At 60.3% G+C, this 113,325-nt stretch carries 111 protein-coding genes and 2 pseudogenes (1 of these 113 only partly in view); 87 read left to right on the forward strand and 26 right to left on the reverse strand.

Going from position 1 to position 113,325, the window contains the following annotated elements; translation table 11 throughout:
* Positions 1-526 carry the 5' portion of an HD domain-containing protein gene (locus ACIQV9_RS06165; RefSeq protein ID WP_403099302.1) on the reverse strand. Its footprint begins 65 nt before the window's first position, so the window shows 526 of its 591 coding nt (coding positions 1-526); the start codon lies at positions 524-526; the stop codon falls past the left edge of the window.
* Positions 527-625: 99 nt separating this feature from the next.
* Positions 626-937, reverse strand: coding sequence for an Mpo1-like protein (locus tag ACIQV9_RS06170; protein WP_403099305.1), 312 nt, complete (start codon positions 935-937; stop codon positions 626-628).
* A gap of 163 nt (positions 938-1,100) precedes the next feature.
* Here ACIQV9_RS06170 and ACIQV9_RS06175 point away from each other — a divergent pair, with 163 nt between their 5' ends.
* Complete coding sequence (locus tag ACIQV9_RS06175) at positions 1,101-2,162, forward strand: AraC family transcriptional regulator (RefSeq protein ID WP_403099308.1); 1,062 nt, start codon at positions 1,101-1,103, stop codon at positions 2,160-2,162.
* Here the strand turns inward: ACIQV9_RS06175 and ACIQV9_RS06180 are convergent.
* Positions 2,119-3,573, reverse strand: coding sequence for a TrkH family potassium uptake protein (locus tag ACIQV9_RS06180; protein ID WP_403099311.1), 1,455 nt, complete (start codon positions 3,571-3,573; stop codon positions 2,119-2,121). The two genes, ACIQV9_RS06175 and ACIQV9_RS06180, sit on opposite strands and share 44 nt — an antisense overlap.
* A gap of 122 nt (positions 3,574-3,695) precedes the next feature.
* Between ACIQV9_RS06180 and ACIQV9_RS06185 the strand changes: the two genes are divergently transcribed.
* A complete protein-coding gene (locus tag ACIQV9_RS06185) occupies positions 3,696-4,259 on the forward strand; it encodes an NAD(P)H nitroreductase (RefSeq protein ID WP_403099313.1) in 564 nt (187 codons plus the stop codon).
* A 129-nt stretch (positions 4,260-4,388) separates the two neighbouring features.
* On the opposite strand, the gene ACIQV9_RS06190 is transcribed toward ACIQV9_RS06185, so the two are convergent.
* The 6 genes from ACIQV9_RS06190 to ACIQV9_RS06215 form a co-directional block, all read right to left on the reverse strand.
* A complete protein-coding gene (locus tag ACIQV9_RS06190; protein ID WP_403099315.1) occupies positions 4,389-5,729 on the reverse strand; it encodes a sensor histidine kinase in 1,341 nt (446 codons plus the stop codon).
* Positions 5,730-5,929: 200 nt separating this feature from the next.
* Positions 5,930-6,367, reverse strand: a complete 438-nt coding sequence (locus ACIQV9_RS06195) for a Spy/CpxP family protein refolding chaperone (RefSeq protein WP_403099317.1) — start codon at positions 6,365-6,367, stop codon at positions 5,930-5,932.
* 174 nt (positions 6,368-6,541) lie between these two features.
* Positions 6,542-7,219: a response regulator transcription factor gene (locus ACIQV9_RS06200; protein WP_010461945.1), complete on the reverse strand. Its 678-nt coding sequence runs from the start codon at positions 7,217-7,219 to the stop codon at positions 6,542-6,544.
* A gap of 7 nt (positions 7,220-7,226) precedes the next feature.
* The gene (locus ACIQV9_RS06205; RefSeq protein WP_403099321.1) at positions 7,227-7,640 is read right to left on the reverse strand and encodes a translation initiation factor 2; all 414 of its coding nucleotides are present in this window, start codon (positions 7,638-7,640) and stop codon (positions 7,227-7,229) included.
* A gap of 119 nt (positions 7,641-7,759) precedes the next feature.
* The gene (locus ACIQV9_RS06210; protein ID WP_403099324.1) at positions 7,760-8,059 is read right to left on the reverse strand and encodes a YciI family protein; all 300 of its coding nucleotides are present in this window, start codon (positions 8,057-8,059) and stop codon (positions 7,760-7,762) included.
* Between the two features lies 1 nt (position 8,060).
* Positions 8,061-8,657 carry a septation protein A gene (locus ACIQV9_RS06215; RefSeq protein ID WP_403099327.1) on the reverse strand — a complete coding sequence of 199 codons (597 nt, stop codon included), beginning with the start codon at positions 8,655-8,657 and terminating at the stop codon, positions 8,061-8,063.
* A gap of 87 nt (positions 8,658-8,744) precedes the next feature.
* Between ACIQV9_RS06215 and ACIQV9_RS06220 the strand changes: the two genes are divergently transcribed.
* From ACIQV9_RS06220 to rluB, 6 genes are all read left to right on the forward strand, one after another.
* The gene (locus ACIQV9_RS06220) at positions 8,745-9,608 is read left to right on the forward strand and encodes a PHP domain-containing protein (RefSeq protein WP_403099329.1); all 864 of its coding nucleotides are present in this window, start codon (positions 8,745-8,747) and stop codon (positions 9,606-9,608) included.
* Between the two features lie 13 nt (positions 9,609-9,621).
* Entirely contained in the window at positions 9,622-10,251 is a 630-nt protein-coding gene (locus ACIQV9_RS06225; protein ID WP_403099332.1) for an L-threonylcarbamoyladenylate synthase, read from the forward strand.
* Entirely contained in the window at positions 10,252-11,073 is an 822-nt protein-coding gene (locus ACIQV9_RS06230) for a segregation and condensation protein A (RefSeq protein WP_403099335.1), read from the forward strand. It begins immediately after the preceding gene.
* An 11-nt stretch (positions 11,074-11,084) separates the two neighbouring features.
* Positions 11,085-12,071: an SMC-Scp complex subunit ScpB gene (gene scpB, locus ACIQV9_RS06235; RefSeq protein ID WP_403099338.1), complete on the forward strand. Its 987-nt coding sequence runs from the start codon at positions 11,085-11,087 to the stop codon at positions 12,069-12,071.
* A 145-nt stretch (positions 12,072-12,216) separates the two neighbouring features.
* The gene (locus ACIQV9_RS06240; RefSeq protein WP_403099341.1) at positions 12,217-12,408 is read left to right on the forward strand and encodes a DUF1289 domain-containing protein; all 192 of its coding nucleotides are present in this window, start codon (positions 12,217-12,219) and stop codon (positions 12,406-12,408) included.
* Positions 12,409-12,551: 143 nt separating this feature from the next.
* Entirely contained in the window at positions 12,552-13,823 is a 1,272-nt protein-coding gene (rluB, locus tag ACIQV9_RS06245) for a 23S rRNA pseudouridine(2605) synthase RluB (protein WP_403099344.1), read from the forward strand.
* A 166-nt stretch (positions 13,824-13,989) separates the two neighbouring features.
* On the opposite strand, the gene ACIQV9_RS06250 is transcribed toward rluB, so the two are convergent.
* Positions 13,990-14,955, reverse strand: a complete 966-nt coding sequence (locus ACIQV9_RS06250) for a leucyl aminopeptidase (RefSeq protein ID WP_403099347.1) — start codon at positions 14,953-14,955, stop codon at positions 13,990-13,992.
* 69 nt (positions 14,956-15,024) lie between these two features.
* Positions 15,025-15,162, reverse strand: a complete 138-nt coding sequence (locus tag ACIQV9_RS06255) for a hypothetical protein (RefSeq protein WP_010461921.1) — start codon at positions 15,160-15,162, stop codon at positions 15,025-15,027.
* A 930-nt stretch (positions 15,163-16,092) separates the two neighbouring features.
* Here ACIQV9_RS06255 and ACIQV9_RS06260 point away from each other — a divergent pair.
* Both ACIQV9_RS06260 and arfB read left to right on the forward strand, forming a co-directional pair.
* Positions 16,093-17,508, forward strand: coding sequence for an amino acid permease (locus ACIQV9_RS06260; RefSeq protein WP_403099350.1), 1,416 nt, complete (start codon positions 16,093-16,095; stop codon positions 17,506-17,508).
* 223 nt (positions 17,509-17,731) lie between these two features.
* Positions 17,732-18,145 carry an alternative ribosome rescue aminoacyl-tRNA hydrolase ArfB gene (arfB, locus tag ACIQV9_RS06265; RefSeq protein ID WP_401062846.1) on the forward strand — a complete coding sequence of 138 codons (414 nt, stop codon included), beginning with the start codon at positions 17,732-17,734 and terminating at the stop codon, positions 18,143-18,145.
* On the opposite strand, the gene ACIQV9_RS06270 is transcribed toward arfB, so the two are convergent.
* From ACIQV9_RS06270 to phhA, 6 genes are all read right to left on the reverse strand, one after another.
* Positions 18,142-19,341, reverse strand: coding sequence for an MFS transporter (locus ACIQV9_RS06270; protein WP_403099355.1), 1,200 nt, complete (start codon positions 19,339-19,341; stop codon positions 18,142-18,144). The genes arfB and ACIQV9_RS06270 overlap by 4 nt on opposite strands.
* A 100-nt stretch (positions 19,342-19,441) precedes the next feature.
* A complete protein-coding gene (locus ACIQV9_RS06275; protein WP_403099572.1) occupies positions 19,442-19,627 on the reverse strand; it encodes a hypothetical protein in 186 nt (61 codons plus the stop codon).
* A gap of 76 nt (positions 19,628-19,703) precedes the next feature.
* A complete protein-coding gene (locus tag ACIQV9_RS06280; protein WP_010461912.1) occupies positions 19,704-19,835 on the reverse strand; it encodes a hypothetical protein in 132 nt (43 codons plus the stop codon).
* 279 nt (positions 19,836-20,114) lie between these two features.
* The gene (locus tag ACIQV9_RS06285) at positions 20,115-21,308 is read right to left on the reverse strand and encodes an amino acid aminotransferase (RefSeq protein WP_403099358.1); all 1,194 of its coding nucleotides are present in this window, start codon (positions 21,306-21,308) and stop codon (positions 20,115-20,117) included.
* On the reverse strand, positions 21,308-21,664 hold the full coding sequence (locus tag ACIQV9_RS06290; RefSeq protein WP_008030478.1) for a 4a-hydroxytetrahydrobiopterin dehydratase: 357 nt from the start codon (positions 21,662-21,664) through the stop codon (positions 21,308-21,310). The genes ACIQV9_RS06285 and ACIQV9_RS06290 overlap by 1 nt, the downstream gene beginning before the upstream one ends.
* A gap of 104 nt (positions 21,665-21,768) precedes the next feature.
* The gene (phhA, locus tag ACIQV9_RS06295) at positions 21,769-22,557 is read right to left on the reverse strand and encodes a phenylalanine 4-monooxygenase (RefSeq protein ID WP_010457022.1); all 789 of its coding nucleotides are present in this window, start codon (positions 22,555-22,557) and stop codon (positions 21,769-21,771) included.
* Positions 22,558-22,837: 280 nt separating this feature from the next.
* On the opposite strand from phhA, the gene ACIQV9_RS06300 reads away from it, so the two are divergent.
* The 65 genes and pseudogenes from ACIQV9_RS06300 (at position 22,838) to ACIQV9_RS06620 (ending at position 94,295) form a co-directional block, all read left to right on the forward strand.
* Positions 22,838-24,400, forward strand: coding sequence for a sigma-54-dependent transcriptional regulator (locus tag ACIQV9_RS06300; protein WP_109628548.1), 1,563 nt, complete (start codon positions 22,838-22,840; stop codon positions 24,398-24,400).
* A 314-nt stretch (positions 24,401-24,714) separates the two neighbouring features.
* Positions 24,715-25,446: pseudogene (locus ACIQV9_RS06305) on the forward strand (flagellar basal body rod protein FlgF); the annotation flags it as partial.
* Between the two features lie 54 nt (positions 25,447-25,500).
* Entirely contained in the window at positions 25,501-26,286 is a 786-nt protein-coding gene (gene flgG / locus ACIQV9_RS06310) for a flagellar basal-body rod protein FlgG (protein WP_219097700.1), read from the forward strand.
* Between the two features lie 51 nt (positions 26,287-26,337).
* The gene (flgH, locus tag ACIQV9_RS06315; RefSeq protein WP_403099363.1) at positions 26,338-27,033 is read left to right on the forward strand and encodes a flagellar basal body L-ring protein FlgH; all 696 of its coding nucleotides are present in this window, start codon (positions 26,338-26,340) and stop codon (positions 27,031-27,033) included.
* A gap of 27 nt (positions 27,034-27,060) precedes the next feature.
* Entirely contained in the window at positions 27,061-28,149 is a 1,089-nt protein-coding gene (locus ACIQV9_RS06320; RefSeq protein ID WP_403099574.1) for a flagellar basal body P-ring protein FlgI, read from the forward strand.
* Between the two features lie 11 nt (positions 28,150-28,160).
* Complete coding sequence (flgJ, locus tag ACIQV9_RS06325; protein ID WP_403099366.1) at positions 28,161-29,456, forward strand: flagellar assembly peptidoglycan hydrolase FlgJ; 1,296 nt, start codon at positions 28,161-28,163, stop codon at positions 29,454-29,456.
* A gap of 23 nt (positions 29,457-29,479) precedes the next feature.
* Positions 29,480-31,546 carry a flagellar hook-associated protein FlgK gene (flgK, locus tag ACIQV9_RS06330; protein WP_403099369.1) on the forward strand — a complete coding sequence of 689 codons (2,067 nt, stop codon included), beginning with the start codon at positions 29,480-29,482 and terminating at the stop codon, positions 31,544-31,546.
* A 13-nt stretch (positions 31,547-31,559) separates the two neighbouring features.
* On the forward strand, positions 31,560-33,125 hold the full coding sequence (locus ACIQV9_RS06335; RefSeq protein WP_403099372.1) for a flagellar hook-associated protein 3: 1,566 nt from the start codon (positions 31,560-31,562) through the stop codon (positions 33,123-33,125).
* Between the two features lie 93 nt (positions 33,126-33,218).
* The gene (locus ACIQV9_RS06340) at positions 33,219-36,791 is read left to right on the forward strand and encodes a glycosyltransferase (RefSeq protein ID WP_403099375.1); all 3,573 of its coding nucleotides are present in this window, start codon (positions 33,219-33,221) and stop codon (positions 36,789-36,791) included.
* Positions 36,792-38,073: 1,282 nt separating this feature from the next.
* On the forward strand, positions 38,074-38,847 hold the full coding sequence (gene rfbF / locus ACIQV9_RS06345) for a glucose-1-phosphate cytidylyltransferase (RefSeq protein WP_403099378.1): 774 nt from the start codon (positions 38,074-38,076) through the stop codon (positions 38,845-38,847).
* A complete protein-coding gene (gene rfbG / locus ACIQV9_RS06350) occupies positions 38,829-39,911 on the forward strand; it encodes a CDP-glucose 4,6-dehydratase (RefSeq protein ID WP_403099381.1) in 1,083 nt (360 codons plus the stop codon). The genes rfbF and rfbG overlap by 19 nt, the downstream gene beginning before the upstream one ends.
* Positions 39,908-40,468 (forward strand): dTDP-4-dehydrorhamnose 3,5-epimerase family protein, encoded by a 561-nt coding sequence (locus ACIQV9_RS06355; RefSeq protein ID WP_403099384.1) that lies wholly within the window; start codon positions 39,908-39,910, stop codon positions 40,466-40,468. The genes rfbG and ACIQV9_RS06355 overlap by 4 nt, the downstream gene beginning before the upstream one ends.
* Positions 40,465-41,691 (forward strand): methyltransferase domain-containing protein, encoded by a 1,227-nt coding sequence (locus ACIQV9_RS06360; protein ID WP_403099387.1) that lies wholly within the window; start codon positions 40,465-40,467, stop codon positions 41,689-41,691. Before ACIQV9_RS06355 ends, ACIQV9_RS06360 begins: the two co-directional genes overlap by 4 nt.
* Positions 41,688-42,545: an NAD-dependent epimerase/dehydratase family protein gene (locus tag ACIQV9_RS06365; protein ID WP_403099389.1), complete on the forward strand. Its 858-nt coding sequence runs from the start codon at positions 41,688-41,690 to the stop codon at positions 42,543-42,545. Before ACIQV9_RS06360 ends, ACIQV9_RS06365 begins: the two co-directional genes overlap by 4 nt.
* The gene (locus ACIQV9_RS06370; protein WP_403099391.1) at positions 42,535-43,605 is read left to right on the forward strand and encodes a class I SAM-dependent methyltransferase; all 1,071 of its coding nucleotides are present in this window, start codon (positions 42,535-42,537) and stop codon (positions 43,603-43,605) included. The genes ACIQV9_RS06365 and ACIQV9_RS06370 overlap by 11 nt, the downstream gene beginning before the upstream one ends.
* A gap of 17 nt (positions 43,606-43,622) precedes the next feature.
* Positions 43,623-44,360: a cephalosporin hydroxylase family protein gene (locus ACIQV9_RS06375; protein WP_094471212.1), complete on the forward strand. Its 738-nt coding sequence runs from the start codon at positions 43,623-43,625 to the stop codon at positions 44,358-44,360.
* Between the two features lie 51 nt (positions 44,361-44,411).
* Entirely contained in the window at positions 44,412-47,345 is a 2,934-nt protein-coding gene (locus ACIQV9_RS06380) for a TIGR00180 family glycosyltransferase (RefSeq protein WP_403099394.1), read from the forward strand.
* Between the two features lie 28 nt (positions 47,346-47,373).
* On the forward strand, positions 47,374-48,375 hold the full coding sequence (gene pseB / locus ACIQV9_RS06385) for a UDP-N-acetylglucosamine 4,6-dehydratase (inverting) (protein WP_403099396.1): 1,002 nt from the start codon (positions 47,374-47,376) through the stop codon (positions 48,373-48,375).
* Entirely contained in the window at positions 48,372-49,535 is a 1,164-nt protein-coding gene (pseC, locus tag ACIQV9_RS06390) for a UDP-4-amino-4,6-dideoxy-N-acetyl-beta-L-altrosamine transaminase (RefSeq protein ID WP_403099399.1), read from the forward strand. Before pseB ends, pseC begins: the two co-directional genes overlap by 4 nt.
* 21 nt (positions 49,536-49,556) lie before the next feature.
* On the forward strand, positions 49,557-50,252 hold the full coding sequence (pseF, locus tag ACIQV9_RS06395) for a pseudaminic acid cytidylyltransferase (protein WP_403099402.1): 696 nt from the start codon (positions 49,557-49,559) through the stop codon (positions 50,250-50,252).
* The gene (gene pseG / locus ACIQV9_RS06400) at positions 50,249-51,754 is read left to right on the forward strand and encodes a UDP-2,4-diacetamido-2,4,6-trideoxy-beta-L-altropyranose hydrolase (RefSeq protein ID WP_403099405.1); all 1,506 of its coding nucleotides are present in this window, start codon (positions 50,249-50,251) and stop codon (positions 51,752-51,754) included. The genes pseF and pseG overlap by 4 nt, the downstream gene beginning before the upstream one ends.
* On the forward strand, positions 51,747-52,799 hold the full coding sequence (pseI, locus tag ACIQV9_RS06405; RefSeq protein ID WP_403099408.1) for a pseudaminic acid synthase: 1,053 nt from the start codon (positions 51,747-51,749) through the stop codon (positions 52,797-52,799). The genes pseG and pseI overlap by 8 nt, the downstream gene beginning before the upstream one ends.
* 228 nt (positions 52,800-53,027) lie before the next feature.
* Positions 53,028-53,954 carry a ketoacyl-ACP synthase III gene (locus ACIQV9_RS06410; protein ID WP_403099411.1) on the forward strand — a complete coding sequence of 309 codons (927 nt, stop codon included), beginning with the start codon at positions 53,028-53,030 and terminating at the stop codon, positions 53,952-53,954.
* Positions 53,955-54,050: 96 nt separating this feature from the next.
* Positions 54,051-55,343, forward strand: coding sequence for a motility associated factor glycosyltransferase family protein (locus tag ACIQV9_RS06415; RefSeq protein ID WP_403099414.1), 1,293 nt, complete (start codon positions 54,051-54,053; stop codon positions 55,341-55,343).
* A complete protein-coding gene (locus tag ACIQV9_RS06420) occupies positions 55,340-55,609 on the forward strand; it encodes a hypothetical protein (RefSeq protein WP_403099416.1) in 270 nt (89 codons plus the stop codon). Before ACIQV9_RS06415 ends, ACIQV9_RS06420 begins: the two co-directional genes overlap by 4 nt.
* Before the next feature lie 252 nt (positions 55,610-55,861).
* Positions 55,862-56,713, forward strand: a complete 852-nt coding sequence (locus tag ACIQV9_RS06425; protein ID WP_403099419.1) for a flagellin domain-containing protein — start codon at positions 55,862-55,864, stop codon at positions 56,711-56,713.
* A gap of 74 nt (positions 56,714-56,787) precedes the next feature.
* A complete protein-coding gene (locus tag ACIQV9_RS06430; RefSeq protein ID WP_403099577.1) occupies positions 56,788-57,153 on the forward strand; it encodes a flagellar protein FlaG in 366 nt (121 codons plus the stop codon).
* 82 nt (positions 57,154-57,235) lie between these two features.
* The gene (fliD, locus tag ACIQV9_RS06435) at positions 57,236-58,642 is read left to right on the forward strand and encodes a flagellar filament capping protein FliD (protein ID WP_403099422.1); all 1,407 of its coding nucleotides are present in this window, start codon (positions 57,236-57,238) and stop codon (positions 58,640-58,642) included.
* Positions 58,643-58,770: 128 nt separating this feature from the next.
* A complete protein-coding gene (fliS, locus tag ACIQV9_RS06440) occupies positions 58,771-59,166 on the forward strand; it encodes a flagellar export chaperone FliS (RefSeq protein WP_403099425.1) in 396 nt (131 codons plus the stop codon).
* A gap of 10 nt (positions 59,167-59,176) precedes the next feature.
* Positions 59,177-59,473 (forward strand): flagellar protein FliT, encoded by a 297-nt coding sequence (locus ACIQV9_RS06445; protein ID WP_403099428.1) that lies wholly within the window; start codon positions 59,177-59,179, stop codon positions 59,471-59,473.
* A gap of 173 nt (positions 59,474-59,646) precedes the next feature.
* Entirely contained in the window at positions 59,647-61,122 is a 1,476-nt protein-coding gene (locus ACIQV9_RS06450; RefSeq protein WP_403099431.1) for a sigma-54 dependent transcriptional regulator, read from the forward strand.
* A gap of 128 nt (positions 61,123-61,250) precedes the next feature.
* Positions 61,251-62,456 (forward strand): sensor histidine kinase, encoded by a 1,206-nt coding sequence (locus ACIQV9_RS06455; protein WP_403099579.1) that lies wholly within the window; start codon positions 61,251-61,253, stop codon positions 62,454-62,456.
* Between the two features lie 5 nt (positions 62,457-62,461).
* A complete protein-coding gene (locus tag ACIQV9_RS06460) occupies positions 62,462-63,841 on the forward strand; it encodes a sigma-54-dependent transcriptional regulator (protein WP_403099434.1) in 1,380 nt (459 codons plus the stop codon).
* 290 nt (positions 63,842-64,131) lie between these two features.
* Positions 64,132-64,461 (forward strand): flagellar hook-basal body complex protein FliE, encoded by a 330-nt coding sequence (gene fliE, locus ACIQV9_RS06465; RefSeq protein ID WP_010456962.1) that lies wholly within the window; start codon positions 64,132-64,134, stop codon positions 64,459-64,461.
* Positions 64,462-64,475: 14 nt separating this feature from the next.
* The gene (fliF, locus tag ACIQV9_RS06470; protein ID WP_403099437.1) at positions 64,476-66,263 is read left to right on the forward strand and encodes a flagellar basal-body MS-ring/collar protein FliF; all 1,788 of its coding nucleotides are present in this window, start codon (positions 64,476-64,478) and stop codon (positions 66,261-66,263) included.
* Positions 66,256-67,275: a flagellar motor switch protein FliG gene (gene fliG, locus ACIQV9_RS06475; protein ID WP_007894195.1), complete on the forward strand. Its 1,020-nt coding sequence runs from the start codon at positions 66,256-66,258 to the stop codon at positions 67,273-67,275. Before fliF ends, fliG begins: the two co-directional genes overlap by 8 nt.
* Before the next feature lie 7 nt (positions 67,276-67,282).
* Complete coding sequence (gene fliH, locus ACIQV9_RS06480) at positions 67,283-68,083, forward strand: flagellar assembly protein FliH (RefSeq protein WP_403099440.1); 801 nt, start codon at positions 67,283-67,285, stop codon at positions 68,081-68,083.
* Positions 68,073-69,431, forward strand: coding sequence for a flagellar protein export ATPase FliI (gene fliI / locus ACIQV9_RS06485; protein WP_403099445.1), 1,359 nt, complete (start codon positions 68,073-68,075; stop codon positions 69,429-69,431). The genes fliH and fliI overlap by 11 nt, the downstream gene beginning before the upstream one ends.
* Before the next feature lie 6 nt (positions 69,432-69,437).
* The gene (gene fliJ, locus ACIQV9_RS06490; RefSeq protein WP_403099448.1) at positions 69,438-69,887 is read left to right on the forward strand and encodes a flagellar export protein FliJ; all 450 of its coding nucleotides are present in this window, start codon (positions 69,438-69,440) and stop codon (positions 69,885-69,887) included.
* Positions 69,888-70,101: 214 nt separating this feature from the next.
* A complete protein-coding gene (locus ACIQV9_RS06495; protein WP_403099450.1) occupies positions 70,102-70,407 on the forward strand; it encodes an STAS domain-containing protein in 306 nt (101 codons plus the stop codon).
* A gap of 5 nt (positions 70,408-70,412) precedes the next feature.
* Complete coding sequence (locus ACIQV9_RS06500; RefSeq protein ID WP_403099582.1) at positions 70,413-72,116, forward strand: SpoIIE family protein phosphatase; 1,704 nt, start codon at positions 70,413-70,415, stop codon at positions 72,114-72,116.
* Between the two features lie 30 nt (positions 72,117-72,146).
* On the forward strand, positions 72,147-72,494 hold the full coding sequence (locus tag ACIQV9_RS06505; protein WP_403099452.1) for an Hpt domain-containing protein: 348 nt from the start codon (positions 72,147-72,149) through the stop codon (positions 72,492-72,494).
* A 105-nt stretch (positions 72,495-72,599) separates the two neighbouring features.
* Positions 72,600-73,976: a flagellar hook-length control protein FliK gene (locus ACIQV9_RS06510; protein WP_403099456.1), complete on the forward strand. Its 1,377-nt coding sequence runs from the start codon at positions 72,600-72,602 to the stop codon at positions 73,974-73,976.
* Positions 73,977-74,186: 210 nt separating this feature from the next.
* Positions 74,187-74,684 carry a flagellar basal body-associated protein FliL gene (fliL, locus tag ACIQV9_RS06515; protein WP_403099460.1) on the forward strand — a complete coding sequence of 166 codons (498 nt, stop codon included), beginning with the start codon at positions 74,187-74,189 and terminating at the stop codon, positions 74,682-74,684.
* A gap of 9 nt (positions 74,685-74,693) precedes the next feature.
* The gene (gene fliM / locus ACIQV9_RS06520) at positions 74,694-75,662 is read left to right on the forward strand and encodes a flagellar motor switch protein FliM (protein WP_010456950.1); all 969 of its coding nucleotides are present in this window, start codon (positions 74,694-74,696) and stop codon (positions 75,660-75,662) included.
* 66 nt (positions 75,663-75,728) lie between these two features.
* Positions 75,729-76,187: a flagellar motor switch protein FliN gene (fliN, locus tag ACIQV9_RS06525; protein ID WP_403099462.1), complete on the forward strand. Its 459-nt coding sequence runs from the start codon at positions 75,729-75,731 to the stop codon at positions 76,185-76,187.
* Positions 76,188-76,631, forward strand: coding sequence for a flagellar biosynthetic protein FliO (gene fliO / locus ACIQV9_RS06530; protein WP_403099464.1), 444 nt, complete (start codon positions 76,188-76,190; stop codon positions 76,629-76,631).
* Positions 76,631-77,389, forward strand: a complete 759-nt coding sequence (gene fliP / locus ACIQV9_RS06535) for a flagellar type III secretion system pore protein FliP (RefSeq protein WP_010456947.1) — start codon at positions 76,631-76,633, stop codon at positions 77,387-77,389. The genes fliO and fliP overlap by 1 nt, the downstream gene beginning before the upstream one ends.
* A complete protein-coding gene (fliQ, locus tag ACIQV9_RS06540; protein ID WP_219095676.1) occupies positions 77,386-77,655 on the forward strand; it encodes a flagellar biosynthesis protein FliQ in 270 nt (89 codons plus the stop codon). The genes fliP and fliQ overlap by 4 nt, the downstream gene beginning before the upstream one ends.
* A 3-nt stretch (positions 77,656-77,658) precedes the next feature.
* Positions 77,659-78,441, forward strand: a complete 783-nt coding sequence (fliR, locus tag ACIQV9_RS06545; protein ID WP_403099467.1) for a flagellar biosynthetic protein FliR — start codon at positions 77,659-77,661, stop codon at positions 78,439-78,441.
* 3 nt (positions 78,442-78,444) lie between these two features.
* The gene (flhB, locus tag ACIQV9_RS06550; protein WP_403099469.1) at positions 78,445-79,584 is read left to right on the forward strand and encodes a flagellar biosynthesis protein FlhB; all 1,140 of its coding nucleotides are present in this window, start codon (positions 78,445-78,447) and stop codon (positions 79,582-79,584) included.
* Between the two features lie 254 nt (positions 79,585-79,838).
* The gene (gene flhA / locus ACIQV9_RS06555; RefSeq protein ID WP_083375990.1) at positions 79,839-81,968 is read left to right on the forward strand and encodes a flagellar biosynthesis protein FlhA; all 2,130 of its coding nucleotides are present in this window, start codon (positions 79,839-79,841) and stop codon (positions 81,966-81,968) included.
* Between the two features lie 11 nt (positions 81,969-81,979).
* Entirely contained in the window at positions 81,980-83,314 is a 1,335-nt protein-coding gene (gene flhF / locus ACIQV9_RS06560) for a flagellar biosynthesis protein FlhF (RefSeq protein ID WP_010456940.1), read from the forward strand.
* A gap of 116 nt (positions 83,315-83,430) precedes the next feature.
* Positions 83,431-84,261, forward strand: coding sequence for a flagellar synthesis regulator FleN (gene fleN, locus ACIQV9_RS06565; RefSeq protein ID WP_003222917.1), 831 nt, complete (start codon positions 83,431-83,433; stop codon positions 84,259-84,261).
* On the forward strand, positions 84,258-84,998 hold the full coding sequence (gene fliA, locus ACIQV9_RS06570) for an RNA polymerase sigma factor FliA (RefSeq protein ID WP_007894214.1): 741 nt from the start codon (positions 84,258-84,260) through the stop codon (positions 84,996-84,998). Before fleN ends, fliA begins: the two co-directional genes overlap by 4 nt.
* A gap of 167 nt (positions 84,999-85,165) precedes the next feature.
* On the forward strand, positions 85,166-85,537 hold the full coding sequence (locus ACIQV9_RS06575; protein ID WP_003183998.1) for a chemotaxis response regulator CheY: 372 nt from the start codon (positions 85,166-85,168) through the stop codon (positions 85,535-85,537).
* Between the two features lie 22 nt (positions 85,538-85,559).
* Complete coding sequence (locus ACIQV9_RS06580) at positions 85,560-86,348, forward strand: protein phosphatase CheZ (protein ID WP_403099478.1); 789 nt, start codon at positions 85,560-85,562, stop codon at positions 86,346-86,348.
* 53 nt (positions 86,349-86,401) lie between these two features.
* Complete coding sequence (locus tag ACIQV9_RS06585) at positions 86,402-88,630, forward strand: chemotaxis protein CheA (RefSeq protein WP_403099481.1); 2,229 nt, start codon at positions 86,402-86,404, stop codon at positions 88,628-88,630.
* A gap of 50 nt (positions 88,631-88,680) precedes the next feature.
* Positions 88,681-89,832, forward strand: a complete 1,152-nt coding sequence (locus tag ACIQV9_RS06590) for a chemotaxis response regulator protein-glutamate methylesterase (RefSeq protein ID WP_403099484.1) — start codon at positions 88,681-88,683, stop codon at positions 89,830-89,832.
* On the forward strand, positions 89,832-90,572 hold the full coding sequence (locus tag ACIQV9_RS06595; RefSeq protein ID WP_403099487.1) for a flagellar motor protein: 741 nt from the start codon (positions 89,832-89,834) through the stop codon (positions 90,570-90,572). Before ACIQV9_RS06590 ends, ACIQV9_RS06595 begins: the two co-directional genes overlap by 1 nt.
* A gap of 15 nt (positions 90,573-90,587) precedes the next feature.
* Entirely contained in the window at positions 90,588-91,478 is an 891-nt protein-coding gene (gene motD, locus ACIQV9_RS06600; protein WP_403099489.1) for a flagellar motor protein MotD, read from the forward strand.
* A gap of 43 nt (positions 91,479-91,521) precedes the next feature.
* Positions 91,522-92,310 (forward strand): ParA family protein, encoded by a 789-nt coding sequence (locus tag ACIQV9_RS06605; RefSeq protein ID WP_109628602.1) that lies wholly within the window; start codon positions 91,522-91,524, stop codon positions 92,308-92,310.
* Positions 92,311-92,430: 120 nt separating this feature from the next.
* A complete protein-coding gene (locus ACIQV9_RS06610; RefSeq protein WP_403099491.1) occupies positions 92,431-93,327 on the forward strand; it encodes a CheW domain-containing protein in 897 nt (298 codons plus the stop codon).
* 89 nt (positions 93,328-93,416) lie between these two features.
* The gene (locus ACIQV9_RS06615; protein WP_010456928.1) at positions 93,417-93,902 is read left to right on the forward strand and encodes a chemotaxis protein CheW; all 486 of its coding nucleotides are present in this window, start codon (positions 93,417-93,419) and stop codon (positions 93,900-93,902) included.
* Positions 93,903-94,295 (forward strand): DUF2802 domain-containing protein, encoded by a 393-nt coding sequence (locus tag ACIQV9_RS06620; RefSeq protein WP_403099495.1) that lies wholly within the window; start codon positions 93,903-93,905, stop codon positions 94,293-94,295. It begins immediately after the preceding gene.
* A gap of 134 nt (positions 94,296-94,429) precedes the next feature.
* Here the strand turns inward: ACIQV9_RS06620 and ACIQV9_RS06625 are convergent, their stop codons facing one another.
* Together ACIQV9_RS06625 and ACIQV9_RS06630 are read right to left on the reverse strand one after the other, a co-directional pair.
* Positions 94,430-94,759 carry an EscU/YscU/HrcU family type III secretion system export apparatus switch protein gene (locus tag ACIQV9_RS06625; protein WP_403099497.1) on the reverse strand — a complete coding sequence of 110 codons (330 nt, stop codon included), beginning with the start codon at positions 94,757-94,759 and terminating at the stop codon, positions 94,430-94,432.
* Complete coding sequence (locus tag ACIQV9_RS06630; RefSeq protein WP_403099500.1) at positions 94,756-96,330, reverse strand: flagellar hook-length control protein FliK; 1,575 nt, start codon at positions 96,328-96,330, stop codon at positions 94,756-94,758. Before ACIQV9_RS06630 ends, ACIQV9_RS06625 begins: the two co-directional genes overlap by 4 nt.
* A 197-nt stretch (positions 96,331-96,527) precedes the next feature.
* Between ACIQV9_RS06630 and ccmA the strand changes: the two genes are divergently transcribed.
* The 10 genes from ccmA to ACIQV9_RS06680 all read left to right on the forward strand — a co-directional run bounded on the left by ccmA (position 96,528) and on the right by ACIQV9_RS06680 (position 103,896).
* Entirely contained in the window at positions 96,528-97,163 is a 636-nt protein-coding gene (ccmA, locus tag ACIQV9_RS06635; RefSeq protein WP_403099502.1) for a cytochrome c biogenesis heme-transporting ATPase CcmA, read from the forward strand.
* Entirely contained in the window at positions 97,160-97,828 is a 669-nt protein-coding gene (ccmB, locus tag ACIQV9_RS06640) for a heme exporter protein CcmB (RefSeq protein ID WP_090188533.1), read from the forward strand. The genes ccmA and ccmB overlap by 4 nt, the downstream gene beginning before the upstream one ends.
* Positions 97,829-97,903: 75 nt before the next feature.
* Complete coding sequence (locus tag ACIQV9_RS06645) at positions 97,904-98,659, forward strand: heme ABC transporter permease (RefSeq protein ID WP_109628608.1); 756 nt, start codon at positions 97,904-97,906, stop codon at positions 98,657-98,659.
* Complete coding sequence (ccmD, locus tag ACIQV9_RS06650; protein WP_008145547.1) at positions 98,656-98,832, forward strand: heme exporter protein CcmD; 177 nt, start codon at positions 98,656-98,658, stop codon at positions 98,830-98,832. The genes ACIQV9_RS06645 and ccmD overlap by 4 nt, the downstream gene beginning before the upstream one ends.
* Positions 98,829-99,284: a cytochrome c maturation protein CcmE gene (ccmE, locus tag ACIQV9_RS06655; protein ID WP_095127755.1), complete on the forward strand. Its 456-nt coding sequence runs from the start codon at positions 98,829-98,831 to the stop codon at positions 99,282-99,284. Before ccmD ends, ccmE begins: the two co-directional genes overlap by 4 nt.
* Before the next feature lie 3 nt (positions 99,285-99,287).
* Positions 99,288-101,276: a heme lyase CcmF/NrfE family subunit gene (locus ACIQV9_RS06660; protein ID WP_403099506.1), complete on the forward strand. Its 1,989-nt coding sequence runs from the start codon at positions 99,288-99,290 to the stop codon at positions 101,274-101,276.
* Positions 101,273-101,809: a DsbE family thiol:disulfide interchange protein gene (locus ACIQV9_RS06665; protein WP_403099509.1), complete on the forward strand. Its 537-nt coding sequence runs from the start codon at positions 101,273-101,275 to the stop codon at positions 101,807-101,809. The genes ACIQV9_RS06660 and ACIQV9_RS06665 overlap by 4 nt, the downstream gene beginning before the upstream one ends.
* On the forward strand, positions 101,806-102,279 hold the full coding sequence (locus ACIQV9_RS06670) for a cytochrome c-type biogenesis protein (protein WP_403099511.1): 474 nt from the start codon (positions 101,806-101,808) through the stop codon (positions 102,277-102,279). Before ACIQV9_RS06665 ends, ACIQV9_RS06670 begins: the two co-directional genes overlap by 4 nt.
* Positions 102,272-103,474 carry a c-type cytochrome biogenesis protein CcmI gene (ccmI, locus tag ACIQV9_RS06675; protein WP_403099513.1) on the forward strand — a complete coding sequence of 401 codons (1,203 nt, stop codon included), beginning with the start codon at positions 102,272-102,274 and terminating at the stop codon, positions 103,472-103,474. Before ACIQV9_RS06670 ends, ccmI begins: the two co-directional genes overlap by 8 nt.
* 14 nt (positions 103,475-103,488) lie before the next feature.
* Positions 103,489-103,896, forward strand: a complete 408-nt coding sequence (locus ACIQV9_RS06680; protein ID WP_109628612.1) for a hypothetical protein — start codon at positions 103,489-103,491, stop codon at positions 103,894-103,896.
* A 173-nt stretch (positions 103,897-104,069) separates the two neighbouring features.
* Here ACIQV9_RS06680 and ACIQV9_RS06685 read toward each other — a convergent pair whose 3' ends face one another.
* Entirely contained in the window at positions 104,070-104,789 is a 720-nt protein-coding gene (locus ACIQV9_RS06685; RefSeq protein ID WP_403099516.1) for an SDR family oxidoreductase, read from the reverse strand.
* Positions 104,790-105,089: 300 nt separating this feature from the next.
* Between ACIQV9_RS06685 and ACIQV9_RS06690 the strand changes: the two are divergent.
* A pseudogene (locus ACIQV9_RS06690) lies at positions 105,090-105,338 on the forward strand (type II toxin-antitoxin system HicB family antitoxin); the annotation flags it as partial.
* A gap of 86 nt (positions 105,339-105,424) precedes the next feature.
* On the opposite strand, the gene ACIQV9_RS06695 reads toward ACIQV9_RS06690, so the two are convergent.
* A complete protein-coding gene (locus ACIQV9_RS06695) occupies positions 105,425-106,630 on the reverse strand; it encodes an MFS transporter (RefSeq protein WP_403099519.1) in 1,206 nt (401 codons plus the stop codon).
* 233 nt (positions 106,631-106,863) lie between these two features.
* Here ACIQV9_RS06695 and ACIQV9_RS06700 point away from each other — a divergent pair, with 233 nt between their 5' ends.
* Positions 106,864-107,493: a hypothetical protein gene (locus ACIQV9_RS06700; protein WP_403099521.1), complete on the forward strand. Its 630-nt coding sequence runs from the start codon at positions 106,864-106,866 to the stop codon at positions 107,491-107,493.
* 123 nt (positions 107,494-107,616) lie between these two features.
* Here ACIQV9_RS06700 and ACIQV9_RS06705 read toward each other — a convergent pair whose 3' ends face one another.
* From ACIQV9_RS06705 to ACIQV9_RS06725, 5 genes are all read right to left on the reverse strand, one after another.
* Complete coding sequence (locus ACIQV9_RS06705; protein ID WP_403099523.1) at positions 107,617-108,615, reverse strand: sulfate ABC transporter substrate-binding protein; 999 nt, start codon at positions 108,613-108,615, stop codon at positions 107,617-107,619.
* 115 nt (positions 108,616-108,730) lie between these two features.
* Entirely contained in the window at positions 108,731-109,555 is an 825-nt protein-coding gene (locus ACIQV9_RS06710) for an ion transporter (RefSeq protein WP_403099525.1), read from the reverse strand.
* Positions 109,556-109,576: 21 nt separating this feature from the next.
* The gene (locus tag ACIQV9_RS06715) at positions 109,577-110,491 is read right to left on the reverse strand and encodes an urea transporter (protein WP_403099585.1); all 915 of its coding nucleotides are present in this window, start codon (positions 110,489-110,491) and stop codon (positions 109,577-109,579) included.
* 137 nt (positions 110,492-110,628) lie between these two features.
* Positions 110,629-112,044, reverse strand: coding sequence for a pyruvate kinase (pyk, locus tag ACIQV9_RS06720; RefSeq protein ID WP_403099526.1), 1,416 nt, complete (start codon positions 112,042-112,044; stop codon positions 110,629-110,631).
* Positions 112,034-113,314, reverse strand: coding sequence for a glycerate kinase (locus ACIQV9_RS06725; RefSeq protein ID WP_403099528.1), 1,281 nt, complete (start codon positions 113,312-113,314; stop codon positions 112,034-112,036). Before ACIQV9_RS06725 ends, pyk begins: the two co-directional genes overlap by 11 nt.
* Positions 113,315-113,325: the final 11 nt, after the last annotated feature.

Genomic DNA, 113,325 nt, shown 5'->3' on the forward strand with positions numbered 1-113,325 from the left:
GCTCCATCATCGGCTCAAAGAAGCTCAGCGGTAACGTCTCGTAAGCCGGATCAAACGCCGCCGCATCGTACTTGGCGCAAAACTCGATGGTCGCCTGATACTGCGGATGGCCACTGAATTGTTCGCGCAGATGCCGATCCATCCCCAGGTGATGGAAGAAGTAATACCCCTGGAATATCCCGTGCTTCTCCACCATCCACAGATTCTCGACACTGACGAACGGCTTGAGGATCGCCGCGGCGATGTCCGGATGGTTGTAGGAACCGAGCGTGTCGCCGATGTCGTGAAGCAGCGCGCAGACCACATATTCTTCATCCCGGCCATCGCGCCAGGCACGGCTGGCGGTCTGCAAGGAATGGGTCAGCCGATCCACCGGGAAGCCGCCAAAATCACCCTCCAGCAATTTCAGGTGCGCCACAATCCGTGACGGCAACTGCCTGGCGTAGGCGCTGAAGTCGGCGGCGATGATCGCCCAGTCTTCCTGAGTGCCATCCTGCATGTGAGTGAATCGTGCATTGGCGTTCATCAGCTATCCTCTTGTTCTAATCGAAAGGGATGTCTTGAGTGTAAGACTTGGATCCAATATCGCACTGGCTGCTCAGGACGCTTTGATGGCCAGTGGAGCCTAGAACGGCACGCGACCCAGAATCATGTCGCGGTACATGACAAAGTCGCCGAGCAGGCTATAAAGAGGATGCTGAAACGTGGCAGGACGGTTCTTCTCGAAGAAGAAATGCCCGACCCAGGCGAAACTGTAACCCGCCAGCGGCAAGGCGAGCAGCATCAACCAGGCGCCTTTGCCGACGGTCAGCGCCAGAATGAAAATGACCAGGCTGGTGCCGACAAAATGCAATCGTCGACAGGTGCTGTTGCTGTGTTCACTGAGGTAGTACGGGTAAAACTCAGCGAAGCTGTTGAAACGTTTGACGTTTTCCACGACTGCGATCTCTGTGGTTGTTGTTCTGATTGCAAGTTGTTCTGCGGGTAGCCTATTTGAGTCTAGAGTGATCATTGGCGTCAGCCAGTGACAATGGGCGCCACTTTAGTATCCTTCGAAAACTTGCCGCGGTAGACGGCTCACTAATCAGTAAGAAAACGCCATGAGCGAACGAACGACTTCTGCAAGCTGGGCGATGGGGATTGTCAAAGCTCTGGAGATGGACGGCCTGGATTGCCGGGTTCTGTTCAAGCAATTGGGGCTCGACTACGCGGCACTGGATGATCCGGATGCGCGCTTCCCGCAAGATTCCATGACACGGCTGTGGCAACGCGCGGTCGAGCTGTCCGGCAACCCGGCGATCGGCCTGAACATGGGCAAGGTGGTGCGACCGGCGTCCTTCCATGTCGCCGGCTACGCGCTGATGTCGAGCCAGACCCTGGCCGAAGGCTTTCAGCGGCTGGTGCGTTATCAGCGGATCATTGCCGAAAGTGCCGACCTGAGTTTCCGGTTGCTGGATGAAGGCTATGCGCTGATTCTGACGGTACATGGCGATCATTTGCCGCCGACCCGGCAGAGTGCCGAAGCATCGCTGGCCTGTGCGCTGGCGCTGTGCGGCTGGTTGACCGGGCGCACGCTACAACCGCGCAAGGTGCTGATCCAGGGCGATCAACCTGTCGATCTCGAACCCTATAAACAAGCCTTTCATGCGCCTTTGGTGTTCAACGCATCTTATGACGCCTTGATTTTTGAGCGCGCTGACATGGAAGCGCCGCTGCCAACGGCCAACGAGGCGATGGCGCTGTTGCACGACCGGTTTGCCGGCGAGTATCTGGCGCGGTTTTCCGAGAGTCGCGTGACCCACAAGGCACGGCAGGTGCTGTGCCGTTTGCTGCCCCAGGGCGAACCCAAACGCGATACGGTGGCGCAGACGCTGCACTTGTCGCAACGCACCTTGCAGCGCCGCTTGCAGGAGGAAGGCACGAGTTTTCAAACCTTGCTCGACGACACGCGGCGCGAACTGGCCGAGCAGTATCTGGCGCAACCCAACATGACCCTGCTGGAAATTGCCTACCTGTTGGGGTTTGCCGATCCAAGCAACTTCTTCCGCGCCTTCAGGCGCTGGTTCGACGCGACGCCCGGCGAGTACCGGGCGCGGCTGATGGAAACGCCGGCGGTTGTCAGTGCCGCCAGAACGCAGGAATACACAGAACAAACACCGTAATGATCTCCAGTCGGCCCAGCAGCATGCCGAACGACAGAATCCATTTGGCGGCGTCCGGCAGGGTGGCGAAGTTGCCCGCCGGACCGATGGTCTCGCCCAAGCCCGGGCCGACACCGGACACGGTGCTGGCGGCACCGGTCAGGGCGGTCATCCATTCCACGCCGAGCAGCGACAGCAGCAGGGCGATCACGCAAATAGTGATGGCGAAGAAGAAGGAAAAAGTAAGGATCGAACGCACGATCTCTTCGTCGAGGCGGTGACCGTTGTACGTCTGTTTGATCACCGCCCGCGGGTGAATCAATTGGTTAAGGTTGGCCTTGAGCAGGATGTAGGCGACCTGGAAACGGAAAATCTTGATCCCGCCGGCAGTCGAACCCGAGCAACCACCGACAAAACCCAGATAGAAGAACAGCATCAGCGAGAAATTTCCCCACAAGCTGTAGTCCCCCAGCGCAAAACCGGTGGTCGTCACCACCGAGGTCACGTTCAGCGCCACATGCCGCAGCGCCTCTAGCCAATGCAGCTGGGTGGTCCACCAATACCAGGTGCCGAGCACTAGCCAAGTCACCAGCAACATGCCGAGCAAGCCTTGCACCTGCTGATCCTTGATCAGTGCTTTGCGGTTACCGCGCAAGGTCGCTACATACAGGGTGAACGGCAGGGCACCAAGAATCATGATGACGATCGCGACCCAATGCACTGCAGGCTCAGGCCACTTGGCCAAAGACTGGTCCGAGGTGGAGAACCCTCCCGTGGAGATCGCCGACATCGCGTGGTTGATCGCATCGAACGGGCTCATCCCGGCCCACCAGAACGCCAGGCTGCCGAGAATGGTGATGCCCACATAAGCGGCAACGATCAAACGCGCCACCATGTGCGAACGCGGCATGACCTTTTCGGAGCGATCCGACGACTCGGTCTGGAACAGCCGCATGCCGCCGATGCGCAGCAACGGCAGAATTGCCACCGCCATGCCGATAAAGCCGATGCCGCCGATCCAGTGCAGCAACGAGCGCCACATCAGGATGCCGGGGGACATGCTGTCCAGGCCCGTGAGCACCGTGGCCCCGGTGGCGGTAATGCCGGACATGCTTTCGAAGAACGAGTCGGTGTAGCTGATGCGCTGGGTCAGCAGAAACGGCAGCGCAGCGAAGATGCACACCACCACCCAGCTGCTGACGGTCAGCAAATACATGTCTCGCGGGCGCAGATGTATGTGTTCGGGACGACCGGGGATGACCATTGCCAAACCCGCGACGAAGGTAATCATGCTCGCCCAGAGGAACGATGGCAGGTCGCTCGTGCGCTCGAAAATCACCAGGGTGGCCATGGGCACGACCATGGCGATGGCCAGCGTGATCAGGAAGATGCCGATGATGAAACCAATAATCCGTAAGGTCGGCAACGCCATGAAGTCCGCTCGTGCTGAAGAAGGGAAGGCCGCCATTCTACCTGCGGGGCCGGGCATGTAAACCGGCATCCCTGCGCCAGATACCGCTAGAATAGCCGCACATATTTTTCAGGAGGTGGCCGATGCAGGCTCTCGACGCTTTGCTCAACCGTGTTTCCGTTCCACGACTGCTCGAACCGGCACCTACCGCAGCGCAGCGCGAAGTGCTGTTTTCTGCCGCGATGCGTGCGCCGGACCACGGACACTTGCAGCCTTGGCGCTTCCTGACAGTCGAAGGTGCGGCGCGCGAGCAGATGGGCGAGTTGCTGGCCGAAGCGGCGAAGCTGCAAGACAGTGAGGTGTCCGAGGCGGCGCTGGATAAGGCGCGTAATGGTCCTTTGCGCGCGCCGCTGGTGGTTGTGGTGGTCGCGCGGTTGCAGGATCACGTCAAATACCCGAAATCCGAACAATTGCTGGCTGCAGGGTGTGCGGCTCACGGGATTCTGCTGGCCGCTTACGCGCAAGGCATTGGTGCTGTATGGCGTACCGGTGAGCTGGCGTACTCGGCGCATGTGGCCAAGGGGCTGGGGTTGGTAGAAGGGGAAGAGGTGATTGCGTTTCTTTATCTTGGGACGCCGCAGAAAGAGCCGCGCGTGGCAGAGAAAGTTGACCTCACCGAGTTCGTCAGCGCCTGGCCCGGTCAGTAAGGATCGTTCCCGCGCTCTGCGTGGGAATGCAGCCCGGGACGCTCTGCGTCCCATTGGAACGCGGAGCGTCCCTTGAGGCATTCCCACGCGGAGCGTGGGAACGATCAAGGTCTGTCGCTCCCACGGGGATTACGGTTGGACGATGATTCCTGGTACTAACGGTAATTCCAGGCTGGCGATGAACCCGCCTTGCGGATGATTGGCCAGCACCAGGCTCCCGCCATGCCGCTCTGCCGCGCGTCGGGCAATCGCCAACCCCAAGCCATGCCCGGCTGCTGTCTGTCCCGGCGCCCGATAGAACGGCTCACCCAGCAGATTCAAATGCTCGGCATCGACACCGGGTCCATGGTCCCTGACGCTGACCACAATCCGCTCACCCTGACGCACCGCCTGCATTTCAATTGACTGCCCCTGCGGGTTGAAGCGCTGAGCGTTGCGAAGCAGGTTGTCGACGGCGCGCTCGATCATCGTCGGCCAGCCTTTGAGGTTCAGCTGCGGTTCGGCGTCTAGGCGAACGGTCTGCTCCGGCGAACTCAATTGCGCATCCTTTTGCAGCGTATTAAGCAGCGCATTCAGATTCACGTCTTCAGCGCTGGCATTGTCGGCATCGACCCTCGCCAATACCAGGATCTCGCTGATCAAGGCTTCCAGTCGATCGCATTCACGGGTCAGGCGTGGCGCGAGTTTTTCCCGTTCTTCGGGAGTGGCACGTTCGGCCAGGGCCAGGGCAATGCGCAGTCGCGCCAGCGGTGAACGCAGTTCATGGGACACGTCGCGCAGCAATTGTCGCTGGCTGCCGATCAGGCTTTGCAGGCGCGCACCCATGCGGTTGAAGTCGTTGGCCAACACACCAAATTCGTCGCGTCGGTTGGCCAGTTTCACCAGGCTGTTCTGCTGATAGGTGGTTTGCCCTAGGTCATGCACCGCGCCGCGCAAGCGGTTCAGCGGTCGGGTGATGGACAAGGTCACGAACAGGCTGAAGAGGGTCAGCACCACCAGCGCAATGCCCAGCGCGCTCAACGGCCAGAGCAGGCTTTCGCGGTGCCATGAGTCCAGTTCCGGGTGTGGAATGCGGTAGATCAGCAGGTAGGTGTCGCCGGTTTTTGCGCTGGTGTATTCATCGGTCAGACGTCGCCACGGCAGGCGGCGATCATCGTTGTTCTGCCGTGCTTCGAAAGCCGCTGCACGCCGGGGGAAGGTGCCGCGCACCACCGGGTCGCCGCTCTCGTTGAGCACCTGAACGTCGATGTGATACTGGCGCTTGCGCTGTTCCAGAATGTCCTGGGCCGCTTCCTCACCCTGGGCTTCGTAGGTTTGCGTCCACTGTTCGGCCAGGGTGTTGAGGCCCGGATGGCGACTGAGAATCCACGCGTCCTGGTTGAGCATGTGCCCCAGCAGAATGGACAGCCCTGCAACCAGAGCGATGGCCAGCCAGAAGCTGGCCAGGATACGCCAGAACAATGAGCGCACAGAAATTCCTCAAACAGACACAAACCAATGTGGGAGCAGGCCGACCTGTAGGAGCGAGGCTTGCCCGCGAAAGCGATTTCATGATCAACAGAGGTGTTGACTGTTAAATCGCTTTCGCGGGCAAGTCGGATCGCCGCACCGCTCGCTCCTACAATGGCAAAAAACCCGACGGGGTAAGCCGTCGGGTCCGGGTTAACGCATTATTGCGCTTTTTGCGGTTGTTGCGCTTTCCAAGCCTTGAACTCTGCCCATTCGGCGCGGCGCTCAGCCTTCTTCTTCTGGATCTCGTCGAATTTCTTCTGTTGATCCGGTTTCAGCAGGCCACGGACATCGGCTTCGGCTTTTTTGTGGTTGGCGGCCATTTCATCTTTCATGGCTTTCTGGTCGGCCGGCGAGAGTTTCTCCAGGTACTTCTCGACCACTTGCTTACGCTCGTGCATCTGTTCGCCCATGATTTTGCGGATCTGCTCACGCTGTTCGCGGCTCAGGTCCAGCTGGCTGTACGGGCCTTTACCGTGCATGCCGTGCATCTGACCGCCGTGGCGCGGGCCGTCCATCGGGCCGGCACCTTCAGGCATGGCCATGGCAACGGTCGGCAGCGCGGCGGCGAACATCAGAGCGATAAGAGTCTTGCGCATGGTGAATCTCCTTGTCTCGTTCCCGGTACGTTCCGGATGAGTTCAGATTACGGAGATCAAGGTCAGCGGCGGTCAGCGAAGCGTAAAGCTTGGGTAAAGACGATTTCTCACCGACCTGACAAATCCCTATCCCTGACGAAACACGACAGCTGCTACGACGGACCGTATTCGGGATCAGAGGCTGTAGTAGTAACCGCGGCTACGCAGGGCAACGATGCGCGGGCGGCCGTCGGGGTGCGGGCCGATCTTTTTGCGCAGGTTGCTGACGTGCATGTCCAGGCTGCGGTCGTACAGGGTCAGCTTGCGGCCGAGGGCGATCTGCGCCAGGTCCTGTTTGTCCAGGGGCTCGCCGGGTTGCTTGAGCAGCGCTTCGAGCAGACGGCTTTCGGAGACGGTGAGAGTGAATTCCTGTTCGTCGATGCTGACCACGCCACGCACCGGGCTGAAGCACAGGTCGCCCAGTTCGAGCTGGCTGGACACCGCCGTCGGATGACTGCGGCGCAACACCGCGCGCAGGCGGGCTGTCAGTTCCCGTGGGTCGCACGGCTTGGCCAGGTAATCGTCGGCGCCAAGTTCCAGACCGAGGATTCGATCCAGGGGCTCGCCACGCGCAGACAGCATCAGCACCGGCAGGTCCGGATGGTCGCTGCGCAATTGCTTGAGCAGTTCCAGACCGCTGCCGTCTGGCAGCATCACGTCCAGCACCACGGCGGCAGGGGAGGTTTCGGCCAGCGCACGGCGGGCACTCTGGCCGTCGTGACAGGCACGGACCTGAAAGCCTTCCTGGCTCAGCCAACTGCTCAGGAGCTCGCACAGCTCCTGGTCATCATCAATTAATAACAGCTCGCTCATCACTCACTCAATTTAGCCATTGCCGACGTTTTCTGGTGGCACCGCTGGCGAAGATACCGCAGAGCAGGGCCAATAGCGCAACCCCGCCACCGATTACGAACCATTGCTGCTGATCAGTCAGCAGACGTGGCAACGGGTTGCTGGCCTGGGCTTCCTTGAGTTGCAGCTTGAGGCGCTGGTTCTCTTGGCGCAACCGGCCCAGCTGAGCGCTTTCGCGTTCACTGTCAGTATTTTGCAGTTGTTTGCTCAGTTCTTCCCGTTGCTGCTCACTTACCTTCAAGCGCTGCTGCAACTCACTGATCTGGCTGCCGGCGCTCAGCGACAACGGCGTCGAACTGCCGCCCTCGGCGGTTTCTTCACCGTGAGCAGGGGCCACCATCGACAACGTCACCAACATCAGACACAACGGACCTTTGCGCATCGCCACTCCTGATTCCAATACAAGTATTGGGCAGGTTGTCGGCCGGCAAACGAGAATAATGAGCGTTGAGCGCGATGAACCGGCAAGGTTCACCGCGCGGGCGCATTTGTAGGGGTAAGTTACGGCAGGACTTGCTTGAACGGCTTGACCGAAACGTTGGTGTAGACGCCGGCGGCGATGTACGGATCCGCATCGGCCCAAGCCTGGGCGGCGCCCAGGGAATCGAACTCGGCGACGATCAGGCTGCCGGTGAAACCCGCCGCGCCCGGATCATTGCTGTCGACCGCCGGGTGCGGGCCGGCCAATACGATACGACCTTCGCCCTTGAGCACTTGCAGGCGCTCAAGGTGGGCAGGCCGTGCGGCCAGGCGGGCTTCCAGGGAGTTGGCGACGTCTGTGGCAATGATTGCGTAAAGCATGTCAGTCCTCGGTTTTTGGCGTGGTGGTATCGGCGTCGTGCAGGTGGCGGGACAGGTAAATGCCCTGGGCGACCAGGAACAGCAACGTCATGCCCAGGCTGCCGAAGACTTTGAAGTCGACCCAGTAGCTCTGGAACGTGAACGCAACGAACAGGTTGGCGGCGCCGCAAAACAGGAAAAAGCCGATCCAGGCGATGTTCAGGCGTGTCCAGACCAGGTCCGGCAAGGTCAGTGCGTGGCCCATGATGCGCTTGATCAGCAGTTGGTCACCGATGAAGTGGCTGCCAATGAACGCCAGGGCGAACAGCCAGTTGACCACCGGCGCTTTCCACTTCAGGAAGGTTTCGCTGTGGAACGCCAGGGTCAGGCTACCGAAGACCAGGCAGGCGATGAGGGTCAGCCACTGGCTCTTCTCCAGCTTGCGCTGCTTGATGAACAGCGCGCCGTAAACCACCAGGGAGCTGACGATCAGCATCGCGGTGGCGCTGTAAATACCGCCTACAGTCAGTTGATGACCGCCAATGTCGACGACCCGTGGATCAATTTTGAAAACGATGAAAAACAGCAGGAGCGGGATGAAATCGATGAATTGTTTCACAGTGGCAGCCAGAAGCAGGATGTGGCGGCATAATAACAAACATATGGGCGCGCGATAGCGCCAGCTGATTTGAGGTAACACATCCCCGTGAATGTCGACTTGCACTGCCATAGCACCGCCTCCGATGGCGCTCTCGCGCCTGCTGTCCTGGTGGCGCGTGCGTTCGAGAAAGGCGTGCGAGTCCTGGCCTTGACCGATCACGACACCCTCGAGGGGCTCGACGAGGCCCGCCGTGCGGCCACGGCGCTGGGGATGCAACTGGTCAATGGCGTCGAATTGTCATGTACCTGGGGCGGCGCGACCATTCATGTGCTCGGCTACGGATTTGATGTCAATGCCGTACCGTTGGTCGAGGCGATCGCCAAATTGCACGATGGCCGCTGGCTACGGTCCGAAGAAATAAGCCGCAAGCTGGCGTTGAAAGGCATGCCCGGCGCGCTGGAAGGGGCCCGGGCGATCCAGCAGGAACTGGGCGACAGCGGCAATGCGCCGGCCCGTCCGCACTTCGCCGACTGGATGGTCCGTGAAGGTTTCGTCAAGGATCGCGCCGAAGCGTTCCGTAAATGGCTGGGCGCCGGCAAGCTGGGCGACGTCAAGCAGCACTGGCCGACCCTGGAAGACACGGTCGAAACCCTGCGCGCCGCGAAAGCCTGGGTCAGCCTGGCGCATCCGTGGCACTACGATTTCACTCGCAGCAAGCGTCGCCGCCTGATTTCTGACTATATTCAAGCCGGGGGCCACGCCATTGAAGTGGTCAATGGCCATCAGCCCGCCGAACAAGTGGGCAGCCTGGCGATTCTTGCTCGTGAGTTCGGTCTGCTGGTCAGCGCCGGCAGTGATTTTCATGGCCCTGGAGGCTGGTCCGAGATCGGCGAATACCGCCCGCTCCCGGAGGATCTGCCACCACTGTGGTGTCGATTCAAACATGACCCAATTATTGCCGCCGTCTGAACAGGTAGAGAATGTGAGTCAATTTTTCCAGATTCATCCGGAAAACCCGCAAGCGCGCCTGATCAAACAGGCTGTCGAGATCATCCGCAACGGCGGGGTGGTGATTTATCCCACAGACTCGTCCTACGCCATTGGTTGCCAGATCGGCGACAAGAATGCCGTGGATCGCGTGCGCCGTTTGCGCGGGCTGGACGACAAGCACAACTTCGCGCTGATTTGCAGCGACCTGTCGCAATTGGGGGTGTTCGCCAAAATCGACACCGGCACCTTCCGCTTGCTCAAGGCGCACCTGCCGGGGCCTTACACCTTCATCCTCAACGCCACCCGCGAAGTCCCGCGGCTGTTGTTGCACCCGAAAAAACGCACCATCGGCCTGCGGGTGCCGAGCCATCCGATTGCCCTGGCGCTGCTGGAAGAACTCGGCGAGCCCTTGATGAGCGTGACCCTGATCATGCCCGGCGACACCGACCCGATGAGCGATCCTTACGAAATGCGCCAATTGCTTGAGCATCAGGTCGACCTGATCATCGACGGCGGTTTCGGCGGGATCAAGGCGTCCACCGTGATCAACCTCGCCGACGGCGAACCGGAAGTGATCCGCGTCGGTTGCGGCGACCCTGCGCCGTTCATGGCCGAGGCGTAGATGTCTGCAGTAGAACCCGTTGTCGACAGTCAGGCCGGCGCCCAGCAAGAGCTGCCCTTCGCCATGGTCTATGGCCAGGCGGTCATGGAAATGCCGCTGGACCTGTACATCCCGCCGGATGCGCTCGAGGTGTTTCTCGAAGCCTTCGAAGGCCCCCTCGACCTGCTGCTGTACCTGATCCGCAAACAGAACATCAACATCCTCGACATCCCGGTGGCGGAAATCACTCGCCAGTACATGGGTTATGTCGAACTGATGCAGTCGGTGCGCCTGGAACTGGCCGCCGAGTACCTGGTGATGGCCGCGATGCTGGCCGAGATCAAGTCGCGGATGCTGTTGCCGCGCGCCGAAACCATCGAAGACGAAGAAGACGACCCACGCGCTGAACTGATCCGCCGCTTGCAAGAGTACGAACGCTTCAAGGCCGCAGCCGAAGGCATCGATGGCCTGAGCCGTGTGGGTCGTGATGTTGTGGTGCCCAAGCTGGATGCCCCGGAGGCCCGGGCGCGCAAGTTGTTGCCGGACGTGCGTTTGTCTGAGTTGCTGTTGTCTATGGCCGAGGTCCTGCGCCGGGGCGACATGTTCGAAAGCCACCAGGTCAGCCGCGAGGCGCTGTCCACCCGCGAACGCATGAGCGATGTGCTGGAGCGGCTCAAGGGCGGCGGTTTCGTGCCCTTTGTCGAGCTGTTTACCGCTGAAGAAGGACGCTTGGGGGTGGTAGTGACCTTTATGGCGATCCTCGAACTGGTCAAGGAATCTTTGGTCGAGCTGGTGCAGAATGAGCCGTTCGCGGCGATCCACGTGCGAGCCCGAGCCGAATAACGAGTTGAATCATGAACCTGACTGAACCCCGCGAGCTGGCGCCATTGCTTGAAGCCTTTCTGTTGGCCTCGGGAAAACCGCAATCGCTTGAACGCCTGTTCGAACTCTTCGAAGAAGGTGAGCGACCAGAGCCGCCGGTCTTCAAGAAAGCCCTGACGATTCTGGCCAAGTCCTGCGACGGTCGCGCCTTCGAGCTGAAGGAAGTGGCCTCCGGGTATCGCCTGCAGATCCGCGAAAAATTCTCGCCGTGGGTAGGCCGCTTGTGGGAAGAGCGCCCGCAGCGTTATTCCCGCGCCATGCTAGAAACCATCGCCCTGATCGCTTATCGCCAGCCGATCACCCGGGGCGAGATCGAGGACGTGCGGGGCGTGGCGGTCAACAGTCACATCGTCAAGACCCTGCTGGAGCGCGAGTGGATCCGCATCGTCGGTTATCGCGACGTGCCCGGCAAACCGGCGATGTTCGCCACCACCAAGGCGTTTCTAGATCACTTCAACCTGAAGAACCTCGACGATTTGCCTCCGCTGGCTGAGTTGCGAGAGCTGGAGCCTGATCCGGTGCTCGACTTCGATGACGCGCCGGTGCCGGCAGGCTTGCAGGAACTGGCCGATGCCAGCGCCGAACCGGAAGAGCCCAAGGAGGAGACCAGTTTCCATACGCTGTTGCTGGAGCTGGACAACATGGAGGAAGGGATCAAGACCGACTTTGATGACATCTTGCGCGATAGCGCGGTGACGGAATCCGAAGAGGTGCTGGAGCTGTCGGAGACGGAAATCGAAGTTGAACTTCACGTTGAGCCAGAAGCCACAGTCGAAGAAGAACCGGAAGAAGAGCTAGAGGATGACGTGCTTGGCGTCGCCGAAGCCCGCGAGAAACTCTTGGCCGCTGTCGCCGCTCTCGAGCAGCCAAAACCCGAGCCCGAATTGAGCGACGAAGAAGCCGAAGCCCGCGCCCTGGCCGAAGCAATCGAAGCCGAACGCCGCGAATTCGACGACTGAGCCGGATCTTGTGGACGCCGAATCCCCCTGTGGGAGTGAGCCTGCTCGCGATAGCGGTGGGTCAGGCAACAATGATGTCGACTGACACTCCCTCTTCGCGAGCAGGCTCGCTCCTACAGGGGGTTTGTGTGGCCTGGAGTATTTGATGAGTTCTACCAAAGACCCCTGCATCAGCGTCTGCAAATTCACCGACGGCATCTGCCTCGGCTGCGGTCGCAGCAAGCGTGAGATCAAGGTCTGGAAGAAACTCGACAAGGCTGACAAGCGCACGGTGCTCGCGGAGTCGGCGCTCAGGTTGATCAAACTCGGCGGCGCCGTTCGGCGTAAAAGCAAATAAGCAGGCAATCATCAGCTAGTCTCTGATGCGCGAACGCTCCCATGAGCGTATGATTCGCGACCCTTCGGCGATCCCTACGCCAAGTGACTAGATTTACATCGCTTCAGGCAAAGCCTGAACAGACCACACCGGGAGGTGCCCAGATGAGTATCAACGACCAGAAAGACGACCAGGAAATCGGCCCAGCAGGCGAAAAACTGCAGAAAGTCCTCGCCCGTATCGGCGTCGGCTCGCGCCGTGACGTAGAAGCCTGGATCAGCCACGGCCGCATCAAGGTCAATGGCAAAGACGCCACCCTTGGGCAGCGTGTCGACATGCACGACGCCATCACCATTGATGGCAAGGTGATCAAGCGCGAAGAGGCCGCCGAGTCGGTCCGCCGCGTGATCATGTACAACAAGCCCGACGGTGAAATCTGCACCCGCCTTGATCCGGAAGGCCGTCCGACCGTTTTCGACAAGATGCCGCGCCCGAAAGAAGGTCGCTGGATCAACATCGGTCGTCTGGACATCAACACCACCGGCCTGCTGATGTTCACCACCGACGGTGAGTTGGCCAACCGCCTGATGCACCCGTCCTACGAAATGGACCGTGAATACGCGGTACGTGTGCGTGGCGAAGTCGATGACGAGATGATCGAGCGCCTGAAAGCAGGCGTCGTCCTCGAAGACGGCCCGGCCAAGTTCACCGACATCAAGCAAGCGCCAGGTGGCGAAGGTTTCAACCACTGGTACCACTGCGTGGTGATGGAAGGTCGCAACCGCGAAGTTCGTCGTCTGTGGGAATCCCAGGGCCTGGTGGTCAGCCGACTGAAGCGCGTGCGTTTCGGTCCGGTGTTCCTCAACTCCGACCTGCCGATGGGCCGCTGGCGCGAAATGAGCCAGTACGAAGTCGACATTCTGAGTGCTGAAGTCGGCCTGACGCCTGTGGCCATGCCGCAGATGAACGCCAAGAGCAAAGACAAGCTCGACCGCATGCAGCGTAAATCGTCGCGTCCAATGGGCAAGACCGAGCGCGTGCGTTCGTTGCGTCCAGCCATCGGTAACCAGACCGCTGCTACGCCGCGTGATACCCGCGAACCGCATATTGAAGGCGAGCGTCCAGCCCGCAAGCCAGCAGCACCTCGTGCTGATGGCGAGCGTGGTCCACGCACGCCGCGTCCGGCCAACGGTCGCACCGAGCGCGGCGAAGGCCGTGGTGCGCCAAGCGGTGGTCGTAGCGATCGCGGTGCCCCTGCTGGTCGCGGTACGCCAGTGGCAGACCGTCCGGCCGACACCAAGCGTCCGGCGAAGGCACCGGCGAAGAAGCGCCCAGGCATCGTTCTGGTCGACAAGGATGCGCCATCGGGCAAACGCCGTGGTGCGCCAGCGGGTTCGGGCCAGCGTCCGGGCTTTGGTCGTCGCAAGCCTGAGTAATCGGTAAGCGCCGCATAAAAAACGCCAACCCTCGGGTTGGCGTTTTTTTTGGTCTGGCTGATCGTTCCCACGCTCCGCGTGGGAATGCCTCAAGGGACGCTCCGCGTTCCAATGGGACGCAGAGCGTCCCGGGCTGCATTCCCACGCGGAGCGTGGGAACGATCAGCTAAAACACAAACCGCCCATCAAACACCGGCTCATCATCCAGCGCCAACACCCCGCTGGAGAAGATCAGGTCCAGATGATGGCTGCCCTTGGCCCCACCACCCAACCCCAGGTGCAGCCCGCAATGGCGCTCCTCGAACCCGGCATTGCGCGCATACAGCGCCTTCACGCCTTCGTTGGTGCCAATCCCCAATTCCTCAATGCGCCGGTTCGACGGATTGGCCTCCAGGTACTTGTTGAAATCATGTTCCAGCCCCGGCACATCCGTGGCGATCTTGCGGATGGTCGAGTTCTCGATCCACAACTCCAGCGGCGAATCCAGCACCCCGTACTTGCGGGCAAACGGAATCGTGCTGAGGAACGTCCCCATGAACTTCACCTGGCCGTTAATCGCTTCGCTGTGCGTCGCGATTTCACCGGGCGCCAAGTCAAAGTTGCCGACTCCGTTGATATCGGTCCACTTCTTGATGCTATGCATCGGCGTTTCGAACCATGAGCCGTGATCATCTTTGAAACTTAACGTTTTCGCGTGAGACATGCGCTGGATCAAGTGGCTGTTTAACCCGGCAATCCGCTGCGGGGTGACACTGAAGGTGTCGTAGAAGTAATCGCCGTAATCCTTGAACAGCAGCGACTTTCTCCAGTTCTCGGCCATCACGCCTTGCAGCGCGCGGACAAACTCCGGGCCGTCGGGGCGAGGGTTGGGCAGAGTGGAAGAGTCGTAGAAGAAAATGTACAGATCGCTGTCGGCAATCGCCTGGGCCAGCTTTTCGGTCGGTTCAAGATCCAGACGCATGGCGCTGAAACGGAAGGGCTGACTGTCACCGGCCTGTTCGGCGATGGCGCCGGTCAGTGCCTCGTAATCAGCGGTGTGGCCGAGCAAGACCTTCGCCGGATTGATGCCGGCAACGGCAGGGTGGTGTTCGAGGTAGTAAAGGAAATGCGAAATGGCACGTTGCTTATCCATGTAGTCCTCCCTGACAAACCGAGAAAAAGTGGCAGGCACAACCGGCCGGATCGTGCCTGCCGGGATGTCTTACAGAGGCCACATCGCCGTGCCGAACGGAACGACCGCATCGGCTTGCATCATTTCAACGGCGGCTTCATGGGTCGGTGCTTCAAACCAATCGTCCAGTTGCAGTTCAGTTTCCAAGTCTTTTTCAAGTGCTTGCATTGTGAATCTCCTAGATGACTTTTTCGGTAAGTGCAGCGGCGCGTTTTTCAGTCATTGAATAACCCGCCAACTTGTCGGTCGATGCGTCGCGGCAAGTCGCTGAGAAACTAGTCCAGAGGTTTTTAAATTGCAAAAAAATAATCAAAAAGTTTTATTTGAACTTTTTATTCTGTTTTTTGACGGGGCTTTTATCGATAAAAAACAAAAAACTAACTCGGCCTTTTCCTTAGGAAGCTTCCTACCGTCAATTTGCAGTCGTCTTACGGATTGATCTGATTTGGAAAATATGCGTTACAGCTTGTAAAGAAAAGCTGACGGAGTTGAGCCTAAAAGCCCTTGGATTGACGCTTGCGGAAGGGGTGTAAGGAAAACCTTCCGTAAACGAATCGGTCGCTGATCCTGCAAGGCTCTGGTCCGCTTGTTTCAGCGGCGCAGGAAGGGTGAGATGCGCTCCATGCCTGTCGTGCAGGTGCATAACAAGAAGGAGGCGCAATGTACGCCGTGACTCATCTCCACTTCTCCCCGGAGGGCGATTTTCCCGTCGCCCTTATCGAAGACCCGCAAAGGTCTGACCCAGTTTTTGCAGCCGCCCGAGACCCTCGGGGCGGACACAGGCAATCCCGGCAAACGACACGCTGATCCAGCGGTGTCTGGCAGCAGGGGGTTACAGGTGTACAATGCGCCGCGTTTTAACTGTGACCTCCTGCGCATCTGCGCAAACCTCAAGGCTATCCGTCTTGTTCACTCCGCCGCGCCACAAGCGTGTCGGGTTCGATTTCGTCACAGATAAAAACAAACAGGTGACGCATGACCGTTGTAAAAACGCTGAACTCCTTTTGCCTTCGCTGGGGTTTGATCGGCGCTGCTTGAAATCGCACCCGAGCAGCAACGTCTAACGAACATCATCAAACCTTGCGTGAGACCCTTTTCATGAGTGGACAAAACTCGCATTCAGGCGAGCTGAAACGCGGCCTGAAAAATCGCCATATCCAACTGATCGCCCTCGGTGGCGCGATCGGTACCGGGCTGTTCCTGGGCTCGGCCGGCGTACTGAAATCTGCCGGCCCGTCGATGATCCTCGGCTACGCCATCTGCGGCTTCATTGCGTTCATGATCATGCGCCAGCTCGGCGAAATGATTGTCGAAGAGCCGGTGGCCGGTTCCTTCAGCCACTTCGCCCACAAATACTGGGGCGGGTTCGCCGGCTTCCTGTCAGGCTGGAACTGCTGGATCCTATACATTCTGGTGGGCATGTCGGAGCTGACCGCGGTCGGCAAATACATCCACTACTGGGCGCCAGACATTCCGACCTGGGTCTCGGCCGCCGGCTTCTTTGTCCTGATCAACCTGATTAACCTGGCCAACGTCAAAGTCTTTGGCGAGGCCGAGTTCTGGTTCGCGATCATCAAGGTCGTGGCAATCGTCGGCATGATCGCGCTCGGCAGCTACCTGCTGGTCAGCGGCCATGGCGGCCCGCAAGCTTCGGTAACCAACCTGTGGGCCCACGGCGGCTTCTTCCCGAACGGGGTTAGCGGCCTGGTGATGGCCATGGCGATCATCATGTTCTCCTTTGGCGGCCTGGAAATGCTCGGTTTCACCGCAGCAGAAGCCGACAAGCCGAAAACCGTGATCCCGAAAGCCATCAACCAAGTGATCTACCGGATCCTGATTTTCTACATCGGTGCGTTGGTTATCCTGCTTTCGCTGACGCCATGGGACAGCCTGTTGGCGACCCTGAACGCGTCGGGTGATTCCTACAGCGGCAGCCCGTTCGTTCAAGTGTTCTCGATGCTTGGCAGTGACACCGCTGCGCACATCCTCAACTTCGTGGTCCTGACCGCGGCGCTGTCGGTGTACAACAGCGGCACCTACTGCAACAGCCGCATGCTGCTGGGCATGGCCGAGCAGGGCGATGCGCCGAAAGCCTTGGCGAAGATCGACAAGCGCGGCGTACCGGTGCGCTCGATCCTTGCTTCGGCGGCGGTGACATTGATTGCCGTATTGCTGAACTACCTGATCCCGCAAAACGCGCTGGAACTGTTGATGTCGCTGGTGGTTGCCACCCTGGTGATCAACTGGGCGATGATCAGCTTTTCGCACTTCAAGTTCCGCCAGCACATGAACAAGACCAAGCAGACGCCGCTGTTCAAGGCCTTTTGGTACCCGTACGGGAACTACATCTGCCTGGCGTTCGTGGTGTTCATTCTCGGCGTGATGCTGTTGATCCCTGGCATCCAGATCTCGGTGTATGCGATTCCGGTGTGGGTGGCGTTCATGTGGGTGTGCTACGGCATCAAGAACAAGCGCAGTGCTCAGCATGCATTGCAGGCGGCAAACGCGAAGTAAGCGCAGTATGCAGAAACAACAAGCCCGGCCATGTGCCGGGTTTGTTGTTTTCAGGCCTCACACAACCCCCCTGTAGGAGTGAGCCTGCTCGCGATAGCAGTGTGTCAGTCAACATCTTTGTTGCCTGACACGACCCCATCGCGAGCAGGCTCACTCCTACAGGGAGCGCATTCTTTCAGTTCATTCGCGGTATCCTGCGCGTTCTGAATACGGACGCTTTTCCATGCTGGTGATTTCCAACAATGTGCATCTACCGGATGCCGAGATCGAGTTGACGGCCATTCGCGCGCAAGGCGCCGGTGGGCAGAACGTCAACAAGGTCTCCAGCGCCGTGCACTTGCGCTTCGACATTCCGGCCTCGTCCTTGCCCGAGTTCTACAAGGAGCGGCTGCTGGCGCTGCGTGACAGTCGCATCACCAGCGAAGGGGTGCTGATCATCAAGGCCCAGCAATACCGCACGCAGGAGGCCAATCGCGCCGATGCGCTGGAGCGGTTGGTCGAGTTGATTCTCAGCGCTACCAAAGTCGAGAAGAAGCGCCGCCCGACCAAGCCGACCCTCGGTTCGAAGAAGCGTCGGCTGGAATCGAAGACCAAGCGCGGCAGCATCAAGGCTGGACGCGGCAAGGTCGACTTCTAGCGGGCGTCGCGCTCTTCGCGATACTTAGGCGCTTGTCGGTACAGATAAACGCTAAGCATCAAACCACTGAGCGCAGCGATGGCAGCAAACAGGAAGATCGAGGCAAAGCCAAACCCGGCAGCAATGGCACCGGCCAACGGCCCGGTAATCCCCAGCGACAAATCGATGAACAACGAATAGGCCCCGACCGCCGCGCCACGGCTTGAGGCCGGCACCAGGTTGACCGCTTCCACGCCCAGCGCCGGGAATACCAGCGAGAAGCCGAAACCGCTCAGTGCCGCACCGGCCAGTGCCCAATGAGCATCCGGTGCCAGCCACAGCAGCAACAGCCCCAGGGTTTCCACCGCTAGGCAGGCAATCGCCACGCGAAAGCCGCCGAGGCGGTTGATCAGGTTGCCGAACAGCAGCCGCGCACCGATGAAGCTGGCGCCGAACAAGCTCAGGCACAGCACCGCGTTGTCCCAGTGTTGCGTGGCGTAATACAGGGTGATGAAAGTGGCGATGGTGCCGAATCCGATCGAGCCCAAGGCCAGGCCGCAACCATGGGGCAGCACCCGTCCCAGCACATGCATGAACGGCAGCCGTTCACCGACCACAATCGGCGCGGCGGTTTTCGGCCAGGCCAGCGCCAAGCCAAGGACCGCGAGCAGCACGATGCTCACACCCATGCTCCACAAGCCCAGTTGACTGACCAGCAACACGCCCAACGGCGCGCCGACCGCCAGTGCGCCGTAACTGGCGATGCCGTTCCATGAGATGACTTTGGCGGTGTTCGCAGCACCGACCCGGCCGATGCCCCAGCCAATCGAGCCGGAGCCGACCAGGCTTTCTGCGCTGCCGAGCACCAGACGGCCGATCAACAGGCTGATCAGGCTCAGCATCGGCAGGCTCTGGGTCCAGGCCGAAATCAACATGAACACGCCGCTCAAACCGCAACCGGCGAGACCGTACATCACCGCGAGTTTGCTGCCCTTGTTGTCGATGATTTTCCCGGCATAAGGGCGGCTGAGCAGGGTGGCCAGGTATTGCACGCTGATCACCAGTCCGGCGATCACGGCGCCGAAGCCGAGGTCGCTGTGGACGTAGCCGGGCAATACGGCGAGGGGAATGCCGATGTTCAGGTAGCCGATGAAGGTAAAGAGAACGATGGAAACGACTTGCAGCGTGACCGCCAGGGGGCGCTGGTTATCAGACATGGGTAAAGGTCCACGGGAAAGCAGGATAGATAGGCTGCTTATGATAGCGGCACGAGCGGACGTGGGGCGTGAAAAAGTAAAACTATTTGCCGGGCGGGGGTTATTCAGGGTTCTGCGGGGCGACCAGTTGCGTCGTGACCAGGGCAGCCAGAGCGTTTTCTTCGGTGCCGAAACGGGCGAGTAACGCGGCTTGTTTCTCGGGGGAGAGGCGATTCCAGATCTCGATCATCTTCTCGGCGGTGCCGATCAGGACGCTGGCCTGGGTGTCAGTGAAATCATCGGTCATGGTGCGAGGCTCGGGGTTCAGGCGGTGTGGAAAGCGCATGTTAGCGCTTTCCACACGGTCTGGCATTGCAGGTGTTTCAGTCTTCGCTGTCGGCCTGGCGGCGTTCAGTGGCTTCTTTCGGCTCGGGCTGTTGGGCACCGGCTTGTTGCGTGGTTGTCTGCTCAGTTTCGTGCAGGCTTGGGAAGGGGAGATTAGGGATCTCGTGCATGTTTCGCGCTCCTCGCAAAGTCTGTTGATAGATCTGGTAGATCCGCGCTTTTAAAAAGCTTGGGCAGGATACAGCAGGAGAAATGACAAATAGACTTTTATATCCATTTGTTTCGACGGATGGAGTTGTCTAGACAGGTCAGTAGCAGTGACGGGGATGATCGTTCCCACGCTCTACGTGGGAATGCCTCAATGGACGCTCCGCGTCCGCTTTTGGGGCGCAGAGCGTCCCGGGATGCATTCCCACGCGGAGCGTGGGAACGATCAGTGGAGGGCGGGTTTATTTGCAGACTTCGGCGATGGCCTGGGCCAGCAGATCAAGGCGGGTTGCATCGATCCCGGCCACGTTCGCCCTGCCGGTACCGACCATGTAAACGCTGTGATGATCACGCAGTTGTTTCACTTGCTCCGGCGACAGGCCGGTGTAGGAAAACATCCCGCGTTGCACACCGATATGCGCAAAACGCTCACGCAAACCATGGGGCTCAAGCGCTTCCACCAGACCGCTGCGCAGTTGCGCGATACGCAAACGCATGGCTTCCACTTCGTCGGCCCAGAGGCTTTTCAGCTCGGGATCGCCAAGAATCGTCGCCACCACGGCAGCACCATGATCCGGCGGCGTCGACCACAGGTTACGGGCGATGTTCGCCAGTTGGCTGCGGATATCCACCAGCTTCTCAGCGGTTTTCGCACAGACAATCAACGCACCCGTGCGATCGCGATACAGCCCGAAATTCTTCGAGCAGGAACTGGTGATCAACACTTCCGGCAACTCGGCCGCGAACAGCCGCGTCGACCACGCATCTTGTTCCAGGCCATCGCCGAAGCCTTGGTAGGCAAAGTCAATCAGCGGCACCAGATCGCGGCTGCGCACCACGTCCAGCACTCGGCGCCAGTCGTCATGGGACAGATCGAAGCCGGTCGGGTTGTGGCAGCAGGCGTGCAGCAACACCACATCGCCCTTCGGCGCTTCCTTGAGGACGGCGAGCATGGCTTCGACGTCGAGGCGGTTATCGCTGCCGACGTAGGGGTAATGACTGACCTTGACCCCGGCCGCCGCGAAGATGGTTTCATGAATCGGCCAGGTCGGGTTGCTCAACCACACGCCACGGCCCGGTAGGCACTGGGCGATGAAGTCGGCGCTCAGGCGCAGTGCGCCGGTGCCGCCCGGTGTCTGGGTAGCGCCGGCCCGTTGTTCGGCGATCAGCGGGGAGTCGCCGCCGAGCACCAGCTCATTGATCGCCTTGCCGAACGCCGGTTCGCCGTGGCCACCGATGTAGGTCTTGGTGGTTTGGCGATCCACCAGCCGTTGCTCGGCGAGCTTTACGGACTGGGGAATCGGCGTCAGGCCCTGGGCATCTTTATAGACACCCACGCCAAGGTCGAATTTGCGCGGGTTCGGGTCCTGCGCATAGGCCTCCATCAGGCCGAGAATCGGGTCGCCGGGAACTCGACCTATGGCGTCGAAATGCATTACTTGCGGCCCTCGGCGTCCTTGGCCACTTCGTCAGTGCGGGCGGCCATGATGAAATCGTTGCGGTGCAGACCCTTGATGGAGTGGCTCCACCAGGTCACGGTGACCTTGCCCCACTCGGTCAGCAGGCCTGGGTGGTGACCTTCTGCCTCGGAAATTTCACCGACGGCGTTGGTGAATGCCAGGGCGTGCTTGAAATTCTTGAACAGGAAAACTTTTTCCAGCTGCATCACGCTGTCGCGTACTTCGATGTTCCAGTCCGGGATCTGCTTGATCAGGACCGGCAGTTCTTCGTCGCTGACCTGAGGGGCATCGGCGCGGCAGGCTTCGCAGTGGGCTTGGTTCAATGTGGACATGATGGGTTCCTGAAATCGAATTGTTGGAAATCGGCCGTCAGTCTCACCACGCTAAACCAAAGCGTCGGTTCCTGACAGGCTCACTTGATTCTAAAAGCAGCGGATCACGCGGCTTTTTTGGGCGGAAATTTAGGCGCGTGCAAGCCGAGCTGCATGCCTTGCTTGACCATGGCCATGATGTCTTCATGCGCCACATCAAACAGACGCTTGAGGTTCGGCAGGACAAAGTACAGCGGTTGCAGGATGTCGATGCGATACGGCGTGCGCATGCATTCCAGCGGATCGAAGGCCTGATGTTCAGGTTCGTCCGACAGGCAGTAAACGGTTTCTTTCGGCGAGGAGAGAATGCCGCCGCCGTAAATGCGCAGGCCTTCTGGTGTATCGACCAGGCCGAACTCGATGGTCATCCAGTACAGACGCGCCAGGTACACGCGTTCTTCCTTGGTGGCCTGTAGGCCGAGTTTGCCGTAAGTGTGGGTAAATTCAGCAAACCAGGGGTTGGTCAGCAGCGGACAGTGGCCAAAGATCTCGTGGAAAATGTCCGGCTCTTGCAGGTAATCCAGCTCTTCGCGGGTACGAATAAACGTCGCCACCGGAAACTGTTTATTGGCCAGCAATTCGAAAAAGGTCTGGAAGGGGATCAGCGCCGGGACGCGGGCGACTTGCCAACCGGTGGTTTCACCGAGGACTTTATTGATCTCGCCGAGTTGAGGAATGCGGTCGTGGGGCAGACCGAGTTTTTCGATACCGTCCAGGTATTCCTGGCACGCACGCCCCTCGATCACTTTCAGTTGACGAGTAATCAGCGTGTTCCACACCGCGTGTTCTTCAGCGGGGTAGTCGATAAAACCTTGCGCATCGGGCTCGCGAGCCACGTATTGCGTCTGCTTCATGCTGCTCTCCTGCTAGGGGATTTCGTTCTTGTTATGTGCTGCTATGGACTTAGAAATACTCCAAGGCGTGCGGTGTTGCAGCAGGTGATCGCTGACATGCGTAGGAAAAATCGTCGTTTTTCGTAAAGTATTCGTTACGGTTTGGCGCCTATCACGCAGCTATTGAGATTTGCGGGTTTGAAACGGCGCACAGGTGTCACATAATCTTGACGACTAAGTTTGCGCCTGCGCAGAAAAATCCTCGCTCAGGCCCTCGATCACTCCAGTTTCGGGCCTTTATATGCGTATCAAAGTCCACTGCCAGAACCGCATCGGCATCTTGCGCGACATTCTCAACTTGCTGGTCGAGTACGGGATCAACGTTGCTCGCGGCGAGGTCGGCGGTGAGCATGGCAATGCGATCTACCTGCACTGCCCGAATCTGATCAACATTCAGTTCCAGGCGTTGCGTCCGAAATTCGAGTCGATCGCCGGGGTGTTTGGCGTCAAGCGTGTAGGGCTGATGCCCAGCGAGCGTCGGCACATGGAACTCAATGCCTTGCTCGGCGCATTGGAGTTTCCGGTGCTGTCGATCGACATGGGCGGCTCCATCGTCGCGGCCAACCGTGCGGCGGCGCAGTTGCTGGGAGTGCGGGTCGATGAGGTGCCGGGGATTCCGTTGTCGCGTTACGCCGAGGATTTCGACCTGCCGGAACTGGTGCGCGCCAACAAGTCGCGGATCAACGGCTTGCGGGTCAAGGTCAAGGGTGATGTGTTTCTCGCCGACATCGCGCCGCTGCAATCGGAGCATGACGACAGCGAAGCCATGGCCGGCGCGGTGTTGACGTTGCACCGGGCGGATCGGGTCGGCGAGCGCATCTATAACGTGCGCAAACAGGAGCTGCGCGGGTTCGACAGCATCTTCCAAAGCTCCAAGGTCATGGCGGCGGTGGTGCGCGAGGCCCGACGCATGGCGCCGCTGGATGCGCCGCTATTGATAGAAGGCGAAACCGGCACCGGTAAGGAATTGTTGGCGCGTGCCTGTCACTTGGCGAGCCCTCGCGGCCAGTCACCCTTGATGGCACTCAACTGCGCCGGTCTGCCGGAATCGATGGCCGAGACTGAGTTGTTCGGTTATGGCCCCGGTGCTTTCGAAGGGGCCCGGGCCGAAGGCAAGCTCGGGCTGCTGGAACTGACGGCGGGCGGTACGCTGTTTCTCGATGGCGTCGGGGAAATGAGCCCGCGCTTGCAGGTGAAATTGCTGCGCTTCCTGCAGGACGGATGCTTCCGTCGTGTAGGCAGTGATGAAGAGGTCTATCTGGATGTGCGGGTGATCTGCGCGACGCAGGTGGACTTGTCTGAGTTGTGCGCGCGCGGTGAGTTTCGCCAGGATCTGTATCACCGCTTGAATGTGCTGTCGCTGCACATACCGCCGCTGCGTGAATGCCTCGACGGTTTGACGCCGCTGGTGGAGCACTTCCTCGATCAGGCCAGCCGGCAGATCGGTTGCCCGCTGCCGAAACTGGCGCCGGCGGCGATGGAGCGGCTCAGTCATTACCATTGGCCGGGCAATGTCCGGCAGTTGGAGAACGTGCTGTTCCAAGCGGTTTCCCTGTGCGAGGGCGGGACGGTGAAGGCAGAGCACATTCGCTTGCCGGATTACGGCGTGCGTCAGCCGCTTGGCGATTTCTCCCTCGAGGGTGGGCTGGATGCGATTGTCGGGCGCTTTGAGAAAGCGGTACTGGAGCGGTTGTATTCCGAGCACCCGAGCAGTCGGCAGCTGGGCAAGCGGTTGGGGGTTTCGCATACGACCATTGCCAACAAGTTGCGCGAGTATGAAGTCGGCAAAGAACCCGGCGCATAAGTACATGATCGTTCCCACGCTCCGCGTGGGAATGCATCCCGGGACGCTCCGCGTCCCAAAGCGGACGCAGAGCTTCCATTGAGGCATTCCCACGCAGAGCGTGGGAACGATCAGGGTCAAGGCTGATCCTTGCCACCAAACGGCATAACACCGCCGGTTTTTCGTCTCCGATACATTCCCCCAATCCCCGCAAAACCCCTCAAGTCCTTTGTTTGCCGGGCCTCGCGCCGTCAGAAAAAAGTTGGTCTGTAAATTGCTTATCGCTCAGCAGTACAGCGGTGGGCGGCAAACGTCCGGCATGCAGAGGAAAGAGCGTGGATAAGTACCTTTATGTGGCAATGACCGGCGCCAGCCAGAATGCACTGGCGCAGAAGGCTCATGCCAACAACCTGGCAAACATCTCCACCAATGGTTTTCAGAAGGACCTGGAACAGGCCCGTTCGATGCCGGTGTTTGGTGACAGCTTTCCGGCGCGTGCGTTTGCCATGACCGAGCGTCCGGCCACCGACTTCTCGCCAGGTTCGCTGGTTGAAACCGGTCGCGACCTCGACGTCGCCGTGCAAGGCAATGGCTGGATCGCCGTGCAGACCCCCGATGGCGCTGAAAGCTACGTGCGCACCGGCAGCCTGAACGTGGACGCCCTGGGCGTCCTGCGTGCCGGCAACGGTATGCCGGTGATGGGCAATGGCGGACCGATCGCCGTGCCGCCCGAGCAGCAAATTGAAGTGGGCGAAGACGGCACCATCAGCATTCGCGCCATGGGCGAAGGCCCGCGCGTGATGGCTGAAGTCGACCGCATCAAACTGGTCAACCCTGACCTGAAGAACATGACCAAAGGCCTGGACGGTTCGATCCACACCAAGGACGGCAAGCCGGCGCAAGCCGATGCGGGCGTCAAACTGGTGTCCGGGTTCCTTGAGTCGAGCAACGTCAACGCCGTGGAAGAGATGACCTCGGTGCTGGCTTTGTCGAAGCAGTTCGAGCTGCACATCAAGATGATGAACACCGCCAAAGACGATGACCAGGCCATGGCTCGGGTCTTGCAGCCCCGCTACGACTCACAACGGCGCGCCCTAACACCGGCGCACGAGGAGCCTCGAATGCTTCCGGCTCTATGGGTTGCCAAAACAGGTCTGTCCGCCCAGGACACCAACCTGACGACCATTTCCAACAACCTGGCGAACGTGTCGACCACGGGTTTCAAACGTGACCGCGCCGAGTTCCAGGACTTGCTCTATCAGATCAAACGCCAGCCAGGCGCCCAGTCGACCCAGGACAGCGAACTGCCGTCGGGTCTGCAAGTGGGTACCGGTGTGCGCATCGTCGGCACCCAGAAAAACTTCACCGCCGGCAGCCTGCAAACCACCGAGCAGCCGCTGGACCTGGCCGTCGACGGTCGCGGTTTCTTCCAGATCCTGCAGCCGGACGGCACCACGTCTTACACTCGTGACGGTACGTTCCACCTCGACTCCAATGGCCAGATCGTCAACGCCAGCGGCTTCGCCCTGGAGCCGGCCATCGTCATTCCGAACGACGCGCAGACCTTCACGGTCGGTCGCGACGGCACCGTGTCCATCACCGTTCCGGGTAACCCGGCCAACCAGGTGATCGGCAACCTGCAAACCGCTGACTTCATCAACCCGGCCGGTCTGCAAGCCGTGGGGAACAACCTGTTCCTGGAAACCGCTGCCAGCGGCGCGCCGCAAATCGGCACCCCGGGCCTGAACGGTTTCGGTACCACGCTGCAGAACACCCTGGAAACGTCCAACGTCAGCACCGTTGAAGAGATGGTCAACATGATCACCACTCAGCGCGCTTACGAGATGAACTCCAAGGTGATCTCCACCGCCGACCAGATGCTCTCGTTCGTAACGCAGAATCTGTAATCAGTCTATGAGGCGACCATGAGGTCGCCTGCAACACCGTGAGGTAGGGTCATGAATCGCTTTGTATCTGTTCTGGCACTGAGTGGGGTCGTCGTGCTCGCGGGCTGCGTCGCTCCGCCGCCCAAGCCCAATGACCCTTACTACGCCCCGGTGTTGCCGCGCACGCCGCTGCCGGCTGCCGCCAATAACGGCTCGATCTACCAGGCCGGTTTTGAACAGAACCTGTACAGCGACCGCAAGGCGTTCCGGGTCGGTGACATCATCACCATCACCCTGAACGAACGCACCCAGGCCAGCAAGAACGCCAACTCGCAAATTGACAAGAACAGCAAGACCGACATCGGCCTGAGCTCGTTTTTCGGCGGTGGCCTGAGCACCAGCGATCCAGTGGGCAGCGGTAGTCTGAGCCTGGACGTCGGCTACGAAGGCGACCGCGCAACCAAGGGCGACAGCAAGTCCGGGCAGAGCAACAGCCTGACCGGCTCGATCACCGTGACTGTCGCTGACGTGCTGCCCAACGGCATCATCGCCGTGCGTGGCGAGAAGTGGCTGACGCTCAACACCGGTGATGAGCTGGTGCGGATTGCCGGCATGGTGCGCTCCGATGACATCGCCACTGACAACACCGTGTCGTCGACCCGCGTCGCCGATGCACGCATCACCTACTCGGGCACCGGTGCGTTTGCCGATGCGAGTCAGCCAGGCTGGTTCGACCGTTTCTTCCTCAGCCCGCTGTTCCCTTTCTAGGTGGCTACGTTGAATTTCAAGCATTTGATGGTGGCCGCCCTGATGCTCTCGGCTGCGTTCAACGCGCAAGCCGAGCGGCTGAAGGATATCGCCAGTATTTCCGGCGTTCGTTCCAACCAATTGATCGGTTACGGCCTGGTGGTCGGGCTTAACGGCACCGGCGACCAGACGACGCAAACCCCGTTCACCCTGCAGACCTTCAACAACATGCTCTCGCAGTTCGGCATCAAGGTGCCGCCGGGTTCGGGCAACGTGCAGTTGAAGAACGTCGCCGCCGTGTCGATCAGTGCTGATCTGCCGGCGTTCGCCAAGCCGGGTCAGCAGGTCGACATCACCGTTGCATCTATCGGTAACTCCAAGAGCCTGCGCGGCGGCACCTTGCTGCTGACGCCACTCAAAGGTATCGACGGCAACGTCTATGCGATTGCTCAGGGCAACCTGGTGGTTGGCGGTTTTGATGCTGAAGGTCGCGACGGTTCGAAGATCACCGTCAACGTTCCGTCGGCCGGTCGTATTCCGGGCGGTGCGTCGGTGGAGCGTTCGGTGCCGAGCGGTTTCAACCAGGGCAACAGCCTGACCCTGAACCTCAACCGTTCGGACTTCACCACTGCCAAGCGCATCGTCGACAAGATCAACAACATGCTCGGCCCTGGCGTGGCCCAGGCAATCGACGGCGGTTCGATTCGGGTCAGTGCGCCGCTCGATCCAAGTCAGCGCGTCGACTATCTGTCGATCCTCGAGAACCTCGAAGTCGACCCGGGTCAGGCGGTGGCGAAAGTCATCATCAACTCGCGCACCGGCACCATCGTGATCGGCCAGAACGTCAAGGTATCGCCAGCCGCTGTGACTCACGGCAGCCTGACGGTGACCATCACCGAAGACCCGATCGTCAGCCAGCCCGGCCCTCTGTCCAATGGCCAGACTGCCGTCGTGCCGCGCTCGCGGGTCAACGCCCAGCAAGAAGCCAAGCCAATGTTCAAGTTCGGCCCGGGCACCACCCTCGACGAAATCGTGCGTGCGGTGAACCAGGTCGGCGCGGCACCGGGTGACTTGATGGCGATCCTCGAAGCACTGAAGCAGGCCGGCGCGTTGCAAGCCGACCTGATCGTGATCTGAGGACAGCGACTATGGATATGCGCAAGGGCGGTCTGGGTGTGAGCAGCAACGATTCGGGGTCCTATTCGGACTTGAATCGCTTGAACCAGCTCAAGGTCGGCGACAAGGACAGTGACGCGAACATGCGCAAGGTGGCGCAGGAATTCGAGTCGCTGTTCCTCGGTGAAATGCTCAAGTCCATGCGCTCGGCCACCGAAGCGCTGGGCAAGGACAACCCGCTCAACACTCCGGCGGCAAAGCAATACCAGGAAATGTACGACCAGCAGTTGGCCGTTTCCATGTCCCGCGAAGGCGGCGGTATTGGTCTGGCAGACGTGCTGATGCGGCAAATGTCGAAGAACAAACCGTTGGCCCCGGGGGAGGCTGCGGCCTTGTCCGCCGCCAAGCAGGAGGCGGCGAAAGCGGCCGTGCCAACACCGATTGCTGCGGGCACCGTGGCCACCGATGGTCCGCTGTCGCGGCTCAATGGTCAGCGTCCGTTGTGGGCTTCGCGTTCGGTGAAAGCGCCGACAGGCGAGGGCACGCATCACAATGACATGGAACTGATCAATCAGCGCCGCCTGGCCTTGCCGCCGAAACTGGCCGATCGCTTGCTCGCCGGTCTGGTGCCTTCTGCAACGACCGCCGCTACAACCCCGAACAAAACCTTGCTGCCTGAACGCGCCGCGACTCCGGTTGTGACCGGTGCCGGCCCGCTATTCAATGGCGATTGGCTGGCCTCGCAAACCGAAAACAAATCGAGCGGACGTCTGCAGGTTTACGGTCGCGCGATGGCGCAGATTCCATTGGCGCCGCCGAAGAAAGCCTTCAGCTCCGCCGACGAATTCGTCAACACCATGCTACCGATGGCCAAGGAAGCCGCCGATCGTATCGGCGTCGATCCGCGTTACCTGGTGGCCCAGGCTGCCCTCGAAACCGGTTGGGGCAAATCGGTCATGCGAGCCCAGGATGGCAGCAGCAGTCACAACCTGTTCGGCATCAAGGCCAGCAGCAGTTGGAAGGGTGAATCGGCGCGAGCGATCACCAGCGAATTCAGGAATGGCGAGATGGTCAAGGAGACGGCGGAGTTCCGTTCCTACGACTCGTACAAAGACAGCTTCCATGACCTGGTGACTTTGCTGCAAACCAATAATCGCTATCAAGATGTTCTGAAGTCTGCCGATAACCCAGAACAGTTTGTACGCGAACTGCAGAAAGCCGGGTATGCAACCGACCCGGCCTACGCAAGCAAGATTTCGCAGATAGCCAAGCAGATGACGAGTTACCAAAACTACGCTGCGGCGGGCGCTTCCACTACGCCTCTATAGGCACAAGGCATAAGGTCTGAACCATGAGTTTGCTCAATATCGGGATGTCGGGTCTGGCCGCTGGCCAATCCTCGTTGATGACTACCGGCAATAACATTGCCAACGCCGACACCGCCGGTTACTCACGCCAGCAAACCGTGCAGGGCACCAAAGCCTCGAATCAGTTCGGCAATGTCTACATCGGCACCGGTACGACCCTGGCCGATGTGCGCCGCGTCTACAACAGCTACCTCGATGCGCAATTGCAGACCACCACCTCGCTCAACAGCGATGCGGCCGCCTACGCCGGGCAGGTCAGCCCGCTCGACGCCTTGCTCTCGGACAGCGGCACCGGCCTCAATGGCGCCCTGACCAAGTTCTTCGCCTCGGTGCAGAACGTCAACGCCAAGCCGGGTGACGACGCGTCGCGTCAACTGCTGCTCAGCGATGCCCAGGCCTTGAGCAATCGTTTCAACTCAGTGTCCAGCCAGTTGACCCAGCAAAACGCGAGTATCAACGGCAACCTGACGAACATGGCCGATCAGGTCAACAAACTCGCCGCCACCGTGGCGCAGTTGAACCAGAAAATCTCTGAGGTTTCCAAGGCCGGCGGCATGCCGAACGAGCTGCTCGATGCGCGTAACGAAACCGTGCGTCAGCTCTCCACCTTCACCGGTGCGCAGGTCATCGAGCGTGACGGTAACCTCGACGTCTACCTGGGCAGCGGCCAGCCGCTGGTCATCGGCGGCACCGCCAGCACCCTGTCCGTGGCACCCAGCCTGAACGATCCTTCGCGCTTGGGCATTCAGCTCAATCGCAACGGCACCACCGTCGACATCACCTCGGTGATGACCGGTGGTGAAATGGGCGGCCTGCTGCGTTATCGCAGCACCGTACTGGACCCGGCCATGAACGAACTGGGCCGCGTGGCCCTGGTTGTCGCCGATCAGATGAACAGCCTTCAGGCCCAGGGCATCGACAAGAACGGTGCGTTCGGCTCGAACCTGTTCAACAGCATCAACAGTGCTGCGCAGATGGCCCAGCGCAGCGTTGCTACGGTCGGCAACAGCGCCGGCTCGGGTAACTTCGATGTGAGCATCGAAGACAGCGGCAAGCTGACCATCAACGATTACAAGGTCACCTTCACCAGCGGCACCAACTACACCGTGTCGCGTCTGCCGGATGGCACGTCGATGGGCGCTTTCAGCACCCTGACCACGCCGCCGCCGGTGATTGATGGTTTCGCGCTGACGCTTTCCGGCGGCACCGCCGCGGCGGGCGACACGTTCAAGATCACCCCGACCCGCAACGCGGCGGCGAACATCAAGACCGAGATGACCGACAGCAAGCGTCTGGCCATCGCGGCACCGTTGAGCGCGGCTATTGTGCCGGGCGGCAGCGGCACCTTGACGATTCCGGCCAGCGGTCAACCGACCCTGACCACTAAGTTTGATATTTACGATGCCGCCACCACCACGGCGATCCAGAACGGCATCAAGACTTCGATGCCAGTCAAGGTGGTGTTCGGTGCGACCAGTGCCGGTGGCACCAGCCAGACTTACCAATTGCTGGATGCCAAGGGCGTCATGATCAGCAGTGGCACTATCAAACCAAACCAGAACAACACCTTGAGCCTGAGTGTGCCACTCAATGATGCGTTGGGTGCGCCGATCATGGATCCGGGCCCGCCCGCCGTGCAGCGTACCGCGACCTTCGACATGACCGTGGCCGGTTCGCCAGGTAATGGCAGCGCGATCGACATCAACGTCGCGCAGCCAGGCACCATGGACAACCGCAACGGCACCGCACTGGCCGGTTTGCAAACCAAGCAGGTCGTCGATACCGGGAGCGCCAGCAAAGGCATTTCCCTGACTGACGCCTACGGCAAACTGGTCGAAGGCGTGGGCGCCAAAGCCGCTCAGGGCAAGCTCGACAGTGCCGCAACCGGCGCCATCCTGGCCAACGCCAAAGGTGCTCGCGACTCGTTGTCCGGTGTCGACCTCGATGAGGAAACCGGCAACCTGGTCAAATATCAGCAGTACTACACCGCCTCTTCGCAGATCATCAAGGCTGCGCAGGAAATCTTCAGCACACTGATCAACAGTCTTTAAGGAGTCGTAGCCCATGCGCATTTCTACCGCCCAGTTTTACGAGTCCTCTGCTGCGAACTACCAGAAGAACTTCGCCAACGTGGTCAAAAGCAGCGAAGAGGCCAGCAGCCTGGTTCGCGTCAACACCGCCGCCGATGATCCGGTCGGTGCCTCGCGCCTGCTGCAATTGGGCCAACAGGCTTCGATGCTCGATCAGTACAAGGCCAACACCAACACCCTCAAGGCGACCCTGGGTCAGACCGAAGCGGTGATGACCAGCATCAACAACGTGCTGCAGCGCGCCCAGGAACTGGCCGTGGGTGCCGGCAGCGGCGGCTACACCGACGCCGACCGTCAGGCCAACGCCAAAGAGCTGGGTCAGATCGAAGAGCAGTTGCTGAGCCTGATGAACAGCAAGGACGAGAACGGCAAGTACATCTTCGCCGGTTCCAAGGGCGACACCGCGCCGTTCTCGCGCAACAGCGATGGCACCTACAGCTACAACGGTGACCAGGTGACCCTTGACCTGGCGATCGGCGACACCATGTCGATGGCGACCAACAGCACCGGTTGGGAAGTGTTCCAGCAGGCGATCAACACCAGCCGCAGCCAGGTCACCATGACCGCGCCGGCCGTGGATGACGGTCGCGTGGTCCTGTCCAACGGCCAGGTGTCGTCGAGCGTGACCTACAACAGCAAATTCCGTGCGGGCGAACCCTACACCGTCGACTTTGTCAGTGGTACCCAGTTGAAAATCACCGACTCGGGCGGTAACGACGTGACCGCCGAGGCCAGTCAGGGCGGTGCGTTCGACCCGACTACCAAAGCCGGCCAAGGCGTGTCTTTCCGCGGTGTCGAGCTGACCCTGAACATCAACCTGGCGGCCGGCGATAACGCGGCTACCGTATTGCCGGGCCACAGTTTTACCCTGGCGGCCAAGCCTGACACCTTCACGGCAACCCGCAGCCCGGGCAACCCGTCAGCGACTCAAGTGACCGGCAGCAGCATCACCAACCCGGCGGCTTACCACGCGAGTTTCCCGACCGGCTCGGCGGTGATGAAATTCACCAGCGCCACCGCGTTCGATTTGTACGCGGCACCGCTGACGGCCGATAGCAAGCCGGTATCTTCCGGTACCGTGGTGGCGGGCGTTGCCACTGCCTCGGGCGTGAGCTTCAACCTGGCCGGTGCACCAGCGGCAGGCGATCAGTTCAGCGTGGCCGTCAACACACACGAAACCCAGAACATTCTGGACACCGTGAGCCAGTTGAAGTCTGCGCTGAACACGCCAACCAATGGCGATCCGATCCTGACCCAGAAGCTGCAAGCTTCCCTCGCTTCGGGTATCGGCAACCTGGCGAGCGGCAGCGATCAGTTGTCCAGTGCATTGAGTTCGGTGGGCGGTCGCGGTTCGGCCCTGGATACCCAGAGCGATACCAACCAGAGCCTGGTCCTGGCCAACACCCAGACCCAGTCGGCGATCCGCGATTCCGATCCGGCCGCCGTGATGACTCGCCTGACGTTGCAACAAACCATGTTGCAAGCGTCGCAACTCGCCTTCAGCAAGATTGCTCAACTGGGCTTGTTCAACAAGATCTGAACCTGTGCCTGTCGAGCTGCCAACCGTCTTTTCCTAAGCGGTTACGAAGCCTCTGCCTGAAAGGGCAGGGGCTCGCCGCTCGAGAGTTTCGCCGTGAATCAACACCCTTTAGTCAGTATCGTCATCCCCGCCTACAATCCGCGCTTCTTCAGCCAGGCGCTGGAAAGTTCGCTCGCTCAAACGTATGAGAATGTCGAGATCGTCGTCTGTGACGATTCGTCTTCCGACGAGATTCGCGACATCGTCGAGTCGTTCGCCGACCCTGTGCACACCGTTCGTTACCTGCGTAACCCGATGCGTCTTGGCCTGCAAAAGAACCTGCTGCGCTGCGTCAAGGAAGCTCAAGGCGAGTTCATCAAAGTGTTGTGCGACGACGACCGTCTGTTCACGCCCAGCATCGAGATGCAAGCCCGGGTACTGATCGACCATCCCGACGCCACCCTCGTTTGTGGCTTGCGGATGATGAGCGATGCCAACAATTTCATCTTGCCGCCACGCATCGATAACTGCCGGTTTTCGCCCCTTGATTCGCTGCTCAAAGGCGATGACATGTTGGCGATTTTCGAGAGTACACCGAGAAATTTCATCGGCAACTTCAGCTCGACATTGATGCGTCGTGCCGATGTGCTGGAGCTGTTGCCTGCGTTGATTCAGGAAGGTTCCGGCTTTGTCGCGATGCTCGATTTTGCGTTGTTCGTGTGCCTGTTGCGTCGCGGTAACCTGGCGGCGATAAACACGGTGCTGAGTACTGAGCGTCTGTACCCGGAGCGCCTGAGTAAAACCCTGGAAATGACTCGGGCCGCCGTGCAGGAATGGGAATGGCTGGCGCAAATGCTGACAGCACGCGGTGGCGAGTCGGCACCGGCCTCGGGTTGGGTGCGCAGCGTTGAATTGAGCAAGGCCTCTGAAGAACCGCGCCAGTGGGAAGAGTTGTGTGTGGTGCGCGTGTTGGGCAACCGCAACACCGTGGTCAATGGCCGAGTGGGCGGCAATAGCGACAGCTATGCCGAGTTCTACCGCGAGTGGCTGTCGGTTCGCAAATTCAACCCGGCGGAAGCGCGTCACATGCCGGAACGTATCAGCCGCTGGGCCGTGCGTCCGAACCTGGTGCCGATCATCATCGACACTGAATCCGACAGCGTCGCGCTCAAAGCCACACTCGCCAGCATCGACAGTCAACTGTACGCACCGCAAGCGGTGGTCGTGCTGTCCAACGCTGACTGCGATGCCAACGACAAGGTGCTGCAGCTACCGTTTGAGGACAACTGGTCGCAACAGCTCAATGCCGTGGTGCCGCAACTCGAAGGCGCACATTGGTTTTATCTGCTGCGGGCGGGTGACACGCTACGTGAGTCGGCGCTGCTGGTGCTGGCCGAACGCATCGCGGGTACGCCAGGCATGCTTTGCGCCTACAGCGATGAAGGCGCGCTGGTCGAAGGTGAGTCCATCGAGCCGGTGTTCAAGCCGGGTTTCAATCTCGACCTCATGCGTTCTTATCCTTACATCGGGCGGGCGCTGGCGTTCGAGCGTCAGCGCTTTCTGGCGGTGGGTGGCTTCGATTCGGCTCACGGCGAACTGGCGCCGCATGATCTGCTCTGGCGCCTGGTTGAAGAGGCCGGGTTGCACACCATCGAGCACATTGCCGAGATTCAGGTGGAGTCGACCCTGACCTTTGCCGATTGGCTGTCGTTGCCCGAGGTGATTGAGGGCAGTGAGGCGGTGGTCAGCGCGCACTTGACCCGCATCGGTCTCGAGCACCGGATTCGCAATGAAGAGTTGCCGCTGCTCAAACGCATCGATTACCTGCACGCTCACCGGCCTGTGGTCTCGATCATCATTGCCGCGGGCACCTCGCTGGCGGCGTTGCAGCGTTGCACCGAAAGCCTGATCGAAAAGACCACTTACACCGAATACGAGATCCTGATTGTCGATGAGGGGCGCGGTGATGCGGCGATGGCCGAATGGCTGGGCGCCATGGCTCAGCTGGGCGCGGCCATGCTGCGGGTGCTGCGTTATGACGGGCGTTCCGGAGAGGCCGCCATCGTCAACTTCGCTGCCAGCCAGGCACGTGGCGAGTACCTGCTGACGCTCAGCCCGCGCAGTGTGATTTGTGCGGGCGACTGGCTCGCTGAACTGCTCAATCACGCTCAACGCCCGGAAGTCGGCGTGGTGGGCGCGCGGTTGCTGGGTTCCAACGGTGCGATCGTTTCCGCCGGTCTGATTCTGGGGCTGGCCGGGCCTGCCACTTCGCCGTTTCTCGGCGAGCATGCCAGTGCCCGGGGCTACATGCAGCGTCTGCAGGTGGCGCAGAACTGGAGTGCTGTCAGCAGTGATTGTCTGATGGTGCGCAAAGAGGTGTTCGACAGCCTGGGTCAGCTGGATGAGGCTCAATTCAACCTGGGGCTCGGCGGTGTCGATCTGTGCCTCAAGGCGGATAAAAACGGTTACCTGATCGTCTGGACACCTTTTGCGACTGTGATGATGGGTGAAGAAACTTCGCTCGCAACCTCGCAGGCCGATGTGCAGGCGCAGGTGCTTGAGCACGAAACCTTCTACAAAAAGTGGTTGCCGAAAATCTCCCGTGATCCGGCCTACAACCCGGCGCTGACGCTCGGTGTGGCGAGCTTCAGTCTGGAGCCTTCGCTGCGCAACAACTGGAACCCGTTCTGCCATCGCGACCTGCCGCTGATTCTCGGCTTGCCGGTCAATGAATCAGCGATCGGGCATTACCGTGTGACCGCGCCTCTGGCCGAGCTTGAGGCCGCCGGGCGAGTCATTTCGCGAGTGGCCTACGAGTCGCCGTCGACCGTGGAAATCGAGCGGCTGTCGCCGGACACCATTATCTTGCAGGGGCGCTATAGCGACGGTTCGGCGGCAGACATTCTGCGCATGAAGAAATACTCCGGTGCCCTGCGGATTTTCGAGCTGGACGACTACATTATCAGCACGCCGAAAAAGAACAGCCATGCCCGCAACAAGCCGATCAACACCGAGCAGATGTTGCGTGAGTGCGTTGCTCTGTGCGACCGCGTCGTGGTGACCACGCAGGCGCTGGCCGATTCGTTGTCGAGCATGCACAGCGAGATACGCGTGGTGCCCAACATGCTGCCGCCAGATCCGTGGGCGACGCTGACCAGTCAGCGTCGCACCTCGAAAAAACCACGGGTTGGCTGGGGTGGCGGTACCAGCCATACCGGCGACCTGGAAATCATTGCCGATGTGGTTCGCGAGCTGGCCAATGAGGTGGATTGGGTCTTCTTCGGTATGTGCCCGGACGCCTTGCGCCCGTACGTTTATGAGTTCTATGGCACCATCGATTTGCAGAGTTATCCGTACAAGTTGGCTAGCCTGAACCTTGATTTGGCGTTGGCGCCGCTGGAGTTTCATATCTTCAACGACTGCAAGAGTAATTTGCGGTTGCTGGAATATGGCGCTTGTGGGTATCCGGTGATTTGTACTGATACCCGGGCTTATGACGGGTTCCTGCCGTGTACCAAGGTGTTGAGTAACAGCACTGAGGAGTGGTTGCAGGCGATTCGTATGCATTTGGCTGATCCGGATGCCAGCTATCGGATGGGGGATCAGTTGCGGGAGGCGGTGCATCGGGACTTTATGTTGCGGGGGGATAATTTGCAGCATTGGCTTTGGGGGTGGTTGCCGGACTGATTTTTTGGTCTGTGTACATATCCGTTTCTGCGGTAACGGCGGCTGGCGGTTTCGCCCTTACGGCGAGGCACTTTTTTCAAACGCCAAAAAAGTACCCAAAAAGGCTCGCCCCAAGCGTCCGGCCCCTCGCTAAGGCTCGGCGTACCTTCGCTCCGGCATCCATCCGGGGACACTGCCCTCCGGTCTGCTTCGCGACGACCTACATGCAGCGTGTTCGACTGCGTCGAACGGCGCTACGCGCCACTCCCCGGATGAACACCTCCACTCAGCCTCCCGAAGGGGCGGGTGGATCAAGATCAAAAGCAGGCGAGCTAACGCTCGGCCTGTTGAGTGGTGAGAAGCAAACGGTGTACGCCGATCCGTTTTTGTAGGAGCGAGGCTTGCCCGCGAAGACGGCCTGACAGGCGACCAATTTCTTGCAGGTATACACCGAACCCCTGTGGGATCTGGCTTGCCAGCGATGGCGGCCTGACAGCCGACCAGTCTCTTGATGATGTACACCGAGCCTCTGTGGGAGCTGGCTTGCCAGCGATGGCGGCCTGACAGCCGACCAATTTCTTGCAGATATACACCAACCCCCTGTGGGAGCTGGCCTGCCAGCGATGGCGGCCTGACAGCCGACCAATCTCTTGCAGATATACCCCAAGCCCTTGTGGGAGCAGGCTTGCCAGCGATGGCGGCCTGACAGCCGACCTGTTCTTTCGGATGTACGCAAGCTTCCCAAAGGCTGTGATCCTTTTGGCTTTGGCTTTGGCTTTGGCTTTGGCTTTTGACGTTGATCTTGTTTTTGATCTTGATCTTGATCTTTCGCCCCTTCGGCAGGCCGAGCGTAGGTGTTCATCAGGGGGTAGGCGCGAAGCGCCGTGCGGCGAAGCCGCACACATCGAGAGGAGGTCGTCGCGAAGCAGACCGTAGGCGATGCCCCCTGATGGGCACCGTAGCGAGGGAACGCGGAGCCTCAGCGAGGCGCCGAACGCCGGGGCGAAGCCTTTTGCTTACTTTTCGGCGTCTGGAAAAGTGAGTCGCTGTAAGAGCGAAACCATAAGTAGCCGTTACCGCAGAAACGGATATGTACACAAATCCAAAACCCCAAACCCCAAACCTCACCAGTCGCCAACCCCAGACAATTGGCTCACTTCCTGCAAGTCCCCCACATATCGCCATAAAACCTTCACCCCAAAACGCGTGAAGGCCCCAGTGGCTGCGGGCAAATGATGTGCATCTGACGGTTCGCCAACCCTCGCGGGGGTGGCAGGGCCGCGCGAAGAGCAAGAGGACAGCGATGAAGGCAGTAATTCTGGCAGGTGGTCTCGGTACGCGGATCAGCGAAGAGTCGCACCTCAAGCCCAAGCCAATGATCGAAATCGGCGGCAAGCCAATTCTTTGGCACATTATGAAACAGTACTCCGCCCACGGGATTCATGACTTCGTGATCTGCCTTGGCTACAAGGGCTACGCGATCAAGGATTTCTTCGCCAACTACTTCCTGCACACCTCCGACGTCACCTTCGACATGTGCAACAACCGCATGGACGTCCACCAGAACTACAGCGAACCGTGGCGCGTGACCCTGATCGACACCGGCGAAGACACCATGACCGGTGGCCGCCTGCGTCGCGCTGCCCGTTACCTGGAAGGCGAAAAAGCGTTCTGCTTCACCTACGGCGACGGCGTTTCGGACCTCAACATTGGCGCGTTGGTGGACTTCCACCTGACCCACGGCAAGCTCGCGACCGTGACCGCCGTGCAGCCGCCGGGTCGTTACGGCGCTCTTGAGCGCGACGGCGACAGCGTCAAAGGCTTCATCGAGAAACCACGCGGTGATGGCGGCTGGATCAATGGCGGGTTCTTCGTGCTGTCGCCCAAAGTGCTGCCCTACATCGCCGACGATCAAACATCCTGGGAAGCCGAGCCGCTGGCCGCGTTGGCCAGCGAACAGCAGCTGCAAGCCTTCCAGCACGACGGTTTCTGGCATCCGATGGACACCCTGCGTGACAAAAACCACCTTGAGCAGTTGTGGCTGAGCGGGGAGGCCCCATGGAAACAATGGGACTGAGCCCGGAGTTCTGGCGCGGCAAGCGGGTTCTGCTGACCGGCCACACCGGCTTCAAAGGCAGCTGGTTGACGTTGTGGCTGCAAAGCCTGGGTGCCGAGGTCAGCGGTTTTTCGCTGGACCCGTCGACCGAGCCGAGCCTGTTCGAGCTGGCGCGGGTGCACGAAGGCATTAACGATCAACGCGGCGACCTGCGTGACCTCGGTGCGCTGCTGGAGCTGATCGCCGAGACCCAGCCGGAAATCGTCCTGCATCTGGCGGCCCAGCCGCTGGTGCGCGAAGGTTATCGCGACCCGCTGGGGACTTACTCCAGCAACGTCATGGGCACCCTCAATTTGCTCGAGGCGATCCGCCAGGTCGGCGGCGTGCGTGCCTGCGTGTTGGTGACCACCGACAAGGTCTACGCCAACCAGGAATGGCTGTGGCCGTACCGTGAAAACGAAGCCCTCGGTGGACACGACCCTTACAGCAGCAGCAAAGCCTGCTGCGAGTTGTTGGCGCAGTCTTACGCCGCTTCGTTCTTCGCGGCCGACAAGCATGCCGAGCACGGGCTGGCCCTGGCCACGGCGCGTGCCGGCAACGTCTTGGGCGGCGGTGATTTTGCACCAGAGCGTTTGATTCCCGATGTGCTCAAAGCCTGGTCCGCCGACGAACCCGTGACCCTGCGCTACCCGCAAGCCGTGCGCCCGTGGCAGCACGCGCTGGAGCCCCTGGCCGGTTACCTGCAACTGGCCGCCGGCCTCTATGAAAAAGGTCCGGCATTTGCCGGTGCGTGGAACTTCGGCCCGAGCGAAGCGGACATGTGCAGCGTCGGCGAAGTCGTCGAATTGCTCGCCAGCCGCTGGCCGCAAGCCCGTGGCCTGCGCATCGAGCCGAGTGATTTGCATGAAGCCGGTCTGCTGCGTCTGGACAGCAGCCGCGCCCGTCAATTGTTGGCCTGGCAGCCGCGCTGGTCGTTGCAGCAGTGCCTGACCCACACCCTCGACTGGCACCTGGCGTGGCAAAACGGCGACGACATGCGCGCTATCACCCTGGGCCAGTTGAACCTGTATCGAGGCGCGCTGTGAGTGAGTTTCAGTTGAAACCATTGCCGCTCGCCGGGCTGTTCAGCGTGCAGCACAAACGCTTCGAAGATGATCGCGGGCACTTTGCGCGGCTGTTCTGCGAAGGCAGCCTGAGCGCGTTCGGCGAGCCGTTTCATATTCGCCAGATCAACCATTCCTGCACCCGCGAACGCGGCAGTGTGCGCGGTCTGCATTACCAGAACGCCAGTGCGCCGGAAGCCAAACTGATCACCTGCCTGCGCGGTGAAGTCTGGGACGTGGCGGTGGATCTGCGACCCGACTCCGAGACCTTCCTGCACTGGCACGCCGAACACCTGCGCGCCGGCGACGGTCGCAGTCTGTTGATCCCGGCCGGTTTTGCCCATGGCTTCCAGACCCTGACCGACGACGCCGAATTGCTCTACCTGCACAGCGCGGATTACACGCCGGTGCACGAGGGTGGTTTGAGCGTGAACGATCCACGGCTGGCGATTGCCTGGCCGTTGCCTGTCAATAATCTGTCGGCACGGGATTCCAGCCATCCCTTGCTCGATGAACACTTCGCTGGAGTACGTGTATGAACTGCCGTGGTTGCGGGACTTCTCTGGCCTTGCCGCTGATCGATCTCGGCACCTCGCCGCCGTCCAACGCCTATGTCCGCGCCGATCAGCTGGAACAAGCCGAGCAATGGGTGCCGCTGAAAGTGGCGGTGTGTCAGCAATGCTGGCTGGTGCAAACCGAGGATTACACCAGCGCCGACAGCCTGTTCGATGCCGAGTATGCGTATTTCAGTTCGTTCTCCAGCACCTGGCTGGCCCATGCCGACAAATACGTCGCCGAGATGGTCGAGCGTTTCGGCCTGACCGCCGACAGCCGCGTGGTGGAAATCGCGGCCAACGACGGTTACCTCTTGCAGTACGTGGCCGGGCGCGGCATCCCTTGCCTGGGCGTCGAGCCGACCCGCAGCACCGCACAAGCGGCGCGGGAAAAAGGCCTGGAGATCCGCGAGCTGTTCTTCGGTCGCGACACGGCATCGCAACTGATCGCCGACGGTTGGTCCGCCGACCTGATGGCGGCCAATAACGTGCTGGCCCACGTGCCGGACATCAATGATTTCCTCGGTGGTTTCGCGACGCTGCTCAAGCCGACCGGCGTGGCGACGTTCGAGTTTCCGCAGTTGCTGACCCTGATGGCCGGGCAGCAGTTCGACACGCTGTATCACGAGCACTATTCCTACCTGTCGCTGACTGCGGTGCAAGCGCTGTGCGAGCGCAATGGGCTGGAAGTGTTCGACGTCAGTCAGCTGTTGACCCATGGCGGATCGCTGCGGGTCTTCGTCCAGCGTGCCGACGGTGTGCGTCGCGAAGTGCAGCCAGCCGTTGCCCGGCAGCTGCAAGCCGAACTTGCCGCGGGGGTGAAAACTCCCGAGTACTACGCGACCCTCGCGCCCGCTGCCGAACGCATCAAGCACGAACTGCTGCGTTTCCTGTTGCAGGCGAAGGCTGATGGCAAACGTGTGGTCGGTTACGGCGCGGCGGCCAAGGGCAACACCTTGCTCAACTACGCAGGGGTCAAGCCGGACCTGCTGGCCTGGGTCGCCGACGCCAACCCGCACAAGCAGGGCAAGTACCTGCCGGGCAGTCGCATACCTATTGTTACGCCGGCGCAGATCGATATCGAGAAGCCGGATTACGTGCTGGTGCTGCCGTGGAACCTGCTGCACGAAGTCAGTCAGCAACTGGCGCAGGTGCGTGAGTGGGGCGGCCGCTTTGTCATCGCCGTGCCTGAGTTGACCGTCCTGTGAAGGTCCTGGTCACCGGGGCGACCGGGTTCGTCGGCAGGCATCTGGTCGAGGCCTTGCTCGCCCGTGGCTGCGAAGTTCGCGCCGTAGCGCGCAACGCCGAGACCGCCGCGAACTTGCCGTGGATCAATGCCGTGGAATTCGTTGCGGCGGATATTCACACCGCCGACCTCGATATCGCCGCGCTGACCGATGGCATCGATGCCTTGGCGCACCTGGCCTGGCCAGGGTTACCGAACTATCAGGCGCTGTTTCACTTCGAGCACAACCTGATGGCCGATTACCGGTTCATCAAGAGCGCGGTCGAGGCGGGCGTCTCACAAGTGCTGGTCACCGGCACCTGTTTCGAATACGGCATGCAAAGCGGGCCGCTCAGCGAGCAGACCACGCCGCAGCCGGGCAACCCTTACGGCTTGGCAAAAAATACCCTGCGCCTGTTCCTCGAAAATCTGCAGCGGGTTCAACCGTTCACCCTGCAATGGGCGCGGCTGTTTTACCTGCACGGCGAGGGGCAAAACCCGAACAGTTTGCTGGCGGCGCTGGACCGGGCCATCGATGCCGGTGACGCCAGTTTCAATATGTCGGCCGGCGAACAGTTGCGCGATTACCTGGCCATCGACACGGCCGCCGCTTACCTCGCCGCCATCGTGCAGCAGCGTGAATTCGACGGCGTGATCAATTGTTCCAGTGGCCAACCGGTTTCGGTCCGGGCGCTGGTCGAGCAGCGGTTGCGTGAACGTGGCGCAGCGATCCGGCTGAACCTCGGTCACTACCCATACCCGACCCACGAACCCATGGCGTTCTGGGGCGTGGCGGACCGTTTGCAACAGCTACTGGGAGCAGAGCATGAGGCATGAGTTGTATCGGGTCGCCGACCTGCCGGTGTTGCAGAACCGCACCTTTGCCGACCCCGAGTCGGCACGGGCATCGGCCAGCGCCGACATGCTGTTGGTGCAGGATGAAAAGAGCGGGTTGATCTTCAACCAGGCCTTCGATGCCGACAAGCTCAGCTACGACGCTGACTACCAGAACGAACAGGCGCACTCGGGCCAGTTCCAGAAGCACCTGAGCGATGTCGAAGGCATTATTGCCCGTCACTTCAAGGGTCAGGAACTGATCGAAGTCGGCTGTGGCAAAGGCTATTTCCTCGAACTGCTGAAAAGCCTGGGCTACGCCATCACCGGCATCGACCCGGCCTACGAAGGCAGCAACGCCGATGTGATCAAGGCGCCGTTCACCCGCGGCCTCGGCCTGGCGGCGGACGCCATTGTGCTGCGCCATGTGCTGGAACACATTCAAGACCCGGTAAGTTTCCTCGCCGAGATGGCCGACGCCAATCAGGGCGGCCAGATCTACATCGAAGTGCCGTGCTTCGACTGGATCCTGGAGCACCGTGCCTGGTTCGACCTGTTCTACGAGCACGTCAATTATTTCCGCCTCGATGACCTGCGCCGGATGTTCGGCACGGTGCACGAGGCCGGTCACCTGTTCGGTGGCCAATACCTGTACATCGTGGCGGACCTGGCGACCTTGCGCCTGACCCCGGAACAACCGGTGCCGCGCCTTGAGTTGCCGCAGGGTTTCACCAGCAGCCTCGAGCACGCGGTGCAGATTATTCAAGCCGCCCCCGAGCAGGGTTCGGCGATCTGGGGCGCGTCGTCCAAAGGCGTGATCTATTCGCTGTTCCTGCAACGGGCCGGCGTGGCGGTAGATCGCGTGGTGGATATCAACCCGGCCAAGCAGGGCCGATATCTACCGCTGAGCGGCGTGCGTGTGTCCTCGCCGGAAGAGGTAATGGACACTCTGCCCGAAGGCGCCAACCTGTTTGTGATGAACTCCAACTACCTCGAAGAAATCAAGCGGATGACCGATGGACGCTACGTCTATCACGCCGTCGACAGCGCTTCGTTCCAGTGACTATTGAGATTAGAAAAATGACCGACAACACCATCAATACAGCCTTCGAAGCCGAATGCCAGGCAGAAATCGCCGCCCAGGGCGATGACCAGAAACTCACCGGTCTGGCCCAGGATTTCTTCAACCAGTCGGCGAAGCACAAGTACAGCTACCACTTCTCGTGGATGGGCCGTCCGATCATTCAGTTGCCGCAAGACATGATGGCGATGCAGGAAATCATCTGGCAGGTCAAACCCGACCTGGTGATCGAATGCGGTATCGCCCATGGCGGTTCGATCATCTACTACGCCTCCCTGCTGGAGTTGCAAGGCCACGGTGAAGTGCTGGGCATCGACCTCGACATTCGCCCGCACAACCGCGAAGCCATCGAAAGCCACCCGATGAGCAAGCGCATCAAAATGATCGAAGGTTCGAGCATCGACGCCGCCATCGCCGAGCAAGTGCGCGCGGCGGCCGAAGGCAAGAAAGTCATTCTGGTGCTGGATTCCAACCACACCCACGACCACGTGCTGGAAGAGCTGCGCCTGTACGCACCGCTGGTCTCGGTCGACAGCTACTGCGTGGTGATGGACACCGTGGTTGAAGACATGCCGGCCGACTTCTTCCCGGATCGTCCATGGGGCCCGGGCGACAACCCGAAGACTGCCGTGTGGAAATACCTGGAAGAAAACGCTGACTTCGAAATCGACCGTCAGTTGCAGAACAAACTGCTGATCACCGTGGCGCCGGACGGCTATCTGCGTCGCGTTCGTTAATCATTATTGAATCTGGGTTCTCGGCGCTTGGCCGGTTGTGGGGATAGAGATATGCGCGTTCAAAACACTGCTCGTAACGATGTGGCATCGCTGAAAGAACGGTTGACGGTGGTGGTGATTTCCCACAACCGCAACGCCTACCTGCGGCGTACCTTGCAGTATTACAGCAGCTATCCCTGCACGATTCTGGTTCTGGATTCTTCGCTGAAAAGCGACGACGACATCACCCGCGATTACCCGATGGTCGATTACCGGCACCTCCCGCAGTTCACCTACACCGGGCTGCAGGAAAAACTCGCCTATGGCGTGAATCAGGTGACCACGCCGTACATGGTGCTGGCGGCCGATGACGATTTTCTGCTGCACGATGCGATCACCCAGTCGCTGGAATTCCTCGAAGACAACGCCGACTACGGCATGTGCCACGGCTACGGAATCATGTACCTGGCCCGCGCCACGGAAGTGAATTACTTCCGTCGCGACCGCAAAGGGCCGGAAGATTACTGCTCGGATCAGGCCGAAGATCGCCTGATGCAATTCATGGGGCACTTCTTGCCGCCGTTCTATGCGGTCAGCCGTACCGAGCTGCTGCAAGACTGGCACAACGCGCTGCTGCCGGGCACCAGCTTCGAGTGGCAGGAAATCGGCCATGCCTATTACATGCTCGCACGGGCCAAGGCGCGGATTTTGCCGATCCCGTTCGCCGTGCGGGAAATCCCTTACGGTGCCTCGGAGCACAACACCAACGTCCTGACGGTGTTGACGCTCAAGGACGCCAAAACCGTGGCCGACCGCGAGCACTTTGCCGAGTTTCTGGCCTCGTTGCCCACCGGCATGAGCCACAAGACGCTGGCCGAGGGCAAGCAGGTGGCGCTGGACAGTTTCGCTACCATGGCCGACTGCCTGAACAACATGCGTTCGCTGAAAGGCACGCTGATTTTCACCTCGGCCTGGCTCGAGTCCGGCAAAGAGCCGGTGCGTACATTCAACACCGAGCAGTTTGTCGAAATGCCGTTCTACAACCAGCCGGTGTTCGATCTGCTGACTGAATTCGAATTCCTCCTGCACACCATGCCGGCCGGCAAACTGCAGTTGCAGGAACTGGAAGGCATCTTGCTCAAGCAGCATGAGCTGATGCGCGTTCATCCCAATGACAACGACCGCACTCTGCGTGCCCGTTTGTGGGAAGCGCTGAGCCTCTATGCGTTCAACCGCACCGTGGTTGCGCGTCTGGCCGAGTCGTTGCAGGGCACCGAAGAAGAGGAGGAGGGCGTCAAGCTGCAAGCCTGGGCCAAGCGCCTGACGTCGGTACCGAAACAGGACGAACAGTCGTTGTTCGAGAACATGCCGTCCGGTCGCCTGCTGAACTGGATCGAAGCGCGCAATCCTGACGCAAAGCAACTCAAGTCGATCAGTGCGCACCTGGCCAAACACAATGGCGGTCCGCAATTCGGCATTCTCTTGCTGGACCTTGACGCTGACATGGTCAAGTTGCAGACCACCTTCGACAGCCTGGTCAATGGTCACTGCAAAGCGTTCAAGGTGGTGGTGTTTACCACCGGCGATTTGCCAGCGACCACCACGGCGCGTGACACGGTGCACTTCGTCAAGGTCACCGCCACCAACTATGTCGAACGCATCAACCAGAGTGTGACCCAGTCCACCGCCGACTGGCTGGTGCTGGCCGAGGCCGGTGATCAGTTCACCGCCAGCGGCCTGCTGCGCGCGAGCCTCGAATTGTTGGGTGCCGAAGGCGTGCGCGCCGTGGCCATGGACGAAATCCAGCGTCAGGAAAACGGTTCCCTGAGCGATGTGTTCCGTCCAGGCGTCAACCTCGATCTGCTGCAAACCGTGCCGTCGCTGATGGCCCGTCACTGGTTGATCCAGCGTGATGTCTTGGCCGAGGCGGGTGGTTATTCGACTGAATACGCGTCGGCACTCGAATTCGATCTGGTGTTGCGCCTGATCGAAGACGGCGGCTTGGGTGGCCTGGCACATCTGGCCGAGCCGCTGCTGATCTGCAACGCGCCGTCGACCGAGGAAAACGCCCACGAACGTCAGACCCTGACACGCTCCCTCAAGGAGCGCGGTTATCGCGCTCAGATCAGCTGCGAATTGCCGCACACCTGGCAGATCAACTACCAGCACGCCGAACGGCCGAAGGTCTCGATCATCTTGCACAGCCAGGACAATTTCGAGTCGCTGCAACAAGCCGTGGTCAGCGTACTGCAACGCACCCGTTATCAGCAGCACGAAATTCTGATCGCCGATAACCACAGCCAGTCCGAAGAATTGCTGACCTGGCTGGCCAGCCTGGAAGGTAAGGACGATCGCCTGCGCGTCCTGCGTACCGGCGAGCGTCTGAGCGCCTCGGCGCTGCATAACTTTGCCGTGCGTGAGGCCAAGGGTGCCTACGTGGTGCTGATGTCTGCTGACGCCGTAGTGGTCAACGCCAACTGGCTCGACAGCCTGTTGAACCAGGCCCAGCGTCCGGAAGTCGGGATTGTCGGCGCCAAGCTGATGGATATTCGTGGCGTCACCACGCAAGCCGGCCTGGTGCTGGGCCTCAATGGCGTGCTGGGCTCGGTGTTTATCGATGAGCGCAAAGATGCCAAAGGCTACATGAACGGTCACCAGGTGGAGCAGAACTACTCGGCGGTGTCGGGGGCTTGCATGATGGTGCGCAAGGAGCTTTACGAAGCCGTCGGCGGTCTGGATGAAGAGCATTTCGACGAAGCATTTGCAGACATCGACCTTTGCCTGAAAGCCGCTGACGCCGGGTACCTGATTGTCTGGTGCCCTCAGGCGCAGTTGCTGCACCCGGGCCTGTTGCCTGACGCGCCGCAGACCGCCGCGGCCCTGCAAGACAAGTGGCAAGCGCGTTTTGCCCAAGATTTGGCTTACAACCAGAACCTGGCCTTGACCGGCAAGGGCTTTACCCTCGGCGATGCTTCCAGTGTGAACTGGGCGCAGTTGCTTGCTTAAGCCTGCTACAGGTAAAAGGACTCAAGGCATGTTCAACGGTAAATCGATATTCATCTCCGGTGGCACCGGTTCATTCGGGCGCAATTTCATCCGCCGTCTGCTGGAGCAATACCAGCCTAAACGGGTGGTGGTGTTCTCTCGCGACGAGCTCAAACAGTACGAGATGCAGCAGACGTTCAATGCGCCGTGCATGCGCTACTTCCTCGGCGATGTACGTGATGGCGAGCGCTTGCGTCAGGCCATGCGCGGTATCGATTACGTGGTGCATGCCGCCGCTCTGAAACAAGTCCCGGCGGCGGAGTACAACCCGACTGAATGCATCCGCACCAACGTCAATGGCGCGGAAAATATTATTGCCGCGGCCATCGATAACGGCGTTAAAAAAGTCGTCGCGCTGTCCACCGACAAGGCTGCCAGCCCGATCAATCTGTACGGCGCCACCAAGTTGCTGTCGGACAAACTGTTCGTGGCCGCCAACAACATTGCCGGCGAACAGCAGACGCGGTTTGCCGTGGTCCGCTACGGCAATGTGGCAGGCTCGCGCGGTTCTGTCGTGCCGTTCTTCAGCAAGTTGATCAACGAAGGCGCAACAGAGTTGCCGATCACCGATGAGCGCATGACGCGCTTCTGGATCACCCTCGATCACGGCGTGCAGTTCGTACTTGATAGCTTCGCTCGCATGCACGGCGGCGAAGTGTTTGTGCCGAAGATTCCATCGATCCGCATCGTCGATCTGGCGCTGGGCATGGCGGAACACTTGCCGCACAAGAACGTCGGTATTCGTCCTGGCGAAAAACTCCATGAATTGATGGTGCCGCTGGACGATGCGCGCATGACCCTGGAGTTCGCCGATCACTACACTATTCAGCCGTCGATCCGCTTCACCAGCGTCGACGTGGATTTTGCCGTCGATAACACAGGCGAGCAGGGCCGGCCTGTGAGTGAAGACTTCGAATACCGATCCGACACCAACCCGCACTTCCTGTCGGTGGGCCAGATCGCCGACCTGCACGCCGGGTTGCCGGCATGATTCCTTACGGTCGGCAAAGTCTCGATCAGGCAGACATCGATGCGGTGGTTGCTGTGTTGCAGTCTGACTGGCTGACTCAAGGGCCGACCGTCGAGCGTTTTGAACAGGCCATGGCCGAGCGTTGCCAGGCTGATTTCGCGGTGGCGGTGTGCAACGCCACTGCCGCGCTGCACATTGCTTGTCTGGCGGCGGGACTCGGGCCGGGCGATCGCTTGTGGACCACGCCGAACACCTTTCTGGCTTCTGCCAATTGCGGTCGCTACTGTGGCGCCGAGGTGGATTTTGTCGACATCGATCCGCTGACCTGGAACCTCGACACCTACGCGCTGGAAGCGAAACTGGCAGACGCCGAACGTGACGGGACGCTGCCAAAGGTCGTGGTGGCCGTGGCGTTCTCAGGCCAAAGCTGCGACATGCGCAAGATCGCCGAACTGGCCGAGCGTTATGGCTTCACCGTCATCGAAGACGCCTCCCACGCGGTGGGTGCATCCTATGCCGGGCGTCCTGTGGGGTGCGGCGAATTCGCGGCAATGACGGTATTCAGTTTTCATCCGGTGAAGATCATCACCAGCGCCGAAGGCGGCATGGTCCTGACTAATCGTGCAGACCTGGCCGAGCGCTTGCAGCGCTTGCGCAGCCACGGCATGACCCGCGATCCGCAGCAGATGACAGAGCCGAGCCATGGTCCCTGGTACTACCAGCAAGTGGAGCTGGGTTTCAATTACCGGATAACCGACCTGCAAGCGGCCCTCGGCTTGTCACAACTGAACAAGCTCGACGACTTCATCGAACGCCGTCGCGAACTGGCGGCGCGTTACGACCGATTGTTGGCCTACTTGCCGCTGATGCTGCCCAGTGCGCAGCCCGAGGCCGAGTCGGCGTGGCACCTGTATGTGGTGCGGTTGCAGGTAGAGCGGATCAACCTCAGCCATCGACAAGTGTTTGAAGGCTTGCGAGCGGCGGGTGTCGGTGTGAACCTGCACTATATTCCGGTGCACCTGCAGCCGTACTATCGCGACCTGGGTTTTGCCGAAGGTGACTTCCCGCAAGCCGAGCGTTATTACGCCGAGGCTATCAGCCTGCCGCTGTTTCCCTTGCTGAGCGACGAACAGCAGGACTATGTGATCGAGCAACTGCGGCGACTGATTCTTGAAGAGTAGTGCCTTGAACAGGAGTGAATCTTGAGCTGCGTAGCGATCATTCCCGCCCGGGGCGGCAGCAAGCGTATCCCGCGCAAGAACCTCAAGCCGTTCGACGGCGTGCCGATGATTGTCCGCTCGATCCGTACGGCGCTGGATTCGCAGCTGTTCGATCAGGTGATCGTCAGCACCGACGATGAAGAAATAGCCGAGGTCGCGCGGGCGCACGGTGCTGAGGTGCCGTTCATGCGTCCGGCAACATTGGCCGATGATTTCACGGGCACGGCGGCGGTGATGGTGCATGCCTTGAATGAGCTTCCGGCGTTCGACTATGCCTGTTGCGTCTACGCCACCGCGCCGCTGTTGCAGGCGCGCTATTTGCGTCAGGGGCTTGAATTGCTGGAGCAGCATCCCGATAAATCCTTCGCGTTTTCCGTGGCCGGTTTCGGCTTTCCCGTGCAGCGTGCCTTGACCCTCGACGAGCAGGGCGCACTGATGTCGCTGTACCCGGAATTTCGCAACACCCGCTCGCAGGATCTGGCCGAAGCCTTTCAAGACGCCGGGCAGTTCTACTGGGGGCGCAGCGAGGCCTGGCTGCGCGGCGATGTGTTGTTTTCCCCGGCGAGCCTGCCGGTGATTCTGCCGCGGCATCTGGTGCAGGACATAGACACTCTCGAAGACTGGAAACGCGCTGAATACCTTTACGCCGCGTTGAAGGCTGGAGGCGAACTGCAATGAGGGTGCTGATTCGCTCCGACGCATCGCCGACCATCGGCAGCGGGCATATCGCCCGGCTGTTGCCCCTGGCCAGAACCTTGCGCAAGCAGGGCTCGCACGTTGCCTTTGCGTGTCGTCGACTGACGGGGCATCGTCTGGACGCGCTGGCGGCCGAAGGTTTTGAAACCTTCGCGTTGCCGGAACGTTACCCCGACGAGGACCCGCAGCAAGCCATCGAATCCATGTTGCCGTGGCAGGCGGACATCGACGCGTTGGCGCACGTCTTGGAAAACCATCCGGCGTTCGACTGGATCATCGTCGACCACTATGGCCTCGACCATCACTGGCAGACCGCGGCCCGGCGCTGGGCGCCACGGATCGCCGCAGTGGATGACCTTGCCACTCGCCAGTACGCCGTCGACCTGCTGCTCAACCAGAACCTGTCCGGCACACCAGAGGCTTATGACTCGCTGCTCGCGCCTGGCTGCCATACGTTGTTCGGCCCACGTTTCGCGATGCTGCGCGATGAGTTCTGCTGCCCGGCGATCCCGATCAAGCCGCACGCCCAACGGGTGTTGGTGAATTTCGGCGGCTTTGATGCGGCGATGCAGACTCATCACGCGATGTTGGCGATGGCGGATTTCGCTACGCTGGAAGTCGATTTCGTTGCCGGTGCCGACAACCCGGCCTGGAACACGATGCAGGCCATGGCGGCGGATCGCCCGAACTGGCGCTTGCACAGTTTTGTCAGCGACTTCTACCGGCTGATGACCGAGGCCGACCTGTTTGTCGGCGCCGGTGGCGGCACCAGTTGGGAGCGGGCGGCCATGGGGCTGCCGACAATTTGCATTGCGGTCTCGAACAATCAGCAGGCCAACGGCGAGGTCATGGCGGCTGCGGGCGCTCATGTTTATCTGGGCGCTCGTGAGCAGGTCAGCGTCGAGCAATTGCGTCAGGCGATCAGTTTTGTCGCGGGCAATCAGGGATTACGCCAGAGCCTGGCCGACCGTTCACGGCAATTGGTCGATGGCCGGGGGGCGCAACGGGTGGCGGCCGCCTTGGCCGGTGCGGTGTTGCAGATCCGCCCCGCGACCGCAGACGATTCGCAGCTTCTGTTCGACGGACGCAATGCCGAAGCGGTACGGCGCTGGTCGCTGGAGACCGGGGCGATTGAATGGTCATCGCATCAAAACTGGCTGACCGCCAGTTTGAATAATGCCCAGCGCTTGCTGTTGATCGCCGAAGCCGATGACGGTCCGGTGGGCGTGTTGCGTTATGACTTGCGCGGCTTTACAGCGGAAGTCTCGATTTATCTGTTCGAAAATCGCATGAGCCTGGGCTGGGGCAGGGCGCTGCTGGCCCGCGGCGAGGCGTTCGTGACCGCCCATTGGCCGCAACTGACCGCCATCACCGCACAGGTGTTACCGGCCAACCAGCCGTCGCTGAAGGTATTTCGCGAAGCCGGTTTCACTCAGAGTGCTTGCGCGTTCACGCACGTATTAAAGGATCAACGCAATGACTAGTTTCAAGATCGGCAAACGCTCGATCGGTGCCGATGCGCCGCCCTTCATCATCGCCGAGATGAGTGGCAACCATAACCAGTCGCTGGACATGGCGCTGCAAATCGTCGAAGCCGCGGCCAAGGCCGGCGCGCACGCCTTGAAGCTGCAAACCTACACCGCAGACACCATGACCCTGGACCTGGCCGAAGGTGAGTTCTTCATCAAGGACCCCAACAGTCTGTGGGCCGGATCGTCGTTGTACGCCTTGTACGAGAAAGCGCATACGCCGTGGGAATGGCACGCGCCGATTTTTGCCCGGGCCAAAGAACTGGGCATGCTGGCGTTCTCCACGCCCTTCGATGACAGCGCCGTCGACTTCCTCGAAAGCCTTGATGTGCCGGCCTACAAGATCGCCAGTTTCGAAAACACCGACCTGCCGCTGATTCGCCGGGTCGCGGCCACTGGCAAGCCCTTGATCATCTCCACCGGCATGGCCAGCATCGCCGAACTCGACGAAACCGTGCGCGCGGCCCGTGAGGCGGGGTGCAAGGATCTGGTGCTGCTCAAATGCACGAGCACTTATCCGGCAACACCGGCTAACAGCAACGTGCGCACCATTCCTCATTTGCGTGAATTGTTTGGCTGCGAGGTCGGGCTGTCCGATCACTCCATGGGCGTTGGCGTTTCCGTGGCGGCGGTGGCACTGGGGGCGACGGTGGTGGAGAAGCATTTCACCCTCGACCGCGCGGCCGGTGGTGTGGACGCCAGTTTCTCCCTGGAGCCGGCCGAACTCGAAAGCCTGGTGATCGAAACCGAGCGTGCCTGGCAGGCCATGGGCCAGGTGCATTACGGCGTGACCGAAGCGGAGCGCAAGTCGCTGGTCTATCGGCGTTCCCTCTATGTCACGCAAGACATGGCGGCCGGCGAGCCTTTTACCATCACCAATCTTCGGGCCATCCGTCCTGGCCTGGGGCTGGCCCCAAAACACGCTGAAACCCTTCTGGGCCGCCGCGCCCGCCACGCCATCAAGCGTGGAACCCCGCTGGACTGGTCGTTGGTCGAATAACGCCATATCGGTTTGATTCGGCAAAATCGCGTGACCTGCGAGTCATAACGCGCATCTTCACTGTATTGTATTAATCGGGAAGGTGGCGCCTGGCCTGTTTCTGGCCCAGTGATAGCCTTTTATTCTTCCCGTTGTCGCCTGCTGGGGACGACGTTTTTCTCTGTTTGTCGGCGCCCCTCGAATCATTACGAGCGGTGGTATTGGGCTGTTTATTATTGGGAAGCCGTAATGATTGGCATAAAAAGCATTGCGAGCTACGTTCCTGTAGCCGGCGTGGACAATTACGCACAAGGTGCAAAATTCGAAAAGGATGAAGAATTCATCCTGGGCAAAATCGGTTCGGCCTTCCTGCCGCGCAAAGACGCTGGGCAGGAAACGTCGGACCTGTGTGTCGAAGCAGCGAATGCACTGTTCGCCAACAATCCCGATTTGAAACGCGAAGATGTCGACGTACTGATCGTCGTCACCCAGAACGGCGACGAAGAAGGCCTGCCACACACCGCCGCCATCGTTCAAGACAAACTGGGCCTGCCGACCTCCGTAGCGGCGTTCGATATTTCCCTGGGCTGCTCCGGCTACGTCTATGGCATCTACGCGATCAAGGGCTTCATGGAAGCCGCGGGCCTGAAGAATGGCTTGCTGATCACCGCCGACCCGTACTCGAAAATCGTCGACCCGGAAGACCGCAACACCACCATGCTCTTTGGCGACGCCGCCACTGCAACCTGGATGGGCGAAAACGCGCCGTGGCAGCTCGGTAAAGCCAAGTTCGGCACCGACGGTTCCGGTGCGCCGCACCTGAAAGTCACTGACGGCGTGTTCTACATGAACGGTCGTCAGGTGTTCAACTTTGCGCTGCTCAAAGTCCCGGCGCACTTGCATGAGCTGCTGGCTGACTCGCAACTGACCGCTGATGACATCGACGCCTTCTGCATCCACCAGGGCAGCGCAGCGATTGTCGACGCGGTGGCGCGCCGCTTCGAAGGCGAGCCGGAGAAGTTCATCAAGGACATGGTCGAGACCGGCAACACTGTGTCGTCGAGCATTCCGCTGCTGTTGGAAAAACACGTGCTGGACTCCGACTGGAAGCGCGTTGCGCTGAGCGGTTTCGGCGTTGGGCTGTCCTGGGGCTCGGCGATCCTCTATCGTCCTTGAGCCCGGTGCTTTAAGCACAGAAAGCCAGACACAAAAAAAGCGCTCAAGGTGTAATCTTGAGCGCTATTTTTTTGCCCGAACACAATGCGAGGCGCCATGAGCGAGTTCTTTGAGCACAACGTCGACGTCATCCAGCAACGCTGGCCGGCGTTGGCTGTGCGCTTGCTGGTTGAAGACACGAACCTGCTACAGGCTGATCTGGTGGAAGGCTTGGGCTCGACGTTGAGTATCAACGGCATTCAGCTGACCAGCCGCCATGACCGCAGTCGCGAGGCCGTGCTTCAGGCTGATAGCTTGCCGCTCGACAGTCCGGTGGCGCATGTCTACGGCACCGGGCTCGGCGATCTGCAAATGGAGTTGCTGCAACGTGCCGGTCTTGAGCGGTTGTACGTGCACATCCTCAACGGCGCCGTGTTTGCCTTGGTGCTGCAACTGCTCGATCAACAGCCGTGGCTCAGCGATTCGCGGGTCGAGTTGTTGTATGCCGGTGATCTGGGGGAAATCCAGCTGCCGTTTTTTGCCTTGCCTTCCGAGTTGGTGCTGGCCGACGATTTCAACGCGAAGATCCGTGATCGCCTGATCAGCGAAACCCACTTGACCTTCAATAATCGAGAGTTCGACCCGCAGGCGCCTGAGATTATCGAGCGCTTGCAGGTCAGTCTCAAATGGGTGCAGGCCGATCAGGATGTGGCCGATCTGTTCGGTTCACAGCCGGGGCAGGAGGTGTTTGTCATCGCCACCGGCCCGAGCCTGGAACAGCACTTTGCGACCTTGCGCGCGATTCGCAATGAAGCCGCGCGACCGTTATTCATCTGCGTCGATACGGCCTATCGTCCGTTGCTCAAGCACGGCATTCGTCCCGACATTGTCGTCAGTATCGACCAGCGCATTTCGGACCGGCACCTGCCGCCTGAAGGCACGGCCGACATCACGCTGGTGTACATGCCCATGCTTGATCCGGTGGTGATTGAAGCCTGGCAGGGGCCGCGTTTTGCCGGTTATTCCGCGAGCCCGATCTACCAGCAGTTGCGTCGGCAATTGCCCAGGGGCGAGTTGTATGTCGGTGGCAGCGTGATTCATCCGGCGGCGGACCTGGCGGTGAAGATGGGCGCGACGCAGATCACGCTGTTCGGCGCCGACTTCGCCTTTCCGGGCGACAAGACCCACGCGGGATGGAACGATGGTGACCTGGGGCCGCAACTGGGCGCCGCCAAGCATTGGGTGCTGGATGGTCATGGCCAGCGCATCAAGACTCAGCTCAACTTCCGCAGCTATCTGTGTGAGCTGGAGCGTTTTGTCGCGGGCCATCCCAAGGTGCGCTTCTATAACAGCAGCCGGGCAGGGGCGATGATTGCCGGCACGGTTTTTCATCCGGAGTTTGCATCGTGAGCGTGCTTGAAACCTTCGTTGCCGATGCGCAGCACTGTGCAACCTTGTTTCGCCTGGGGCGTGATGTCGAAGCCGGGCTGGCGATGATCGAGCTGGTCGGTGCGGTCCACCCGGCGTTCGATTCGAAGCCGCAGGAGGCTCAGCAGCAGTGGGCGTTTGTGCTCGGCCAGATGTTCGCGTGTCAGGAAGCGCAGAACTGGCTCGCACTGGCCGATTACCTGGAATATGAACTGGTCCGGTTGCTGAATGACACGCTGTCCGTTTAAGCGATTTATCTTCAGTCGGTGCCGGCGAATCCTCGCCAACCTGTCGCCGACATTTCCCTGACGTCATTTTTTCGCTGTCAAACGTCGCCAACCCCTTGATTTACGGGGGGTGGCAACGTGATGGCAAATATTTTTGAAAATCCCCTAAAGCAAGTTGCGTTGGCGACGATAACTATTACGAAGGTTCTCTAGGCCATACCCGGCGGTTGCCAGGGCCGGAAGCCGCAGTACCCAACCAACGAGGAATTCGTCATGGCTTTAACTGTAAACACCAACACCACGTCGTTGAACGTTCAGAAAAACCTGAACCGTGCTTCCGATGCTCTGTCGACTTCGATGTCTCGTCTGTCTTCCGGCCTGAAAATCAACAGCGCTAAAGATGACGCCGCCGGCCTGCAGATCTCTACCCGTATGACCGCGCAAATCCGTGGCCAGACTATGGCGATCAAAAACGCCAACGACGGTATCTCGATTGCTCAGACCGCTGAAGGCGCGATGCAGGAATCGACCAACATTCTGCAGCGTATGCGTGAACTGGCTGTTCAAGCTCGAAACGACTCGAACGGTACTCAAGACCGTGTCGCTCTGAACAAAGAATTCGCGGCAATGTCGGACGAGCTGACTCGTATCGCTGCTTCGACCAACCTGAACGGCAAAAACCTGCTCGACGGCACCGCTGGTACCATGACCTTCCAGGTCGGTTCCAACACCGGTTCGGCTAACCAGATCACTCTGAGCCTGCCAAGCGGCTTCGGCGCTGCTGCCTTGTCCGTTGACTCGGCTACCACGCAGATCACTGGTAACAACTCGGCTACCGCTCAAGCTTCGTTCTCCGCAGCCCTGACCCGTATCGACGCCGCTCTGCAAACCATCAACTCCGCGCGTGCTGACCTCGGTGCTGCACAAAACCGTCTGACCAGCACCATCTCCAACCTGCAGAACATCAACGAAAACGCTGAAGCTGCTCGTGGTCGCGTACAAGATACCGACTTCGCTGCTGAAACTGCCCAGCTGACCAAGCAACAAACTCTGCAACAAGCTTCCACCGCAGTTCTGGCCCAGGCCAACCAACTGCCATCCGCTGTACTGAAACTGCTTCAGTAATAGCTGATTGAGTTTTGGCGAGGGGTGTGCGCTTGTCGTACCCTCTCGCTTTTTTACTTTTAGAGGTGATGGACATGGATATGAGCGTGAAGCTGAACTTGTCTTATCCGGCGGCCAAGCACGCGACCCCGGTTGCCGACTTGTCTGCGGAAAAGCCTCGAGCGGAGCCCGCGAAAGTGGTCGACGTCAAGGAGGTGCGCAAGAGCGCACAGACTGAGCAGGACAACCTGAAGATGGCCGTCCAGGAAATTGAAAAGTTCGTTCAGTCGGTCAAGCGTAATCTGGAGTTCTCGATTGATGAGCCTTCAGGTCAGGTTGTTGTAAAGGTCATTGCCAGTGAATCCGGTGAGGTGGTCCGTCAGATCCCCAACGAAGAAGTCCTGAAACTGGCCAATAGTTTGAATGATGCAAGCAGCCTGTTGTTCAGCGCTAAAGCCTGACAGTTGGCATGAATTTTGTTGCTATGTTCTTTTGGGCGTTGTAGTGGTCAAAAGGCCGGCGACACACTGAAGGGAGTTCCACATGGCAAGTCCAATTTTACCGGGCACGGGTTTAGGCTCCGGCCTTGATACTGGTGCTATCGTCAAAGCCTTGGTGAACGCTGACAAAGCGGCCAAGCAAGGTCAGATCGACCGTGGGACCACGACCAACACGGCGAGCATCTCCGGGATTGGTACGCTGAAGTCGCTGCTGGCCACGTTCCAGAAAGCACTCACCGATCTGGGCAGCACGACGACCCCTCAGTTCACGGGTTATTCGGCAACGTCCTCCGACCCCAAAGTACTGACATCCACGTCCAGCAACACCGCTGTTGCCGGTAACTACGTGGTCAAAGTCACCAGCCTTGCCACCTCGTCGAAAGTCGCCTCCGCGGCCTTTGCCGGCGGCGCGACCAGTGCGATAACGCCAGGCACGCTGACCATCACCCAGAACGGCACCAGCTACCCGGTTACCGTTGGTGCGGGCGCCACGTTGCAATCGGTACGGGACTCGATCAACAGCCAGTACCAGGCTAGCGGCCTGAGCGCCAACATCGTGACCGACAGCTTCGGTTCGCGTCTGGTGTTGGGTTCGACCGCGACCGGTGCAGGTTCCGATATCTCCGCCACCGGTATCCCCGAGCTGGCCATCGACGGTACGGCCCCAATGGCTGCCGTACCGACCGCAACCTCTTCGGGCGCGATCGGCGGCCTGGCTGCGGATGCGGTGTTCTCGGTCGATGGTCTGGCGATGACCAGCAAGTCCAATACCATCGCCAACACGATCTCCGGTCTGAGTCTGACCCTGACCGGCGCAGGCACATCGACTGTTAACGTCGCGACCAACAAAGATGGCCTGAAGGCATCGATCCAGAAGTTTGTCGACGCCTACAACGCCGTTGCCAACGCGGTGACGTCCTTGACCAAGCCCTCCCTGGACGATGACGGCAAGCCGACCGTCCCGGCTGCGCTCACCGGTGACCCGCTGCCCCGTTCGTTGCTGGCTGCCATTCGTGGGCCGTTGTCCCAGACCGGTGCTGGCGACAAGCTGACCGTGCTCTCGCAGTTGGGGATCACCACGGACCAGAAAACCGGTGCACTGAACTTTGACGGCACCAAGTTCACCGCTGCGATGAACGACAAGAAGCTCGGTGGCGAGGTTCAGACCTTGTTTACCGGTACTAACGGCCTGATCGAGCGCATGAACAATGTGATCAAGCCGTACACCGATACCGGTGGCATTCTCGACACTCGCACCACCAACCTGAATGTGACCAAAACCAGGCTGACGGCTGATCAGGCTGCCTTGGATCGTCGGGTCGAAACACTGACCGCTGTACTGACCAAAAAGTACAACGACATGGACACGCTCGTTGGTAAGTTGAAGGCGACAGCCAGCAACATCACCTCGATGTTTGAGGCGATGACCGCGCAGCAAAAGAACTCGTAACACGCATAACGCCAAAAGCCCGGCAGCGTTTTCAAGCGCTCCGGGCTTTTTGCATTTGAATCTAAAGTTTTTTGACGCGTCGTCGATACACTGGTTATACGAACTACAGCATTTTGATGAGGTACAACATGAATCCGATGTTAGCCCTTCGCCAATACCAGAAGATTGGCGCTCAGGCGCAAACTTCCGAAGCCAGCCCGCATCGTCTTGTGCAGATGCTGATGGAAGGTGGCCTGGATCGTATCGCCCAGGCCAAGGGCGCGATTGAGCGCAAAGACATCCCAAACAAAGGTGTCTTGATCGGCAAGGCCATCGGCATCATTGGTGGTTTGCGTGAAGGCCTGGACCTCGAGAATTCCGTCGAAACGGTTGGTGACCTGGACAATCTGTATGCGTACATGATGAAACGTCTGGCCGAGGCCAACATCAAGACCGATCCGAAGATTCTCGACGAAGTCTCTGATTTGCTTCGAACAGTCAAAGACGGTTGGGATGCTATTGCCGCACCGGGTCCGCAGTTTTAAGGAGATCACCATGAGTCTTGTATTGCAGCGAATCGAGCACACCCGCGAAGCCCTGGTCGGTGCATTGGCCGAGCGAAACTGGGAGGCCATCGGTGAGTTGGACCTGGCGTGTCGTTCCTGTATGGAAGACGTCTTGAGTGAAGCGTCGGTGGACGAAACTGCTCTGCGCGATAACCTTGAGGAGTTGCTGGGGGTGTACAAGCAGCTTCTGGAGGCGGCGACGGGGGAGAGGCAAGCGATAGTCGACGAGATGTCGCAGATCCATCAAGCGCAGAGCGCGGCAAAGGTTTACCATCTGTTTGGTTAATTAATCCTCAGTTAATCCAAACATAGTGCGCCATAAATTTGACTGTGCACGGTTTTTTGACTTAACTAGTGGCTGGTTCCAGATTTCAGGCGTCTACAGGCATAACGTGTCTGCAAGCGTCTAGCTTGCCCCATCATTTTGGGCATTGAGTTGACTAGGGAAGTTGCTATTGCATGTGGCGTGAAACCAAAATTCTGCTGATTGATGACGATAGCGTCCGCCGCCGCGATTTGGCGGTGATTTTAAATTTTCTCGGCGAAGAAAATTTACCCTGTGGTAGCCATGACTGGCAGCAGGCTGTCGGCTCTTTGTCATCAAGTCGTGAAGTGATCTGTGTCCTCATCGGGACGGTCAATGCTCCTGGCGCACTTCTGGGCTTGTTAAAGACACTCGCAACCTGGGATGAGTTCCTTCCGGTTTTGTTAATGGGTGATAATTCTTCCGTTGACTTGCCCGAAGACCAGCGTCGCCGAGTGCTTTCGACCCTGGAAATGCCACCCAGCTACAGCAAATTGCTCGACTCGCTGCACCGTGCCCAGGTCTATCGCGAGATGTATGACCAGGCCCGCGAGCGCGGTCGTCATCGCGAACCCAATCTTTTCCGCAGCCTTGTCGGCACCAGCCGGGCGATTCAGCACGTCCGTCAGATGATGCAGCAAGTGGCCGATACCGACGCCAGTGTGCTGATCCTTGGTGAGTCCGGTACTGGCAAGGAAGTGGTTGCGCGCAACCTGCACTATCACTCCAAGCGTCGTGACGCGCCGTTCGTTCCGGTCAACTGCGGGGCGATCCCGGCCGAGTTGCTTGAAAGCGAATTGTTCGGCCACGAGAAGGGCGCTTTCACCGGCGCCATTACCAGCCGTGCCGGGCGTTTCGAGCTGGCCAACGGCGGCACCCTGTTCCTCGACGAAATCGGCGACATGCCTTTGCCGATGCAGGTCAAGTTGCTGCGCGTCTTGCAGGAGCGCACCTTCGAGCGCGTGGGTAGCAACAAGACCCAAAGCGTCGACGTGCGCATCATTGCGGCGACCCACAAGAATCTCGAAAGCATGATCGAGATCGGTACCTTCCGCGAAGATTTGTACTACCGCCTGAACGTGTTCCCGATCGAAATGGCGCCGCTGCGTGAGCGTGTCGAGGACATCCCGTTGCTGATGAACGAGTTGATCTCGCGCATGGAGCACGAGAAGCGCGGTTCGATCCGCTTCAACTCGGCGGCGATCATGTCGCTGTGCCGTCACGGCTGGCCGGGCAACGTTCGCGAACTCGCCAACCTGGTGGAGCGCATGGCGATCATGCACCCGTACGGGGTGATCGGCGTGGTCGAATTGCCGAAGAAATTCCGCTACGTCGATGATGAAGACGAGCAACTGGTCGACAGCCTGCGCAGCGATCTTGAAGAGCGGGTGGCCATCAACGGCCATACACCGGACTTCACCGCCAACGCCATGCTGCCGCCGGAAGGCCTGGATTTGAAAGACTATCTCGGTGGTCTGGAGCAGGGCCTGATTCAGCAGGCGCTGGATGATGCCAATGGCATCGTGGCGCGTGCCGCAGAACGCCTGCGTATTCGTCGCACCACGCTGGTGGAAAAGATGCGCAAGTACGGCATGAGCCGTCGTGACGGTGATGAACAGGCGGATGATTGACGCCTGTTTTTCAAGTCATTCATTTATAGGCGGTTTTTTTTAGGCACGGGTATTGCTACATCCCTCGCAACGTTCCGTTTAACTGACGGTCAGCCAAGCGAGAGAGCACGATGCCCCAAGCCGCCCAGATGTCTCCTGTCCCTGATGCTTCGGGGCAACCGTCGTCCGTAGAGCAGGCAAGCCGGCTTGGCCTTGAGCAGGCATTCTCGCTGTTCAACCAGATGTCGAGCCAGTTGACTGATTCCTACAGCATGCTTGAAGCCCGGGTCACCGAGCTCAAGGGCGAACTGGCAGTGGTCAGCGCTCAGCGCATGCAAGAGCTGGCGGAAAAGGAGCGCCTGGCCAACCGTTTGCAAAACCTTCTCGATCTGTTGCCTGGCGGCGTCATCGTCATCGATGCCCAGGGCATTGTGCGTGAAGCCAACCCAGCGGCTTGCGAGTTGCTCGGTCTGCCCCTCGAAGGCGAGCTCTGGCGCCATGTCATCGCCCGCTGCTTTGCCCCCCGCGAAGACGACGGTCACGAAATCTCCCTCAAGGACGGTCGGCGTCTGTCGATCGCCACTCGTTCGCTGGATGCCGAGCCTGGGCAGTTGGTATTGCTAAACGACCTGACTGAAACCCGTCATCTGCAAGATCAACTGGCCCGTCACGAGCGCCTGTCGTCCCTCGGGCGAATGGTCGCTTCGTTGGCTCATCAAATTCGAACCCCGTTGTCTGCCGCTTTGCTCTACGCCAGTCATCTGACTGAGCAGGAGTTGCCGGTCGCCACGCAACAACGTTTCGCCGGGCGCCTGAAAGAGCGTTTGCATGAACTGGAGCATCAGGTTCGCGACATGTTGGTGTTCGCTCGCGGCGAGCTGCCGTTGACCAACCGCGTCACGCCGAAGCAACTGATGCAGTCGCTGCAATCGGCGGCGCTGACCCATGTTCAGGACCTGCCGATTCGCTGGCAGTGCGACAGTCACGCCGGTGAGTTGCTGTGCAATCGCGACACCCTGGTCGGCGCGATCCTCAATCTGATCGAGAACGCGATTCAGGCCAGTGCCGGAGCTGTCCGCTTGAAGGTGCATTTCTACACCCGCGAAAACAGCCTGCGCGTGTGCGTCAGTGACAGCGGCAGCGGCATCGATGGCACGGTGCTGGAGCGTCTGGGCGAGCCGTTTTTCACCACTAAAACCACCGGGACCGGCCTGGGCCTGACCGTGGTCAAGGCAGTGGCCCGTGCTCATCAGGGAGAATTGCAGTTGCGCTCGCGGCCGGGTCGCGGCACCTGTGCGCAAGTCATCCTGCCGCTTTTTTCCGGTGAGCAGCCCAACGCTCGGGGAGCGGAGTGAAGGACATGGCAATCAAGGTTCTGCTGGTCGAGGATGATCGCGCGCTACGCGAAGCACTGGCCGATACGCTGCTGCTCGCGGGGCACGATTACACGGCCGTCGGTTCGGCGGAAGAAGCGCTGGCGACGGTCGGCAACGAGGCGTTCAGCCTGGTGATCAGCGACGTCAATATGCCGGGCATGGACGGCCATCAGTTGCTCGGTTTGCTGCGAACGCGCCAGCCGCAGTTGCCGGTGTTGCTGATGACCGCTCACGGCGCTGTCGAGCGGGCCGTCGATGCGATGCGCCAGGGCGCGGCGGATTATCTGGTCAAGCCGTTCGAGCCCAAAGCCTTGCTCGACCTGGTGGCGCGGCACGCATTGGGCGCGCTCGGTGCGACCGAGAGCGAAGGGCCGATCGCCTTCGAGCCGGCCAGCGTGCAATTGCTGGAACTGGCCGCGCGGGTCGCGCGCAGCGATTCGACGGTATTGATCTCCGGCGAGTCCGGGACCGGTAAAGAAGTCCTGGCGCGTTACATCCATCAGCATTCCCATCGCGCCAGTCAGCCTTTCATTGCGATCAACTGCGCGGCGATCCCCGACAACATGCTCGAAGCCACCTTGTTCGGTCACGAAAAAGGTTCCTTTACCGGCGCCATCGCGGCGCAGGCCGGCAAGTTCGAGCAGGCCGATGGCGGCACGATCCTGCTCGACGAGATTTCCGAAATGCCCCTCGGGCTCCAGGCCAAATTGCTGCGGGTGTTGCAGGAGCGCGAAGTCGAACGAGTCGGCGCTCGCAAGCCGATCTCCCTGGACATCCGGGTGGTGGCGACCACTAACCGTGACTTGTCCGGTGAAGTGGCGGCGGGGCGGTTCCGTGAAGACCTCTTTTATCGGTTGTCGGTGTTTCCACTGGCCTGGCGTCCGCTGCGCGAGCGTACCGCCGACATCCTGCCGCTGGCCGAGCGTCTGCTGGCCAAACACGTCAATAAAATGAAGCATGCAGCGGCGAAACTGTCGCCCGAGGCGCAGGCGTGCCTGATCGGTTATCCATGGCCGGGCAACGTACGTGAACTGGACAACGCCATCCAGCGTGCCTTGATTCTGCAGCAGGGTGGCTTGATCCAGCCTCAGGATTTCTGTCTGTCCGGGCCGGTGGCCTGTGCGCCGTTGTCGGCATTGGCGCCGGCGCGGGCGGCGGAGGTCGAGACTGAATCGGCCGGGGCGTTGGGTGATGACCTGCGCCGCCGTGAATTCCAGATGATCATCGACACCTTGCGCTCCGAACGCGGTCGCCGCAAAGAAGCCGCCGAGCGATTGGGTATCAGCCCGCGCACCTTGCGCTACAAGCTGGCGCAGATGCGCGATGCCGGAATGGATGTGGAAGCGTACTTGTTTGCCACCTGACACGGTTTTTGTAGCAGCTGGCGAAGCCTGCGTCCGGCTGCGCAGCAGTCGTAAAGCCTGAACACTCGGTCTTTCTGAAACTCCGCGCTGGCTGATTTCACGACTGCTGCGCAGCCGGACGCAAACTTCGCCAGCTGCTACAGAATTGAGACACGGCTCGAAAGATTGGAATGAGGGCTAAGGAAGGGCTTTTGTTCAATGCAGCCACGGAGCTGGCACCCTTGTTGCTAACACCTCACTACCCGCCGAGTGAGTGTCAAAAAATTGCGGGTCGCCAATGAGAGTAGATCATGAGCCAAGGTATTGAATTTAATCGATTGATGCTGGATATGCGTTCCATGCAAATGGATGCCATGTCTGCGCCTAAATCGACTGCCGCAGTCCCTGAACTGGGTGGCAGCAGCTTTTCCGACATGCTCGGTCAGGCTGTCAATAAAGTGAACGACACCCAGCAAGCGTCCAGTCAGTTGGCCAGTGCCTTCGAAATTGGCAAGAGCGGCGTCGACCTGACGGACGTGATGATTTCCTCGCAGAAGGCCAGCGTGTCTTTTCAGGCGTTGACCCAAGTGCGCAACAAGCTGGTTCAGGCATACCAAGACATCATGCAGATGCCGGTTTAAGGACGAATTGAGTCATGGCAGAAGCAGTCGCCGATAACGTTCCGGCCAAGGCCACTCCGATAGACGGCAAACCGCCGCTGTTCGGGTTGTCTTTCCTGGAAAACCTCTCCGAGATGACCATGTTGCGTCAGGTGGGCCTGTTGGTCGGCCTGGCTGCGAGCGTGGCGATTGGTTTTGCCGTGGTGCTGTGGTCGCAGCAGCCGGACTACCGGCCTCTGTACGGCAGCCTTGCCGGTATGGACGCCAAACAGGTCATGGATACCCTGGCCACCGCCGATATTCCCTACACCGTTGAACCCAACTCCGGTGCCTTGCTGGTCAAGGCCGATGACCTGTCCCGTGCGCGGCTCAAGCTCGCGGGCGCTGGTGTCACTCCCAGCGATGGCAACATCGGTTTTGAAATCCTCGACAAGGACCAGGGCCTGGGGACCAGCCAGTTCATGGAAGCGACCCGTTATCGTCGCGGCCTCGAAGGTGAATTGGCCCGGACCATTTCCAGCCTGAACAACGTCAAGGGTGCCCGCGTGCACCTGGCGATTCCGAAAAGCTCGGTGTTCGTGCGTGACGAACGCAAGCCAAGCGCTTCGGTGCTGGTTGAACTGTATTCCGGTCGCTCGCTGGAGCCGGGTCAGGTGGTGGCGATCATCAATCTGGTCGCGACCAGCGTTCCCGAGCTCAGCAAATCCCAGATCACCGTGGTCGACCAGAAAGGCAACCTGCTGTCGGATCAGGCGGAAAACTCCGAACTGACCATGGCCGGCAAGCAATTCGATTACAGCCGTCGCATGGAAACCATGCTGACCCAGCGCGTGCACAACATCCTGCAACCGGTGCTGGGCAACGACCGCTATAAAGCCGAAGTCTCGGCCGACGTGGACTTCAGTGCCGTCGAGTCGACCTCCGAGCAGTTCAATCCGGATCAACCGGCGTTGCGCAGCGAGCAGTCGGTCAACGAACAACGCACCGCCAGCAATGGCCCGCAAGGTGTGCCGGGTGCCTTGAGCAACCAGCCGCCATCGCCAGCCTCCGCGCCGCAAACCACCGGTGGCAGCACCGCGGCGGCCGGTATGGTTCAGCCAGGCCAGCCGTTGATCGATGCCAACGGTCAGCAAATCATGGACCCGGCCACCGGTCAGCCGATGCTGGCGCCGTACCCGGCGGACAAGCGTCAACAATCCACCAAGAACTTCGAGCTCGACCGTTCGATCAGCCACACCAAGCAACAGCAGGGCCGATTGAATCGCCTGTCGGTGTCGGTCGTCGTGGATGATCAGGTCAAGGTCAACGCCGCCAATGGCGAGACCACTCGTGCGCCGTGGAGCGCCGATGAATTGGCGCGCTTCACTCGCCTGGTGCAGGACGCCGTCGGTTTCGACGCCAGCCGTGGTGACAGCGTCAGTGTGATCAACATGCCGTTCTCCGCCGAGCGCGGTGAAGTGATTGCCGATATTCCGTTCTACTCCCAGCCATGGTTCTGGGACATCGTCAAGCAAGTGCTGGGTGTCTTGTTCATCCTGGTGCTGGTGTTCGGTGTGCTGCGTCCGGTGCTCAACAACATCACCGGTGGCGGAAAAGGCAAGCAGCTGGCCGGCATCGGCAGCGACGTGGAGCTTGGTGGCATGGGCGGCCTGGACGGCGAACTGGCCAACGACCGCGTCAGCCTCGGTGGTCCGCAAAGCATCCTGCTGCCGAGCCCGAGCGAAGGCTATGACGCACAGTTGAATGCAATCAAGAGTCTGGTGGCAGAAGATCCGGGTCGCGTGGCCCAGGTCGTGAAAGAGTGGATTAACGCAGATGAGTGATAACCGAGCCGTTGCCGCCAAACTGACCAAGGTCGACAAAGCCGCGATTCTGCTGCTGTCCCTGGGTTCGACCGATGCTGCCCAAGTGTTGCGCCACATGGGGCCCAAAGAGGTCCAGCGTGTGGGTGTGGCCATGGCGCAGATGGGCAACGTCCATCGCGAGCAGGTCGAGCAGGTCATGAGCGAGTTCGTCGACATCGTCGGCGACCAGACCAGCCTGGGCGTCGGCTCCGACGACTACGTGCGCAAAATGCTCACCCAGGCGCTGGGCGAAGACAAGGCCAATGGCCTGATCGATCGCATCCTGCTGGGCGGCAACACCAGCGGCCTCGACAGCCTGAAGTGGATGGAACCGCGCGCCGTCGCCGACGTGATCCGTTACGAGCACCCGCAGATCCAGGCGATCGTCGTGGCGTATCTCGACCCGGACCAGGCCGGTGAAGTGCTTGGCAACTTCGACCACAAGGTGCGTCTGGACATCATTCTGCGGGTTTCCTCGCTGAACACCGTGCAGCCAGCCGCCCTGAAAGAACTCAACCAGATTCTCGAGAAGCAGTTCTCCGGCAACTCGAATGCCTCGCGTACCACCCTGGGTGGCATCAAGCGTGCGGCCGATATCATGAACTTCCTCGACAGCTCGATCGAAGGTCAGTTGATGGACTCGATTCGCGAAGTCGACGAAGACCTGTCCGGTCAGATCGAAGACCTCATGTTCGTGTTCAACAACCTGTCCGATGTCGACGACCGCGGAATCCAGGCGTTGCTGCGCGAAGTGTCCTCCGACGTGCTGGTACTGGCCCTCAAGGGGTCGGACGAAGGCGTCAAGGAAAAGATCTTCAAGAACATGTCCAAACGAGCGGCCGAACTGTTGCGCGACGACCTCGAGGCCAAAGGCCCGGTGCGCGTCAGCGACGTGGAAACCGCGCAGAAAGAAATCCTCACCATTGCCCGCCGTATGGCCGAAGCCGGAGAAATCGTTCTCGGCGGGAAGGGCGGCGAAGAGATGATCTAAGGTCACTATGTCGTCCAAACATGATGAGTCCCAGACCGACCTGATCCGAGGCAAGGCCGTCGCCGGTTTCGACGTCTGGGCGTTGCCCAGTTTCGATCCTTTTGTGCCGGAGCCCGAGCCGGAACCTGAGCCCGAACCGCCGGAAATGGAAGAAGTGCCGCTGGATGAAGTCCAGCCACTGACCCTCGAAGAACTCGAAAGCATCCGTCAGGAGGCTTACAACGAAGGCTTCGCCATCGGCGAGAAAGAAGGCTTCCACAGCACCACGCTCAAGGTCCGTCAGGAAGCCGAAGCTGTCCTGGCGCCGAAGGTCGCGGGCCTGGAACAGCTGATGGCCAACCTGTTCGAGCCCATCGCCGAGCAGGACACCCAGATCGAAAAGTCCATGGTCGACCTCGTGCAGCACATCACCAAACAGGTGATTCAGCGCGAACTGGCCATCGACTCGACGCAAATCGAACACGTCATGCGCGAAGCTCTCAAGCTCTTGCCGCTGGGCGTGGGTAACGTGCGGCTGTACATCAATCCGCAGGATTTCGAACAGGTCAAAGCCCTGCGCGAGCGCCATGAAGAAACCTGGCGCATCGTCGAAGACGAATCCCTGCTGCCCGGGGGTTGCCGGGTCGAGACCGAACACAGCCGCATCGACGCCACCGTTGAAACCCGCGTTGCCCAAGTCATGGCCAAGCTCTTCGATCAGTTGCACGACCAGGCCTTGCACCCGGCCGCACCGGATCTGAGCCTGGAACTGCCGGTCGACGAAAAGCCTGCGGTCGCTCCGACACTGGACGACCCCGATGCGCCTTGATCGCACCAGCTTCGCCAAGCGCCTGGGCAGTTACGCCGAGGTCACTACGCTGGCGGGGGCGCCGATCCTCGAAGGCCGTCTACTGCGCATGGTCGGCCTGACCCTCGAAGCCGAAGGCTTGCGCGCCGCCATGGGCAGCCGCTGCATGGTCATCAACGACGACAGTTATCACCCGGTGCAGGTCGAAGCCGAAGTCATGGGCTTCTCCGGCAGCAAAGTGTTCCTGATGCCGGTCGGCAGCGTCGCCGGCATTGCGCCCGGTGCCCGAGTGGTTCCTATGGCAGACACTGGCCGCTTGCCGATGGGCATGAGCATGCTCGGGCGGGTGCTGGACGGCGCCGGTCGTGCGCTGGATGGCAAGGGCGGCATGAAGGCTGAAGACTGGGTGCCGATGGACGGCCCGACCATCAACCCGCTCAAGCGCGAACCGATCAGTGAACCGCTGGATGTAGGCATTCGCACCATCAACGGTTTGTTGACGGTCGGTCGCGGTCAGCGTCTCGGTCTGTTCGCCGGTACCGGCGTGGGTAAATCCGTGCTGCTGGGCATGATGACCCGCTTCACTGAGGCCGACATTATCGTGGTCGGGCTGATCGGTGAGCGGGGTCGTGAAGTTAAAGAGTTCATCGAGCACATCCTCGGTGAAGAAGGGCTCAAGCGTTCGGTGGTCGTCGCCTCGCCGGCGGACGATGCGCCGCTGATGCGTCTGCGCGCCGCCATGTACTGCACACGCATCGCCGAATATTTCCGCGACAAGGGCAAGAACGTCTTGTTGCTCATGGATTCGCTGACCCGTTTCGCCCAGGCCCAGCGGGAAATCGCCCTGGCCATTGGCGAACCGCCCGCGACCAAAGGCTATCCGCCGTCGGTGTTCGCCAAGTTGCCTAAACTGGTGGAACGGGCCGGTAACGCCGAGAAGGGCGGTGGTTCGATCACCGCGTTCTACACCGTATTGTCCGAAGGCGATGACCAGCAGGACCCGATTGCCGACTCGGCGCGAGGCGTGCTCGACGGGCACATCGTGCTGTCCCGACGCCTGGCGGAAGAAGGTCATTACCCGGCCATCGATATCGAAGCCTCCATCAGCCGGGTCATGCCGTCGGTGGTCAGCCCCGAGCACATGGCGCGCGCGCAGATGTTCAAGCAGTATTGGTCGCGCTATCAGCAAAGCCGCGACTTGATCAGCGTCGGTGCCTACGTGCCGGGCGGTGATCGAGAAACCGACGTCGCGATTTCCCTGCAGCCAGCCATGACCACTTATCTTCGTCAGGGCTTGAACGACAACATCGGCATGGGCGCCAGCGAAAACCATCTCGCCTCGATCTTCGCCCCGGCAGCGGGCGGCTAACCGGCCATGGCCCTGAGCCGCGCGGCACGCCTGGCACCCGTAGTGGAAATGGCTGAAAAGGCCGAAAAAACCGCGGTTATGCGCCTCGGGCACTTCCAGGGCCAGGTTCGAGTGGCGGAAAGCAAACTCGCCGACCTCGAAAACTTTCGCCTCGAATACCAGGAACAATGGATCGTGCGTGGCAGCACGGGCGTTTCCGGCCAGTGGCTGCTCGGCTATCAGGGCTTTCTTGCACAACTGGGCACCGCCATCGATCAGCAGCGCCAAAGCCTGAACTGGCACCAGAACAACCTGAACAAGGCGCGCGATTCCTGGCAGCAGGCGTTTGCCCGGGTCGAAGGCCTGCGAAAACTTGTACAGCGCTACATGGACGAGGCGCGGAAGCTGGAAGACAAGCGCGAGCAGAAGCTGCTGGACGAGTTGTCCCAGCGTTTGCCGCGGCATGATCCGTATTGAGTCAGTCGGACCGCGTTATCGTTCTTCGCGGGCAAGCCTCGCTCCTACAGGATCCGTGTCGTTCGTAATTGCTGTGTACGACACAAAACCTGTAGGAGCGAGGCTTGCCCGCGAAGGCGGTCTGACAGACGCCACAATTTCCCGCCTTGCTCCCGTCCCCGCCAAGTGCTAAACCTTGTACACGTACGTTTACCCATGACAAGGAAGCCGATAAATGCCAGTCGTTACAAAAGTCTCCCGGGATGGGAAAAAGCTGACGATTTCGGTCGAAGGTCGATTCGATTTCGCCAAGCATCAGGAATTCCGTGAATCCTACGAGAGGCTTGAGCAAAAGCCCGAATCGTTCGAGGTGGATCTTAAAGCAGCCACCTACCTCGACAGTTCCGCGCTCGGCATGCTCTTGCTGTTGCGTGATCACGCCGGCGGCGAGAATGCCGAAATCACGTTGACCAACGCCAACGCCGATGTGCGCAAGATTCTCGCCATCTCCAATTTCGAACTAATCTTCGACGTTGCATGACCGCCATGCAGCCGCTCGAACCGCTGACGATCCTCATCGCCGAAGACAGCGCGGCCGATCGCATGCTGTTGTCGAGCATCGTCCGTCGCCAGGGCCATCAGGTGCTGACGGCCGCCAACGGTGCCGAAGCGGTCGAAGCGTTTCGCGAGCAACGGCCGCACTTGGTGCTGATGGACGCCATGATGCCGGTGATGGACGGTTTCGAAGCGGCTCAGCAGATCAAGGCGCTGGCTGGGGAAACCCTGGTGCCGATCATCTTCCTGACGTCGCTGACCGAAAGCGAGGCCCTGGCCCGCTGTCTGGAGGCGGGTGGTGACGATTTTCTGGCCAAGCCTTACAACCAGGTGATTCTCGCCGCCAAGATCAAGGCCATGGACCGCTTGCGCCGGTTGCAGGCCACGGTGCTGCAGCAGCGTGACCTGATCGCCAGGCATCACGACTACTTGCTCAACGAGCAGCGGGTTGCCAAGGCCGTGTTCGACAAGGTGGCGCATTCGGGCTGCCTGAGTGCGCCGAACATCCGCTACCTGCAATCCCCGTATGCGCTGTTCAACGGCGACCTGCTGCTCGCGGCGTTCACTCCGGCTGGCGACATGCACGTGCTGCTGGGTGATTTCACCGGTCACGGTTTGCCGGCTGCGGTGGGCGCCATGCCGCTGGCTGAAGTCTTCTACGGCATGACCGCCAAGGGCTACGGCCTGGCCGAGACCCTGCGCGAGATGAATGCCAAGCTCAAGCGCATCCTGCCGGTGGACATGTTCTGCTGCGCCACCTTGCTGTGCCTGAGCTTTCAGCGACGCTCGGTGGAAGTCTGGAACGGCGGGATGCCGGACGGGTACTTGCACAGCATCGCCAGCGGTGAGCGCACACCGCTGAAGGCGCGGCACTTGCCACTGGGCGTGCTCAGCCCGCAAACCTTCAATGACCGCACCGAAGTATTCCCGATGGCCGTTGGCGATCGAGTGTTTTTGCTGTCGGACGGGGTCATCGATACCTGCGATGCCAACGAACAGTTGTTTGGTGTGGAGCGGTTGCAGCGGGTGTTTGCGGCCAATCGCCAGCCAGACGCGCTGTTCGAAGAGATAGAGCAAGCGCTGCGGGATTTTCGTGGCGAGGCGCGCGATGACGTGAGCATGGTCGAGGTCAGTCTGCTGGAGGCCGCGCAACTGATCCCGCCGGCGCCGGTGTATTCCGACAGTGGCCAGTCCTGTCCGCTGGACTGGTCGGTGAGTTTCGAATTTCGTGCCGCGACCCTCAAACGTTTCAATCCGCTGCCGTACCTTTTGCAATTGTTGCTTGAGGTCCACGGTCTGCGGGCTCAGAGTGGCGCACTCTACAGCGTGTTGGCAGAGCTTTATTCCAATGCCCTCGAGCACGGCGTGCTGGGTCTGGACTCAAGCCTCAAGCGCGATGCTTCGGGGTTTGCGCGCTATTATCAAACGCGCAATGAACGACTGGAAGCGTTGCAAGACGGCTATGTGCGGGTGCATTTGCAGGTCGAGCCGACGGACAAGGGCGGGAGCCTGATTGTGCGGGTCGAAGACAGTGGCAAAGGCTTTGATGTGGCGCGGGTGATGGAGCGTCCCGTTGAGGGTGGCCGTCTGTCGGGACGCGGCGTCAGTCTGATCCGTCAATTGAGTCGTAGCGCGAGCTGGTCCGACGATGGTCGAAGTGCCCGCGTGGAATTTTTCTGGGAGGCTCTGGCATAATTCACCCATTCTTGATCAAGGAGTGAGCAAGTGGCTGACACACATCTGGACCGCGACGTGCTGAGTGCGTTGCAGGAAGTCATGGAGGATGAGTATCCGACGTTGCTGGATACGTTCATCGCCGACTCCGAAGAGCGCTTGCGCATTTTGCGAAAGGCTGAAGATGCCGCGCAACTCATGAATGCCGCCCATAGTTTCAAGGGCAGCAGCAGCAATATGGGCGCCGTTCGCCTCGCCGAGCTGTGCAATGAGCTTGAGCAGCGCGCCAGGCAAAAAAGCCTTGCGGGTATTGAAGCGCTTGTCGGAGAAATCGACGGCGAATTTGCCATTGTCCGACCGCTTTATGAAGCAGAGCGACAGCGCTCTCTCGCGGACTGACGCGACCGTCCGGCGCTTTTAGCCTCTGTCGAGCCAACCTGGCTCGACCTTTGCATTCATCTCACTCAACTGTACCTACGATCCCAGTGCAGCGGAGACCGTTTTATGCCCGTTACCCCCAATTCGCTTCTGCAGGCCGTCGCGACGGCCAAGACTCAAGTCGCCCCCGCCAATACCCCGGCGCAGGGCTCTGAGCCAGGGGACAAGGCGTCCAGCTTCGCTGATGTTTACGCCGATCAAACCCAGAACAAGCCTTCTGTGGTTGCTGATAAATCGGCTAAACCGGCTACCGAAAATGCCTCGCAAACCCCCGGCAAACCGGATGTCAGCGGCGAGAAACCTGCCGCCCCGGAACCGGCGGTTGCCGATAGCGGCAATTCCTTGCCCGCCGATAAACCGGCGCCGACCGATGACACAGCTGCCAGCGACGACCAGCCCGAGACCGCTGAAACGCCGGTGGCCGATACGGCGCCTGTTGATCCGAGCCTCGACCCGGCCCTGGATCCTGCGTTGATGCAGGCGGTACAGCCGTTGGTAACCGTGCCGGCCGTGCAAACCGCTGCGCCCGTTGTCACGACCGCACAGCCACAGGCTGAAACGCCGGTTGCCGCCGCCGTTGTGGCCGCGTCTGCGCCAGTGGCGACGGCCACCGATAGCGATTTCGATCCCGAAGCTGATCCGCTCGACGCATTGCCCGCCGTGCGCATGGCCATGGAGCAGAGCGGTCACGTATCCGCCAGCAGCCAGGCCCAGCCAAAAGCCAGTTCTGCCCAAGCCCAGGCTGACGGTGAGCTGACGGCGGCGCAGAATTTTGCCGCCGGCATGGCCAGCATGCTCGACGTGCAAGCCGACAAGGACAGCACCAGCCAGGGTGGTGAGAAAGCCTTCAGCGGCCTGATCGATAGCGGCCTCAAGGATCTGACCTCCGCCAGCAGCGATACCCGTGTCGATGACTTCGCCAACCGTCTGGCGGCACTGACCCAGGCGGCCACCCCGAAAACCGCCAATGCCTTGCCGGTGAACCAGCCTATCGCCATGCATCAGAGCGGGTGGACCGAGGAAGTGGTCAACCGCGTCATGTATCTTTCCAGCGCCAACCTCAAGGCGGCTGACATCCAGTTGCAACCGGCTGAACTGGGGCGTCTCGATATCCGGGTGAACATGGTTCCGGACCAGCAGACTCAGGTCACCTTCATGAGCGCCCATCCAAGCGTTCGCGAAGCGCTGGACAGTCAGATGCATCGCCTGCGTGACATGTTCTCGCAGCAGGGCATGGGCCAGGTCGACGTCAATGTGTCCGACCAGTCTCGTGGCTCGCAAGGTCAGGGCCAGGATCAGGCTCAACAGGGGCAGGGCGGTCGGACCAATTCCAATGGAGGTCGTCTTGACGCCATGGATGAAGAGGTCGCGCCAAGCGTCGCCGAAGTGGCGGCAACCACTACCAGCGTGATCGGCTCCAGCGCGGTCGACTACTACGCCTGATCCCACGCGTTCCCTGTAGGAGCGAGGCTTGCCCGCGAAGAACGATAACGCGGTCTGGCTGATACACCGCGGCGCCTGTTTCGCGGGCAAGCCTCGCTCCTACAATTGATCGCCATTCGCTGTCTCCCTACCTCCCGACACTTCTGGCATAACACTTGCTCTTGCCTTGCCGTGCGACTGTGAAAACTAGAATAGTGACGGATTATTGGCATGGCGAAGAGCGACGCAGTAGTAAAAGACCCCGCAACCAAAGGCAAGGTCAAGCTGATCATTGTGATCGTGGTGGCCCTGTTGCTGGCGGTCGGCATGTCCGTGGGGGCGACCTGGTTCTTCATGCACAGTGCCCAGAGCAAGCCTGCCGCCGCTGAAACCGCTGTGGTCGGCAAGCAGCCAGCGATTTTCGAGCCCATGGCCCCGGCCTTCGTGGCCAATTACAACGTGAACGGTCGCCAGCGCTACATGCAGGTGAGCATCACCCTGCAAGGCCGCAATCAGGTTGATCTGGAAGCGCTCAAAGTGCACATGCCGGTGATCCGCAACAACCTGGTCATGCTGTTCTCCGGCCAGGACTTCGCCACACTGGCGACCCCGGTCGGTCAGGAGATGTTGCGTCAGAAGGCCACGGCCAGCGTCCAGGAAGTGGCGCAGAAAGAACTCGGCAAAGTGGTTATCGAACAGCTGCTTTTTACTAATTTCGTACTGCAGTAGGAACACGACATGGCCGTGCAGGACCTGCTGTCCCAGGATGAGATCGATGCGCTGTTGCATGGCGTCGACGATGGTCTGGTACAGACCGATAACGCTGCCGAACCCGGCAGCGTCAAAAGCTACGACCTGACCAGCCAGGATCGCATCGTCCGCGGACGCATGCCGACCCTGGAAATGATCAACGAGCGTTTCGCCCGCTACACCCGCATCAGCATGTTCAACATGCTGCGCCGCTCGGCGGACGTTGCCGTCGGTGGCGTGCAGGTGATGAAGTTCGGCGAATACGTGCACTCGCTGTACGTGCCGACCAGCCTCAACCTGGTCAAGATCAAGCCGTTGCGCGGCACCGCGCTGTTCATCCTCGACGCCAAACTGGTGTTCAAGCTGGTGGACAACTTCTTCGGCGGCGACGGCCGTCACGCCAAGATCGAAGGGCGTGAATTCACCCCCACCGAACTGCGCGTGGTGCGCATGGTGCTGGAGCAGGCCTTCGTCGATCTGAAGGAAGCCTGGCAGGCGATCATGGAAGTGAACTTCGAGTACATCAACTCGGAAGTGAACCCGGCCATGGCCAACATCGTTGGCCCGAGTGAAGCGGTTGTCGTGTCCACCTTCCACATCGAACTCGATGGCGGTGGCGGCGACCTGCACGTGACCATGCCGTACTCGATGATCGAACCGGTGCGCGAAATGCTCGACGCCGGCTTCCAGTCGGATCTGGACGATCAGGACGAGCGCTGGGTCAACGCCCTGCGCCAGGACGTGCTGGACGTAGACGTGCCGATCGGTGCCACGGTTGCCCGCCGCCAGTTGCGCTTGCGCGACATCCTGCACATGCAGCCGGGGGATGTGATCCCGGTCGAGATGCCGGAAGAGATGATCATGCGCGCCAACGGCGTGCCGGCCTTCAAGGTCAAGATGGGCTCGCACAAAGGCAACCTCGCGTTGCAAGTGATCGAGCCGATCGAGCGCCGCTGACCGGCGCTCCAACCCCCCTATTAATTGGCTGCTCTTGATTGAGCAGTTGCCCGCCGAGGACAAATGATGAACGACGATATGAACGCCCAGGACGACCAGGCACTGGCTGATGAATGGGCTGCCGCCCTGGAAGAAACCGGTGATGCCGGCCAGGACGACATCGACGCCTTGCTGGCTGCCGACGCCGCCGGTTCGCCGTCCAATCGTCTGCCGATGGAAGAGTTCGGCAGCGTGCCGAAGAACCACGACCCGGTCACCCTGGACGGTCCGAACCTCGACGTGATCCTCGACATCCCGGTGTCGATTTCCATGGAAGTGGGCAGCACCGACATCAACATCCGCAACCTGCTGCAACTCAACCAGGGTTCGGTGATCGAGTTGGATCGCCTGGCCGGTGAACCGCTGGACGTGCTGGTCAACGGCACCCTGATCGCCCACGGCGAAGTGGTCGTGGTCAACGAGAAGTTCGGCATCCGCCTGACCGACGTGATCAGCCCAAGCGAACGTATCAAGAAGCTGCGCTAAGTGAAAAGGGTTCTGGGGTTTGCATTGGCGTTGCCGTTCAGCGCTCTGGCCGCCGAGCCGGTTGCGACGGCGACAGCCGCCGCGCCGGCAGTCAGTAGCGGTGTGGCCGGGCAATTGACGCAGTTGGTGTTCGGCTTGCTGCTGGTGCTGGGGTTGATCTTTTTCCTCGCCTGGCTGTTGCGCCGGGTCCAGCAGGCCGGGCCGGCCGGCAAGGGGCAGGTGATCGAGATTGTCGGTTCTCGTGCCTTGGGTCCCCGCGACCGTTTGATGCTGGTGCAAGTCGGCAACGAGCAGATTCTGCTTGGCCTGAGCCCCGGCACGATCACTGCACTGCATGTGCTTAAAGAGCCGATTGAAGTGCCGACCACCACCGAGAAAGCGACTCCGGAGTTTGCCCAGCATCTGCTGAAGATACTCGGCAAGGATCAGAAGGATAAGAAGTAATGGGTGCGTTACGCATCGTCTTGACGCTGGCCCTGATGCTGGTCGCGCCGCTGGCGTTCGCCGCCGATCCGTTGTCGATCCCGGCGATCACCCTGGGCACCAACGCCAATGGCGCTCAGGAATACTCGGTCAGCCTGCAAATTTTGCTGATCATGACCGCGCTGAGTTTCATTCCGGCGTTCGTCATGCTGATGACCAGTTTCACCCGGATCATCATTGTGTTCTCGATCCTGCGTCAGGCCCTGGGCCTGCAGCAGACGCCATCGAACCAGATTCTCACGGGCATGGCGCTGTTCCTGACCCTGTTCATCATGGCGCCCGTATTTGACCGGGTGAATCAGGACGCCTTGCAGCCGTATCTGGCGGAAAAACTCACCGCTCAGGATGCCGTGGCCAAGGCCCAGGTGCCGATCAAGGACTTCATGCTGGCGCAGACGCGCAGCAGCGACCTCGAGCTGTTCATGCGCCTGTCCAAGCGCACTGACATCGCGTCGCCGGATCAGGCGCCGCTGACTATTCTGGTGCCAGCCTTCGTCACTTCCGAGCTGAAAACCGCGTTCCAGATCGGCTTCATGATCTTCATTCCGTTCCTGATCATCGACCTGGTCGTGGCCAGTGTGCTGATGGCGATGGGTATGATGATGCTCTCGCCGCTGATCATTTCCCTGCCGTTCAAGATCATGCTGTTCGTGCTGGTGGATGGCTGGGCGTTGATCATCGGCACTTTGGCGAGCAGCTTCGGCGGCGTGTCGCCATGACGCCGGAAGTCGCGGTAGACATCTTTCGCGAAGCGCTGTGGCTGACCACGATGATGGTGGCCGTGCTGGTGATTCCGAGTCTGCTGGTGGGCCTGTTGGTGGCGATGTTCCAGGCCGCCACGCAGATCAACGAACAGACCCTGAGCTTCCTGCCGCGCTTGCTGGTCATGCTGGTGACGCTGATCGTTGCCGGGCCCTGGATGGTGCAGACTTTCATGGAATACATCCTGCAGTTGTACGGCAGTATTCCTCAGGTCATCGGCTAAACCATGTCGCTGCTGCAGCTGACCGATACCCAGATCAGTACCTGGGTGGCGACGTTCATGTTGCCGCTGTTTCGCATCGGTTCGTTGCTGATGGTCATGCCGATTTTCGGCACGACGCTGGTGCCCACGCGCGTTCGTCTTTACTTCGCCTTGGCGATCACCTTCGTGATCGCTCCGGGCTTGCCGCCGATGCCGCCGGTCAACGCACTCGATCTGAGCGCGCTGCTGCTGATCGCCGAACAAATCATCATTGGCGCGGTGTTGGGCTTTTCCTTGCAGCTTTTTTTCCAGGCTTTCGTGGTCGCGGGACAAATTGTCGCGATCCAGATGGGTATGGGCTTCGCCTCGATGATCGACCCTACGAACGGTGTATCGGTGGCGGTGATCGGGCAGTTTTTCACCATGCTGGTGACCCTGCTGTTCCTGTCGATGAACGGCCATCTGGTGGTGTTCGAAGTCCTCACCGAAAGCTTCACCACGCTGCCGGTCGGTGGTGGGTTAATGGTTCATCATTTCTGGGAACTGGCCGGCAAACTCGGCTGGGTACTCGGTGCGGCGTTGTTGCTGGTGTTGCCGGCGATCACGGCGTTGCTGGTGGTCAACATTGCGTTTGGCGTGATGACCCGGGCAGCGCCGCAGTTGAACATCTTCTCGATCGGCTTCCCACTGACCCTGGTGCTCGGACTGTTCATTGTCTGGGTCGGCCTGGCGGACATTCTCAATCAGTATCAACCGCTGGCCTCCGAGGCCTTGCAGTTGTTACGCGAACTGGCACGGGCGCGCTGAGTCATGGCTGAGAGCGAAAGCGGTCAGGACAAAACAGAAGACCCCACGGAGAAACGTAAAAAGGACTCCCGGGACAAGGGCGAGATTGCGCGCTCCAAGGAGCTCAACACCCTGGCGGTCATGCTGGCCGGTGCTGGCGGGCTGCTGATTTTCGGTGGAGCCCTGGCGCAGGACATGATGGAGCTGATGCGGATGAACTTCACGCTGTCGCGGGAAGTGATTCTGGATCAGCGCAACATGGGCACTTTCCTGCTGAACTCGGGGCTGATCGCCCTGCTGTCGATTCAGCCGGTGATGATCACCTTGTTGCTGGCCGCGTTGCTCGGTCCGATTTCCCTCGGTGGCTGGCTGTTCGCGGCGGGCTCCCTGGCGCCGAAATTCAGTCGCATGAACCCCGGTGCGGGGCTCAAGCGAATGTTCTCGGCCAAGGCGCTGGTCGAACTGCTCAAGGCGTTGGCGAAGTTTTTCATCGTGCTGTTCGTGGCGCTGGCGGTGTTGTCTTCCGACATCGACGATTTGATGCGCATTGCCCATGAACCGTTGGACATGGCGATCATTCACAGCCTGCAAGTGGTCGGCTGGAGCACTTTGTGGATGGCTTGCGGGCTGATCATCATCGCCGCCGTCGACGTGCCGGTGCAGCTGTGGGAAAGCCACAAGAAACTGCTGATGACCAAGCAGGAAGTGCGCGACGAACACAAGGATCAGGAAGGGCGGCCGGAGGTCAAACAGCGCATTCGCCAGTTGCAGCGCGAGATGTCCCAACGCCGGATGATGGCGGCCATCCCCGAGGCCGACGTGGTCATTACCAACCCGACGCACTACGCCGTCGCCCTCAAGTACGATCCCGACAAGGGCAGTGCGCCGGTGCTGCTGGCGAAGGGCAGTGACTTCCTCGCCCTGAAGATTCGTGAAATCGCCGTGGCCAATAATGTGCTGTTGCTAGAGTCGCCAGCCCTGGCACGTTCGATTTACTACTCCACCGAGCTGGAGCAGGAAATCCCCGGTGGGTTGTATCTGGCGGTTGCCCAGGTATTGGCCTACGTCTACCAGATCCGCCAGTACCGGGCGGGCAAGGGCAAGCGTCCGGATCCGCTGAAGGATGATTTGCCGATCCCGCCGGATTTGCGGCGTGATTCCTGAGTTTTGTGCGGGTAGTGCCGGCCTCTTCGCGGGGAAGCCTCGCTCCTACCGTTTTTGAGTCGGTCGCGGCATATGTGAACGACACGGGACTGTAGGAGCGAGGCTTGCCCGCGAAGAGGCCGGCACAGACGACGCAAATCCTCAAAACAACCCTCTATGTCCCACCTCTGCAAAAGTTGGAAGGCTTCTTGCAGTAGCCGCCCTGCGCCTCTTTCAGGCGTCAAAAGTTTGCTTTAAAGGAACGGGGAAAACCGGTGGATCGCTCTCAGTTACTCAACACTGCCCGCACAAACGTTGCCGACTTGAGTCGGGGCAACCTGGGTGTGCCGTTGTTGCTGCTGGTCATGCTGGCAATGATGATGTTGCCGATCCCGCCGTTCCTGCTGGACGTGTTTTTCACGTTCAACATCGCGTTGTCGATCGTCGTCTTGCTGGTCTGCGTCTACGCCTTGCGGCCGCTGGATTTTGCGGTGTTCCCGACCATTCTGCTGGTGGCGACGCTGTTGCGACTGGCGCTGAACGTGGCCTCCACCCGGGTGGTGATGCTCCACGGACAGGACGGTCACGCTTCCGCCGGTAAGGTGATCCAGGCCTTCGGCGAGGTGGTGATCGGCGGTAACTACGTGGTTGGTATCGTGGTCTTCGCGATCTTGATGATCATCAACTTCGTCGTGGTAACCAAGGGTGCCGGGCGGATTTCCGAGGTGAGCGCACGTTTCACCCTCGACGCGATGCCCGGCAAACAAATGGCGATTGACGCCGACTTGAACGCCGGCCTGATCGACCAGAACCAGGCCAAACTGCGCCGAATGGAAGTCGCCCAGGAAGCCGAGTTCTACGGTTCCATGGACGGTGCCAGCAAATTCGTGCGCGGTGACGCCATCGCCGGCCTGCTGATTCTGTTCATCAACCTGATTGGCGGCATGGCGGTCGGTATCTTCCAGCACGGTATGACCTTCGGCGATGCCGGCAGGGTTTATGCGCTGTTGACCATCGGTGACGGTTTGGTGGCGCAATTGCCATCACTGCTGTTGTCGACAGCGGCGGCGATCATGGTGACCCGTGCTTCCGGTTCGGAAGACATGGGCAAGCAGATCAATCGCCAGATGTTCGCCTCGCCGAAAGCGTTGGCCGTGGCGGCAGGTTTGATGGCGGTAATGGGCCTGGTGCCCGGCATGCCGCACTTCTCCTTCCTCAGCATGGCGGCCCTGGCTGCTGGCGGCGCGTACCTGTTCTGGAAGAAGCAGAACGTGGTCAAGGTTCAGGCCCTGCAAGAGGTCAAGCGTCAGCAGGAGCTGCTGCCGTCGCCGGCTCGCGCCATGGAAACCAAGGAGCTGGGCTGGGACGACGTGACGCCGATCGACATGATCGGGCTGGAAGTCGGCTATCGCCTGATTCCGCTGGTGGATCGCAACCAGGGCGGTCAGTTGCTGGCGCGGATCAAGGGCGTGCGCAAGAAGCTGTCCCAGGATCTGGGCTTCCTGATGCCGACTGTGCACATTCGTGACAACCTCGACCTGGCGCCGAGTGCTTACCGCCTGACCCTGATGGGTGTGATCCTGGCAGAAGCCGAGATTTACCCGGATCGCGAACTGGCGATCAACCCGGGGCAGGTCTACGGCACGCTGAACGGCATAACCGCCAAAGATCCGGCTTTTGGCCTTGAGGCGGTCTGGATCGAAATCAGCCAGCGTGCCCAGGCGCAATCGCTTGGTTACACCGTGGTCGACGCCAGTACGGTCGTGGCGACGCACTTGAACCAGATTCTGTACAAGCACTCCAGCGAACTGATCGGTCACGAAGAAGTCCAGCAACTCATGCAATTGCTGGCCAAAAGCTCGCCGAAGCTGGCCGAAGAGCTGGTGCCGGGCGTGGTCTCGCTGTCGCAGCTGCTCAAAGTGCTTCAAGCGTTGTTGGCCGAGCAGGTGCCGGTGCGGGACATTCGCAGCATCGCCGAGGCCATCGCCAACAATGCTGCCAAGAGTCAAGATACTGCCGCTTTGGTGGCCGCGGTGCGCGTCGGCGTGTCCCGCGCCATCGTCCAAAGCATTGTAGGGACTGACTCCGAGCTACCAGTTATCACCCTGGAGCCAAGGTTGGAACAGATATTGCTCAATAGTCTTCAGAAGGCAGGACAAGGCTCGGAAGAGGGCGTTCTGCTGGAGCCAAGCATGGCTGAGAAACTGCAACGCTCGTTGATCGATGCGGCGCAGCGTCAGGAAATGCAAGGTCAACCGGTGATTCTGCTGGTAGCCGGTCCGGTTCGCGCGATGCTTTCGCGATTCGGCCGACTGGCAGTCCCGGGTTTGCATGTGTTGGCTTACCAGGAAATTCCTGACAACAAGCAAGTGACCATCGTTGCGACAGTAGGGCCCAACGGCTGAGGTAGTGGTTTATGCAAGTTAAGCGTTTTTTCGCCGCCGATATGCGTCAGGCCATGAAACTGGTTCGTGATGAGCTGGGCGCTGATGCCGCCATTATTGGCAATCGCCGGATCGCCGGTGGTGTCGAGCTGACGGCTGCCCTGGATTACAAATTGTCGGCGCTGGCCCCGCGTGTTCCGAACATGGAACTCGAGGATGAGCTGCGCAAGACTCAGTCGCGGATCGTCACCGCCCAGGCCGAATTGAGCCTGCGTGGCGAAGGCGAAACCGAAGGCGACAAGACCACCAATCGCCAGTTGTTCGCCGGCTTGCCGTTGACCGCCGCCGAGCCGCTGATCGAGCCGACGTATGCCGAACCTCGTCGCTCGGCACCAGCCCCGGCACCTGCCGCTGGCGGTGTTGATCCACGGGCGTTCGATTCGATGCGTTTTGAGCTCAACAGCCTGCGCGAACTGATGGAAGTACAACTCGGTTCCCTGGCCTGGAATCAGCTGCAAGGCAGCCGTCCAGCCCAGGCCAACCTTTGGCGTCGCCTGCAACGCATCGGCCTGTCCGGCCCGTTGTCCCGCGACTTGCTGGCGATGATTACCGACATTGACGAACCCCGTCAGGCCTGGCGCATGTTGCTGGCGCACCTGGCGCGGATGATTGCCACGCCGGAAGTCGAGCCGCTGGAAGAGGGCGGGGTGATTGCCATGGTCGGCCCGGCCGGCATGGGCAAGACCACCACCCTGGCCAAGCTCGCGGCCCGCTATGTGCTTAAATACGGCGCGCAAAACATCGCGCTGGTGAGCATGGACAGCTACCGTATCGGTGCTCAGGAACAATTGAAGACCCTGGGCCGGATCCTCAACGTGTCGGTAACCCACGTCGATCCGGGCCAATCGCTGGTGCAGGCGCTGGATCCCTTGCTGCGCAAACGCGTGGTGCTGATCGATACCGCGGGCCTTCAGGCCAGCGATCCAGCTCTGCGTATGCAGCTCGAAAGCCTGGCCGGTCGTGGCATCAAATCGAAAAATTATCTGGTTTTGGCAACCACCAGCCAGAAACAGGTTCTAACGGCCGCTTATCACAGTTACAAGCGTTGTGGGCTCGCTGGCTGCATCCTGACTAAACTGGATGAAACGGCAAGTCTGGGCGAGGTGTTGAGCCTGGCGATCAGTCATGAATTGCCGGTGGCTTACCTGACCGATGGCCCGCGTATTCCGGATGATTTGCATCTGCCGCGTCGTCATCAGTTGGTCAGTCGCGCCGTAAGCGTGCAAATGCAAGAAGAACCCAGCGAAGAAGCCATGGCTGACATGTTCGCTGATATTTACCACAGCCCGACCAAGCAGGTTGGCTGAGGTACTAATGAACAGTTTTTGTACCTACATCGATGGTCTGCCATGCATTGTTCAGTTATTGAGCGCGCAGCCAGTAATGTGGCCTCCGTCTATGCAAGACAAGGTAAAGAAATAACATGGGCAGCATGCATCCCGTACAGGTGATCGCGGTGACCGGCGGCAAAGGTGGCGTCGGGAAGACTAACGTGTCAGTGAACTTGTCCCTGGCTCTAGCTGAACTCGGCCGGCGCGTCATGCTGCTGGACGCCGATCTGGGGCTGGCGAACGTCGACGTCCTCTTGGGGCTGACACCCAAACGTACCCTGGCCGACGTGATCGAAGGCCGCTGTGAGCTGCGCGACGTTCTGTTGCAGGGCCCCGGCGGTATTCGCATCGTTCCGGCCGCGTCCGGCACACAGAGCATGGTTCATCTGAGCCCGGCCCAGCACGCCGGCCTGATCCAGGCTTTCAGCGATATCGGCGACAACCTCGACGTCTTGGTGATCGACACCGCTGCGGGTATTGGTGACTCGGTAGTCAGTTTCGTTCGCGCAGCGCAAGAAGTCTTGCTGGTGGTGTGCGACGAGCCGACCTCGATTACCGATGCCTACGCGCTGATCAAACTGCTGAACCGCGATTACGGCATGAACCGCTTCCGCGTCCTGGCCAACATGGCCCAGAGCCCGCAGGAAGGTCGCAACCTGTTCGCCAAGTTGACCAAGGTCACGGACCGCTTCCTCGACGTCGCCTTACAATACGTCGGTGCGGTGCCTTACGACGAAAGCGTGCGCAAGGCCGTGCAGAAGCAGCGCGCCGTCTACGAAGCCTTCCCGCGTTCCAAGTGCGCCCTGGCGTTCAAGGCGATCGCGCAGAAGGTCGACACCTGGCCGCTGCCTGCCAACCCGCGTGGGCACCTGGAGTTTTTCGTCGAGCGCCTCGTGCAACAGACCGCAGGACCCGTCCTATGACAGCCAGTGGCTACAACCTCTACAAGAAGTCGGCACGTGACGCGCAGTACGAGCTGATCGAGCGTTACGCGCCACTGGTCAAACGCATTGCTTACCACTTGCTGGCCCGTCTGCCGGCCAGTGTTCAGGTTGAAGACCTGATCCAGGCCGGGATGATCGGCCTGCTTGAAGTATCGACCAAATATGACGCCAGTAAAGGCGCGAGTTTCGAGACGTACGCGGGCATTCGAATCCGCGGCGCGATGCTCGATGAAGTACGCAAGGGGGACTGGGCGCCACGTTCGGTTCACCGCAATACCCGCATGGTCAGCGACGCAATTCGCTCGATTGAAGCTAAAACCGGTCGTGACGCTAAAGATCATGAGGTTGCGGCCGAACTCCAATTGAGTCTCGACGATTATTACGGGATTTTGAACGACACCCTGGGCAGCCGGTTATTCAGTTTCGACGATCTGTTGCAGGACGGCGAACACGAAGGGCTGCACGAGGATGGCGCGAGTGCACATCTGGAGCCGTCACGCGATCTGGAAGATGAACGCTTCCAGGCCGCGCTGGCGGACGCGATTGCCAATTTGCCGGAGCGTGAGCGACTGGTGTTGGCGCTGTACTACGACGAAGAGCTGAACCTCAAGGAAATCGGTGAGGTCCTGGGGGTCAGCGAATCGCGGGTCAGCCAGTTACATAGCCAGTGCGCGGCCCGTTTGCGGGGGCGTTTGGGGGAGTGGCGAGCGCGCTGAAGGCAGTGTGGGGACACTGCGAACGAGGCCGGTGGGGTGTTGAACTGCACCGGTCGCGATCTGTTGTGCTCCAGACAGTCATCGAATGCATTGCCGGATTGATTGAAATGGCGCGTCCAGGTGCTGGGCGCGTTTAAGACTGCTTGGAGGTCGAATTGGACAAGAACATGAAAATCCTCATCGTTGATGACTTCTCAACGATGCGGCGGATCATAAAAAACCTGTTGCGTGACCTTGGGTTCACCAACACGGTCGAGGCTGACGATGGCACTACTGCCATTCCGGTTCTCAACAGCGGGAGCATCGACTTTCTGGTAACGGACTGGAACATGCCTGGCATGACCGGTATCGATCTGCTACGTCACGTGCGCGCCGATGAAAAGCTCAAGCACCTGCCGGTGCTGATGGTGACTGCCGAAGCCAAGCGCGAGCAGATTATCGAAGCGGCCCAGGCCGGTGTTAACGGCTATGTGGTCAAACCCTTCACGGCCCAGGCGTTGAAAGAAAAAATCGAGAAGATTTTCGAACGCATCGGTTGATCCACTGCGCCACGGGGGAGCTATGGAGCATAAAGAATCTTCACTGGGCGATTTTGAATCGACCCTGAAAAAACACGCGGTCGAACTGGTCGAAAGCCTTGAAAAAGGCAGGTTCGGCGACGCTGTGCAACTTATCCATGAGCTCAATCAGACCCGTGACCGCGGCCTGTATCAGGAAGTGGGCAAGCTCACTCGCGAGCTGCATAGCGCGATCGTCAATTTCCAGATTGACCCGAACATGCCGCAAGCCGAGGAAGTGTCGCAGATCACGGACGCCACCGAGCGTCTGGGGTATGTGGTCAAGCTGACCGAGGCCGCCGCCAACCGCACCATGGACCTGGTGGAAAACGCCACGCCGCTGGTCAACAGCCTGAGCGAAGAAGCCCAGGCGTTGAGCACGGATTGGGGGCGGTTCATGCGTCGCGAAGTCGGGGCTGAAGAGTTCCGCGAACTGGCTCGGCGCGTCGACGGTTTCCTGACACGCAGCAGCGAAGACAATCGCACGGTGTCGAGCAACCTCAACGACATTCTGCTGGCCCAGGATTACCAGGACCTCACCGGTCAGGTGATCAAACGCGTGACCCAATTGGTCACCGAAGTTGAAAGCAACCTGCTCAAGCTCGTGCTCATGGCCAGCCAGGTAGACCGCTTTGCGGGTATCGAACATGACCGTGATGCGATGCTCGCTGAAAAAGATCCGCAAAAACATCTCTCTCAGGGTGAAGGTCCGCAGATTCATGCCGATAAAAGAGAAGACGTTGTGTCCGGTCAGGACGATGTGGACGATTTGTTATCCAGCCTAGGATTTTAGAGTTTTAGCATTTTAGGTTTTTTAGGTTTTTAGACCTCAGGAGCACCCCCTTAATGAGCTTCGGCGCCGATGAAGAGATCCTTCAGGATTTCCTGGTTGAGGCCGGCGAGATTCTAGAGCAACTGTCCGAACAGCTGGTCGAGCTGGAAAGCCGACCGGATGATGCGGACTTGCTCAATGCAATTTTTCGCGGTTTTCACACTGTAAAAGGGGGCGCCGGCTTCCTCCAGCTCAACGAGCTGGTGGAGTGCTGTCACATCGCCGAGAACGTGTTCGACATCCTGCGCAAGGGTGAGCGTCGCGTCGACTCGGAACTGATGGACGTGGTTCTCGAAGCGCTGGATGCGGTGAACAGCATGTTCACCGAAGTGCGCGAACGCAGCCCGATTACGGCTGCCACGCCTGAATTGCTCGCGGCATTGGCCCGTCTGGCCGAGCCGCAAACGGCTGATGAAGCCGCACCGGTTGCTGAAGTGGTTGAAGCACCCGCCGCTGAAGAATCGGGTGACATCACCGATAACGAATTCGAACAACTGCTGGATTCGCTGAACGCCGTCAAGGCTCAAGCCGAAGCGCCAGCCGTTGCTCCAGTGGCTGCTGCCGATTCGGCGGCCAGCGACGAAATCACCGATGCCGAGTTCGAGTCGTTGCTCGATCAACTGCACGGCAAAGGCCAGTTCGCTGTCGACGCAGTGGCAGCGCCCGCTGCACCGGCTGCCCCGAAAGCGGCAGGCGACAGCTCCGACATCACCGACGACGAATTCGAAGCATTGCTCGATCAGCTGCACGGCAAAGGCAACTTTGCTGTCGATGCGCTGGAATCGGCCATTGCTGCCGTACCTGCGCCGGCTGCGCCAACCGCTAAAGCGGCCGGCGGTGATCTGATCTCCGATCACGAGTTCGAATCGCTGCTCGACGAATTGCACGGCAAAGGCAAGTTCACCGAGGTTGGCACTGGCGCAGTGGTTTCTGCTCCTGTCGCCAAGGCGCCAGCACCGGCTGCGAAACCTGCGGCCAAAGCACCCGAGCCAAAAGCCGAAGCACCGAAACCGGCCGCTGCTGCCCCGGCCCGTGCCCCGTCTGCGCCGCCACCAGAAAAACCGGCCAGTGAAGCCGAGACCACCGTGCGGGTCGATACCGCGCGTCTCGACGAAATCATGAACATGGTCGGCGAACTGGTACTGGTGCGTAACCGCTTGGTCCGTCTGGGCCTCAATAGCGGTGACGAAGCCATGTCCAAAGCCGTGTCGAACCTCGACGTGGTCACGGCCGACCTGCAAACCGCGGTCATGAAGACCCGGATGCAACCGATCAAGAAAGTTTTCGGGCGCTTCCCGCGTCTGGTTCGCGACCTGGCTCGCCAGCTCAAGAAAGAGATCAACCTGGAGCTGGTCGGCGAAGAAACCGACCTCGACAAGAACCTCGTCGAGGCCCTGGCCGACCCGCTGGTCCACTTGGTGCGCAACTCGGTCGATCACGGCATTGAAGAGCCGGCCGAGCGCGAAGCGATGGGTAAGCCTCGCAGCGGCAAGGTGATCCTGTCCGCTGAACAGGAAGGCGACCACATCCTGCTGTCCATCTCCGATGACGGCAAGGGCATGGACGCTGATGTTCTGCGCGGTATTGCCGTGAAGAAAGGCTTGATGGACAAGGATGCCGCGGATCGCCTCAGCGAGTCCGACTGCTTCAACCTGATCTTCGCACCGGGTTTTTCGACCAAGACCGAAATTTCCGATGTCTCCGGACGCGGCGTGGGCATGGACGTGGTGAAAACCAAAATCGCCCAGCTCAACGGCACCATCAATATTTATTCGACCAAGGGCAAGGGCTCGAAGATCGTCATCAAGGTCCCGTTGACCCTGGCGATCATGCCGACGCTGATGGTCATGCTCGGCAACCAGGCGTTTGCGTTCCCGCTGGTGAACGTCAACGAGATCTTCCACCTCGACCTGTCGCGCACCAACGTGGTGGACGGCCAGGAAGTGGTGATCGTGCGGGACAAGGCACTGCCATTGTTCTACCTCAAGCGCTGGCTGGTCAGCTCCGCCGCTCACGAAGAGCAGCGCGAGGGCCATGTGGTGATCCTTTCGGTGGGCACTCAGCGGATCGGCTTCGTCGTCGACCAGTTGGTGGGCCAGGAAGAAGTGGTCATCAAGCCATTGGGCAAAATGCTCCAGGGAACCCCGGGCATGTCGGGCGCCACCATTACCGGTGACGGTCGCATCGCGCTGATTCTCGATGTTCCGAGCATGCTCAAGCGTTACGCCGCACGGCGTATTTGATTCTGGTGGAGCGGGGCGACTGAGCCTCGCTCCGTCCTAACGGAGTGTTTATGGCAGTCAAAGTCCTGGTGGTGGACGATTCGGGGTTTTTCCGCCGCCGCGTCTCGGAAATTCTTTCAGCGGATCCGAATATCCAGGTCGTCGGTACGGCGACCAACGGAAAAGAGGCGATCGATCAGGCGCTGGCCCTCAAGCCAGACGTGATCACCATGGACTACGAGATGCCGATGATGGACGGCATCACAGCGGTGCGGCACATCATGCAGCGCTGCCCGACCCCGGTGTTGATGTTCTCCTCGCTGACCCATGAAGGCGCTCGGGTAACCCTCGATGCGCTGGACGCCGGCGCAGTGGATTTCCTGCCGAAGAATTTCGAAGACATCTCCCGCAACCCGGAGAAGGTCAAGCAACTGCTGTGCGAGAAGATTCTCAGCATCTCGCGCAGTAACCGTCGTGCCAACACCTACAGCGCACCGGCCCCGGTCGCCGCGCCAGCCCCGACGCCTGCGCCTTCGAGCGTCAGCAGTTATGGCAGCAGCGCGCCTGCGCGTCCGGCAGCGGCACCGATTCCGGCGCGTAGCTACGTCCCGACACCGGCCCCGACATCGTCCGGCCCGTCGTCGCCCGCGCCAAAACGCAAAGCCTACAAACTGGTGGCCATCGGCACGTCCACGGGCGGTCCGGTTGCCCTGCAACGGGTGTTGACTCAGTTGCCGGCGAACTTCCCGGCGCCGATCGTGCTGATCCAGCACATGCCGGCGGCCTTCACCAAGGCCTTCGCCGAGCGCCTCGACAAGCTGTGCCGCATCAGCGTCAAGGAAGCCGAGGATGGCGACATCCTGCGTCCGGGCCTGGCGCTGCTGGCACCGGGTGGCAAGCAAATGATGATTGACGGCCGTGGCGCGGTGAAAATTCTGCCGGGCGACGAGCGTCTGAACTACAAACCGTGCGTGGACATCACCTTCGGTTCGGCAGCCAAGTCCTACGGCGACAAAGTTCTGGCGGTCGTACTGACCGGCATGGGCGCCGACGGTCGTGAAGGCGCACGCCTGCTCAAGCAGGGCGGCAGTGCGATCTGGGCTCAGGATGAAGCCAGCTGCGTGATCTACGGCATGCCGATGGCCATCGTCAAAGCCGACCTCGCCGACGCGATCTACGGTCTGGACGATATTGGCAGGCACTTGGTCGAGGCGTGTATCTGATGGATGTTTTAAGCCTTATCGGGATCATCATGGCGTTTGTCGCCATCATTGGCGGCAACTACCTTGAAGGTGGTCACCTCGGCGCATTGGCCAACGGCCCGGCGGCGCTGATCGTACTCGGTGGGACCATCGGCGCGGCATTGCTGCAATCGCCGATGAGCGCCTTCAAGCGTGCCATGCAAATCATTGGCTGGATTCTGTTTCCGCCTCGCGTTGACCTGGCCGGCGGCATCGACCGCGTCGTCAACTGGAGCCTGACCGCACGCAAGGAAGGTCTGCTCGGACTGGAAGGGGTGGCCGACGCCGAACCCGACGCCTATTCGCGCAAAGGCCTGCAACTGCTGGTGGATGGCGCCGAGCCGGAAGCGATTCGCAGCATTCTGGAAGTGGACTTCTACACCCAGGAAGCCCGCGACATCGAAGCGGCCAAAGTCTTTGAAAGCATGGGCGGCTACGCGCCGACCATCGGCATCATCGGTGCGGTGATGGGCCTGATCCATGTCATGGGCAACCTGGCCGATCCGACGCAACTGGGCAGCGGCATCGCCGTCGCCTTTGTCGCGACCATCTACGGCGTGGCCAGTGCCAACCTGGTGTTGCTGCCGATTGCCGCCAAGCTCAAGTCCGTCGCCTTGCGCCAGTCGCGTTATCGCGAAATGTTGCTGGAAGGGATCCTGTCGATCGCCGAAGGTGAAAACCCTCGCTCTATTGAGTTGAAGCTTCAGGGCTTCATGGATTGATGGGGGATATGGACCATGGCACGTCGCAGGCAACCTGAAGAACATGTAAACCATGAACGCTGGCTCGTTTCCTACGCCGACTTCATCACGTTGCTGTTCGCATTCTTCGTGGTCATGTACTCGATCTCTTCGATCAACGAGGGTAAGTACAAAATCATTTCCGAGGCGCTGATCGGGGTCTTTACCGACAGCGACCGCGCCCTCAAGCCGATTCCGATCGGTGAAGAGCGGCCGAAGACCGTGACCCCGGCCAAGCCCCTGGTCAAGGACAGCGAGCAGGTCGATGCCGGTGTGGCCGGTGCCAGCGATCCGCTGAAAAGCATCGCCGATGACATCAGCGCGGCGTTCGGCGACTTGATCAAGTCCAACCAGATGACCGTGCGCGGCAATGAGTTGTGGGTCGAAATCGAACTCAACTCCAGCCTGTTGTTCGGCAGCGGCGACGCCATGCCCAGCGACATGGCGTTCAGCATCATCGACAAGGTTGCCGGCATTCTGAAGCCGTTCGACAACCCGATTCACGTCGAAGGCTTCACCGACGATCAACCGATCCGCACCGCGCAATACCCGACCAACTGGGAGCTGTCCTCGGCCCGTTCGGCGAGCATCGTGCGTATGCTGGCGATGCAGGGCGTGAACCCTGGGCGCCTGGCGTCGGTGGGTTACGGCGAATTCCAGCCGGTAGCCAATAACGCCACCGCCGAGGGTCGGGCGCGCAACCGTCGTGTCGTGCTGGTCGTGTCACGCAATCTCGATGTACGCCGCAGCCTCACCAGCACCGGGACCGCCCATGCGCAACCGGATGCCGCGTTGAAGCGTGCTGGCACACAAACTGCACCGACCCCGGTCAAGTCGCCGGGACGAGAGAGCGCCGTCAATTCTCCGTCGCCTGCATCAACACGTTGAGCTATTTCTCGGTCGAGTGTATCGACCGGGAGGAACATTTCGAATGAGAGTCTGGGCCGTTGCCAATCAAAAGGGTGGTGTTGGTAAAACCACTTCCTCTATCGCTTTAGCCGGTTTGCTGGCCGAGGCGGGCAAGCGCGTGGTCGTGGTCGATCTCGACCCCCACGGCTCCATGACCAGCTACTTCGGCTACGACCCCGACAGCCTGGAACACAGCAGCTACGACCTGTTCCTGCACAAGGGCAGCGTGCCGCAAGGCTTGCCCGGTCAGTTGCTGCTGCCCACCAGTGACGAACGCATTTCGCTGTTGCCGTCGAGCACCGCTCTGGCCACGCTTGAACGTCAGTCGCCGGGCCAGAGTGGTTTGGGCCTGGTGATTGCCAAGAGCCTGGCGCAACTGTGGCAGGACTTCGATTACGCCGTGATCGACAGCCCGCCGTTGCTCGGCGTACTGATGGTCAATGCCTTGGCGGCGAGCCAGCAGTTGGTGATTCCGGTGCAGACCGAGCACTTGGCCGTCAAAGGCCTGGAGCGCATGGTCAATACGCTGGCGATGATCAACCGCTCACGCAAAGTGGCGTTGCCGTTCACCATCATTCCGACCCTGTTCGACCGCCGTACCCAGGCATCCCTCGGGACCCTTCGCGTGCTGCGCGACAAATACCCGGAAGAAATCTGGCAAGGCTACATCCCGATCGACACGCGCCTGCGGGATGCGAGCCGGGCCGGGCTGACGCCTTCGCAATTCGACGGCAAGAGCCGCGGCGTTCTGGCGTATCGCGCACTGCTCAAGCATTTGCTCGCGGCACAACTTGTCCCGCAGGTGGCCTGAGATGAACCTAGCCCTTGTAGGAGCGAGGCTTGCCCGCGAAGGCAGCACCGCGGTCTTAACCGTTAAATCGCATTATCGTTCTTCGCGGGCAAGCCTCGCTCCTACAGGGGCGCGTCTTTCATGAGTCGGCCGGTGAAAATCACCTCGCGTCCGCAACTGGCGCTCCAGTCTTATCTGGACAACTTGCTGATGGAGGCGACTGAAGAGTTGCCGCTGGAAGCCGAAGCGGTGGCTGAAGTCATTGAGGTCGTTGAAACGATCGAGGTCGAAGCGGCACTGGACGAGTTCCAGGCAGCAGTGCTTGAAGAGCAGGCGCGTGATGCGCAGAAGTCCGTTGTGGCCGCCGCGCCTGTCGTCGCGCCAGTGGTTGCTCCGGTCGCAAAATCCCCGGTGGTGATCGAAGAAGCGCCGGCACCGATTCTGGCGCCGGTCTCGACCATTGCACCATTGCTGCAAGCCCTCGTACCGCCGCTGGTCGAAGTCCATCTGCCGCCGAGCAACACGCCGCCACCGGTCGAAACCGACGGTCGTCCGGCGTGGGCCGCCGAGCCGTTCGAATGCCTGCTGTTCGATGTCGCCGGGTTGACCCTGGCGGTGCCGCTGGTGTGCCTGGGCTCGATTTACTCCCTGGCCGGTCACGAGCTGACGCCGCTGTTTGGCCAGCCGGAATGGTTCCTCGGAATCCTGCCGAGTCAGGCCGGTAACCTGAAAGTCCTGGACACCGCGCGCTGGGTCATGCCCGACCGCTATCGCGACGATTTCCGTCAGGGCCTGCAATACGTTATTTCGGTCCAGGGCTACGAGTGGGGGCTGGCGGTGCATCAGGTCAGCCGCTCGTTGCGCCTGGACCCGAACGAAATCAAATGGAGAAGTCACCGAGGTCAGCGGCCATGGCTCGCCGGCACGGTGATTGAGCACATGTGTGCGCTGCTGGACGTTTCCGCCCTGGCCGAGTTGATCGCCAGCGGCGGGGCAAAGCACATGGGCGGCAGCAAGCCGCTACACAAACCGACATAGCTGCCGACATAACAATCATGCGACGGCATTGTTGAATGCCGCCACACAGAACACACACCGCCAGAAGCGGTTTTTCGAGGGGTCAGGGTATGAGTAGTCAAGCGACGAATGCAAAAGGTTCCGAAGATCCGATCCTGCAATGGGTAACCTTCAAGCTGGACAATGAAACCTACGGCATCAACGTGATGCGCGTTCAGGAAGTCCTGCGTTACACCGAAATCGCCCCGGTCCCGGGTGCCCCGAGCTACGTGCTGGGCATCATCAACCTGCGCGGTAACGTGGTCACCGTGATCGACACCCGTCAGCGCTTCGGCCTGATGAATGCCGAGATCAGCGACAACACCCGTATCGTCATCATCGAAGCCGACAAACAAGTGGTCGGGATCATGGTCGACAGCGTGGCCGAAGTGGTTTACCTGCGTCAGTCGGAAATCGAGACCGCGCCGAACGTCGGTAACGAAGAGTCCGCCAAGTTCATTCAAGGCGTGTGCAACAAGAACAACGAACTGCTGATCCTGGTCGAACTGGACAAGATGATGAGCGAAGAAGAATGGTCGGACCTGGAGAACATCTGATTGATTCTTGAGGTAGCGGTCATTGTCCTGTTCCTCTTCTGGGCAGGCACGCTGGCAATGTTCCTGGCGTACATTCGCGCTCAACGGCAAATCGCCGCGCAACAGGCCCAGGGCGATGCGTTGTGCGATCAGCGCATCAAAGACCTGGCCAAGCGCGTCGACGACTACCAGAGCGGCAACGTGCGCATGGGTGAAGACCTGCACGAACTGCGCGCCGTCGTCGGCCCCTTGCCGGACAAACTGGCTCAGCTGGAACAGCGCGATCCGTCGAGCCTGTCGTTTGCCCAGGCGGCACGATTGGTCGGGATGGGGGCTACCGTTGATGAACTGACCCAGTCTTGCGGGTTGACCCAGGCTGAGGCGGAATTGATGCGCAAGCTTCACCGGAGCTGAGATCGTTCCCACGCTCTGCGTGGGAATGCCTCTTGGGACGCTCCGCGTTCCGCTGTTGAATGTGATGCGGAGCGTCACGGGCTGCATTCCCACGCAGAGCGTGGGAACGATCAATCACGATCAATCAACACAGATCAATAGTCGTCCCCGCGATCGGTAACGTCCTTCTCCACCATCCCCGCCTCCGGATCATGCCCCGCCGGAAACTTGCCCTTCAGGTTCCACGCAAACGCAATAATCTCGGCAATCGTCCGATACAACTCTTCCGGAATACTTTCCCCCAGTTCCATCCGCGCCAGCAGCTTCACCAGCTCGGCGTTTTCATAGATCGGCACTTCATAATCACGGGCAAGCTTCAGGATGGCTTCGGCCAGTGCTTCGTCGCCTTTGGCCGTGAGGGTCGGGGCGTGGGTGCCGTCGTATTTGAGGGCGATGGCCTGGCGTGGGGTGTTGGGGTTTCTCATGCGGTTTCGTCGACCCAGCGTTGTTCGAGGCGGGTTTGCGGGCCTTGCGGCGGCGTGCCGAGGTGGCAATCCAGATCGCCGACGTTCAGCCCGGAATCCAGCAAGCGCTGGCGCAGTGCGGCCAGATTGCTTTCGATCAGGCTGGCGGTGTACGGGCGTTCGGCCCACAGCTGGCTGGACAGGCTGCCCTTGATAAGCTGCGCCTGAACCTGCAACGGGCCCAGTTGCTCCATGTCGAACGCCAGGTCCACGCGCCACAGTTGTTGTTTCGGTTCGCGTTCGTCCCGGCGTTCATGGGGTTGTTCTTTCTCGGGCGCTTCTTCGCGCTGGAATTTGACCTGCAACGGTACGATGTCCTGCAAATTGCGCATCGGGATTTCCAGCTGCCAGGTGCTGAGCAGTCGTCCATCGTCAGTGACGCCGGTTTGCTCAAGACTCGACAATTGATGGCTTTGCAGGCGCGAAACGGCCGCCGCCGCCAGGCGCAGCAACTGCTCCAGATCGTTTTCACCGTCCTGGCTTTGCAGCAGCCGTTCGGGCAGCGGGAAACTGGTCGGCAACGGTTTGGCGCTGACCTGGCCGAGCATGCCGAGGGCGCTGCGCACGAAACTCGGCATGGATTGGACCAGCGTGTTGGCCGCAATAATCGCGTTGAGATTGGTGTTGGCTGGCAATCCCGGCGTCAGTTGCGCGATCAACTTGAGCAGGTCGCCTTTCATGTCCGGCGCCAGTGTCGGGTTCTGCCCCATGAGCAGTTTCGCTTCGAGGAACACACCGCTATTGGCCAGCGCTTGAGCCAAACCCTTTGGCGTACTCAGTTGTTGAACGTCCGGCAAACCGGCCAGCAGTTTTTCCACGGCCACCCGCAGGTCGCTGGAGGTCTGATCCGACGGTGGCAGGTTTTGCAAAACCTTTATCAAACCATCCAGCGAGCCTTGGCGGCTCTGCTGACTGACCAATTGCTGGGTAACCGCCAACTGCTCCTGACGATTGCTCAGCGGCACGAATTTCAAGGTTTGCGTGTCCTGCACCAAGGCGCTCAACAACGTGCCGATGCGCAGTGGCGTCGGGCTGTCGATGCTCAGCGTGCTGCCGCTCAACGCGGTGTTGAGCAGGCTCACCATCGAACGAAACACCGTCGGCTGGCCTGGCACCTGCGGCAACACTTGCGAGGTCAGCACTTTACCCTGCAACAACGTCCCGACCGGCAATTGCGCCGTGTCGATGCGGGTGAGGGTGGCGACGCTGGAAGCGATGGCCTGCTGCACCGTGATCGCCAGATTGCTCGCTGATGGCTGGGTGATCGCCAGGCTGGTGCCTTGGGGCAGCGGCTGGGTGCTGGTGGCCTGGACCGTGGTCTGGCGACCGCTGTCGAGGGTGACTTTGAGCAACAGTTGAAAGGTCTGATCCGCCTGCTTGAGCGACAGCACTTCGGCCTTGGCGGTCTGACCGGGTGTGATCAGGCCCTCCATCGGCGTCAGCAGCTTGAGCAGGTCGCCACTCAGCACCAGCGGCCGCGAAGTCGCGGGCGTGGTCTGCGGTAGCGGGAGGATGTTCATTTCGCCTGTCATACGCGGTCACAACCTGAGGAAAATGCACTCTTTAGAGTAGGGCATGGCATGTATAATGCCGCCCGTCTTTCGGGGAGTGGCGAAAACATTGCATTTGTTTGACGCAGCTCTCTAGAACAAGCCGCCAATGCATCTATGCTGCATCTCTTTAGCGGCCGCTCCGCCGCCGACTTGAACCGCAAAAGGCCCGTGATCTCTTGACCAGTCCTGTCCTGCAAACCGTTGCCCTCGCTTGTGAGCGAGACCTTCGGCTGCTCTTCGAAAATCTCGAATTGAGACTGGCCAGTGGCGAAATGGTGCAAATCAGCGGCCCCAACGGCAGTGGCAAGACCAGCCTTTTACGGCTGCTGTCCGGCCTGATGCAGCCGACCGCTGGTCAAGTGCTGCTCAACGGCCAGCCGCTGAACGATCAGCGCCTTGAACTGGCGCGCAACCTGCTGTGGATCGGGCATGCCGCCGGGATCAAGGACTTGCTGACGCCGGAGGAGAACCTGGTCTGGCTCTGCGCCCTGCATCAACCGGCCTCCCACGAGGCGATCTGGCAAGCGCTGGCTGATGTCGGACTGCGCGGTTTCGAGGATGTTCCCTGTCACACGTTGTCCGCCGGACAAAAGCGCCGCGTGGCGTTGGCGCGACTGTATCTGGACAGCCCGCCGCTATGGATCCTCGACGAGCCGTTCACCGCACTCGACAAACAAGGCGTGGCGCAACTCGAAGAACACCTGGCCGCCCACTGTGAGCGCGGCGGCATGGTGGTGCTGACCACGCACCACACGCTGAGCCGGATGCCGGCCAGCTATCGCGATATCGATCTGGGGAAGTGGGCCGTATGAGTGTTTTCGGCCTGTTGGTCGCCCGCGAGGCCCGTCTGCTGTTCCGCCGTCCGGCTGAACTGGCCAATCCGCTGGTTTTTTTCGCGATCGTCGTTTCGCTGTTCCCTTTGGCGGTCGGTCCCGAGTCTCAATTGTTGCAAACCTTGTCTCCGGGACTGGTCTGGGTCGCGGCCCTTTTATCGGTCCTGCTCTCGCTGGACGGGCTCTTCCGCAGTGATTTCGAAGATGGATCGCTTGAACAGTGGGTCCTTTCGTCGCACCCCCTGCCTCTTCTGGTTTTGGCCAAGGTACTGGCACACTGGGCCTTCTCTGGCCTGGCACTGGTTTTGCTCGCTCCGCTGCTGGCGTTGATGCTCGGTTTGCCAACCGCCTGTCTGCCGGTGTTGCTGCTTTCTTTATTGCTGGGTACACCGGTGCTGAGCCTGCTCGGTGCGGTGGGCGCAGCCCTGACGGTAGGATTGAAACGCGGCGGCCTGTTGCTGGCGCTGCTGATTCTGCCGCTGTACATCCCGGTGTTGATTCTCGGCAGTGGCGCCTTGCAGGCGGCTTTGCAGGGCATGCCGGCGACCGGTTATCTCTTGTGGCTTGGTAGCCTGACCGCCCTGGCGATAACCCTGACACCGTTTGCAATAGCTGCTGGCCTGAAGATTAGCGTCGGCGAATAATGAGGTCTGGTCAAAATTTGATCAGTAAAGACCCTTGGCTCTTCACAGCGAAGAGCAACCGTGATGGAAACAGTAATGAACTGGACCTGGTTTCATAAGCTCGGCTCGCCCAAATGGTTTTACGGCATCAGTGGAAAATTGCTGCCGTGGCTGAGCATCGCCGCGTTATTGCTGATCGGCATCGGTGTCGTTTGGGGCCTGGCCTTCGCGCCGCCTGACTACCAGCAAGGCAACAGCTTTCGCATCATCTATATCCACGTTCCGGCCGCCATGCTGGCGCAGTCCGTCTACGTCATGCTCGCCGTGTGCGGCATCGTCGGGCTGGTCTGGAAAATGAAACTGGCCGACGTCGCCCTGCAATGCGCTGCACCCATCGGTGCGTGGATGACTGCGGTGGCGCTGGTCACCGGCGCGATCTGGGGCAAACCGACCTGGGGCTCTTGGTGGGTCTGGGATGCGCGACTTACGTCCATGCTTATTCTGCTGTTTCTGTACTTCGGTCTCATTGCACTGGGCAACGCGATCAGCAATCGTGACAGCGCGGCCAAGGCCTGCGCGGTCCTGGCGATTGTCGGCGTGATCAACATCCCGATCATCAAATACTCGGTGGAGTGGTGGAACACCCTGCACCAGGGCGCGACGTTCACCCTCACCGAAAAACCGGCGATGCCCGCCGAGATGTGGCTGCCACTGCTGCTGACGGTGCTGGGTTTCTACTGTTTCTTCGGCGCGGTGCTGTTGCTGCGCATGCGCCTTGAAGTGCTCAAGCGCGAAGCCCGGGCCAGTTGGGTGAAAGCTGAAGTGCAGAACAGTCTGGAGGCCGTTCGATGAGTTTTGCTTCATTCGGCGACTTCCTCGCCATGGGCCATCACGCCCTGTATGTCTGGTCAGCCTATGGCATCTGCCTGGCGGTGCTGGCCCTCAACGTGGCGGCGCCGATCCTGGCCCGCAAGCGGTATCTGCAACAAGAGGCGCGTCGTTTGCGCCGGGAGAACGGCAAGTGAATCCGCTGCGCAAAAAGCGTCTTATCATCATTCTCGCGATCCTGGTGGGTGTCGGCGCTGCCGTCGGCCTGGCCCTGAGCGCCCTGCAGCAGAACATCAATCTGTTTTACACCCCGACCCAGATCGCCAACGGCGAAGCCCCGCAAGACACGCGCATCCGCGCCGGTGGCATGGTCGAGAAGGGCTCGCTGCAACGTTCCGGCGATTCGCTGGACGTGAAATTCATCGTCACCGACTTCAAAAAATCCGTGACCATCAGCTATCGCGGCATCCTCCCGGACCTGTTCCGCGAAGGGCAGGGCATCGTCGCCCTGGGCAAACTGAACGCCGACGGCGTGGTGGTGGCCGACGAAGTGCTGGCCAAGCACGATGAGAAGTACATGCCGCCGGAAGTGACCAAGGCTTTGAAAGACAGCGGTCAATCTGCTCCAACGCCCGCGAAGGAGGGTTGATCGATGACATCCGGACTGTTTATTCCTGAACTCGGCCACCTGGCCATGATTCTGGCGCTGTGTTTCGCGCTGGTCCAGGCCATCGTGCCATTGCTCGGCGCCTGGCGCGGTGACCGCTTGTGGATGAGCCTCGCGCAGCCGGCCGCCTGGGGCCAGTTCGCCTTCTTGCTGTTCGCCTTCGGCTGCTTGACCTACGCGTTCATGGCCGACGACTTCTCCGTCGCCTACGTGGCGAGCAACTCCAACAGCGCCTTGCCGTGGTACTACAAGTTCAGCGCGGTGTGGGGCGCTCACGAAGGCTCGTTGCTGCTGTGGGCCTTGATCCTCGGCGGCTGGACCTTTGCAGTGTCGGTGTTCTCCCGGCAGTTGCCGCAAGTGATGCTGGCCCGCGTGCTGGCGGTGATGGGCATGATCAGCATCGGTTTCCTGCTGTTCCTGATCCTCACCTCGAACCCGTTTGCACGGATCCTGCCGCAGATTCCGGCGGACGGTCGCGACCTCAATCCCTTGCTGCAAGACATCGGCCTGATCGTTCACCCGCCGATGCTGTACATGGGGTATGTCGGTTTCTCCGTGGCCTTCGCTTTCGCCATCGCCGCGTTGCTGGGCGGTCGTCTTGATGCGGCGTGGGCGCGCTGGTCGCGTCCATGGACCATCGTCGCCTGGGCTTTCCTCGGGATCGGCATCACGCTCGGTTCGTGGTGGGCCTACTACGAACTCGGCTGGGGCGGCTGGTGGTTCTGGGACCCGGTGGAAAACGCCTCGTTCATGCCATGGCTGGTGGGTACGGCGCTGATTCACTCGTTGGCGGTCACGGAAAAACGTGGCGTGTTCAAGAGCTGGACCGTGTTGCTGGCCATTGCCGCGTTCTCGTTGAGCTTGCTCGGCACGTTCCTCGTGCGTTCCGGTGTACTGACCTCGGTTCACGCCTTCGCGTCCGATCCTGAGCGCGGCGTGTTCATTCTGATTTTCCTGCTGTTCGTGGTCGGCGGTTCGCTGACGCTGTTCGCCCTGCGCGCGCCGGTGGTGAAGAGCCACGTCGGCTTCAACCTGTGGTCCCGGGAAACCCTGCTGCTGGGCAACAACCTGGTGCTGGTGGTGGCGGCGTCGATGATCCTGCTCGGCACCTTGTACCCGCTGATTCTCGATGCGATGACCGGCGCCAAGCTGTCGGTCGGCCCGCCGTACTTCAATGCGCTGTTCATTCCGTTGATGGCGTTGCTGATGATGGTGATGGCCGTTGGCATGCTGGTGCGCTGGAAAGACACCCCGGTCAAATGGCTGATGAGCATGCTCACGCCGGTGTTGCTGGGCAGTGCTGCGTTGGCCGTGGTGGCTGGCGTCGCTTACGGCGATTTCAACTGGGCGGTGATCGCCACGTTCATGCTCGCCGCGTGGGTGTTGCTGGCCGGCGTGCGCGACATCCTCGACAAGACCCGCCACAAAGGTCTGATCAAAGGTCTGCCGACCCTGACCCGCAGCTACTGGGGCATGCAGATCGCGCACCTGGGCATCGCCGTGTGTGCCCTCGGTGTGGTGCTGTCGAGCCAGAACAGTGCCGAGCGCGATTTGCGCCTGGCGCCGGGCGAGTCCATGGACCTGGCCGGTTATCACTTCGTGTTCGAAGGCGCCAAGCACTACGAAGGCCCGAACTTCACCTCCGACAAGGGCACCGTGCGAGTGATCCGCGATGGCAAGGAAGTCAGCGTATTGCACCCGGAAAAACGCCTGTACACCGTGCAGAACTCGGTGATGACCGAAGCCGGGATCGACGCCGGTTTCACCCGTGACATCTACGTCGCACTCGGCGAACCGCTGGGCGATGGCGCCTGGGCCGTGCGCGTGCACGTCAAACCGTTCGTGCGCTGGATCTGGTTCGGCGGCCTGCTCACAGGTTTCGGCGGGTTGCTGGCGGCGCTGGATCGCCGTTATCGGGTCAAGGTGAAAAGCCGCGTGCGTGAAGCACTGGGCATGACGGGAGCCACTGCATGAGACGTTGGTTAATGCTGTTGCCACTGGCGATTTTTCTGGTGGTGGCTGTTTTCCTGTATCGCGGGTTGTACCTGGACCCGGCCGAGTTGCCTTCGGCGATGATCGGCAAACCGTTCCCGGCGTTTTCCCTGCCGACCGTGGAGGGCGACAAGACCCTGACCAAGGCCGACATTCTCGGTAAACCGGCGCTGGTCAACGTCTGGGCCACCTGGTGCATCGCCTGCAAGGTCGAGCATCCGGTACTGAACAAACTGGCCCAGCAGGGCGTGACGATTTATGGCATCAACTACAAGGACGTCAACGCCGACGCGAAGAAGTGGCTGGTGGAATTCCACAACCCTTACCAGCTGGGGATCAGTGACGCGGAGGGCTCGCTGGGCCTGAACCTCGGCGTGTATGGCGCGCCGGAAACCTTCTTCATCGACGCCAAAGGCATCATCCGCGACAAGTTCGTCGGCGTGATCGACGAACAGGTCTGGCGCGAAAAACTGGCGGCCAGGTATCAGGCGTTGGTCGACGAGGCCAAGCCATGAAACGCTGGATAGCCGCTGTTGTACTGGGTTTGAGCATGGCCGGCTTCGCGCACGCGGCCATCGACACCTACGAATTCGCCAAAGAAGGCGATCGCGAGCGTTTCCGCGAGCTGACCAAAGAGCTGCGTTGCCCCAAATGTCAGAATCAGGACATCGCCGATTCCAACGCACCGATCGCCGCCGACCTGCGCAAAGAGATTTTCCGCATGTTGGGCGAAGGCAAGGACAACCAGCAGATCATCGACTTCATGGTTGATCGCTACGGTGACTTCGTCCGCTACAAACCCGCTCTGAATGCCAAGACCGCCTTGCTCTGGTTCGGCCCCGCCGGCCTGCTGCTGGGCGGTTTTGTGATCATCGCCGTGATCGTCCGCCGTCGTCGCGTGCAACGCACGGACACCAAGGATGAGCTTTCTGCCGAGGAGCGCGAGCGCCTCGACCACCTGTTGGATAAAACCAAGAATGATTGATTTCTGGCTCGCTGCAGGTCTGCTACTTCTGGTTGCCCTGAGTTTTCTGCTGATCCCCGTTTTGCGTGGCCGTCGCGCACAGCTTGAAGAGGATCGTACTGCCCTGAACGTCGCGCTGTATCAGGAGCGCGTGGCTGAGTTGCAAACCGAGCAGGAAGAGGGCGTGCTCAACGCTGCGCAACTGGAAACCGGTCGCGCCGAAGCGGCCCGTGAGTTGCTCGCCGACACCGAAGGCGTCGAGGCACCGCGCGTGGCCCGCCTGGGCAAACCGTTGCCCTTGCTGGCGGCGATTCTGGTGCCGGTCCTGGGGCTGGGCTTGTACCTGCATTTCGGCGCCAGCGACAAGGTCGAACTGACCCGCGAATTCGCCCAGGCGCCGCAGTCGATGGAGGAGATGACCCAGCGTCTGGAGCGCGCGGTCGCGGCACAGCCGGATTCGGCTGAGGGCTTGTACTTCCTCGGTCGCACCTACATGGCTCAGGACCGTCCTGGCGACGCGGCGAAGATCTTCGAGCGCACGGTGAACCTGGCCGGTCGTCAGCCGGAGCTGCTCGGCCAATGGGCCCAGGCCCAGTACTTCGCCGATGGCAAAAAGTGGTCGGACAAGATCCAGGCACTGACTGACGAAGCGCTGAAAGCCGATCCGAAAGAAGTCACCAGCCTTGGTTTGCTGGGTATCGCGGCGTTTGAAAGCCAGCGGTATCAGGACGCCATCGACTACTGGAATCGCCTGTTGGCACAACTGCCACCGGAGGATAGCTCCCGTGCCGCACTGCAAGGCGGGATCACGCGGGCCACCGAGAAACTCGAAGCCAGCGGCGGCAAAGTCGCCCAGGCGCCAGCGGCCAAAGCGGCAGCGAAGCTTAAGGTCACCGTCGATCTGGCGCCCGAGTTGAAAGCCAAGGTCCAGCCCGGCGACAGCGTGTTCATTTTCGCCCGTGCCACCTCAGGTCCACCGGCCCCGCTGGCCGCCAAGCGTCTGACCGTGGCCGATCTGCCGGCCACCGTCGAACTGGGCGATGCCGACGCAATGATGCCGCAGTTGAAACTGTCGAACTTCCCTGAAGTCCAACTGGTTGCGCGTGTCTCCCGCGCCGGCCAACCGACTGCCGGCGAATGGATCGGTCGCAGCCAGCCCCTGGCCAGCAGCACCACCGCAACGCAAAAACTCACCATCGACAGCCCGGATAAATAACAGGAACCACCGCCATGACCGCCATCGCTCGTATCACCCTGCTCAGTCTGGTCCTGGGGTTAAGCGCCTGTGCGGTCCAGCGGCCCCCGGAGCAGCCGACCCCGCCACCGATCCCGCCGTCGCAGCCAAGCACCAAACCGGCGCCCTCGACGGCGCCGAGCAAACCGACCACCCCGGCCAAACCCGCCAAGCCGCTGCCACGCACCTCCGCCAGCTTCGCGCCGCCACCGGGTGGCAACAGCCATTGGGATGCCAAGCTTGGCGTCTACGTGCTTGATGACCAGCCCAACACCTTCTACCGCCAGCGCACCTATTACCGTTGGAACAACGGCTGGAGCCGGTCGATCAGCCCGAACGGGCCATGGGAAGAGACCAATATCCATGGCGTGCCGGGTGGCCTGGGACGGCAATTCGGGGAGTAATGCAAAAGGCGACTTTCGGGGTCGCCTTTTTTGTGGGCGCAGGAAAAGGAGGACCACCATGAAACTTGTGGGCGCGAGCCTGTTTGCGAAGACGGACTGACATTCACATTGATGTCGACTGATACATCGCTTTCGCGAGCAGACTCGCTCCCACAGAGGATTTGTGTTGTTGGTCAGAACGCGGCTTTGCCTATTGAAGATCCGCCGTCGACAAACAAGGTCTGCCCGGTGATAAACCCGCTTTGCTCGGACAACAAAAACGCAATGGCCGCCGCGATCTCTTGTGGCTGCCCCAGTCGCCCCATCGGCACACCCGCCAGATACCGCGCTTCACCTTCGCTGCCCGGCGGGTTGTTGGCGCGAAACAGCTCGGTTTCGGTCGGCCCCGGCGCCACGGCGTTCACGGTCACACCAGTTTGCGCCAGTTCCAGCGCCCAGGAGCGCGTGAAGCTGATCAGCGCTGCTTTGGCTGCCGCGTAGGCCGTGCGCTGGGTGATGCCGAGTACGGTCAGACTGGAAATATTGACCACCCGACCCCAGCCCTTGGCGCGCATGTTCGGCAGCAGCGCCTGAGTGGCCTGCAGCGCCGCATGTAGGTTGACGCGCATCACGTCATCAAACGTATCGAGGTCGATTTCGCCCAGCACTTGCGGGCGAACCAGGCCGACGTTATTTACCAGCCCATCAAACTCATACGTCCTGGACAGATCCGCCAGCACTTCCTGGGTCAGCGCTCGGTCACTCAAATCCAGCGGAAACAGAATGCCGGGGAACGACAGGTCAGGCGTCCGGGCAATCCCGACCACCCGATGCCCCGCACGGTCCAGATGTTCGGCTACAGCCCGGCCTATGCCTTTGCTGGCACCGGTAATGAGAAAGGTACGTCGGGTCATTGCACACTCCTTGAAAGCACATGCCGCCGGGGCAGGCGGCCGTTGAGCGGGTCAGCCGCGAATCGCATCAAGCATCGCTTCAGGCTTTGGACGCTGAGTGTAATTCGGGTTGGCCTTGGCGGTACCGAATCAGGTGAGACCCATCCTGGCCGCAGGGACGAAAGGCGCTCAGGTGAAGTTATAGGATTCATGCTTGGGGCATGAGGAATTCACATCCTGAAAAACAACGTGAACAGACCCTGCCTGGCTTCTATGGTGCAGTGGCGTTCCATTAAGGTGAATTTTGCTGGAGGAACCGCTGTGCACTATCCAATCATTATTGAGTGGGGAGATGAAAGGACTGCGACAGGTATTCAAATACCGGATATCCCGGGTGCTGTGACTGCCGGGGATACGTTCGAGGAGGCATACGACGCAGCCGTCGAAATCGCGCAGATACTTCTGCAACAAATGGAAGAACTGGGGATGGATATTCCGGCGCCCACATCGGTGAGCGAGCATCGAGGCAATCCGGAGTTTTCAGGCAGAGGCTGGGGAGTGTTGAAGATTTGATGTGCGGAACATCAGTCGCACATCAATCACGAGCAAACCAGATTCCTGTGGGCGCGTGGCTTACCCGCGAAGCTTTTGATGCCTTAAGCCGTCGCCAACGAAGCCTTCGGCGAAACGCTCAAAAACCGCAACAACGCCAACAACGGAAACGCGCTGCCCACGATCACGATCCACAGCCAGCCGCCATGTTCATACACCGGGCTGGCCACCGAGGATCCGAACGCGCCGCCGATGAAGATACTGGTCATGTACAACGCATTCAAGCGGCTGCGGCTTTTGGCGTCGAGGGCGTAGACCGCGCGTTGGCCGAGGACCATGTTCATCTGCACACAGAAGTCGAGGACCACGCCGGTGACTGCGAGACCGATGACGCTGTAGACCGGGTGGATGAACGCCGGCAGGAAGCTCAGGCTGGCGAACAGCAGGGCCAGCAAGGAGGCGATGCGAGTGTGGCCGGCATCGGCCAGTCGACCCGCAATCGGGGCGGCGATCGCACCGATGGCACCGACCAGTGCAAAGATCGCGATCTGGGTTTGTGACAGGCCGTGATTGCGCGCCAGTTCCAGCGGCACGGCGGTCCAGAACAGGCTGAACGTGGCGAACATGCAGCCTTGGTAAAACGCACGCTGACGCAACACCGGTTGTTGGCGCAACAGCGTCCAAAGAGAACCCAGCAACTGGCCATAAGAGGCGCTGTGATCGGGCTGGCGCTTGGGAATCGTCAGCGCCAGCACGATGCTGATCGCCGCCATCAACGCAGCTGCGATCACAAACATCGCGCGCCAGCCGAAGTGGTCCGCCACGAGGCTGGACACTGGCCGCGCCAACAGAATCCCCAGCAGCAAACCGCCCATGATCCCGCCGACGACCCGACCGCGTGACTCTTCCGGCGCGAGGTGCGCGGCCAGCGGAATCAGGATTTGCACCGACACCGAACTGAACCCCACCAGCAACGAGATCAGCAAGAATACATTTGGCTGATCGGTAAACGCTGCGCCCAACAGGCTGGCAATCGCCACCACGGTGGTGATGATCATCAGTCGGCGGTTTTCCAGCAGGTCGCCCAGCGGCACCAAAAAGAACAAGCCGAGCGCGTAACCAATCTGGGTCAGCGACACAATCAGGCTGGCCATGGTGCTGGTCAGGCCGATGTCCGGCGCGATCAAGCCGATAATCGGCTGGGCGTAGTAGATGTTGGCCACAATCGCGCCGCAGCAAAAGGCGAACAGCAGCACCATGCCTTTGGTCATTGTCGCGGTGCCGTGGGGCACCTGAGTCGCTGGGTTCATAACGTGTCTCGCTGAACAAAAGGGGATGTGCGCAGGCTAAAGAGGTAACGGATTCGGCAGAAGTGGGATTGGCGTGATAGCAATCATTCCTTTGCGGAATGAGTGATGGACGTGAGTGCTGTCCATCGATGACCTTGCGTCAAAATATCGAGGTCCGATGATACATTCACTTACATCCTGTTCGATAGCGTGCTTATGTTCTCCTTCACGATTCATAACCGGAAGGCACTTCCATGAATGCGATGTTTCGTCACCTTATTCGCGGCGCTTCAGTTGTTTCCTTGATCGGCGTGTTCACGGCGGGTCTGGCCCAGGCCGCCGACGCGCCGGGAATGCGTATCGGTGTACGCGGCGAGATAACCGGGGTCAGCCCCGATGTCTTGAAAGTCCACGTCAACTCTGGCGAAAACGTGGTGATTAACCTGACCAACGACACCAAAGTCCGCGCCGTTACCCTGGCCAATATCGAAGACATCAAACCGGGCAGCTACATTGGCTCAGCGGCCATTCCTCAGGACGACGGCACCTTGAAGGCGCTGGAAGTCCACGTCTTTCCGCCGGAACTGGCGGGCAGCGGCGACGGGCATCGCCCGTTCGATCTGGTCAAGGGCAGCAGCATGACCAATGGCAGCGTGGGCGATCTGGTGGTCAGCAATGGCCGGGTGTTGACCGTCAACTACAAGGGCGGACAGCAGAAGATCCTGGTGCCGGAGGATGTGCCGATTGTGAATCTGATGCCGGGGGATAGGAGTTTGCTGAAGGTGGGTGTGAAGATCGTAACGTTTGTGACCCAAAGTGCTGACGGGACGCTGACGGCGCAATCGATCTCGGCCGGCAAGGATGGCGTCACCCCACCGATGTAACGCCGGATGCTAACCCCTGTGGGAGCAAGCTCGCTCCCACAGGGATCTTCAGCGAATACAAATCTGTTGTTCGGGCATAAAAAAGGCGACCTCATCAGGTCGCCTTTTTGTTGGGCTCAGGAATTACTGGCCGCTGTAAATCTGATCAAAGATCCCGCCATCATTGAAGTGAGTTTTCTGCACGGTACGCCAGTCACCAAAGGTCTTCTCCACCGACAGGAAATCCACTTTCGGGAAGCGATCGGTGTACTTGGCCAGCACCGCCGGATCACGCGGACGCAGGTAGTTGGCCGCCGCAATTTCCTGCCCTTCCGGCGACCACAGGTACTTCAGGTATTCCTCGGCGGCCTCGCGGGTGCCTTTCTTATCGACGCTTTTGTCGACCACTGACACCGGCGGTTCGGCTTCAGCGGAGACGCTTGGGTAGATCACTTCAAACTGATCACGACCAAACTCACGGGCAATCATTTCCGCTTCGTTTTCGAAGGTCACCAGCACGTCTCCGATCTGGTTGGTCATGAACGTGGTGGTGGCGGCACGGCCACCGGTATCCAGCACCGGCGCTTGCTTGAACAGCTTGCCGACGAAGTCTTTGGCCTTGTTCTCGTCACCGCCGTTTTTCAGCACATAACCCCAGGCAGACAGGTAGGTGTAGCGGCCGTTACCCGACGTTTTCGGGTTTGGCACGATCACCTGCACGCCGTCCTTGAGCAGGTCCGGCCAGTCTTTCAGGGCTTTCGGGTTGCCTTTGCGGACGATGAACACGGTAGCCGAGGTGAACGGTGCGCTGTTGTTCGGCAGGCGGGTGACCCAGTTGTCCGGGACCAGTTTGCCGTTGTCCGCCAGGGCATTGATGTCGGTGGCCATGTTCATGGTGATGACGTCTGCGGGCAGGCCATCGATCACCGAACGCGCCTGTTTGCTGGAGCCGCCGAAGGACATCTGCAAGGTGATGTTCTCGTTGTGCTCGGCTTGCCAGTGTTTCTGGAACGCAGTGTTGTAGTCCTTGTAGAAATCGCGCATCACGTCGTAGGAAACGTTGAGCAGGGTGGGTGCGGCCTGAGCCACGCTGGTCAGGGCCAGGCCAGCGGCCAGAAGTGAGGCGCCAAAGAGTTTTTTCACTGCGCATTCCTTGTTTTATAAGAGTGTTCTATAAAGTTTTTATAAAAAGTGAGGCAATTTGCCAGCGACTATAGCCGGGCTCGCATAGTCCTTTAAAGATTAAAAAGCACTTTGCTTATTCCAGTTTTTTAAACAGCGCATTGCCACAGCGCGAGCAAAACGCCGCGCCATGTTCGTGACTGTTTTTCTTGCACACCGGGCAGTCGTGTTGCAGCTGTTCACCGCGCATGGCATTGGCCAGTTCGGCGGTGAAAATACCGGTCGGCACCGCGATGATCGAGTAACCGGTGATCATCACCAGCGACGAAACCACCTGGCCCAACGGCGTCTTGGGCACGATGTCGCCGAAGCCCACCGTGGTCAACGTGACGATCGCCCAGTAGATGCCCTTGGGAATGCTGGTGAAGCCGTGTTCCGGGCCTTCGATCACGTACATCAACGTGCCGAACACCGTCACCAGCGTGCAGACGCTGACCAGAAACACCACGATCTTCTGTTTGCTGCCACGCAGCGCCGACATCAAATAGTTGGCTTGCTTGAGGTACGGGCTGAGCTTGAGCACGCGGAAAATCCGCAGCATCCGAATGATCCGGATGATCAGCAAGTACTGCGCATCGGCGTAATACAGCGCCAGGATCCCGGGCACGATCGCCAGCAAATCCACCAGCCCGTAAAAGCTGAACGCATAGCGCAACGGCTTGGGCGAGCAGTACAGGCGCAAGCCATATTCGATGGCGAAGATGATGGTGAAGCCCCACTCGATGTACGCCAGCACGTTGGCGTAGTTCTGGTGAATGGAGTCGATGCTGTCGAGCATCACGACCACGATGCTGGCGAGGATGATCAACAGCAGGATGCCGTCGAAGCGCCGCCCCGCCTTGGTGTCGCTCTGGAAAACCATGACGTAAAGTTCTTCACGCCAGTTTTTGCTGCTGTCCATGGATACCGCCTGAACCAATGATCAGCGAAGCCTAGGTTGATTCTCCTCCATAGTGCAAGGCGTACGGGCGACAGGGGTCATTCCGAGCATTTGAACAACCGTGCCGATCAGCCAGCAGGCGAGGATGAAAGGCGCGGTCAGCGTTGGCAAACCGATGGCGGCAAACACCGGCGTCAGCAACAGCGCCGATGCAATACCGACCAGCGGCAGCCACGGATGCTGGCGCAGCGAGCTCAAGGCGAGGGCGGCGAGTACGGCGTTATAGCCGCCGAGGCCGATCAATGCGCTGTAAAAATCGTGATGCAGCAGGCTCCAGCCCATGCCCGCGACAGACGCCAACAACGCCCAGCAGAATGCGCGGCGATCAGCGATCAGCAAACCCACGGCAATCATCGCACCGGCCAGCGGATGACCGAGGAACATCACCTGGCCGAGGCCTTTCAGTGGTGCGGCGAGCATGTTCAGCGTATTGATTTCGATCAAGTGCGCATTTGTCGAGGGCGTGGCGAAGCACAGCAGCAACCAGCCCAGCCCCACGAAGGGCGCCGTATAGGCAGGCAGGTAGTGGCTGACCCGGACGCGTTTGAGCCATTGCTGAGTGAACATCGCACTCAGCCCGCCCGCAGCAATGATCAACGGCGGCAACAGCGCTGACCAAGGGAAATACAGGCTCAGCAAAAGGCCGAGCAAGACACCGTTGTAACTGAACAGTCCGGCCTGACGATCGGCCTTGGCGTAACCGCGACGTTGCGCGGTGAGCAACCCGGCGACACCGCCCAGCAGCGCACCGCCGAGCAGGGTGGGCGCGGTGAAAAGAATCGCCAACAGGCACAGCAGACCAAACAGCGGATGGCGCTGGAGGAAGATCTGGCTGAAACCGTTGAGCAGGGCAGTCGCCCAATCGGGGCAGTGGGTGTTGAAGTGGTTGGCAGGCATGGTAAGGGTCATTCAGTACAGATCGTTCCCACGCTCTGCGTGGGAATGCCTCAATGGACGCTCTGCGTCTGCTCTTGGGACGCAGAGCGTCCCGGGCTGCATTCCCACGCAGAGCGTGGGAACGATCATCTTGTGGGTTAGATCAACGTTTCTATACGCAACGAGTTAGTCGACCCCGGCTGCCCAAACGGCACACCCGCCGTGATCAATAACGTGTCCCCGCGCTGCGCCATGCCTTGGGCCTGGGCAATCTCCAGCGCCGTCGAGCACACCTCATCCACCTGCCGCAGCCGGTCATTGACCACCGAATGCACACCCCACGCCACCGTCAGCCGGCGAGCGGTTTGCAGGTTCGGTGTCAGGTTGAGGATCGGCACCGTTGGCCGCTCCCGCGCTGCACGTAAACTCGAGGTGCCGGACTCGCTGTAATTCACCAGCACCGCCACCGGCAGCACATTGCTGATGCGGCGGATCGCGCAGCTGATCGCGTCAGAAACCGTCGCCTCGGCCTTCGGCCGGCTCACGTCCAGTTGCGCCTGATAATCCGGACCGTTTTCCACCTGGCGAATGATCTTGCTCATCATCTGCACGGCTTCCAGCGGGTACTCACCGGATGCGGTTTCCGCCGACAGCATCACCGCATCGGCCCCTTCGGCCACGGCGTTGGCGACATCGGTCACCTCGGCGCGGGTCGGGGCCGGGGAGAAGCGCATCGATTCCAGCATCTGCGTCGCCACCACCACCGGTTTGCCCAATTGGCGGCAAATGCTGATGATGTTTTTCTGAATCTGCGGCACGCTTTCGGCCGGCACTTCCACGCCCAGGTCACCGCGAGCGACCATGATCGCGTCGCTCAATTCGGCGATTTCCCGCAGCTGAATCACCGCCGATGGCTTCTCGATCTTGGCCATCAAGAACGCTTTGTCGCCGATCAGTTCGCGCGCCTCGCGGATGTCTTCCGGACGCTGCACGAACGACAGCGCGACCCAGTCCACACCCAGCTCCAGACCAAAGCTCAAGTCGCGGCGATCCTTGGCGGTCAGCGGGCTCAATTCCAGCACCGCTTGCGGCACGTTCACCCCTTTGCGATCCGAGAGTTCGCCGCCATTGAGCACGGTGGTGTCGATGGCGTCGGCGTACTTGGTGACCACGCGCAGACGCAGCTTGCCGTCATCCAGTAGCAGGTCCATGCCCGGTTCGAGCGCCGCGATGATTTCCGGGTGAGGCAGGTTGACCCGGCGCTCATCCCCCGGCGTCGGGTCAAGATCCAGACGCAGCGCCTGACCGCGATGCAATTGCACCTTGCCCTCGGCAAACTTGCCGACCCGCAGTTTCGGGCCTTGCAAGTCCATCAGAATGCCCAACGGGTAATTGAGCTGGCGCTCCACTTCACGAATCCACTGATAACGCTGAGCGTGGTCGGCGTGATCGCCGTGGCTGAAGTTCAGGCGAAAGATGTTGACCCCGGCCTGCACCAGCTCACGGATGTCGTCGATCCCGTCAGTCGCAGGACCAAGGGTGGCGAGGATTTTGACCTTTTTATCAGGCGTCATTTTCAGGGCTCTCGAGGATCAGGATGGCGCGGAAGTCGTTGACGTTGGTGCGGGTCGGCTCGGTGACGATCAGGGCGTCCAGCGCCTCGAAATAGCCGTAGCCATTGTTGTTGTCCAATTCGTCGCTGGCGCTCAAGCCGAGGGCGGCGGCGCGGGCGTAGCTGTCCGGGGTCATGATTGCGCCGGCGTTGTCTTCGGAGCCGTCGATGCCATCGGTGTCACCGGCCAGGGCGTAGACGCCGGGCAGGCCTTTGAGGCTGTCGGTCAGGCTCAGCAGGAATTCGGCGTTGCGTCCGCCACGGCCATTGCCGCGCACGGTGACGGTGGTTTCACCGCCGGACAAAATCACGCACGGCGCCGCCAGCGGCTGGCCGTGCAGGACCACTTGCCGGGCGATACCGGCGTGAACCTTGGCCACGTCGCGGGATTCGCCTTCCAGATCGCCAAGGATCAGCGGGCTGAAACCGGCCTGACGCGCTTTCACCGCGGCGGCTTCAAGCGACTGCTGCGGGCGGGCGATCAACTGGAAATGACTGCGTGCCAGGCTCGGGTCGCCGGGTTTGACCGTCTCCGATTCCGGGCTTTGCAGCCAGGTGCGCACCGAGGCCGGAACGTCGATGCCATAGCGTTTGAGAATCGCCAAGGCTTCGGCCGAAGTGCTCGGGTCGGCCACGGTGGGGCCGGAGGCGATGACGGTGGCGAGGTCCCCCGGTACATCGGAAATCGCGTAGGTATAAACAGTGGCCGGCCAGCAGGCTTTGCCGAGGCGGCCACCCTTGATCGCCGAGAGGTGCTTGCGCACGCAATTCATCTCGCCGATGGTGGCGCCGGATTTCAGCAGGGCTTTGTTGACCGACTGCTTGTCGGCGAGGGTGATGCCATCGGCCGGCAATGCCAGCAGGGCAGAGCCGCCGCCCGAGAGCAGGAAGATTACGCGATCGTCTTCGCTCAGGTTGCTGACCAGTTCGAACACGCGCTTGGCGACGGCTTGACCGGCTGCATCAGGCACCGGGTGAGCAGCTTCGACGACTTCGATTTTTTCGCACGGGGCGCCGTGGCCGTAACGGGTGACCACCAGACCGGAGACTTCGCCCTGCCAGCAACGCTCGACGACCTGAGCCATGGCGGCCGCGGCTTTGCCGGCACCAATGACGATCACCCGACCGCTGCGGTCTTTGGGCAAATGGGCTTCGAGGACTTGCTGCGGATGGGCCGCGTCGATGGCTGTGGCAAACAGCTCGCGCAGGAATTGTTGCGGATTGACCGACATGGCGGGCTCCC

The sequence above is a fragment of the Pseudomonas sp. NPDC099000 genome (assembly GCF_044759925.1).
In the GTDB taxonomy this organism is placed as follows: Bacteria; Pseudomonadota; Gammaproteobacteria; order Pseudomonadales; family Pseudomonadaceae; genus Aquipseudomonas.

What these genes read in the sequence shown, in the direction of transcription:
- ACIQV9_RS06175 (WP_403099308.1), top strand. Translation starts at nt 1,101, where the DNA reads ATGAGCGAACGAACGACTTCTGCAAGCTGGGCGATGGGGATTGTCAAA.
- ACIQV9_RS06180 (WP_403099311.1), bottom strand. Translation starts at nt 3,573, where the DNA reads ATGGCGTTGCCGACCTTACGGATTATTGGTTTCATCATCGGCATCTTC.
- ACIQV9_RS06185 (WP_403099313.1), top strand. Translation starts at nt 3,696, where the DNA reads ATGCAGGCTCTCGACGCTTTGCTCAACCGTGTTTCCGTTCCACGACTG.
- ACIQV9_RS06195 (WP_403099317.1), bottom strand. Translation starts at nt 6,367, where the DNA reads ATGCGCAAGACTCTTATCGCTCTGATGTTCGCCGCCGCGCTGCCGACC.
- ACIQV9_RS06200 (WP_010461945.1), bottom strand. Translation starts at nt 7,219, where the DNA reads ATGAGCGAGCTGTTATTAATTGATGATGACCAGGAGCTGTGCGAGCTC.
- ACIQV9_RS06205 (WP_403099321.1), bottom strand. Translation starts at nt 7,640, where the DNA reads ATGCGCAAAGGTCCGTTGTGTCTGATGTTGGTGACGTTGTCGATGGTG.
- ACIQV9_RS06210 (WP_403099324.1), bottom strand. Translation starts at nt 8,059, where the DNA reads ATGCTTTACGCAATCATTGCCACAGACGTCGCCAACTCCCTGGAAGCC.
- ACIQV9_RS06230 (WP_403099335.1), top strand. Translation starts at nt 10,252, where the DNA reads ATGTCTGCAGTAGAACCCGTTGTCGACAGTCAGGCCGGCGCCCAGCAA.
- scpB (WP_403099338.1), top strand. Translation starts at nt 11,085, where the DNA reads ATGAACCTGACTGAACCCCGCGAGCTGGCGCCATTGCTTGAAGCCTTT.
- ACIQV9_RS06240 (WP_403099341.1), top strand. Translation starts at nt 12,217, where the DNA reads ATGAGTTCTACCAAAGACCCCTGCATCAGCGTCTGCAAATTCACCGAC.
- rluB (WP_403099344.1), top strand. Translation starts at nt 12,552, where the DNA reads ATGAGTATCAACGACCAGAAAGACGACCAGGAAATCGGCCCAGCAGGC.
- ACIQV9_RS06250 (WP_403099347.1), bottom strand. Translation starts at nt 14,955, where the DNA reads ATGGATAAGCAACGTGCCATTTCGCATTTCCTTTACTACCTCGAACAC.
- ACIQV9_RS06255 (WP_010461921.1), bottom strand. Translation starts at nt 15,162, where the DNA reads ATGCAAGCACTTGAAAAAGACTTGGAAACTGAACTGCAACTGGACGAT.
- ACIQV9_RS06260 (WP_403099350.1), top strand. Translation starts at nt 16,093, where the DNA reads ATGAGTGGACAAAACTCGCATTCAGGCGAGCTGAAACGCGGCCTGAAA.
- arfB (WP_401062846.1), top strand. Translation starts at nt 17,732, where the DNA reads ATGCTGGTGATTTCCAACAATGTGCATCTACCGGATGCCGAGATCGAG.
- ACIQV9_RS06270 (WP_403099355.1), bottom strand. Translation starts at nt 19,341, where the DNA reads ATGTCTGATAACCAGCGCCCCCTGGCGGTCACGCTGCAAGTCGTTTCC.
- ACIQV9_RS06275 (WP_403099572.1), bottom strand. Translation starts at nt 19,627, where the DNA reads ATGACCGATGATTTCACTGACACCCAGGCCAGCGTCCTGATCGGCACC.
- ACIQV9_RS06280 (WP_010461912.1), bottom strand. Translation starts at nt 19,835, where the DNA reads ATGCACGAGATCCCTAATCTCCCCTTCCCAAGCCTGCACGAAACTGAG.
- ACIQV9_RS06285 (WP_403099358.1), bottom strand. Translation starts at nt 21,308, where the DNA reads ATGCATTTCGACGCCATAGGTCGAGTTCCCGGCGACCCGATTCTCGGC.
- ACIQV9_RS06290 (WP_008030478.1), bottom strand. Translation starts at nt 21,664, where the DNA reads ATGTCCACATTGAACCAAGCCCACTGCGAAGCCTGCCGCGCCGATGCC.
- phhA (WP_010457022.1), bottom strand. Translation starts at nt 22,557, where the DNA reads ATGAAGCAGACGCAATACGTGGCTCGCGAGCCCGATGCGCAAGGTTTT.
- ACIQV9_RS06300 (WP_109628548.1), top strand. Translation starts at nt 22,838, where the DNA reads ATGCGTATCAAAGTCCACTGCCAGAACCGCATCGGCATCTTGCGCGAC.
- flgG (WP_219097700.1), top strand. Translation starts at nt 25,501, where the DNA reads ATGCTTCCGGCTCTATGGGTTGCCAAAACAGGTCTGTCCGCCCAGGAC.
- flgH (WP_403099363.1), top strand. Translation starts at nt 26,338, where the DNA reads ATGAATCGCTTTGTATCTGTTCTGGCACTGAGTGGGGTCGTCGTGCTC.
- ACIQV9_RS06320 (WP_403099574.1), top strand. Translation starts at nt 27,061, where the DNA reads ATGGTGGCCGCCCTGATGCTCTCGGCTGCGTTCAACGCGCAAGCCGAG.
- flgJ (WP_403099366.1), top strand. Translation starts at nt 28,161, where the DNA reads ATGGATATGCGCAAGGGCGGTCTGGGTGTGAGCAGCAACGATTCGGGG.
- flgK (WP_403099369.1), top strand. Translation starts at nt 29,480, where the DNA reads ATGAGTTTGCTCAATATCGGGATGTCGGGTCTGGCCGCTGGCCAATCC.
- ACIQV9_RS06335 (WP_403099372.1), top strand. Translation starts at nt 31,560, where the DNA reads ATGCGCATTTCTACCGCCCAGTTTTACGAGTCCTCTGCTGCGAACTAC.
- rfbF (WP_403099378.1), top strand. Translation starts at nt 38,074, where the DNA reads ATGAAGGCAGTAATTCTGGCAGGTGGTCTCGGTACGCGGATCAGCGAA.
- rfbG (WP_403099381.1), top strand. Translation starts at nt 38,829, where the DNA reads ATGGAAACAATGGGACTGAGCCCGGAGTTCTGGCGCGGCAAGCGGGTT.
- ACIQV9_RS06360 (WP_403099387.1), top strand. Translation starts at nt 40,465, where the DNA reads ATGAACTGCCGTGGTTGCGGGACTTCTCTGGCCTTGCCGCTGATCGAT.
- ACIQV9_RS06370 (WP_403099391.1), top strand. Translation starts at nt 42,535, where the DNA reads ATGAGGCATGAGTTGTATCGGGTCGCCGACCTGCCGGTGTTGCAGAAC.
- ACIQV9_RS06375 (WP_094471212.1), top strand. Translation starts at nt 43,623, where the DNA reads ATGACCGACAACACCATCAATACAGCCTTCGAAGCCGAATGCCAGGCA.
- ACIQV9_RS06380 (WP_403099394.1), top strand. Translation starts at nt 44,412, where the DNA reads ATGCGCGTTCAAAACACTGCTCGTAACGATGTGGCATCGCTGAAAGAA.
- pseB (WP_403099396.1), top strand. Translation starts at nt 47,374, where the DNA reads ATGTTCAACGGTAAATCGATATTCATCTCCGGTGGCACCGGTTCATTC.
- pseC (WP_403099399.1), top strand. Translation starts at nt 48,372, where the DNA reads ATGATTCCTTACGGTCGGCAAAGTCTCGATCAGGCAGACATCGATGCG.
- pseG (WP_403099405.1), top strand. Translation starts at nt 50,249, where the DNA reads ATGAGGGTGCTGATTCGCTCCGACGCATCGCCGACCATCGGCAGCGGG.
- pseI (WP_403099408.1), top strand. Translation starts at nt 51,747, where the DNA reads ATGACTAGTTTCAAGATCGGCAAACGCTCGATCGGTGCCGATGCGCCG.
- ACIQV9_RS06410 (WP_403099411.1), top strand. Translation starts at nt 53,028, where the DNA reads ATGATTGGCATAAAAAGCATTGCGAGCTACGTTCCTGTAGCCGGCGTG.
- ACIQV9_RS06415 (WP_403099414.1), top strand. Translation starts at nt 54,051, where the DNA reads ATGAGCGAGTTCTTTGAGCACAACGTCGACGTCATCCAGCAACGCTGG.
- ACIQV9_RS06425 (WP_403099419.1), top strand. Translation starts at nt 55,862, where the DNA reads ATGGCTTTAACTGTAAACACCAACACCACGTCGTTGAACGTTCAGAAA.
- ACIQV9_RS06430 (WP_403099577.1), top strand. Translation starts at nt 56,788, where the DNA reads ATGGATATGAGCGTGAAGCTGAACTTGTCTTATCCGGCGGCCAAGCAC.
- fliD (WP_403099422.1), top strand. Translation starts at nt 57,236, where the DNA reads ATGGCAAGTCCAATTTTACCGGGCACGGGTTTAGGCTCCGGCCTTGAT.
- fliS (WP_403099425.1), top strand. Translation starts at nt 58,771, where the DNA reads ATGAATCCGATGTTAGCCCTTCGCCAATACCAGAAGATTGGCGCTCAG.
- ACIQV9_RS06445 (WP_403099428.1), top strand. Translation starts at nt 59,177, where the DNA reads ATGAGTCTTGTATTGCAGCGAATCGAGCACACCCGCGAAGCCCTGGTC.
- ACIQV9_RS06450 (WP_403099431.1), top strand. Translation starts at nt 59,647, where the DNA reads ATGTGGCGTGAAACCAAAATTCTGCTGATTGATGACGATAGCGTCCGC.
- ACIQV9_RS06455 (WP_403099579.1), top strand. Translation starts at nt 61,251, where the DNA reads ATGTCTCCTGTCCCTGATGCTTCGGGGCAACCGTCGTCCGTAGAGCAG.
- ACIQV9_RS06460 (WP_403099434.1), top strand. Translation starts at nt 62,462, where the DNA reads ATGGCAATCAAGGTTCTGCTGGTCGAGGATGATCGCGCGCTACGCGAA.
- fliE (WP_010456962.1), top strand. Translation starts at nt 64,132, where the DNA reads ATGAGCCAAGGTATTGAATTTAATCGATTGATGCTGGATATGCGTTCC.
- fliF (WP_403099437.1), top strand. Translation starts at nt 64,476, where the DNA reads ATGGCAGAAGCAGTCGCCGATAACGTTCCGGCCAAGGCCACTCCGATA.
- fliG (WP_007894195.1), top strand. Translation starts at nt 66,256, where the DNA reads ATGAGTGATAACCGAGCCGTTGCCGCCAAACTGACCAAGGTCGACAAA.
- fliH (WP_403099440.1), top strand. Translation starts at nt 67,283, where the DNA reads ATGTCGTCCAAACATGATGAGTCCCAGACCGACCTGATCCGAGGCAAG.
- fliI (WP_403099445.1), top strand. Translation starts at nt 68,073, where the DNA reads ATGCGCCTTGATCGCACCAGCTTCGCCAAGCGCCTGGGCAGTTACGCC.
- fliJ (WP_403099448.1), top strand. Translation starts at nt 69,438, where the DNA reads ATGGCCCTGAGCCGCGCGGCACGCCTGGCACCCGTAGTGGAAATGGCT.
- ACIQV9_RS06495 (WP_403099450.1), top strand. Translation starts at nt 70,102, where the DNA reads ATGCCAGTCGTTACAAAAGTCTCCCGGGATGGGAAAAAGCTGACGATT.
- ACIQV9_RS06500 (WP_403099582.1), top strand. Translation starts at nt 70,413, where the DNA reads ATGCAGCCGCTCGAACCGCTGACGATCCTCATCGCCGAAGACAGCGCG.
- ACIQV9_RS06510 (WP_403099456.1), top strand. Translation starts at nt 72,600, where the DNA reads ATGCCCGTTACCCCCAATTCGCTTCTGCAGGCCGTCGCGACGGCCAAG.
- fliL (WP_403099460.1), top strand. Translation starts at nt 74,187, where the DNA reads ATGGCGAAGAGCGACGCAGTAGTAAAAGACCCCGCAACCAAAGGCAAG.
- fliM (WP_010456950.1), top strand. Translation starts at nt 74,694, where the DNA reads ATGGCCGTGCAGGACCTGCTGTCCCAGGATGAGATCGATGCGCTGTTG.
- fliN (WP_403099462.1), top strand. Translation starts at nt 75,729, where the DNA reads ATGAACGACGATATGAACGCCCAGGACGACCAGGCACTGGCTGATGAA.
- fliP (WP_010456947.1), top strand. Translation starts at nt 76,631, where the DNA reads ATGGGTGCGTTACGCATCGTCTTGACGCTGGCCCTGATGCTGGTCGCG.
- fliQ (WP_219095676.1), top strand. Translation starts at nt 77,386, where the DNA reads ATGACGCCGGAAGTCGCGGTAGACATCTTTCGCGAAGCGCTGTGGCTG.
- fliR (WP_403099467.1), top strand. Translation starts at nt 77,659, where the DNA reads ATGTCGCTGCTGCAGCTGACCGATACCCAGATCAGTACCTGGGTGGCG.
- flhB (WP_403099469.1), top strand. Translation starts at nt 78,445, where the DNA reads ATGGCTGAGAGCGAAAGCGGTCAGGACAAAACAGAAGACCCCACGGAG.
- flhF (WP_010456940.1), top strand. Translation starts at nt 81,980, where the DNA reads ATGCAAGTTAAGCGTTTTTTCGCCGCCGATATGCGTCAGGCCATGAAA.
- fleN (WP_003222917.1), top strand. Translation starts at nt 83,431, where the DNA reads ATGGGCAGCATGCATCCCGTACAGGTGATCGCGGTGACCGGCGGCAAA.
- fliA (WP_007894214.1), top strand. Translation starts at nt 84,258, where the DNA reads ATGACAGCCAGTGGCTACAACCTCTACAAGAAGTCGGCACGTGACGCG.
- ACIQV9_RS06575 (WP_003183998.1), top strand. Translation starts at nt 85,166, where the DNA reads ATGAAAATCCTCATCGTTGATGACTTCTCAACGATGCGGCGGATCATA.
- ACIQV9_RS06580 (WP_403099478.1), top strand. Translation starts at nt 85,560, where the DNA reads ATGGAGCATAAAGAATCTTCACTGGGCGATTTTGAATCGACCCTGAAA.
- ACIQV9_RS06585 (WP_403099481.1), top strand. Translation starts at nt 86,402, where the DNA reads ATGAGCTTCGGCGCCGATGAAGAGATCCTTCAGGATTTCCTGGTTGAG.
- ACIQV9_RS06590 (WP_403099484.1), top strand. Translation starts at nt 88,681, where the DNA reads ATGGCAGTCAAAGTCCTGGTGGTGGACGATTCGGGGTTTTTCCGCCGC.
- ACIQV9_RS06595 (WP_403099487.1), top strand. Translation starts at nt 89,832, where the DNA reads ATGGATGTTTTAAGCCTTATCGGGATCATCATGGCGTTTGTCGCCATC.
- motD (WP_403099489.1), top strand. Translation starts at nt 90,588, where the DNA reads ATGGCACGTCGCAGGCAACCTGAAGAACATGTAAACCATGAACGCTGG.
- ACIQV9_RS06605 (WP_109628602.1), top strand. Translation starts at nt 91,522, where the DNA reads ATGAGAGTCTGGGCCGTTGCCAATCAAAAGGGTGGTGTTGGTAAAACC.
- ACIQV9_RS06610 (WP_403099491.1), top strand. Translation starts at nt 92,431, where the DNA reads ATGAGTCGGCCGGTGAAAATCACCTCGCGTCCGCAACTGGCGCTCCAG.
- ACIQV9_RS06615 (WP_010456928.1), top strand. Translation starts at nt 93,417, where the DNA reads ATGAGTAGTCAAGCGACGAATGCAAAAGGTTCCGAAGATCCGATCCTG.
- ACIQV9_RS06625 (WP_403099497.1), bottom strand. Translation starts at nt 94,759, where the DNA reads ATGAGAAACCCCAACACCCCACGCCAGGCCATCGCCCTCAAATACGAC.
- ACIQV9_RS06630 (WP_403099500.1), bottom strand. Translation starts at nt 96,330, where the DNA reads ATGACAGGCGAAATGAACATCCTCCCGCTACCGCAGACCACGCCCGCG.
- ccmB (WP_090188533.1), top strand. Translation starts at nt 97,160, where the DNA reads ATGAGTGTTTTCGGCCTGTTGGTCGCCCGCGAGGCCCGTCTGCTGTTC.
- ACIQV9_RS06645 (WP_109628608.1), top strand. Translation starts at nt 97,904, where the DNA reads ATGAACTGGACCTGGTTTCATAAGCTCGGCTCGCCCAAATGGTTTTAC.
- ccmD (WP_008145547.1), top strand. Translation starts at nt 98,656, where the DNA reads ATGAGTTTTGCTTCATTCGGCGACTTCCTCGCCATGGGCCATCACGCC.
- ACIQV9_RS06660 (WP_403099506.1), top strand. Translation starts at nt 99,288, where the DNA reads ATGACATCCGGACTGTTTATTCCTGAACTCGGCCACCTGGCCATGATT.
- ACIQV9_RS06665 (WP_403099509.1), top strand. Translation starts at nt 101,273, where the DNA reads ATGAGACGTTGGTTAATGCTGTTGCCACTGGCGATTTTTCTGGTGGTG.
- ACIQV9_RS06670 (WP_403099511.1), top strand. Translation starts at nt 101,806, where the DNA reads ATGAAACGCTGGATAGCCGCTGTTGTACTGGGTTTGAGCATGGCCGGC.
- ccmI (WP_403099513.1), top strand. Translation starts at nt 102,272, where the DNA reads ATGATTGATTTCTGGCTCGCTGCAGGTCTGCTACTTCTGGTTGCCCTG.
- ACIQV9_RS06680 (WP_109628612.1), top strand. Translation starts at nt 103,489, where the DNA reads ATGACCGCCATCGCTCGTATCACCCTGCTCAGTCTGGTCCTGGGGTTA.
- ACIQV9_RS06685 (WP_403099516.1), bottom strand. Translation starts at nt 104,789, where the DNA reads ATGACCCGACGTACCTTTCTCATTACCGGTGCCAGCAAAGGCATAGGC.
- ACIQV9_RS06695 (WP_403099519.1), bottom strand. Translation starts at nt 106,630, where the DNA reads ATGAACCCAGCGACTCAGGTGCCCCACGGCACCGCGACAATGACCAAA.
- ACIQV9_RS06700 (WP_403099521.1), top strand. Translation starts at nt 106,864, where the DNA reads ATGAATGCGATGTTTCGTCACCTTATTCGCGGCGCTTCAGTTGTTTCC.
- ACIQV9_RS06710 (WP_403099525.1), bottom strand. Translation starts at nt 109,555, where the DNA reads ATGGACAGCAGCAAAAACTGGCGTGAAGAACTTTACGTCATGGTTTTC.
- ACIQV9_RS06715 (WP_403099585.1), bottom strand. Translation starts at nt 110,491, where the DNA reads ATGCCTGCCAACCACTTCAACACCCACTGCCCCGATTGGGCGACTGCC.
- pyk (WP_403099526.1), bottom strand. Translation starts at nt 112,044, where the DNA reads ATGACGCCTGATAAAAAGGTCAAAATCCTCGCCACCCTTGGTCCTGCG.
- ACIQV9_RS06725 (WP_403099528.1), bottom strand. Translation starts at nt 113,314, where the DNA reads ATGTCGGTCAATCCGCAACAATTCCTGCGCGAGCTGTTTGCCACAGCC.